Raw genomic sequence first — 96,445 nt, 5'->3', positions numbered from 1 at the left:
GGGGGGGGGGGGGGGGGGGGGGGGGGGTGGGGGGCCCGCCGCGGGCGCCGCCCCCCCCCCCGGCCCCCCGGCGCCAACCCCCTTAACACAGGGGGGGGGGGGGCCCCCCCCGGGCCCCCCCGCCCCTCTTTTCCGTTCTTCTCCGTCGGTCAGCGACGGGCCTGGAGGAGGTCCTCCAGCTGCTCCTCGCGGGCCTGGGCGGCCACGAACAGCAGCTCGTCGCCGGCCTCCAGGGTCTCCTCCGGGCTCGGCGTCAGCACCCGGTTGCCCCGGATGATCGTCACCAGCGAGGTGTCCTGCGGCCACTCGATATCGCTGATCTGGGTACCGGCCACGGAGGACTCCGGCGGCAGGGTCAGCTCGACCAGGTTCGCGTCGCCGTGGCTGAAGCGCAGCAGCCGGACCAGGTCGCCGACGCTCACCGCTTCCTCCACCAGCGCCGACATCAGGCGCGGCGTGGAAACGGCGACGTCCACGCCCCACGACTCGTTGAACAGCCACTCGTTCTTCGGGTTGTTCACCCGGGCGACCACGCGCGGGACGCCGTACTCGGTCTTCGCCAGCAGCGAGACCACCAGGTTCACCTTGTCGTCACCCGTGGCCGCGATGACCACGTTGCAGCGCTGCAGGGCCGCCTCGTCCAGCGAGGTGATCTCGCAGGCGTCGGCCAGCAGCCACTCGGCCTGCGGCACCCGCTCCACCGAGATGGCGGTCGGCGCCTTGTCGACGAGAAGCACCTCGTGCCCGTTCTCCAGCAGCTCGCCCGCGATGGACCGGCCCACCGCGCCGGCTCCGGCGATCGCGACCCTCATGCGTGTGCCTCCTCGGGACCCTCGGCGAAGGCCGCCTCGACCTTCTCGATCTCGTCGACCCGCATCATCACGTGCACGAGGTCGCCCTCCTGCAGCACGGTCTGCGACGTCGGCAGCATCGCCTCGCCCAGCCGGGTGAGGAAGGCCACCCGGACCCCGGTCTCGTCCTGCAGTTTGCTGACCTTGTGCCCGATCCACGCGGCGGAGGTGTGCACCTCGGCGAGCTGCACCCCGCCGCTCGGGTCGCGCCACAGCGGCTCGGCACCCGAGGGCAGCAGCCGGCGCAGCATCTGGTCGGCGGTCCACCGTACGGTCGCCACGGTCGGGATCCCCAGGCGCTGGTAGACCTCCGCGCGCTTGGGGTCGTAGATGCGGGCGGCGACGTTCTCCACACCGAACATCTCGCGCGCCACCCGGGCGGCGATGATGTTGGAATTGTCACCACTGGAGACCGCTGCGAAGGCGCCCGCCTCCTCGATTCCGGCCTCGCGCAGGGTGTCCTGGTCGAAGCCGACCCCGGTCACCCGCCGACCGCCGAAACCCGCTCCCAGCCGACGGAACGCGGTGGGGTCCTGGTCGATCACCGCGACCGTATGCCCCTGCTGCTCCAAGGTCTGCGCAAGGGCGGAGCCCACTCTTCCGCAGCCCATAATGACGATGTGCACGGCCGTCCTTCCGGCTGTCAGTGGCTGTTCTTCTCTTCAGCCTCATTCATGCTCAGGCTTCACAGGGTCTCAGACCATGGCCCAAGCTACACACGGGCGGTCACCTTTGTGGTCGACAAGCGCGCAGTGGTGCGTAATTGGTGAGGACCACGGCAGGGGGTTGGGCAGCGGTCTTTTCGAACGCTTAACATCCTCTCCGTGTCCAAACTGACCGACGTGCCCAAACGGATCCTGATCGGCCGGGCCCTGCGCAGCGACCGCCTGGGGGAAACGCTCCTCCCGAAGCGCATCGCACTTCCCGTCTTCGCCTCCGACCCGCTCTCCTCGGTCGCATACGCTCCCGGAGAGGTCCTGCTGGTCCTTTCGATCGCGGGCGTATCGGCCTACCAGTTCAGCCCGTGGATCGCGGCAGCGGTCGTCGTGCTCATGTTCACCGTGGTCGCCTCGTACCGGCAGAACGTCCACGCGTACCCGAGCGGCGGCGGCGACTACGAGGTCGCCAACACCAACCTCGGGCCCAAGGCCGGACTCACCGTCGCCAGCGCCCTGCTCGTGGACTACGTCCTGACCGTGGCCGTGTCGATCTCCTCCGGTGTCGAGAACCTCGGATCCGCCGTGGATTTCGTCATCGAACACAAGGTCCTCTCGGCGATCGTCATGATCCTTCTCCTCACGCTGATGAACCTTCGGGGCGTGAAGGAATCCGGGAAACTCTTCGCGATCCCGACGTACGTGTTCATCGCCGCCGTCTTCATCATGATCGCCTGGGGTATCTGGCAGGGCTCGGTCATGGGCGAGACGCTGAAGGCGCCCACCGCGGATCTGGAGATCAAGGCCGAGCACGAGGGAATCGCCGGATTCGCGCTGGTCTTCCTCCTGCTGCGGGCCTTCTCCTCCGGCTGTGCGGCCCTGACCGGCGTCGAGGCGATCAGCAACGGCGTACCGGCCTTCCGGAAGCCCAAGAGCAAGAACGCGGCCAGCACCCTGGCCCTGATGGGCATCTTCGCCGTCACCATGTTCTGCGGCATCATCGGCCTGGCCATGGCCACCGACGTGCGGATGGCCGAGAACCCGGCCCACGACCTGCTCCGCGACGGCGTCCCCGTCGGCGACGCCTACGTACAGAACCCGGTGATCACCCAGGTCGCCGAGGCCGTCTTCGGCGAGGGCAGCTTCTTCTTCATCCTGCTCGCCGCCGCTACCGCCCTGGTCCTGTTCCTCGCGGCCAACACGGCGTACAACGGCTTCCCGCTGCTCGGCTCGATCCTCGCCCAGGACCGCTACCTGCCGCGCCAGCTGCACACCCGCGGCGACCGCCTCGCCTTCTCCAACGGCATCGTGCTGCTGGCGGGCGCCGCCATGCTGCTGGTCTGGCTCTACGACGCCGACTCCACCAAGCTGATCCAGCTCTACATCGTCGGCGTGTTCGTCTCCTTCACGCTCAGCCAGATCGGCATGGTCCGGCACTGGAACCGGCACCTGGCGACCGAGCGCGACAAGGCCGCCCGCCGCCGGATGATCCGCTCCCGGGCCATCAACACCTTCGGTGCGATCTTCACCGGCCTGGTCCTGGTCGTCGTCCTGGCCACCAAGTTCACCCACGGTGCCTGGGTCGCCCTGCTCGGCATGGTGATCTTCTACGGGACCATGTCCGCGATCCGGAAGCACTACGACCGCGTCTCCGAGGAGATCGCCGCCGCCGAGGGTCCCTCGGACGACAGCGTCCGCCCCTCCCGGGTCCACTCCATCGTCCTGGTGTCCAAGGTCCACAAGCCGACCCTGCGCGCCCTGGCCTTCGCCAAGCTGACCCGCTCCGACACCCTCGAAGCGCTCAGCATCAGCGTCGACCCGGCCGAGACCAAGGCGCTGCGGGCCGAGTGGGAGCGGCGCGGCATCAACGTCCCGCTCAAGATCCTCGACTCGCCGTACCGGGAGATCACCCGCCCGGTCGTCGAGTACGTCAAGGGCCTGCGCAGCGAGAACCCGCGCGACGCGGTCAGCGTCTACATCCCCGAGTACGTGGTCGGCCGCTGGTACGAGCACGTCCTGCACAACCAGAGCGCGCTCCGCCTCAAGGGCCGCCTCCTCTTCACCCCGGGCGTGATGGTCACCTCCGTCCCGTACCAGCTGGAGTCCTCGGAGCTCGCCAAGAGGCGGGCGAAGAAGCGCCAGGACTGGAACGCCCCGGGCGCGGTCCGCCGCGGTCCGGTGGACACCCGCCCGAAGGAGAGCAGCAAGTCGTAGGAGCCCCTCCGGGCCACGTAGACTGATGGGTCGGCTGTCTCAGCGGAGAATTCCCGCGGGGACACCGACCCATCAGCCGTTCTTCCGCAGATCCTCTGGAGCCTCCCCACCATGACCACGCCGCAGCACGACAAGAAGCAGCAGTCGCTGGTCGGGGACGAGAAGCCGCAGCCGCTGTCGCTGGTGGGGGAGGAGTACGAGGTCGAGGTCGGCCCCGTCGCGCACGGCGGCCACTGCATCGCCCGCACCGACAGCGGCCGGGTCCTCTTCGTCCGCCACGCCCTGCCCGGCGAGAAGGTCGTCGCCAAGGTCACCGAGGGCGACTCCGACTCCCGCTTCCTGCGCGCGGACGCGGTACGGATCGTCGACGCCTCCAAGGACCGGGTCGAGGCCCCCTGCCCCTACGCCGGCCCCGGCAAGTGCGGCGGCTGCGACTGGCAGCACGCCAAGCCGGGCGCCCAGCGCCGCCTGAAGGGCGAGGTCGTCGCCGAGCAGCTGAGCCGGCTCGCCGGGCTGACCCCGGAGGAGGCCGGCTGGGACGGCACGGTCATGCCGGCCGAGGGCGACAAGCTGCCCGCCGGCCAGGTCCCGCAGTGGCGCACCCGTGTCCAGTACGCCATCGACGAGGACGGCCACGCGGGCCTCCGCAAGCACCGCTCCCACGACGTCCAGGTGATCGACCACTGCATGATCGCCGCCCCGGGCGTCTCGGAACTGGGCATCGAGAAGCGCGAATGGCCGGCGATGGCCTCCGTCGAGGCCATCGCGGCTTCGGGCTCCCAGGACCGCCAGGTCGTCCTCACCCCCCGCCCCGGCGGCCGCCTCCCGCTCGTCGAGCTCGACAAGCCGGTCTCGGTCCTCCGCGTGGAGGAGAAGGACGGCGGCGTCCACCGCGTCCACGGCCGCCCCTTCGTCCGCGAACGCTCCGACGGCCGCACCTACCGCGTCGGCATGGGCGGCTTCTGGCAGGTCCACCCCCAGGCCGCCGACACCCTGGTCCGCGCCGTCATGCAGGGCCTGATGCCCCGCAAGGGCGAGATGGCCCTCGACCTCTACTGCGGCGTGGGCATCTTCGCCGGCGCCCTCGCCGAGCGCCTGGGCGAGACCGGCGCCGTCCTCGGCATCGAGTCGACGAAGCGCGCGGTGGAGGACGCCCGGCACAACCTGGCCGACTTCCCCCGGGTCCGCATCGAACAGGGCAAGGTCGAGTCGGTCCTCCCCCGCACCGGCATCACGGAGTGCGACCTGGTCGTCCTCGACCCGCCCCGCGCCGGCGCCGGCAAGCAGACCGTCCGCCACGTGGCGTCCCTCTCGGCCCGCCGCATCGCCTACGTCGCCTGCGACCCGGCCGCCCTGGCCCGCGACCTCGCCTACTTCGCCGAAGCCGGCTACAAGCCCCGCACCCTCCGCGTCTTCGACCTCTTCCCGATGACGCACCACGTGGAGTGCGTGGCGATCCTGGAGCCGATCCGCGACGACGCCTGACCCGCGGGTTCAGGCGATAACGGTGACGGTGGCGCAGGTCGTGTCCGCATGCCCCGGCTTGCTGACGCACCCGGCGTCAGGTCGTCCGGGCGACCGGCCGGCACACCGCCGGGGAGCATGACCGCCGGTCGGGCGGACCTGCCGCGTAGGGTGCCGCCGGGCGCCGGGTCGGAGCGGTGGCGAGGACTACGCGGGCTCCCTCGCATGCGTCGTCGCGAGGTTTGCGCCGGGGGTTGCGCAGGCTGCTGCTGCCATGCGGGAGGCGAGGGTCAGGAGGTCCAGGGCCTGGGTGGGGGAGAGTTCGGACGGGGCACGGGGGCGCAGTGCGTTCGACGCGTCCAGGCCGGCCAGGGCTCCGGCCGTGAACGCGTCGCCCGCGCCGATGGTGTCCACCACGGTCACCGGGGTCGGGGGGACACTCACCGAGGTGCCGTCCGCGAGGAAGGCGGTGGCGCCCCCGGCGCCCTGGGTGAGCAGGACCAGGCGGCCGCCCGCGGCCAGAGCGCGGCAGGTCGCCGCGGGTTCCTCGTCCGGCCACAGCTGTCGTACGTCCTCGTCGCTGGCCTTGACCACGTGGGCGAGGTCGCAGAGTGCGCGCAGCCGGCGCAGGGCTGCCCCGGGGTCGATGGTGCGGTCCGCGCGCACATTGGGGTCCACGACGAGCAGCAGCCGGCCGGCGGCGGCCTGCGCGGTGGCGTGGACCGCCTCGGCGGCGGGGTCGACGACCGCCGCGAGCCCGCCGGTGTAGAGGGCCGCGAAGTCGGTCAGCCGGTCGGTGAGCGGGGTGAGGTGGAACGTGGCGGTGGCGCCCAGGTGGAAGTCGTAGCGGTTGCCGTGCGGGGCGGGGCTCGCGACGGCGAGCGCTGTGGGCAGCGGGGAATCGGCGCACAGGCCGAGGTCCACACCGGCGGCGGTGAGGCGTTTCCGGTGGGCTTGCCCGAACACGTCGTCGCCCAGGGCGCCGCCGAACGACGTGGGCACACCGAGTACGGCCAGGGCCGCCGCGACGTTCGCCGGCGCGCCGCCGGGCGTGGGCAACAGGGAGCCGTCCCGCGTCGGCACCAGATCGGTCAGTGCCTCGCCCATGACCAGGACACGATCGCGCATCACGGCTCCACCACGATCTTGCGCCCCCTGCCCGCCGCGAAACGGTCGAGGGCGCGCGGGTACTCCTCCAGCGGTATGCGGTCGCTGATGAACACGCTCGGGTCGAGGACGCCGGAGGCGAACAGGGCGGTGGCACGTTCGAAGCTGTGCAGCACGGCCATCGACCCGGTGATGGTGATCTCCTGGTTGTAGATGCGGTACGGCTCGATGGTCGCCGTCGTCGCGTAGTCGGCCACGCCGAACTGGAGGAAGGTGCCGCCCTTGGCGACGCGTCCGAGCCCGTCCTGGATGGCGGCTGCGTTCCCGGTCGCGTCGACGACGAACTCCCAGCCTTCGGGGCGGTCGAACTCGTCGGCGCGGGCGGCGGCGCGGGAGACGCCCAACGTGCGTGCGGTGGCGAGGCGTTCGGGGTTGATGTCCAGGATGTCCACGGAGGCGGCACCGGTGCGTTTGGCCAGCTCCAGCATCATCAGGCCCATCGTGCCGGAGCCGTAGATCAGCACGTTCGCGCCGAGCGGGCTCCTGCTGAGCACGTCGTAGCCGCGCACCGCGCACGCCAGGGGCTCGATCAGCGCCGCGTCGCGTACGTCGACGTGGTCGGGGAGGCGTACGCAGTTGGCCACGGGGGCGACCGCGAACTCCGCCGCCCCGCCCGGCACGCTCACGCCGATCGCGTTCCACCGGTCGCACAGGTTGCCGCGCCCCGCCCGGCAGGAGCGGCACTCGTGGCAGTAGAGCGACGGGTCGACCGCGACCGCGTCGCCGGCGGACACCTCGGTGACGTCCCTGCCCACCTCGACGACGACACCGGCGAACTCGTGTCCGGGCACCACGGGCAGCGTGGGCGCGAACTCCCCGCGCAGGATGTGCAGATCCGTGCCGCACAGGCCGCACGCGGCCACGTCGACGACCACCTCACGGGGCCCCGGGGCGGGGTCGGGAACGGTGGTGACGGTCACCTTGCCGGGCGCCTCGATGAGCGCAGCCCTCATTTCACGGCTCCAAGCGAGAGGCCCTGGACGAGTTTGTCCTGGGCGGCGAAACCTGCGGCGAGCACCGGCAGGGACACGGCGACGGATGCGGCGCACAGCTGGGCGAGGAACAGGCCCTGGCTGGTGACGAATCCGGTGAGGAAGACCGGGGCGGTCTGGGCGGCGACCCCGGTCAGGACCCGGGCGAACAGCAGCTCGTTCCAGCTGAAGATGAAGCAGATCAGCGCGGTGGCGGCGATGCCCGGGCCGGCGATCGGGGCCACGATCCGGGTCAGGATCGCGGGCAGTCGCGCCCCGTCAACCTGGGCGGCCTCGATGATCGAGACGGGGACGTCGGCGAGGAAGGACTGCAGCATCCACACCGCGATCGGCAGGTTCATCGAGGTGTAGAGGAGGACCAGCAGCCAGATGTTGTCGAGCAGTCCGGCGTTGTCGGCGAAGAGGTAGACCGGCAGCAGCCCCGCCACGACCGGCAGCATCTTCGTGGACAGGAAGAAGAACATCACGTCGGTCCACTTGCGCACCGGCCGGATCGACAGGGCGTACGCGGCGGGGAGCGCCAGCGCGAGCACGAACAGGGTCGACATCACGCTCGCCGTGGCCGAGTTGACCATGGACGGCCAGGGGCTCGGGCCGCCGTCCGCGCCGAAGAACGCGCGATAGCCGTCCAGGGTCAGCGAGGCCGCGAGCGAGGGCGGGTTGGTGGCGGCGTCCGGCTCGGAGTGCAGCGAGGTCAGTACCATCCACAGCACCGGCAGGCAGAACGCGAAACCGACCGCCCAGGCGAGCAGGCCGAGCACGGTGGAGCGGCGGCCGGCCCGGCGGGCCGTCGGCGGCAGGGACGCCCGCGGGGCGCCGGACACCCGGCGCGGACGCCGTTCGATCACGGTGGGGGTCATGCGCGGCCCGCCTCCTCCTGGAACAGGGACGAGACCACCCGCAGGGCGAAGGTCGCGATCACGATGGTGCCGATGACGACGAGTACGCCGGCCGCCGAGGCGAGGCCGTACTCGTGGGCCTGGTAGAAGGTCTGGTAGACGGTGTACGGCAGGTTGGCGGTGCCCAGGCCGCCGGAGGTGATGGTGAAGACGGCGTCGAAGTGCTGCACGATGTAGATCGAGCCGAGCAGGATGCCGAGCTCCAGATAGCGGCGCAGGTGCGGCAGCGTCAGATGACGGAAGGTCTGCCAGGCGTTCGCGCCGTCCAGCCGGGCCGCCTCCATCATCTCCGGCGGGCGGCTCTGCAGTCCGGCCAGCAGGATCAGCATCATGAACGGTGTCCACTGCCAGATCAGCGCCGCTTCGACGGCGATCAGGGGACTGTCGGAGATCCAGTCGGGCTGAGCGGGGGTGTCGTCCCCGAACACGCCGGCGATCCATGTCCACGCCCCGTTGAGGAGTCCGTACTCCGGGTTGTAGAGCGCATGCTTCCACAGCAGCGCGGCGGAGACGGGGACCAGGAGGAACGGGGTGATCAGCATGGTGCGTACGAGACCGCGGCCGCGGAACGTGCGGTTGAGCAGCAGCGCGAGGAGCAGACCCAGCAGGACCGACGTCACCACCACGGTGGCCGTCAGCAGGATCGTGGTCAGTACCGAGTCGCGCAGGTCGGCGTCGGTGGCCACGGTCCGGTAGTTCGCGAACCAGGCGAACGCCCGGTCGTCGGGCGCCAGGGAGTTCCAGTCGAACAGGGAGATCACCAGCGTGGCCACGAACGGCAGCTGGGTGACCGCGATCAGGAAGACGAGCGCCGGCAGGAGCGGGGCGCGGGTGGCCCAGGCGCGGGCACCGCGCGGTCCGGCGGGCGTGGTCGTGGGCCCGTCGGCCGACGGCGGTGCGGCGGCGCGGCGTGTGGGTGTGGTCGTGGACACGGTCACCGGTACCCCTGGGCGACCTTGTCGGCCAGCTTCTGGGACTTCTCCAGCGCCTCGTCGACGGACTGGCGGCCGGCGATGGCCGCGCTGATCTCCTGCGACACCTTGGTGCCCAGGTCGGTGAACTCGGGGATGCCGACGAACTGGATGCCGGGCGCCGGGCGCGGCTGGACGCCGGGGTTGTCGGGCCGGGCCGAGCCGATGGCGGCGAGGGTCACCTCGGAGAACGCCGCGGACGCGGCCACGTACTTGGGGTTCCGGTAGGTGGAAGTGCGCTTCCCGGCGGGCACGTTGGCCCAGCCCAGTTGCTCGCCGACCAGTTGCTCGTACTCCTTGCCCGACGCCCAGGAGATGAATTTCCAGGCGTTCTCGCTGTTCTTGGAGGCTTTCTGGATGCCCCATGCCCAGGTGTAGAGCCAGCCGGAGCTCTCGGTCCGCTCGACGGGCGCCTGTACGTAGCCGATCTTGCCCTTGACCGGGGAGCCGGCCGCTTCCAGGGAGCCGGCGGCGGCCGTGGCGTCGTACCACATGGCGGTCTTGGACTGGGTGAGGTTGTTGAGGCACTCGGCGTAGCCGGACTGGGCGGCGCCCGCCTGGCCGTGCTCGCGCACCAGGTCGACGTAGAACGACGTGGCCTGTTTGAAGGCGGGCGAGTTGAGCTGGGGCTGCCAGTCCTGGGTGAACCAGGTGCCGCCCATGGTGTTCACCACGGTGGTCAGCGGGGCCATCACCTCTCCCCAGCCCGGCAGGCCGCGCAGACAGATGCCCTTCATGCCCTTCTCGGCGCCGTCGGCCTTCGCGGCGAGGTCGGCGACCTGCTGCCACGTCGGCCTGTCGGGCATCGTCAGGCCCTTCGCGGCGAACACGTCCTTGCGGTACATGAGGAAGGACGACTCGCCGTAGAACGGCTGGGCGTAGAGCCTTCCGTCCGCCGCGGTGAGCGAGTCGCGCAGCGGTTCGAGGATGTCCTGCTGGTCGAAGGCGGTGTCGGCGGCGACCTGCTCGTCCAGTGGGTGCAGCCACTTGTTCTTGGCGTAGATCGGCACCTCGTAGTTGCTGATGGTGGCGATGTCGTACTGGCCGGCCTGGTTGGAGAAGTCCTGGCTGATCTTGTCGCGCACGTCGTTCTCCGGCAGGACCGTGAAGTTGACCTTGATGCCGGTCTTCTCGGTGAAGTGCTTCGCCGTGAGCTTCTGCAGTTCGATCATGGGCGGGTTGTTCACCATGAGGACGTTGATGCTCTTGCCGTCGCCCGACGCGCCGCCGCCCGCGCCGCTGCAGGCGACGCCGGTGGCGAGCAGGGAAAAGGTGGCGGCGGTGGCCATGGCGCGGGTCCGGAGGACCGGTCCTCTGGCTGAATTGGGCATGACTCCTCCAGGCGTTCGGGTACCTGTGCGGGTGCGTGGTGAAAAGGGGGGAGGCGCGAACGGCCGTACGGGTGCTCAGACGCGGAGCACCTGCGGGCCGAGCAGGTGGTAGCGGTGAGCCTCGGAGGGCGACAGCCCCGAGTCCGTCACTATCGCTTCCAGATCGCGTACGTCGGCGAAGCGGCAGAAGCTCGACGCGCCGAACTTGGTGTGCACCCCGGCGAAGATCCGGCGCCGGGCGGCAGCGACGGCGAGTGCCTTGACCTCGTTGACCGCCGGATCGGGCGTCGTCAGGCCGTGTGCGCGGGAGATGCCGTTGGCCCCGATGAAGGCCAGGTCCAGCACGAAGCCCGCCAGCATACGAGCGGCCCAGTGGTCCACCGTGGCCATCGTGCCGGGGCGCAGCCGTCCGCCGAGCAGCAGTACCGTGGTCTTCTCCGCGCCGGCGAGCACGTGCGCCACCGCCAGGGAGGCCGTCACCACGGTCAGCGGGCGGTCGCGGGGCAGCGCGGAAGCGATGAGCTGGGGGGTGAAGCCCTCGTCGACGAACAGGGTCTCCGCGTCTCCGAGCAGCCGGGCCGCGGCGTTCGCGATCCGGGTCTTCTCCGGCAGGTGCCGGGTGGTGCGCACGGCGAGGGTCGTCTCGAAGCCGGCGCTCTCCACAGGGTAGCCCCCGCCATGCGTACGCCGGACCGTTCCGTGCTCTTCGAGGACGCGGAGGTCCCGACGGACCGTCTCCTTCGCCACGCCGAAGACGGCGGCCAGTTCCGTGACGTCCACGGAACCCTCCTGCCGGGCGATGCGGAGGATCTCACGTCGGCGTTCCTCTGAGTCCACGGTCACACATCCCTGTCCTGAACGCTGCGGTGCGCTGCCCGTTCGGGCTGTTGGCTCGTTTGTACAAGCCGTGACACGGCTGTGAACAGGGGGTTCGTGCCGCGGATGACGCCCGTTTGGGCCCGGGTGCGGAGAGGGATCGCCGCTGGCCACAGGGCACTCGGCCAGGACGCGCGGGCGGTTCGCTGCCCGCCGGCCAGGGTGCCCGCGCCCGCTCGGCGCCCGTTCGGCGCCCGTTCGGCCCGCAGCCGGTGAACCACTTCATTCCGCGGTCCGTCCACCGCCGTGCGCGGCTCCCACGCGGGACGCGCGGACCGTACGTACGGACTCGGGAGGATGTCATGAACCTCAATCTGTCGCCCACGACCCGCAGGTGGTCGCTGATCGGCTTGATCGCCGTGCTCGCGGTCGCACTCGGCCTGGTGGCCGCCGGCACGCTCATACAGCCGGGCCGGGGCGGGGACGAGGCGGGCGTCCGGCAGCAGAAGCAGGCGCAGGGCAAGGGCGGCACGGGTACCAAGGCCACCGCGGGCGGTTCCGTCGCGTTGCGCGAGGTGGGGCGCTGGCCTGCCGACGAGCGTGAGGGGGCCGTGCTGAAGGACACCGCGGGCAAGCGCGACGCCACCGCGAAGGGCACGTTCGGCCGGACCCAGAGCCCGGTGGGCGGCGCCCTCCAGCTGGACGGTGCCACCGGGTTCGCCGACACGGGCGCCCCGATCCTCGACACCGTGAACAAGGACTACTCGGTCGCCGCCTGGGTGCGCTTGGACGGCAAAGGGTTCCGCACCGCCGTGTCCCTCGACGGCGCGCAGGGCAGCGTCTTCTACCTGCAGTACTCCGATGCCCAGAAGCGCTTCATGTTCAGCTTCACCAACGCCCGTGCCGTGGCCCGGAAGGTCGGCGACCCCGAGATCGGCCGCTGGTACCACCTGGTCGGCACCTACAGCCACATGTCCGGCACCCTGAAGATCCACGTCGACGGGAAGCTCGCGGGCAAGGCGCAGGCGCAGAATCCGGAACGGCCGGTGGGCAACCTGGTCATCGGGCGCGCCAAGTTCCAGAACAAGGAGGTCGACTTCTGGAGCGGTGGCATCGCGGATGTCCGGGCCTTCGACCGGGCTCTGAATCCCCAGGAAGTCGCCCAGCTCGCCGCACAGCGCCCGGGCAAGGCATGAGGGTACGGGGCGACCGGAGCGAATCCTGACACGGCCGGCCGGGGTGCGCCACGCCACCCCGGCCGGCCGCCTCTTCTCCGATGCGCGTCCGATCCGTACGCGGGGGTCTGATCGGAGCGCCGTGCGTCCGGCTTTCGCGGATGCGGTCGTCAAACGGGCGGGCAGGAAGGGCCGTTCGGTCAGACCGCGGTCGAACCGCCGCCGCGACAACGGACACAACGAGGATTTCCGGGGCAATAGCGCAGTTTGAATCGGGCGCCGCAGTAACGGCGGCGGAACCGACATGACGCCCGAATGCCGGTAGAACAAAGGGCAGGCGGCTGGAAGTGACGCCTCCACGCATTCATCGAGAAACCGGGCAGGCGAGCCGATTTCAGTACGGACGAGATCGGAATGCGGCCGTCTGCCCGATCGGAATGCGTTCGAGGAAGCCATCCGAGCCATTTCTCGTGCCGTCTCCACGAGAACCGCCATGCCCGTGCACCCGCCCCTGACCAAGGAGGGGACTTCCCTTGCTGCGCTCACCCGAGGCGACCCGCGACGACGCGGCGCCGACCAGCACCCCGCACAGCGCGAACCAGTCGTACCGGGCCGACGGGCCCGGGCGTACGTCCCGGCGCACGGCCCCCCGACCGGCCCCCCGACCGGCCCCGCGATCGGCCGACGCGGACGCCTTCCTGGCCGCGCTCTACGCGCGGCACGGAGCGGTGATACGCCGCTTCGCGGCCCGATTGCTCGGCGGCGACTGGCACCGGGCCGAGGACATCCTCCAGGAAGTGGCGATACGGGCCTGGTACCACGCGTCCGAACTCGACCCGAGTGCCGAAACCGTGCGTCCCTGGCTGTTCGCCGTCGTCCGCAACCTCGTCATCGACGGGTTCCGGGCCCGCCAGGCCCGGCCTGTGGAAGCGGAGGTGACCGATCTGGCGGCCGTGCTGCCCGTGACGGACGACGTCGACCGGACACTGACCACCCAGGTGGTCGTGGACGCGCTGAGGGCGCTGCCGTACTTCCAGCGCGAAGTGCTCCTCCACGTGCACTACATGGGCCGTAGCGTGCGCCAGACCGCCCAGGTGCTCGGGGTGCCGCAGGGAACGGTGAAGTCGCGCACGTACTACGCGACGAGGGCGCTGCGGGACGCCCTGGAGAGCCGCGGAATCCCGGCGGCGTGACGCGTGCCGGCCGGTCGGGGGCGTGGCTCATGCCCCCGGCGGCCGTCCCGCCCGACGCCTCGTCAGCCGCCGAACCGCAGCGTGGCGCCGATCGCGTCGCACAGCTCGAAGAACTCCCGAGACCGTGCCGCGTCGCTGGTGAAGCTCGAAAGCACCAGGAAGTCGGGGCTGTCCGGGATCGGCGCGATGATGTGCAGCGAGGCGGCGGGCTCGCCCTCACCCCCGGCGCGGGCCCCGTCCCGGACGATGGCGAGTCGGCCGACCACCCCGATGCCCGGTCGCTCGGAAAGGGTGAACCCGGACGCCCCGTGGCCGGCCACGTCCGGCGGGTCCGGGGCTCCCTCAGGCCCGAGGGCCGCCACGCCGCCGGGCATGCCCTCTGGCACGGCGACTCGGTGCACGACGGTCGCGGCGAGCTCGTACGTCCCGTCGGGCCGCCACCGAAACGTTCCGGCCGCCTGGAGCGCGCCCTGGTCGTGCGCGGCGCGAGCCACGGCCGTGAGGGTGCGGACGATGCGGTCGGCCTCCTCATGGGATACGCCCGCCGGCCGGATCTGAGTTTCGACGCGATTCCGTATCGACACGTCGCGTGTGCCGGGGCCGAGGTCGAAAAGCCACCAATCGGCAGGGAATTCCAGCACAAAGCGCGGCGGACTCGTCATTTCGCGGCTCCCCGTGTGCACTCTGTGGACATCCGGGTCTACGGGGGGCGCGGCGTTGCGGTTCACGGAGCCCGCCGGAAGCCGGTCCCGGCGTCCTTTATGCGGACTCGGTGGGGCGAAAGTCGGCCGGTCCGCCTCCTCTTGGTATCCCGGTGCTGTCCGGTGGAATCAATGCAATGCACAATCCCCGCAGGAGGTCGCTGGCGCGGCACTTCACACCGAGACAAGGAGGCTGCGACGTGGACGCCGACGAACGTCGCCGCGCAATACTTACCGTCGTCCGCCGCGACGGATCCGCCGAAGTCACCCCGCTTTCCGCTGATTTGACAGTGTCCCCCGAGACGGTGCGACGCGACCTGAGGCTGCTCGAGGAACAGGGCCTGATCCGGCGCACCCACGGCTGCGCGTATCCGGTCGAGGGCGCCGGCTTTGAAACCAGCCTCGCCCAGCGCACCACCAATTTCCTTCCGCAGAAGACCCGGATCGCCGGGGCCGCCGTGAGCCTGCTCGGCAACGCCGCGACCGTCTTCGTCGATGAGGGGTTCACCCCGCAGCTGATCGCCGAAGCCCTTCCGCAGGACCGGGCGCTGACCGTCGTGACCGCCTCCCTCACCACGGCGCGCGCCCTCGCCGAACGGCGGGGCTTCCAGGTCCTCATGCTCGGCGGACGGGTACGAGGCAACACCCTGGCGACCGTCGACGTGTGGGCCGTCCGGATGCTGTCGGAGATGGTGATCGATGTGGCGTACGTGGGCGCCAACGGCATCTCCCGCGAGCACGGTCTCACCACCCCCGACACCGCGGTGGGCCATGTCAAGGCGCAGGCCGTACGTTCGGCCAGGCGCCGGATCTTCTTCGGCATCCACACGAAGTTCGGCGCGGTGAGCTTTCACCGCTTCGCCGAGCCGAAGGACTTTGAGGTCATCGTCACGGACACCGGCCTGTCCACGACCGAGGCACAACGCTACGCGTGTCTCGGCCCGCAGGTGATACGGGTGTGAGGCCGTCATGAACCGTTTCGCCGACCCCTCCGTAGAACCGGCACAGCGGCGTGAATCCCGCCGCGAACCGGACCTACGGAAGGAGCCGGCGTGTCCATCAAGATCGAGCCGGAGGAGATCACCGCGGCGGCCCAGTGGCTGTCGAACCAGAAGGAGATGATGCGCACCGCCCTCGACGAGGCCAACACCAAGATGGACGAGGTCGTCCAGGCGGCCTACAACACCCCTGGATCGCAGGAGAAGTTCGCGCCTTACTGGCAGGACTTCAAAACCGGGCTCGACAAGGGCATCAACGACCTCGAACAGGTCAGCCAGTTCCTCACGAAGGTCGCGGAGGCGTTCGTCCAGACCGACGAGCAGACCACCGCAGGCATCGGCTAGTCCCCTTGACGGCCGGGTTCCGGATCGCGCACGCGCTTCGGAACCCGGCCGGTTCCGTACGCGGGCACCGCTGCACGCGGAAGGAGAGACATGAGCGGCGGCATCAACATCCCGGTCGAAGATCTCAAGGACACCATCGCGCGACTCACGGAGATCCGGTCGCGCATCGAGGAGAAGACCGGCCTGGAGCGGGCCGGCACCGAGAACGACATCGGCGACAGCGGTCTCATCGAAGCGGTCACCAGCTTCGACTCCGCCTGGAAGGCGGGCCACGAACGGGTCCAGGAGAACGTGGACGCGTTCGGCCAGGCCGCTCAGGGCATCGTCGACAACTTCGAGCAGGCCGACACCGAGATACACGCCAGCCTCGACGAGGGCACGTAGGCCCGCGGACCGAGGGGAGGGAAACACCCCACATGACACAGACAGCAGCCCCGGCGCCCCAGTCCGCGGCGCCGCGGCGCTTCACGCTCCGCTACCCCGACTCCTGGTGGAAGCTCGACCTGGACCCGCGTACCCGCGACGCCGCCATCCGGCGGGCCGTCGATGACCAGATCAAGGGCCTGCAGGCGGACCGGGCCCGCGTCGAGGCCGCGGTGCGCGACGCGCGCAAGGTCGCGCGGGACGCGCACGCGCGCGGCGCGCTCCAGACCGCGGGCATGATCGTGTTCACCGACAGCGGGGAGTCACTCGTCGCGAACGCCTTGGTGATGCGGGTCTCCCCGCCTCCCGGCCACTCGTCGGACCTCCAGGAGCTGATGCTCCCGGTGGCCCTGGAGAACGCCAAGAACCCGCTGGGCAAAGGCACGTCGGCGCACCGGGCCGAGATCATCGAGGTGCCGGAGCTCGGCGCCGTGGGTCGCGTCACCCAGATCCAGGACATCGACTACCACGACCGGGGCACGGTGCGCACCGCGCTGATGCACACCATGGTCCCCGTACCGCACAGCAGGGACCTGCTGTGCGTCTCGTGCTCCACCCCCAACCTCAGCCTGGTGGACGCCTTCTTCGACGTCTTCGACGCCATCAGCTCAACCCTGCGGTTCCAACCTTGAACTTGAACGAGAGAGTGAGGGCGGTGATGAGATGCCTCGGCCGGCGGTGAGCGAGTGGGAGGTCCTGGATCTCGACGACGATCCGACTCCCGGTGAACCGGAAGTCCTGCGCGAACTGGCGCGCCAGTACCAACGAGTGTCCGACGACGCGGAGTCTGCCTTCTCCGTCATCTCCCGGATCGAGAGCCAGGACCTCGGCCAGGGGCAGTCGATGGAGAAGCTCAAGGAGGTGCTCAGCGACCTGCCCACGCAGGTGGGCGCCCTGCGCGAGTCCTACGACGCCGCGGCGGCGGCCATCAACGCGTACGCCCCCCTGCTCGAAGGCCACCAGGACAAGGCCGGCCTCGCCCTGCGGAACGGGACGGCGGCACGGGAAGCGCTGGAGACCGCGAGGGCCGGCGTCGACGGCGCCGAACGGGCGCTGAAGGCCGCGGAGGACGCCGAGAAACCCGATGACAGGGCCATCAGTTCCGCCGGTGACGACGTCAGCTCGGCCAAGGCGGAGCTGGCGGCAGCCGAGGCGGACCTCGAAGCGGCCAAGCGCCTCGCGCTGGACGCGCGCGAGCTGCGGGAGACCGACGCGAAGGTGGCTGCCACCGCGCTCGGAGCGGCCGAGGACCAGGCCGTGAAGGGCAAGAACTTCTGGGACAAGCTCTGGGACACCATCGGTTCCGCCTTCGGCATCATCAGCGCCTTCCTCGGAGTCATCTCCTTCATCATCGGCTTCATCCCGGGGCTGCAACCGATCGCGCTGCTCCTGGGCGCGGCCAGTCTGGTCTTCGGACTCGTGCCCCTGGGCATCAACATCGCCAGAGGCGTCGTCACGGGTGACTGGGACGTCGCGGGCATCGTCCTGGGCGTCATAGGCACCGCGTTCGGCGGCTTCTCGGTCATCAAGGGAATCGGGGCGGCGCTGAGGGGCCCCAAGCCCACCGGCGGCAGCATCGGCGGCGGGTCCGGCTCGCGGCCGGGCTCCGGGTCGAGCGGCGACGACATCTCGCTGCATTCCATGCCGCCCCGGCCGGCGAACCCGTCGCCGGGGTCGAGCGCGTCGGACGACCTGGACATCGTGCCCAGTGGTCCGCCCTCGACGGGGCGGCCGCTGAGTCCGATCCCGGAGGAGGGAGCGGGGGCGGTGCCGCCCTCGACGGGCCGTCCGCTCAGCCCGATCCCGGAAGAGGGCACCCCGCCACCGACCCCGATGCCTTCCCCTTCCCCTTCCCCTTCCCCGTCTCCGTCCCCGACGCCGTTGCCCACCCCGCCGAACTCCCTCGGCACCACGGGCGGCAGCAACAATCCGTTCACCTTCGAGCAGTACCTGAACAACATGGGCAACGGCATCCGCGGCAACATCCCGGGTTCCATCGGCGCCGGCATGGCCTTCGGCGGCTCCATCTACGCCCCCGGCGCCACCGCCGGCACGTGGAGCGGCACGGTGCACGGCGATCCGCTGGTCGACACCACCTCCTGAGCCCGCCGAGGACGCGGCACGAACGAGAGGGCTCCCTCACCGAATCGGTGAGGGAGCCCTCTCGTTCGTGCGCTCACACCTGTTCGGGCGTCCCCTCCCCGAGCGGTTGCGCCTCGGCCGGAGTCACGGGAGCCGCCGGCGGCACCGCGTACGGCACCTGGACCGTACGCAGCACACCGTCACCCAGGTGCAGCATGCCGCGCCCCGCCTTGCCGGCGCCGAGCCGGCTGCGCGGCACCTTGAAGCCGATCAGGTCGCCGTCGGCGATGCCCTGCGGGCTGAGCAGCATGCCCTGCCGGTTGCGGCGCGCGTCGGTGTTCCAGCCGGAGAACCCGGAGGAAAGCCGCTCCACCTGGCCCGCCAGGATCAGCCCGTGCCCGGTCTGGGCGCCGGAACGTGCGATGCGGTTGAGCACGGCCTCGGCGTTGACCTTGAGGATCATGTCGGCGTCGTCGAGGACGATGACCGCGCCCGCCGGTGCCTGTGCGAGCGCCGCCTCCAGCTCGTCGTGCGCGATGTCGGACGCGGTGAACATCGCGAGGACCCCCGGCCGGCCGGCGAGCTCCCGCAGCGGCGAGCGCAGCGGTGCGCCCACCACGATCGGCGTGCCGGAGTCGAGCAGCGACAGGGACATGGTGAGCAGCAGCGTGCTGCGGCCCGAGCGCGGCGGTCCCCCGACGACGAAGGTGGGCGTCAGGGCCAAGTCGGCCCCGTACGCGGACAGTTCGTCGCCGCCGATGCCCGCGAGCGCCCACAGCGGGCCCGGCCGGCCGGCGGTCGTGAAGGTCCCGGCCTCGGCGTACTCGACCCGGTCGGGCAGCACATCGACCCGGAACGGCCGCGCGGCCGCCGGGAGGCCGGTGTCCCGCTCGGTGCACCGCGCCCCGATCGCCAGCAGTGCGCCGGCCTGTCCCTGCCCGCTCTCGTCCGGCCCGAGCAGCGCGATCTGCACCTCGGCCCGGTCGCCCGCCCGTATGGCCCGGCCCGCGGGGATGTCGTCGGGCACGTTGCGGGACTGGATGCCGATCATGGCGTACTCGGTCTTCTCGTTGAGCCGCAGCACCAGCTTGTCCTCGGTGGTCGACGCGAGCCGAGTCGAGAACAGCGACCGGTCGCCGGCGAGGACCACGTGGACGCCGACGCCCGCCCCGTCCCGCAGCAGCGCCAGGACCTGCGTGAGCAGGCTCCCGCCGTCGTACTCGCCGAGCGTCTTCTCGAACACCTCCCAGCGGTCCAGCATCACGAGGACGTGCGCGGGCCGCTCGGCCTCCGGCAGGGACCTGCGCAGCTCCGGCAGGTCGGCCGCGCCGTGCCCCGCCATGAGCTCCTGGCGGCGCGCCACCTCGCGGGTGAGGCGGGAGATCAGCCGCGCGACCCGCTCCGGCTGCGTGCGCTGCACGACCGCGCCGCAGTGCGGCAGCGACTCCATCGGCAGCAGCGCGCCGTTGCCGCAGTCGATTCCGTACATGTGGACGTCGGCCGACGAGTGCGCGCGCGCCACCGCCCCCGCGATCGTCCGCAGGGCCGTCGACCGCCCCGACCGGGGCGATCCGACGATGTGCAGATGCCCGAGCGCTGCGAAGTCCAGGGCAAGGGGCCGCTGCGCCTGGTCGCCCGGCAGGTCGGCCAGCGCGTAGGGGACCGGAGCCAGATAGCCGCCCGGGAGGGCCTGGGGCAGGGCGTCCGCCTGCAGACGCGTGGGGAGCGGCTGCAGCCAGGGGCTGTGCTGGGGTGCGATGCCGAGGTCGTCATTGGCGGCGCGGATCGCCTGCACCAGGTCGTGCAGATCGGTGACCGCGTCGTCGGAGGCGCCGGCCGCGGGCCGCGGCGCCTCGGGCAGCGGGCTGCCCATCTGCTCCCAGGTCAGCGGCACCACCCAGGGAGCGGGCAGCGACACGGCGGCGACGCCGGGGCGCCGCCCGCCGACACGCCCGGCCTGGAAGGGCACCAGCGAGGTCTGTCCGAGGCGTACGTAGGCCCGGCCGGGGTGGTTCTTCGAGATGGACGAGGCCTCGGGCGAGGTCAGCACGTCCTGGCTCTCGCTCGCGTCGGTGACCCGCAGCGCGATGCGCAGGTTGGTGTTGGCGCGGATCTCGGGGGAGACCACGCCGCCGGGGCGCTGGGTGGCGAGGATCAGGTGGATGCCCAGCGAACGGCCCCGCTGGGCGATGTTGACCAGGCCCTTCACGAAGTCGGGCAGGTCGCGCACCATCGAGGCGAACTCGTCGATGACGATGAGGAGCCTGGGCATCGGCTCGTGCCCGAAGCCCGGCTCGCGGCGCAGCAGATCGATGTAGTCGTCGATGTCCTTGGCTCCGGCCGCGGCGAGAATGTGCTCGCGCCGCTTCAGCTCGGCCGACAGCGAGGTCAGCGCGCGCTCGACGAGATGCGCGTCCAGGTCGGTGACCATGCCGACGGTGTGCGGCAGGTCGACGCACTCCTTGAAGGCCGAGCCCCCCTTGTAGTCGACCAGTACGAAGGTCATCGCGTCGGGCCGGTTGGCGACCGCCAGCGAGGCCACGATGGTCTGCAGCAGCTCCGACTTGCCGGAACCGGTGGTGCCGGCCACCAGCCCGTGCGGCCCGTCGCGGCGCAGGTCCAGGGAGAGCGGGCCGTCGAGCGAAACGCCGACGACCGCCGAGGTGGTGCGGCCGCCCGCCTTCCAGCGGGCCGTGATCGCGTCGGCCGTGGGCCGGTCGAGAGCCAGCACGTCGAGCAGCCGGGCCGCCGACGGCAGGACGGCGCCCTCGTCCTCTGCTCCGCCGGTGTCGCGCAGCGGGCCGAGCGCGCGGGCCACCGAACGGCACCAGTCGACCGCCACGTTGTCGGCGCGCACCCCGTGCAGGGTGGCCGAGCGCGAAAGCCCCACGCGCAGGGTGCCGTTCTGCTCCTCGACGACGACGGCCTGGCACTCCTCGGGCAGCAGCCGCTCCTCGGTGTCGATGCAGATGGAGTGCACCCCGACAGCGGGGCCGTCCCGCAGGATCTGGACGACCCCGGGCAGCGAGCGGAGTCGGCGCGCCCCGTCGAGCACGACGAGGACGTCGGGCTCCTTGACGGACTTGCGGTCCCGGGCGGCCGCCGCGCGAGCCGTGATGAGCGCGGTCAGTTCGGCGACCCGGCGTGCCGAACTCTCCGTGTCCGAGCCGATGTTGGCGAAGGTGTCGCCGGTGGCCCGGCGCACGTGGGGCATCCAGCGCACCCAGGTCCAGGCGTCCTCCCCCGCCTGGCCGACCGTCAGCACGTAGACGAGCAGGTCGTTGGGGCTGTGCAGAACGGCGGCCTGCGCGACGGCCCAGCGCGCCACGGACCGGGTGACCGAGCCTTCGCCGGCGATGCCGAGCACCTTGTGGGTGCGCAGCGCGACCGTCACGGGCACGTCGTACGCGGCCCGTACCACCTGGCGCCGGTGCTCGTCCTGTTCGGGGTCCTCGACGACCACCTCGGAGGGCATGTCGGTGGTCCCCACGCGCAGTTCGAGGAAGTCGGCGTCCGAGGTGCGTCGCTCCCACAGGCGGCGGCGCGGCCCCACGGCGGTCAGCAGTACGGCCGCGGGGTCGGGGAAGCTCCGCCGGCGGGCGGTGCGTTCGAGCAGTACGGCGCTCTGGGCGTCCTGCTCGATGCGCGCCTTCTTCTCCTCGTACTTGGCGACGGCCTCGGCGTACGTCTCCTTCCCGGACTTGCGGGTCACGAGATAGTTGCCGATCACGGCGACGGGGGAGAGCAGTCCGAACAGCAGGAAGGTGAGCCTGTTGAAGATGAGGACGCCGCCGATCGCCATCACCAGGGGCATGAGCGCCGCGAAGTACGGCAGGGGCCGGCGGCCCGGCTTGACCGGCGGCGCGGGCAGCTTGAACCGGGTCTCGGCCTCCGGTGCCAGCAGCCGGGGCGGCCGGTTGTAGTCCAGGCCGGTCCCGTCCTCCGAGCGCTGCACGGCCGCGTCCGGCGGCTCGGGACGGACGAGCTCCAGCAGGCAGTCCGCGATGCTCAGCTGGCCGCCGAGCCCCCAGGCCGACTCGTCGGCGACGTCCTCGCGGTCCAGCTGCATGCCGTGCGCCTCGATCAGCGGCTGCAACACGCAGCGGCCGCCCGGACCGACCCGCAGCGAGGCGTACGCGCCCTCCACACTGCCGCGGGCGACCTGGGGGACGCCGTACGCCGTGAGGCCGATGCGGTAGTCGCCGATGTCCAGACGGTGCACGGCTCCCGATCCGGGACCGCCGACCACGCGGATCTCCACCAGGCCCATCGGTTCGCCCGCCGGAGCGGGGGTCGGCCGTCCGAGGCCGACGACGACGGCGTCGCGCAGCGGGGCGTCCCGCAGCGCCATGTCGAGGGGCAGGAGTTCGCCGTCGACGTAGAGACCGGAGGCGTCCAGGGGCAGCGGGCTGCCCGTCTTCTCGGCGAGTGCCTCCGCGACAGCACCGATCGTCGTGTCGGGATCGGCGTCGAGATGGACGTCGAAGGGATCTCCGACTTCGTCCATCACGGTGAAAATCAACGGCACGGTGTCCTCCTGGCTCGGCAGGGCGATGGGCAGCGCGAGGGCCCGCCGTCGGCACGATCGCGCTGGACGGCCTTACGCGGCCCGTGCGCATCCGGTTCACGGCGCCACCCGATCGCGGGGAGCGCGCGGCGCGGGCACGTCGGCGCGGTAGAGGTGACCGGGGTGACTGAGGTGACTGAGGTGAGCGAGATGAGCGAGCGGTGAACCATCCGGGCGGCGACCGCGTAGTAGGCCGATGTCTCTGTCCCGGCACCGCTCTGTGACCTGTTGAAGGTGGCCGCATGTCCGTATCCGCAATCCTGGCCGTCGTGCTCGGCGTGGCTCTGATCGCCGCCATCGCCGTGCTCGTCGCCACCGAGATCCGATCCAAGGCGGCGCCCCGGCCCGCTCTCACCCCGGCGGTCACCGGCCGCGAGGCACTCGACGCCATCGATCTGGGCCTGCGGCGGCTGGCTGCCGACTGCGAGCGCACCCAACGCTCGATGCCCGACCTGTACGCGCTCGGCTACTCGGCTGAACGGCTGACGCTGAGGCTGTCGGGTGCCGATGCCAAACCGCCCGCCGCGTGGACGGCCGGACAGGACGGCGAGGAGTGGTACATGGCGGCCGACGAACTCGGCACGTACGCGCCGCACGAGGCACCGGGGCCCTCACAGCCGTACGCGCTTGCCGTCACGCTGGGGCTGACCGGAGGGGAGCGCGTCCTGGTGGACCTGTCGCGCTCGCAGGCAGCGATCGTGGTGACGGGGGAGTCGGACGGGGTCAAGCAGTTGGTCCGGGCCATGCTGTCCGAGCTGATCACCGGTCCGGTGGGGCGGCAGGCCACGGTGACCCTGGTGGGCTCGGTGGCCACCACCGACGTCACGGCGGGGCTCGGCCTGCAATCGGCCCGCCTGCACACCGTCGCGACCCTGGAAGAGGCGCTCGCGGACGCGGCGTACAGCGGGACGGCGCCTCGCGTGGCCACGGCCGACGGTGACGACAGCGCGCGGTTGACCCAGATGTTCCGGCTGATCGAGGGCCACCGGCCCCTCGGCGTGCAGGGGACGATCCCCCATCTCTTCGTCATGGACGCGGCCCAGTACCGTGACGAGCAGGCGGGTACGCGGAGTGTCCGCCCGGGCGACGCCCTCCTGGTGGTCGGCGACGCTCCCGATTTCGGCTGGCGGCTCACCGTCCTGCCCGACGGCAGGGTCGACACCGGCCCGCTGGGGATCGGTCTGGACGTGCACGCGGGCCGGACGGCCTGAGCCGCGCGCCGGGACTGCCCTCCCGCGATCCGGCGGTGCACGCCACGTACGCTGCCGGATCGTCTCTCCCGTCGGCCGGGCCGAAGGCCCGGGTCAAAGGCCCGGATCAAAGGCACCGGACTCGGGCTTCACGCCGCAGCCGGCGGCCCGGAGTGCCGCCCGGGGCTCAGCCGCACAGGTCCTTGGCCTGGCGGGCGGTGCGGTGGACGGACCAGGCCAGTACGGCGGCGGAGCGGAGGGCCAGCCAGAGGGTGTCCGCGTCCGGGCCGGCGGCCGGGTGGCAGGCCATGTGCCACAGGTAGGGGGCCGTCACGAAGCCCGCGGCCAGTGCGGGAGCCAGGCGCCACAGGACGAACGGCGCGGCCGCGTACCAGTCGAGGGACAGGGCCAGCAGGTCGTAGCGGGGTGCCCCCCGGTAGGCGCCCACCAAGGTGGTGCCGACCAGCGCGGGACCCGCGAGCAGCAGCGCCGTGGCGTACGCGCCGAGCGGTCCCGCGGGCGGTCCGGACAACAGGGCCGCGGCCCAGCCGACACCGCCGGCGGCCCACAGGAACGCGACTGGTACCGCCAGGTGGGAGAGGGCCAGGGTGCCGGGGGACAGCGGCAGGAGCAGGGAGCGGCGCGGGCGGTCCGTGTCCTGGTAGGCGGGTTCGGCCAGCGCGACCGCGGCGAGGTAGGGCGGTACGACGAGGAGGAGGCCCACGAACGCCGCCTTCAGGGGGCCGGCTGCGGCGTGGTCCGGGTCCGCCAACCAGTCGGCCACCAGGCGGAACTGGGCGAAGCCGGCGATCAGGGCGGTGCAGGCCAGGACCGGGCGCCAGGGGTGGCGCAGCAGGACGACGGCGTCCCGCCACAGGGGTACCGCCCACCGGGAGCCCGGCATCGGGATCCGGGCCGTCCGCCGGCGCCGTCCGCCGGTCGACTGCAGGACGAGGGTCAGCGCGCGCAGGTCCAGTAGCGTCGCGCCCCGGGTGACCTCCCGGCCGGTGCGGGCCCGGGCGAGGAGCGCGTCCGTCGGGATGTCGGCTGCGGTCCGGAACGCCGCCCGCAGGGTGACCGCCGCGCATGTGGTGAGGCAGGCCAGAGCCGCCGCCCAGGTGAGGGGTGAGTTGCGTTCGGCTGCTGTGGCGACGGCCGCGCCGGCCCAGCCCCAGGGGCCGGACCAGGCCGCTGTCTCGGTCAGCGCGGGTACCGAGGTTCCGAAGGTGAGCACGGTCGCTCCGGCCAGTGTCAGACCGCCGCCGAGCAGCCGGACCCGGCTCGCCAGGGCGGGGCGGGCCTCGGCCACCGCGCCCAGTCCGACCGCGAGGCAGGCCAGCGCCAGGTGGGCGAGGAGTGCCACGGGGAGGGCCTCGTACCGCCGTTCGCCCTGAAGGGCGAGGGCCAGTGCGGCGGCCAGTGCGCCGGTGGGCAGGGCCGCCGCGCAGGCGACCGCCACGGCCCGCAGCAGCCGGGGGCGCAGCAGTCGGCCCCGGTCGCCGGGCAGCGGCAGGAGCCAGGTGATCTCGGCGGGGCTGAGCAGGACCGGCCCCAGCCGTACGCACAGGGCGAGCTGGCCGGCGAACAGCAGCAGTGTGGTGCCGACCACGCCGGCGCGGGCGGCCGGCCCGCCGGACCATCCCAGTCCCTGGCCGATGCCCGGTGCAGCCTGGACCAGGCCCGCGAGCACCACCAGTGCGGAGACGGCCGCGCACACCCAGGTCCACACGTCGTCGAACCGGGGCCGGCCGGCCCCGCGTTGCCGCCGGGCCCGCGCCGCGGTGGCCACGGCCTCGGCCGTGGCGTTCCCCGCGGATTCGGCGGCACGTTCGGTGGTCACCGCCACGGTGAGACCTCCGCTACGCCGGTCACCTCGGCGGGGGTGCCCAGGGCGGCCGTCCGGCCCCGGTCCAGGAGCAGTACCCGGTCGGCGGCCTCCTCGACGGTGGCCCGGTCGTGCGAGGCCAGCAGTACGGCCGTGCCGGCGTCCTTCGCCGCCCGCAGTGCGGCGGCCAGCCTGCGCCGGGCGGCGGTGTCCAGGCGCTGCTCGGGCTCGTCCACGACGATCAGGTGGGCCGGACGAACCAACACCGAGGCGAGCAGCAGCATCTGGCGCTGTCCCGCCGACAGGGCGTCGGGGAAGGCGTCGCCGCGGTGGTCCAGGCCGAGTTCGGCCAGTACCTCGTCGGCGGCGGCGCCGGCCCGGGGGCCCAGGCCGTGGGCGGTGGCGACCATCCGTATGTGCTCCGCGACGGTGAGGTCGGGAAAGCATTCGGCGCCGTCGAGGAGCAGCCCGACGTCCCGCCGGAAGGCGGGGTCCGCCTCGCGCGGTGCGGCCCCCGCGAAGCGGACCTCGCCCCGGTCCGGCTGTTGGCGGCCCACGCAGACGCGCAACAGGGTCGACTTGCCGGAGCCGTTGGCGCCTGCGAGGGCCAGGCAACTCCCGGGCTCCAGGTCCAGGGAGACGTCGGCCAGGACGGTCTCTTCCGCGTAGGCGACGTGGATGTCCTGCGCGTAGAGCAGGGCAGCCTTCCGGGAGGTGTCCTCGGCGCTGTCCTCGGCGGCGTCAGTCACGCCCGTCCCCCTTCGGGGCCGGCGCCGGCCGTGATCCGCAGCAGCCGGGCAGCGGCCTCCGCCAAAATGTATTCATCATGCACGAATATACCCATGCGATTGAGGGTCATATGGGTGTGGGAGATCAAAAGGCCCGACCGGGACGGTGCTTCGGCCGGGTCCCCGGCCCCGGCCGGTCCGGTGGAGCCGGGGGAGAGGAGGGCGGCCAGCGCCCCCGCCCACGGCGACACCGCCGAGGCCCGTGCGGTGAGCGCCGGGGCGCTCACCCGCCCGCGCGACACCAGGAGTTCGGCCCAGTCGGCGGCGTGCCGCGCCAGCAACGCCGTGGGGAACACCTCCTGCGGGGCGGACCGGGACCAGCCGCTCCAGTAGCCGGCGTGGGCCCGCAGCTGAACCAGTACGGGATCGGCTTCGCCGCCGGTGCCGGGCAGCCCGCCCCCCTGCGGCATGCCGGCAGCGGCCAACGCGGCGGCCTTGAGCAGGACTTCGATGCCCAGCAGCCGCAGCCTCAGCTCGTCCAGCCCGGACCCGGCCGCGCGCAGGGCCAGTTCGCTGGAGAGCATGAACACCTCTTCGGTCGCCTCCAGCGCCGCCCCGGTGCCGTAGCGGTCGGTCTCCGGTACGTAGCCGGCCGCGTGTACACCGGGCGGCAGCACCGTCGCGGCGAGCCGCCGGTCCACGGTCGGGTCGGAGGCGACCGAGGCCGCCGCCAGGTCGCCGATGGAGGCCAGGTAGCCCTCGGGGTTGTGACCGTCGCGGGGCACGTCGGCGAAGGCCCGCCGCACCGCCGCGTCCAGCGCGTCGGGCGTGGCGGCGCGGCCGGCACCGGGCCGCGGCAGCAGCCGGATCCGCAGGTGCGGCCCGCCCTCCCAGTAGCGGATGAAGAACCACCGGTGCAGCAGTCCGGCCGCGCGCAGCGGGGCGAGCAGCGCCGGGAGCCGCTCCCGTACCAGCGGCGTGAGCCGGTCCGTACCCTCGGCGTCGGCGGGTACGTGTACGTGCCAGGAGAGCCAGCCGTCGGGGTTGGGGGCGGGGGTGCTCATGCGGGGCCTCCGGGGAAGCGGCGGACGTCCAGGGCGGGCTCGGTGAACCGGTTCGGCCCGCATGCCAGTTGGTAGACCGGCACCCGGTCCGGTCCCAGGCCCAGCGCGGTGGCGGCGCCCTCGGCGTCATAGCTGCGCAGCGGCCGTGCGAACAGCCCGTGCGCGGCCATCGCGTACGACAGGTGCTGGGCCGTCCAGCCCGCGGCGGCCAGCAGGTCGGCCGCCATGCGGGGCGCGGGCGCGTCCGACGTACGGCAGGCGGCCGTCAGGTCCGCGGTGACCAGCCACACCAGGTTGCAGGCGTCGAGTTCGAAGGCGAGGCCGGGTGCGGCGGCGGAGTCCACGAGGAGCGCGCCGCGCGCGGCCCCGAGCTCTCCGACGCGGCGGGCCGTGCCGTCGAAGCCGATCGCGTAGCAGCCGTCCGCCACGTTCTCCACCTCGCGCACCCAGCAGAACAGGCCGAGGCCGGAGCGGGCGGGCAGCAGGGTGCCGAGGCCGCGGTCGCTGCCCGCGAGGGTGTTCAGCGCTGTGTGCCACAGCTCGGCGGGCGCCGGGCGGTGGGCGCCGGTGAAGCCGGAGACACCGCGCGGGGCCCGGCCGCTGTTGCGCTCCCAGACCACCTCGTTCCACGTCGTGCCACCGGATCCGGCGGACGGCGCGGCGGCCGGCGACAGGGTTCCCCCGGGGTCCGGCGGCACCGGCGGGACAGGCGGGACAGGCGGGATCGGCGGGCTCTCCGGCTCCGGCTCAGGGGTCATGACGTAGCCGGGCACGGCCGCGCCCGGCAGCGCTCCCGCCCACGCCTCGGTGGCTCCGGACGGCCCCGCGACGCTCAGCGGGCGGCCCATAGCCCTGCCCAACAGGGCGAGCGAGGCCAGGACATGACCGGTCTCCAGGCCGGTCAGCACGGTGCGCAGCGGTCCGTAGAACGACGGCAGGGCATCGGGGAGCGCGAACGTCCGGATGTGGTCGCCGCCTCCGCCCCCGGGCCCGGCGGACCCCGGCGGGACCGCGGGAGCGGCGGGGACCGCGGGCACGCCGAGGGCGTCGCCCGCCTCGGGCCGCGGGAAGCGGCCGCCGCCGCCCTCCTGGGCGACCAGCCGCACCGGGAACTTGGCCCGTGGCGACGGGTAAGCCCGGTGTTCGGGATACGGGTTGTCGACCTCGAAGCGCACCGGGGCACTGACGGTGGCGGCCACCTCGTACAGGGACACCTCCGAGGCGGGCGCCGCGGCGGGCCAGCGGGTCCGCGCCAGCAGGTCCCAGCGCGCGGGCAGGTCGCCACCGGTCGCTTCGGCTGCCAGGGCGGCGACCGCCGAGCGCACCCGCTGGCGCTCGGGGCGTGCTTCGGGGTCCACCCGGGTGTCACCGGACGGCACGGCCATGAGGATCGCCTTCAGCGAGGCCGTGCGGGCCGGGTCGGAGCCGGGCTCGGGGGCGGGAGGGGGAGGGGGCGCAACGACCACGGAGGGCAGCCACTTCCTTCGTGCGGAACAGGGACGGGCAGAGGGACTACGGACAGCGGGGGACGATCGATGCCGGGTGGGGTACGCAGAGCAGACCCCGCCCGGCACGCAGGTCAGGGGAACGGGTGCACCGTGAGCCGTTCCAGGGACAGCTCCCCTTCCCCCGCCGCCGCGAGCAGCCGGGGCAGGCCCAGCACCCGCTGGTGCGCGAAACCGAAGGCCAGGGGGACGCTTCCGGGCACCAGGACCCGTACCGCGCGCAGTCCGGCGGCCCGGTGCTCACGCCCGGTCTGGTCCACGACCAGTACCTCGTCCATGCCCGCGTCGGCGAGCAGCCCCAGCAACCGCCGCCGGGCCTGCCCGAGCGTGGCGGCCCCGAGCAGCGGGGAACGCGGGAACGCCTCGGCCAACGGCACAGACGGGCCCGTCAGATACGGCTCGAAGGCACCGGCGGCCTCGGGCACGGAGTACCACTCGATGTGGTGGTCGAGGTCGGTGACGTTCCAGCGGTCCGTACGCAGCAGGCGGGCCCGCTCCGGTGAGGGGGCGACGACGTCCCCGAGGACCAGCGGGGCCAGTTCCGCGACCGCCGCGCGCACCGCCTCGGCCGGATCGGGGTGGGCGGCGGCCGTCGTCAGGCTGTACTTGTCCGGCGAGCGGGGGTTGCGGGCCAGCGCCCACACCGCCGGCACCGGTACGTCCCGGGTCAGGACCAGCAGGTCCACCTCGTAGCCGGCGCGGCGCATCGCGGCGCGCAGTTCGACGGTGGTGGGGTCCGTGACCGAACTCCAGTCGATGCGGGGGACGGGCCGCCCCGCCCACCAGGTCAGCAGGAACGCGTCGCGCTCCAGGAGTTCGAGCAGGGCGTGCAGTGCCGCCTCGTCGAGGGTGGCGCCGAGCGCACAGCCGTTGGAGGACTCGTACAGCACCCGTCCCCACTTCTGTCCGGGCCGGGGCTCGGGATGGACGTGGTAGGAGCCGGCCTCCAGCGGCACCCAGCACTCCTCGTCGGTGCCCCATACGCGGGCGGGGATCCAGCGCAGGACGTCGTCCGGGGAGAACGGATCGACCCGGCAGGAGGGGTGGGCGTACTGCTCCGGTGCGAGGTCGCCGAGCCGGCGCGGGTCCAGGGCGCGCCCGGGCAGCTCCCGGTGCGTGGCGCGGAGCGGCCGGGCCGCGCTGACGACGGCCTCCGAGCCGGAACGCTCCAGGCGCTCCAGCAGCGCCAGGCGGGAGGCAGCGGCGATGGTGCGGCCACGGCCGTAGCCGGCGGCTTCGGAGGCCTTGCCGTGCCGGGCGTGGACGGCCGCGACCAGGGAGGCCGGACTGTCGGGAACCGGCTGGAGGCCGATCACCGGGCCGTAGCGGCTGTCGACGAGCAGTGTGGTGAGCGTCGACACCGACAGGTCCGGCCCCGGTACCTGCCGCAGTGCCCGGTCGAGCGCCGGGTCCGCGCCGCGGCCGGTGTCTTCGTCCGCGCCACGGCGGGAGTCCGCGTCCGCGCCATGGCCGGCGCCATCGTTGATGCCGCGGCCGGCGCCGTCGTACACGCCACGGCCGGTGTCGGTGTCGGTGTCGGCGTCGGTGTCCGCGTCGGCATCCGGCCCTGGGAGCCCGTCCGCTTCCCGCCCGAGGACGGCGCCCGCGTCAGCCCCCGGCACGGAGCCCCCGCAGCCCGGGCAGCCGGTCTGCGGCAGCACCCGGTGCCGGGAGGTACCGGCCGGCCCCACCACGACCGTTTCCCCCGGTCCCGGCGGCTGTCGGCGGACCAGCCCGCAGGCGGCGGCCAGCGCGGCGGCCGAGGCCCGGGCCAGGCCGGGCCCGGCCGCGAGCCGGCGCGGCGGGTCCGTGATGCCGCGCGTCCGCAGGTGGGCGGAGACCTGGCAGAGCGGGCAGCCGACGGCCGCGTCCCGCTGCCACAGCGGTCCGATCTCCACCTCGGCGCCCCACAGGCGCACGGGCAGCAGGGGCAGGCCCAGGCCTTGGGCCTCGGCCATCCGCTGCTGCTCCCAGTCCGCGTCGTGGCCGGCCACCAGCGCCACCAGCGCGGACTGTTCTCCGGCCAGTTCCGTCAGCAGGGCGGCGGCCTGCGGCCACTCGGTCCCGGTCGCGGCGTGCACCGCGATCCGCCCGGTCACCGGTCGCCCCGCGCGCCACGGACCAGCGTGCCGTGCACCAACGGGTGCGCGCCGAGCAAGGGGTCACGGTCGGCGGGCCGGAACCCGACGCCGTGACCGAGCAGTTCGGCGGCCAGGTCGTGCGGCCGCGCCGAGGTGGCCAGCTCCTCCGCGATACGGCAGTCCGGGCCGAGCGCCCCGGCCAGCTCGGGGTCGTGCCCGGCGAGCTGCGCGCGGGCCCGGGCGGCGGCCCGTGCCGCCTCCGACGCGGACGTGCGGTCCCGGCCCCAGGCGGTGCCGTGCCACACCGCGGGCCGTCCCGCCGCGCCGCCGTCCCGGTCGCCCTCCGCCCCGACGGGCGGGGTGAGCGCGGCCTCGGCGCACACCAGGCCGCCGGGGGCCTCGTGCAGGCGGTACCGCCAGGAGGCGCCTGACGGCGCCGTCCGCCCCGCATCCTCCTCCTGCCACGGAACACGCCCGTCCGCCTGCCGGTCGAGGGCGGCGAGCCGCAGCGCCGCGTCCAGCAGGGCCGCGCCTTCGGTGGTACCGGCCCCGCCCTCCGGGTCGGAGCCGCGCAGGAAGGCCCGTAGTGCCTCGTCGTCCGCCTCACCGCCGGTGGCTCCCCAGCCCGCGGCGGCCCGACCGTCCGGCGTGCCGGGCCCGGGGACCACGCGCGCCAGGCAGGCTGGCAGCTGGGTCCAGTCGGCCGGGGTGTCCGTCCGGTACCGGCCGATCAGTGCCGCCGCATCGGGGCCTTCGGCGCCGCCGTCGCCGGTGAGGACGAGCGAACGCCAGCCCAGCGGACGGGAGTCCACCACGTGCACGGTGCGCGACCCGCGGCCGGCCAGTCCGGTGATCTCCTTGAAGGCCTGCTCGGCGGCGAGCTGGGCGGCGAGCTCGGCGGCCGCCGCGTCCGGCACCGGAGGCGCGCCGGCGGCCGACGTCCCGGTCGTCAGCCGGGCGCGCAGGGCGGCAAGGGCTGCCGGGTCCGCCGCCAGAGCGGACGAGACGACCCACAGGCGGCTGCCGGCCGCTTCCACCCGTATGCCCAGCCCCGGGCCGGTGACGGCGGCCGCCCCGGAGGGACCCCGGCCGCCCTCCTCCGTCCCGCTGACCACCCGTACGCGCACGCCCCGTGCGACGAGGGCGGCTTCGGCGGCCGCCGCCTGCGGCCACGCGGCCTCCACCGACACCTCGGCCGCCGCCAGTGCGCGCAGTGCGGCGGCGGGGTCGTCGCTGTAGCTCTCCACGTACGCCACCGCGGCCTCGGGGAGGCCCGGCGGTGCCTCGTACGCGTCCACCAGCGCTCCCTGGGCCCGCATCCGGTCGATGACCCGCTCGACGAACGGCGCCGCCTTCGGGTTTCCGGCCGCGGCCACCAGGTCGGCCGCCGTACGCGGCTGCTCCAGGGCACGGATCCAGGCACAGGCGGGTTCGGCCAGGGGTGCGGGCAGGCGCAGGGTGAAGGCCCCGCGCGGGGTCTGCACGAACACCCCTTCCGGGTAGGCCCCGTACACGGTGCTGGGGCGGAGTTTCACGCGCATGTCAGGAGGGCCTCGCTGTGAGTCGGTCCTGCCAGGGCTCGCCGAGCCGCTCGTCGACGGCGTGGGCCAGGCAGTGGCAGTACAGGTATCGGTTGATCGGTGTGACGCCGAGCCATTGCAGGGCCTCGTAGAGCCAGTTCACGAGCACCCGGTACGCCTGGAAGGCGGGGGGTGTGCGCTCGCCGAAGCCGAGTTCGGCGAGCCGCCGGTGGAAGGCGCTCGGCACTCCGTGGGTGTCCGGGCCGGCCGCGTCCGGGCCACCTGCGTCCGGGCCGGCCGGGCCTGCGAGCGCTTCCTCCAGGTCCCCGTGCAGCCGCGGGTCGCGCAGCTCGGCGAGCGCGGTGGCGCAGGCGGCGTACCCGGGCAGCTCCTCGGGCCGGTGCAGGGCGCTGTCGACCAGCTGCCCGGTCTGCGGCGCGTACCGCTCGGCCGCGGAGGCGAAACGGGCCCGCAGCTCTTCGCCCCCGGGCCGGGAGGCGAGGAACGCCTCGGCGTGGGAGCGGAACGACAGGGATCCGAACCGCGCGCCCCCGGGGTACGCGGCTGCCAGCGCCGCCATCCAGCGCAGCGCGGTGCCGGGGGCCCTGGACCGTGCGGCCGCCGGGTCCGCGGGCAGCAGGCCGGCCAGCTCACGGGCGAGCGCGGTCAGGAACCGGTGCCGCACGGCCTGCACCGGCCCCGGTACCACGGTGTCGGCGGACACGAGCACCGACCCGTGCGGGTGGGGCAGCTCGTGGCGGACCGCCACGCCCTCGGCCCGGGCCAGTGCGCCCGCCCGGCGCGCGTACTCCTCGGGCGTCCAGGCACAGCCGTGCCCGGCAGCCGCGGCGAGCCGTCGGCGGGCCTGTGCCAGGACGTCGGCGGCGGGGGCCGCGTAGCCCAGGTGCAGGGCCAGGTGGGGGCCGCCGTCCCAGTGCCGGGTCGGGAAGCACACGTCCAGGGCCGGGTCGGCGGCGAGACCGGCGACCAGGGGCAGCGCCCCCTCGGTGAGCAGCGGCAGCGTGTCGGAACGGTAGTCGTGGACGCGCAGGGTCGTCAGCACGCGGAGCCCTCCTCGTGGCCGGCAGGGGTACCGGGACCGGCGCTTCGCCCGGCCCCGGCCCTGGCCTCGGACCCGGACCCGGACCCGGAGGCGGCGTCGGCGCCGGTCCTGTCGTCCGCCCCGGCCAGGTCGAACTCGTAGACCGCCTCGCGCACGTGGTGGCCGGCCACCGGTCCGGGCAGGCATTCCTCCAGGTACGGATGGGTGAAGTCGGCGGCGTCCTTGGCGAAGGAGGCCAGGCCCAGCACACCGGCCGTGTCCACGTAGCGGGGCTTGGGCTGGGACACGGGGCGCGAGGTGACGTCGGGCACGAGCGCCTCGCCGCGTTCCCACTCCGGCAGCTGTTTGACGAAGAACCGTGCGGGTACGCCGTGTTCGGCCCGCAGCCGCACCAGCCGGTGCAGGTCGTCGGACGATCCCCGGTGGGTCCCGGTCAGGACGCCGGCGTCCGGCAGGTACCAGCGGCGGCGCTGGAGCACCAGGTTGCCGTGGCGGAGCCGGGGCACGGCGATCACGCCGTCGGCGCCGGGGCGGGCGCGCTCGCGGAAGGCGTGGTCGTAGGCGCACGCGATCACGCCCCCTCCCTGGAGCCACAGGGCGATCCGGCCGGGCGCGGGCATCAGGTCCCAGCGGGTGGAGCCGATGGTGACCGGGCGCAGGCCGCGCGGGGTCCGCCAGCGCAGCCGGCCGGCCGGACCCTCGTCGACGAGGACGGCGCCCGCCCAGTCGCGCGCGGTCATCTCCCGGTCGAGGAGCGGGGGGTGGCAGCCAGTGTTGAACCCGTGCGCGGCCCGGTCCTCGGCGACCGCGGGGCCCAGGACGCGGCGCAGCCGGGCGCGCAGGCCGGCGGTGGCGGCACCGCCGGAGGCGGCATCGGCCTCCAGGAACCGGGCCGCCGTGGCGCCGTAGCCCCCGAACCAGCCGTTGGCGGCCCACTGGCCGTCCGCGTACTGGGCCATCAGGGCGTACGAGGCGCCGTCCGGGTGGAGCTGTTCGGGCAGGGCGGCGGCCCAGGTCCTCAGGTGCTCGTCCTCGATGACGGCATCGACGCCGTCCCCCGCCGCTACGGCGGCCTCGAACAGGTCGGCCAGGTCTGCCAGCACGCGCCGCCGGAAGGTCCACAGGCCCACCATCGCCGCCCGGCTGTCCGGGTCGAGCGGTGCGCCGGCGGGCGGTGCCCCGGTGTCACCGGCAGCGGCCGAGGTGGCGAGCCGGGCGGCGTCGGCGGCGAGGTTCTCGGCCTCGGCCACCAGCCGGACCGCCCCGCCGCGGGCACGGACCGCGGCCTGGAGGCCGATGCGCAGGTCGGCCTTGAGGTCGAAGGCCCCGAGCACCGGCAGCAGGGCCGCCGCGGCGGCGGCCGGGGACGCCTCGGGCCCGGGGAGGGGCGGCAGGACGGCAACGGCGTCCTCGTACAGCTGCGGCGCCAGCGCGTCGGCGTGCGGCAGCCGGGCCGCCGCCGCGCGGAACCGGGCATGCAGGGCGGGCCGGGCGGCCGCGGTGTCGCCGGCCAGGAGCGCGGTCGTCTCGGCCAGTTCGGCGACGACGGCGCGCAGACCGCCGTGACCGGCGCCGTCCTGGACCTCGCGGCCGTCCTCGGCCTCGCCGCCGGTCTCTCCTGCCGCGGCCTCGGGCAGGGCGTCGTGACATGCCGTCAGAAAATTGGGGTCCTGGTCGTCCACGGGCAGCGCGGGACCGAGCAGCCCGGCCCGGAGCGCCGCGCGCATGACCTGTTCGGCCCGGGCGGCCGGGCAGTCGAGAGCCTCGGCGAGCCGCCCGGCCACCTCCTCCCACGCGTGGACGCCGAACCGGGCGACGGCGGTGAGCTCGGTCAGTTCCCGGGCCCGGCGCAGTGTCACCTTGCGCGGGCGGGGATGCGCCGGGGTGATGGCCATGAACGCCAGCTCGCCGGGCGCGGCCGGCAGCAGCGGAGCCAGACGCACGGGGCACCCGGGCCGCGGCGCGGGTTCCAGGGCGGACAGCAGAGCGCCGCGCTGGACCTCCACCGTGCGCAGCGCGACGCTGGGCGGCGCGTCCGCCCAGCGGGCGGCGGCCGACCCGGGACCGGGCGCCGGCCCGTCGTCCTCCGCTGCCGAGAGGGCGACCGCGGTGAACCGGGAGCGCGGGCTGGTCCGGGTCATGGCCCGCAGCGCGTACGCGGTGATGCGCGGTTCGGACTTGCGGTCCGCCCGCGCGGCGTCGTCGCCGCCGGAGGCGGCGTACCGCCGGACGGCGGCGCCCAGGTAGGGGCTGATCAGCTCGACGGAGGAGGCGAGCTCCTCCTCGGCACAGAGCAGGCTCAGCGCACGGCGCTCGTGGGCCGCGGCGGCCGCCCGCTCGTGCGCGACCTGCTCCAGCAGCGTGCGGTACCGCTCGGCGGCTGCCTGCCAGTCCGCGACGGCCGGGACGGCCGCGGCGTCACCACCGGCTGCCGCCGCGGGGAGCGGGGTGAGGGGCTTTTCGCGGATCCTGCGGCGCATGCGCAGGTGCGCGGCGGGCGCGCGGACGGCTCCGGCTGCTCCGGCCGACTCGGCGAGCGCACCGTCGGCGAGGCGTGCCGCCACCAGAGCGCGGTCCGCGGCCGCGGCGAGGCGGTCCCACGCGGCGGCGGTCCGTGGCCGGACGAGCGGGGTGTACGGCAGGAGGTTGACCCGTGTGGCGGCCGTGTCGGCCACGACGAATCGCCGCATGGCAGGCGGTGCCCTTCTGGCTTGCCCGGCCTGCCGGTTGTGGGGCCCGGCCGGGAGTGGTTCCGGTACGGCTGGCACGCCGGGGGCCGCGACCGGCCCCCGGCGGCGAATCAGCTGCTGCTGCTGCAGCAGGAACAGCTGGCCCGGCAGCACGAGGCCCCGCTGGAGGCCCCCATCACCGGCAGGCCGGTGGTGTCGGGCACGTCCTCGACGGCGATCTCGTCGAGGGAGAACTCCTCGAAGTCGATGTCCAGAGCGTTCATGACGCCTCCTTGGATTCGTAGGCCACGACCGGGTGCGTCAAGGGTTCTCGACGACCGGCCGGTGACCGGTTCTTGTGGATGGATCACCGACGCTACGATCTGACGATCTTGAGGACCAAGAGGCGTATCAGACATTCCGCTTCTGTCCGTCAAAGTCCGAGATCCCGGGGTTTTCCGGGCTGTTGCGGCCTCGGCCCGGCCGATGCAAGGCGCCCGCGAATGGCTGAACTTCACCGGCAATTTCTGGAATGATGCATGCCATTTCGGTCACCCGCGGGACGCACGGAGGCCTTCCCGGGCTCGCGGGACACCTGCGGCTGCGCCTGGAGGTCACCGCCGAGCGCCCGACCCCCGGCCTGACCTCCCCGCTACTGCCCTGTGGCCTCGGTCGACCATCTGGGCGGCAATCGTGAGCGGCAGCAACGGGGCGGCGATGATGGTCAGCGGCCACATCCCCACGACGATGGAGGCCATGAGGAGAAGGGCCTGGAGAACGCCCGCCGCCTGGGCGTGGCGACCCGGCGGAACGTCCTTATGCCGCCCCAGATCCGGCTGGTTCCACGCCGTCGGCGGAGCCGGGTCAGCGCCGGCGGGTGAGGGCGTCCACCTCGCGGACCAGGAAGGTCTCCCGGCACAGCTCGAAGTGGTCCACCCGGCGCAGGTCGAAGACCCGGCGCACGCCACGCTGGCGGGCCATGCCCACGACCTCGTTGAAGTGACGTTCGAAGTGGGTGGAGAAGAAGATCTTCACGGTGCCGGACATGGCCTGGAGCTGGTCGAAGCGGCGGAAGAACAGGTCGTAGCGGCCCTCCGGCTCCCAGTCCGCCCACAGCTCGGAGGCGTAACGCTGCACCTGGTGCAAATCCTTCTCGGTGATCTTGTGGAGGTACTCGCAGACGTTCTGGAACTCCACCGGGGAGCGCGGAATGTTGGCGATCCGCTTGAGCTCGGTCAGTGGATCGTCCGGGTTCATCTGCGCCGCGCTGCCCGTGATGATCATCGTGGAGTGGTTGATGTTGGGGTCCAGCAGCAGGGCGGCGGCCACCTTCGGCTTGCGGTCCGGGTGCGCGGTCCACAGTGCGGCGAGCCGGAACAGCATGTCCGCCCCGACCGAGAAGCCCACCAGGGTCAGCTTCTTGTGCGGGTACTGCCGGCACAGGTTGTTGACGGCGCCGCTGATCAGGTCCGTGTGGGTGGCCAGTCCGATGGGCCCGTACCGGCTGTCCCGGGCGTCCTCGACGTTGTGGCCGAACGCGGTGATGGCGATGGTGTGCTGCCGCGCCCTGTTCATGTACGGCCGGAAGTCCTCGGCGTCCAGGCCGAGTCCGTGCAGCAGGACCACCAGATGCGAGGAGGACGTACGCCGTTCGAGGTATCGCAGTTCACGGCCGATGACTGCCTGGTCCGACGGGAGGTCGCCGTCGAAGTCGTCGGCGCGGATCTCGAACGACTGCGGGGTGACCTCCCGTTGGAGCTCGCGGCGGCGCTCCACCCGGCCGCGGGCCCACCATGCCGTGGAGAACACGGCCGCGACCCCGGCGGCCACCAGGGTTCCGCCGGCGGCCACGTGTGTCCAGGTCCACGCGAGCATGGCGCGGGCCTCGTCGCTGTAGATCCCGACGAACAGGCTGACCGCCCCACCGGCCACGGCGATGGGCCCGCGATGCCGGGTCACGAACGCAGTCAGCCTGGCGGTGTCGAGCGCCCTCACCGGACCGGCCCGCCCGGCCTGTCGGACATGGCGGGTTCGGCTGTTCCGGCTGTTCCGGCCAGTCCTGTGAGCTCGGTGAACCCGGGGCCGGCCGTCGCCCGCCCGAGGACATGGGCATCGGAGACGTCGGCGACATGGAGTGGACCGGTGCTGCCGGTGCCGCCGGTCAGGTGGGCCTCCACTCGGGCCCCCATCCGCCGCAGCCCGTCGCGTGGCTCCATGCCGAGCAGCAGCCCGGGCGGAGAGAGCGCCTCCTTGATCGTCGCTATGACCTCGGCACGGGTGGCCTCGTCGTACTGGTATAGGACGAAGTTGCAGGTCACGACGTTGATTCGGTGGGTGCGGAGATATCCGGCCAGAGCCCGCAGATCGAGGATGTCGAGGGCGGAGATGGTGGGGGAGACCTCGGCGGAGGTGCCGGCGGAGGCGCTGGCGGAGGTGCCGGCGGAGGTCGTCTGCTCCAGCGACCAGAGAACCTCGGAAAAGCGCTCGTCGTAGTAGGCCGAGGGCCCGTGGCAGGCCCGGACCCACTCCAGGGTGGGCAGGGGCGGGGCGTCGACCCCGTGCCGTTCGACCAGCGGGATCGTCCGGTACGGCGGCGGTTGGGGGCTCCACTCCAGGTCGCGGGCGAACCGGTCAAAGACCGCCCGGTTGTTCAGCTGGCGCAGCAGCAGTCCGATTCCGGTACCCACGTCGAGCAGACGTATCGCGTGGATCGAGTGGTGCGCGGCGTAGGACCCGAGGAGCAGCTGGGGTATGAGGAAGCGGCGGGCCCCGGTGAAGGAGTTGGAGCGGCTGGTGAGCACGGTCGTGATCCGGTCGTGGTGCTCTTCCAGCGTCCTGGAGAGCAACTCGGCCCGGTCGGAGGCGGACAGTTCGGGTGAGAAGAGTGCCTTGGCCCGGGAGTCCTGCGCGGCCACGGTACGCAGGGCGATGCCGATGAGGGTGACGAGGTGTGAGGTGCTCATCCGGGACCGGGCGCGGTTCACGGATTCCAGCAGCCGGTCCATGGCCGGGGCGGAGCCGGACCCTGCCAGCAGGGCCATCGACTCGTGGACCACCGACCAGCCGTGATTGCCCTGCTCGTGCTGCTGCATATCGCTCAACATGCGTATCAGAAGGTCCTTGCCGTCGGACATCACCGAAGCGCCCCCTCTTGTTCGGCTGACTGGACCACGTGCCGGAATCCACGGTTCGCGTTCTGCGGGTTCGGTAGCCGTGCGAGTGCCAGACAATTAAGCTGGACAGTCCCGGATGGTGTCCAGAACGCCGACGGGCTCCCCACTTCCGCCGACACCGGATCGTGGTCCCGTTACCCAATTCGGCACATCTCATGCGGCGTTGGTCTAGAGTCGCTCACGCACTTGCCGCACACATCTGCCAGAGGGTGGTCCGTATGACCTCTGCGTTGGCTTTCGGTCAGGTGACCGAAGGACGAACGTCGACCGGATTGAGGTACCTGGAACGAAAGTCGGACTCCGACACGCTCACATTCTTCTTCCACGGTCTGGGCCTCGACGCAACGGATTACCTCGGCTATCTCAGCCACACGGACACCCACGGCATCGCGCTGAACCTCCGTGGCTACGAACCGGACCGGTCCGCCGGGATCCCGCCCGTCCCGCTGGCCTCTCACATCCGGCTGGCAGCTGCCTTCGTCGAGCAGGTCAGCCGTGAGAACGCGGGCAAGAAGATCGTCCTGCTGGGGTTCTCGCTCGGCGCCGACCTGATCCTGCAGCTCGCGGAACACTGGCAGGGCGGGCGCGGGATCACAGCGGTCCACGCCGCCGTTCTTCTCGATCCCAATGTCAATCAATCGACCATGACCATTTCCCGCCTGTTCGCGGAGGCGGACCCGACAGATCCGGTTCCGGCTTTCAAGAGACTGGTCAATCTCGCTCCGGACAAGGACGGGTTCCGGTCACTCTGCCACTACCTGGCAAAGGTGGCTCCGAAGGATTTTGAACACGTGGCGCAACTGTCCCGGGACATGATCACGTACTGGCGCCCGGACGGTTACGACCAATTTGGGGCCCGGCTGCATAATGTGACCCGTGTGGCGGACCACGTACGGCTCGTTCTCTCCGCTGCGTACGGAGAACACCTCTCGGCCATGCGTACGGCAATGGGGCGACACGGGGACCGCGACAGCGTTTCCGTCGAACTGACCGAGTTCGACCATTTCGATCTGATCGACGAGGAGCGCCTCACCTCCGTCCTGGCCCCGTTCACGGGGTGAGGGTGCGCGGGGCCCGCCCCGCACCGGCGCGGACCGACTTCGACGGCACCTGACCTCGCCCGGGTTCGAGGAGGGGCCTCGATGCGGAACGGCTCGTTCGGTGGGTGGCAGACTGGCCGACGGTCTGCCCGAAGGAGTCGCAGTGTCCGTGTTCAGCAGCATCCGCCAGGCGGTTCGCCGCAGCTATCGGCGTGCCGTGGATCTGAGCCATCCGGCGCGGTCGCCGCTGGGCAGTGCGGTGGTGAACTGCGTCGTCTACCTGGCGGGTGTGCGGCAGGACGGGTGCGAGGAGGTCGAGGAGGCGCTGCGGCGGGTCCGCAAGGCCGGGGACGGGTTCGTCTGGATCGGGTTGCACGAGCCGGACCAGGAGGAGTTCGCCGGCCTGGCGGAGCTGTTCGGGCTGCATCCGCTCGCGATCGAGGACGCGGTGCACGCGCATCAGCGGCCGAAGGTGGAGCGGTACGACGGCACGCTGTTCGCGGTGTTCAAGACGGTGCGCTACGTCGAGCACGCCGAGCTGACCGCGACCAGCGAGGTGGTGGACACCGGCGAGCTCATGGCCTTCGTCGGGACTGATTTCGTCATCACCATCCGGCACGGCGGTCACGGCTCGCTGGGGCCGTTGCGGGAGGTGCTCGAGACCGCTCCGGAGCAGCTGGCCAAGGGGCCGGCCGCGGTCCTGCACGCCATAGCGGACCATGTGGTCGACGACTACCTGGCCGTCACGGACGCCGTGCAGCACGACCTCGACGCCGTGGAGAGCGCGGTCTTCAGCGAGAGCGGCGGCCGTGGCGACGCGGGCCGGATCTACCAGCTCAAGCGGGAACTGCTGGAGCTCAAGCGGGCCGTGGCGCCACTGGAGCGTCCGCTGCAGCAGCTCGCCACCCAGCCGATGCCCGTCATCGAGCCGGACTTCCGCGCGTACTTCCGCGACGTGGCCGATCATCTGAGCCGGGTCATCGAGCAGATCGCCTCGTATGACGCCTTGCTCGACTCCGTCCTCCAGGCGCATCTCGCCCAGGTGACCGTCGCCCAGAACGAGGACATGCGGAAGATCACCGCCTGGGCCGCGATCGTCGCCGTGCCGACCATGCTGTGCGGCGTCTACGGCATGAACTTCGAGCACATGCCGGAACTGCGCTGGACGTACGGATATCCCGCCGTGCTCGGCGTCATCGCCGTCGCCTGTTTCGTCATCCACCGGAGCTTCCGCCGCAACGGCTGGCTCTGATCCCGCGAGGCACGCCGGCGGTCAGCATGCCCGGCGCAGCCCTGTGATGAGGAGTGCGACGAGTCGGCGTGCGTCGTAGCGGGGGTCGGTGTCGGTGCCGATGCAGAGGTTTCCGATGCCGCGCATGAGGTGATAGGCGTCGAGCTCGGGCCGGATCTCGCCGGCGGCCGCCGCGGCGTCGAGGAGCTGGGTGCACACCGGCAGGAGGCGGTCGAGGAAGTAGGCGTGCAGGCTCTCGAAGCCGCTGCTGTCGGCCTGCATCGCGGCGGCCAGGCCGTGTTTGGTGACCAGGAAGTCGACGAAGAGGCCGACCCAGTTCTCGAGGGCGGCGAAGGGTGTCGGGCCCTCTGCCAGCAGGGCAGGGCCGGCTTCGGCGCAGGTGTCGACCTGGTGGCGGTAGACGGCGATGACGAGGTCGGCCCGGTTGGGGAAGTGGCGGTAGAAGGTGCCGAGCCCGACTCCTGCCTCGGCGGCGATCTCGCGTACCGGTGCGTCCACGCCGGAGGTGACGAAGACCGCGGCGGCCGCGTCCAGCAGGGTCTGCCGATTGCGCTGGGCGTCCTTGCGTTTGGAGGCGGCCGGACTTCCCTGGCGCGGGCTGCTCTCGTTCACCGCGGAGCTCCTTCCATGACGGGCCTTGCGAAGCGGAACTGTGTTCCGTATCGTATGTGGAACAAGGTTCCGTTTCCTTCATGATGTCAGACGCGAGGGCCGGCTGCCAGGCCGCCCGTGTCCGTCCTCACGCTTCTCGCCCTGTCCCGTGGCGCCGTCGCCCGGACCAAAGCGAAGCCGAAGTCGCTGATCGGAAGGCTTTCCCATGCCCATCTCCACCTTGACCACCCTGACCACCCTGACCACCCTGACCGCCGCGACCGCCACGACCGCCATGGACATGCTCCCGGACGTGCCCGCCGCGGTGGTGTCCGTGAAGCCGGTCGTCCTGCCCTCCCCGGGCGGCAGGGGCGAAGACCTCCAGGTCCGGGTGTCCGCGCCCGTGACCGGTGGCGGTCTGCCCGTCATCGTGTTCTCGCACGGCTTCGGCTGGTCGATGGACGGCTACGCCCCGCTGGCCGACCACTGGGCCGCACACGGCTTCGTCGTCGTCCAGCCCACCCACCTGGACTCCCGGACGCTCGGAATTCCGGCTGAGGACCCCCGTACCCCGCGGATCTGGCGTCACCGGATCGAGGACATCACGTGCGTGCTGGACGGGCTCGGCGCCCTGGAGGCGGCCGTGCCGGGTCTCGCCGGGCGAGTCGACCACGACAGCGTCGCCGTGGCCGGCCACTCCTGGGGCGCCCAGACCGTCAGCGCGCTGCTGGGTGCCCGTGTCCTGGGCGCCGACGGGCTGCCCGGTGAGGACATGTCCGACGCCCGCGTGAAGGCGGGCGTACTGCTGGCCCTGACCGGCCTGGGCGACGACCTGACGCCGTTCGCCGCCGAGCACTTCCCCTTCATGAAGCCGTCGTTCGATGCCATGACCACTCCGGCCCTCGTCGTCGCCGGCGACCACGACCAGTCCCACCTGTCCACCCGCGGACCGGACTGGTTCACCGACCCCTACACCCACAGCCCCGGCGACAAGACCCTGCTCACCCTGTTCGGGGCCGAGCACTCGCTCGGCGGCATCCCCGGCCACCAGGCCGCCGAGACCACCGACGAGAACCCGGCCCGCGTCGCCCTGATCCAGCAGCTCACCACGGCCTTCCTCCGCAGCGTTCTCCGGGGCGACGGCTCCGGCTGGAAGGCGGCGGCTGCCGCTCTGGAGAGCGCCTCCGAGCCGCTGGGGGAGCTGCGCGACAAGTGACCGTCCCCCGGACTGTGAACGAGCGAGACCACGAGAGAGAGGGAGGGCCGTGATCCTCGTCACCGGAGGCCTCGGCTTCATCGGCTCGCACACCGTGCGTGCCCTGCTGGACCTGGGCGAAGACTGCGTCGTCGTCCAGCGCCGCCTTCGCGGACTCCCGCCCGTACTCGCCGGAACGCGGGTGAAGGCCGAGCAGGCGGACATCACCGACCGGGCCGCCCTGCTCGCGGTCGGCCGACGCCACGACATCACCGGCATCGTCCACCTGGCCGGCTCCTATCCCTGGCCGCCCGTCCCCGACGCGCCCGTCGAGGCGACCCGGCAGGCACTCGGCGGACTGCTCAACATCGCCGAGGCCGCCCAGGAGTGGGGGGTGCGGCGCCTCGGCATCGCCAGCACGATCGGCGTCTACTTCGGTGCCGCGAACGACGGACCGCTGCGCGAGGACGCCCCGCTGTCGATGACCGCGGCCGTCTCCATCCCGACCTTCAAGAAGGTCGGCGAAATGCTCGGCGGCTTCCTCGCCGACACCACCGGCCTCGACATCGTCAACTACCGCATCTCCGGCACCTGGGGCCCGCTCGGTCACCCCGACCCCTTCTTCGCCGCTCCCGCCCTCGTCCACGCAGCCGCCCGCGGCACCGCCCCCGACCTCACCCACCTCGTCCACCCGCCCCGCGCCGAGGACGGGCTCGACCTCACCTACGTCAAGGACACCGGACGGGCGATCGCCCTTCTCCAGCTCGCCGACCGGCTGAACCACCGCACCTACAACGTCGGATCCGGCCGCGCCACCACCAACGCCGAGGTCGGCCGGGCCATCAGGAAGGTGGTGCCGGGCGCCCGGGTCGGTCTCCCCGCCGGAGGCGGCGCACCGCACCTGGTCCTCGACATCGGCCGGCTGGAGGAAGACACGGGCTACCGGCCCGAGTACGACACCGAACGGGCCGCCGCCGACTACATCGCCTGGCTGCGCGCGGGCAACGACAACTGAACCTGGCCTCACCTCACCTCACCGCACCTCACCTCACCTCACCGAACCGCACCGAATCCGCCCTGGGATGGCTCCGGCCATCCCGGGGCGGTCCTATGCGGAAGGGGCGGTGGGGACGGTGAAGGCGGCGGTGCGGACCGTGCCCTGGTGCTTGAAGTCCAGGAAGAGGCGGTAGGTGCCGGCGGTGGGGGCGGTGGCGGAGAAGGAGACGGCCGGGCCGGGGGTGGTGCCGGGGGCGCCGGGGGTGTTCTCGGGGTGGACGTGGAGGTAGGCGAGGTCCCCGGCGCGGAGCGCGACGAGGTGGCCGTAGGAGCCGAGGTAGGGCTCCAGATCGGTGACCGGGCGGCCGTCCTTGGCGACGGTGAGGGTCAGCGTGCCGGTACGGCCCGGGGTGAGGCCGCCGCCGAGGGTGACGGTGTAGCCGCCGTCGACCTCGGCCGTGGTGCGGGGCTCGGGAAGGTCGCGGGGCTGGTAGGGGCCGGCGACAGCCAGGTCGGCGCCGAGCGCGAGGGCGCCGGCGCCCGCCCCGGCGGGGGTGAAGTCGGCGAAGACGCGGTGGTCGCCTGCCGCGGGCAGGTCGACCGGGGTGCTCCAGGTGCCGTCGGCGGCCCGGGTGGGGTGCAGGTGCCGGAAAGTGCCCAGGTCGCGTGAGGCCACGATGAGGTGCAGTTCCTTGTCGTGGGTCGCCCGGTAGCCGGTGACCGGCCTGCCCGCCCCGTCCTTGATCGTGAAGCGCAGGGATTCCTCCCGCCCGGCGGTCAGGCGCGGGGTCTGGAGGGCGAGGGTGTAGCCGTCCTGCGAGACCTGGAGCCCGCCGGGAGGCGGCGGGGTGCCGGGGCGGGCGGCGGTGCCTTCCGTGTGGCCTGCGGCGGCTTCCCCGTGATCGGCGGTGCTTTCCGTGTGGGCTGCGGTTCCTCCTGCGTGGGCTGCGTGGGGCGCGGCGGGCGCGGGGCCGTCCGTGAGGGGATCGGCCACCGAGCCGAGGGCGAAGGCGCCGGTGAAGGCCGCCGCGAGGGCCGCGCCGTAGAGGCTGATCCTGGCTGCCGTGTTCATGGTCGTCTCCCTGTCGCTGTCGCCTTGTCTCTGGCGTCGTTTCCGGCGTTGTCTCTTCGTTCGCGCTGCTCACAATACCCCTAGGGGGTATCGAGTCAAGCAGTTCGAGGGGTTGCCATCAATACCGGGTGGGGGTATACATGGAGTCCTCGCACCGAGATACCCCCCAGGGGTACCGGACGCGAAGCTGGTCCTGATGCCGAGATCACTGGAGAACGCCATGTCCTCGTCCTGCTGCTCCCCGAACCACAGCTGCTCCACCGCCACGGCCACCGCGTCCCAGACCGCGGTGGCCCCGGAGGGCTTCCGCACCGTCTACGCGGTCGCCGGCATGACCTGCGGACACTGCAAGGACACGCTCACCCGGGCGATCGGCGCGGTCGACGGCGTCACCCGGGTCGAGGTGGACCTGGCCGCCGGGCAGGTCGCCGTGATCAGTGCCCGCGCACTCGACGACGCGGTGATCGCCGGAGTCGTCGACGACGCCGGCTACGAGGTCACCCGCTCCGAGGTCACCGGCCGCGTCGCGGTCTGACCCGGCCGGCCGCTCACCCACCCCCTGACCCGTACGACCCGCATGAGGAGTTGCACATGACCGTCGCCACCACCGGCGCCGCCCAGGTCGAGCTCGCCATCGGCGGTATGACCTGCGCCTCGTGCGCGGCCCGGATCGAGAAGAAGCTCAACCGCATGGAGGGCGTGACCGCCACGGTCAACTACGCCACCGAGAAGGCCAAGGTCAGCTACGGCGACGGGGTGAGCATCGCCGACCTGATCGGCACCGTCGAGGCGACCGGGTACACCGCCCGCGAACCCGAACCGCCCCGCGCGCCGAGCGCTCCGGCCGAGGCCGGCAGCGCGACCGGCAGCGCGGCCGGAGACCCGGCCGGGGACCCGGCGGACGAACTGCGGCCGCTGCGGCAGCGGCTGGTCACCGCCGTACTGCTGGCCGTGCCGGTGATCGCCATGGCGATGGTCCCGGCCCTGCAGATCGAGTACTGGCAGTGGCTGTCGCTGACGCTGGCCGCGCCCGTGGTCACCTACGCGGCCTGGCCCTTCCACAAGGCCGCCTTCACCAACGCCCGGCACGGCGCGGCCACCATGGACACCCTCATCTCGGTGGGTACCTCGGCCGCCTTCCTGTGGTCGCTGTGGGCGCTGTTCTTCGGCACCGCCGGTACGCCCGGCATGACCCACCCCTTCGAATTCACCATCGCCCGCAGCGACGGCGCGGGGAACATCTACCTGGAGGCGGCCGCCGGAGTCACCGCCTTCATCCTGGCCGGCCGCTACTTCGAGGCCCGTTCCAAGCGGAAGGCCGGAGCCGCGCTCAAGGCGCTGCTGGAGCTCGGCGCGAAGGACGTCGCGGTCCTGCGCGACAGCCGGGAGGAGCGGATACCCGTCGCCGAACTGCGGGTGGGGGACCGCTTCGTGGTCCGGCCGGGCGAGAAGATCGCCACCGACGGTGTCGTGGCCGAAGGGGCCTCGGCCGTGGACGCCTCCATGCTGACCGGTGAGTCCGTGCCGGTGGAGGTCGGGCCCGGCGACGGCGTCACCGGAGCCACCCTGAACGCCGGCGGCCGACTCGTCGTCGAGGCCACCCGGGTCGGCGCGGACACCCAGCTGGCCCGGATGGCCAGGCTCGTCGAGGACGCGCAGAACGGCAAGGCCGCCGCCCAGCGGCTCGCCGACCGGATCTCCGCCGTGTTCGTCCCCGTCGTCATCGCGCTGGCGCTGGGCACCCTCGGGTTCTGGCTCGGCAACGGCGCGGGCTGGACCGCCGCGTTCACCGCCGCCGTCGCCGTACTGATCATCGCCTGCCCCTGCGCCCTCGGACTGGCCACCCCGACCGCGCTGATGGTCGGCACCGGCCGCGGCGCCCAGCTCGGCATCCTGATCAAGGGCCCCGAGGTGCTGGAGACCACCCGCCGCGTCGACACCATCGTCCTGGACAAGACCGGCACCGTGACGACCGGGCGGATGACCCTCCTCGCCGTCCACACCGCCGACGGCACGGACAGGCAAGAGGTGCTGCGCCTGGCGGGCGCCCTGGAGCACGCCTCCGAGCACCCCATCGCCCAGGCCGTCGCCGCCGGCGCCACCGCCGAGCTGGGCGGACTGCCCGCCCCGGAGGACTTCGCCAATGTCGCCGGGCTCGGTGTCCAGGGAATCGTCGAGGGGCACGCGGTCCTGGCCGGCCGGGAGAAGCTGCTCGCAGCGTGGGCGATCGAACTGCCCGCTGAGCTGAAGGAGGTCAAGGACCGGGCCGAGGCGGCCGGACGGACCGTCATCGCCGTGGCCTGGGACGGCGAAGCCCGCGCGGTCCTGGAGGTCGCGGACGCGGTCAAGGACACCAGTGCCGAGGCGATCGCCCGCCTCAGGGAGCTGGGCCTCACCCCGATCCTGCTGACCGGCGACAACAAGGCCGTGGCCGGGGCGGTCGCCGCCGAGGTCGGCATCGAGCAGGTCATCGCCGAGGTCATGCCCGAGGACAAGGTCGACGTCGTCAAGCGCCTCCAGGCCGAAGGCCGGTCGGTCGCCATGGTCGGGGACGGGGTCAACGACGCCGCCGCGCTCGCCCAGGCCGACCTCGGGCTGGCCATGGGCACCGGAACCGACGCCGCCATCGAGGCCGGAGACCTGACCCTGGTCCGCGGTGACCTGAGGGCCGCCGCCGACGCCATCCGGCTGTCCCGGAAGACCCTGGGCACCATCAAGTCCAACCTCTTCTGGGCCTTCGGCTACAACGTCGCCGCCCTCCCGCTGGCCGCCGCCGGACTCCTGAACCCGATGATCGCCGGAGCCGCCATGGCCTTCTCCTCGGTCTTCGTGGTCGGCAACTCCCTGCGGCTGCGCTCCTTCCGGCCGGCCGGCTCCTGACTCCCCGTCCGTCCCTGCCCTCCCTCCAGGCACCCCCGCACCGGTCATCGGGCGGGGGTGCCCCGCCGTACGCACCCGCCTGCGTGACAACCGGGCCGGACCGGTGGGGACATCGTGGAGACTGTCGCCCCGGCTTTGGCGCGCGGTACGCCGTCCCGTAGTTTGGACGGTCGAACCGAACGGGGGCGTCACATGGGACTGGTCGAGGAAATCGCCCGGGTGCGTGCCGGGCAAGGCGATCCGGGCCGTCTGGTGGGTGAGTTCCGGCGGACCGCTCTGCTGGTACCGCTGGCCCGGGGCGGGCTGATGTCGGGGCATCAGGGCGGGGTCCGGTGGATCTACGCCTTCACGGACGAGGAGGCGCTGGCCCGGTTCGCGGTGCGCCGCGGCCTGCCCGCGCACGAGGAGCTGGAGTTCCTGTCGGTGCTGGGTGCGCGGTTGGTGGACGGGATCGTGCCGGAGCTGGACGGGCCGACCGGGGTGGCCGTGGACGTGGCCGACGAGGACGGGTCGATGCTGTTCCCGCCGGTGGGCGGGATCGTGCCGGACGCGGTCGCCGTCGACGTACGGGCGGATGCCGAGGCGCAGGCGCAGGCGCAGGCGAATGCGCGGGCCGAGGGGGCGCGGGCATGAGCGGGAACGAGGACCTCGGGCTCGACCCGGCGGCGGTGAAGAACATCCAGGACGGTCTGCGCGGGTCGATAGCCGAGCTGCGCGAGGTCGGCACGGCCGGCGGTGCGTCGATGGGCGCGGGTTTCGAGTCGCTGTCGATGACCGGGATGGAAGCAGGACACCCCGGCGTGGCGGACCTGTTCGAGGATTTCTGCGAGCGCTGGGAGTGGGGCGTACGGGCCCTGGTCCAGGACGCGAGCACCCTGGCCGCCAGCCTCGGGATCGCCGCGGGCACGGTCTGGGAGGAGGACCAGTACATCCAGGGCGCGTTCAAGGTGGGTGTGAACTCCCTCTACGGCAACCCGCACGCCTCGGAGGACGACATCGAGAAGAAGTCCTGGGACGACATCACGCGTCCGCCGTGGGAGGTCTACAAGCCGGACTACAGCGGCGAGTCCTTCGAGAAGATGCGGCAGGACGTCTCGGACAACTGGTCCCAGACCGGCGAGACCTTGAAGAACAACGGGAAGATCGGTTCGCTGAACGACCTGCTCGAACAGGCCAAGGGCGACAGCGGTAACGGGGGCAAGGGCTGATGGGCTGGCGGGACTGGACCCCGGACTTCATAGAGGACGCGGGCGAGGACGCCGTCGAGGGCATCGGCGACGGTGTCGAGTGGCTCGGCGACAAGACGGCGGACCTGGCCGAGGACGTCGGCTGGGACGACGGCGCGGACTGGATCCGGGAGAAGAGCCGGTCGCTGGCGAACACCATGGGCGCCGAGGTCGCCGAGATGGAGCTCGACCAGACCGAGGACCCCAAGAAGATCATCTACGGCAGCGTGTCGAAGATCCGGGAGAACGCCAAGCACCTCACCGACTTCCGGACGAACTTCGACAAGGTCGGCAACGGCATCAAGGGCCTGCGCGCGGACGCCATCAAGGGCGTGACCGCCGACTCCTACGCGGAGCACACGGCCAAGCAGCCGCCGAAGTGGTTCAAGGCCGCCGACGCCTTCGAGAAGGCGGAAGGCGCGCTGACCCGGTTCGCCGAGACCGTCGAATGGGCACAGAACGAGGCCCGGGACGCGATCGAGGCGTACAAGAAGGCCAAGAAGGCCTCCGAGGACGCCCGTACCGCCTACAACGCGAAGGTCGACGAGTACAACGACGCGGTCAAGGCGAAGAAGGACGACCTGCCGCCCCGCCCCTCGGGTTTCAAGGACCCGGGCGAGGCGGGCATCACCGCCGCCTACGACAAGGTCATCAACGCCCGCAAGCAGCGCAACGAGGCGGCCGAGACCGCCAAGACCGCGCTGACGGCGGCCCGTGACGCGGCCCCGCCCAAGCCCTCGTACGCCGAGCAGGTCAAGGACGGCCTGCAGGGCCTGGAGATCGACGCCCGCCACCTCGGCGGCGGCCTGATCAAGGGCACGGCGGGCCTGCTCAACTTCGTGCGCGCGGTCAACCCCACCGACCCGTACAACATCACCCACCCCGCCGAGTACCTCACCAACCTCAACAACACGGTCACCGGCCTGGCGGTCGCGGCCAACGACCCCGTCGGCACGGCCAAGAACATGCTCGACGAGTTCATGAAGGACCCCTCCGAGGGCATCGGAAAACTCATCCCCGAGCTCGTCGGCACCAAGGGCCTGGGCGCGGCCAAGAAGGCCGCCACGATCGCCAAGCACGCCGACGACCTGAAGGGGCCCGGGCGCAAGCAGACCGATGGTGACGGCCCGGACGGGCCCGCGCGCTGCGGCACCGACAAGGTCTGCGACGGAGACCCCGTGGACGTGGCCACCGGCCGGATGCTGCTCCCGCAGACCGACCTGGCCCTGCCCGGCTCGCTGCCGCTGGTTTTCGAGAGGACCTTCGAGTCCTCGTACCGGGCGGGCCGCTGGTTCGGTCCCAACTGGGCGAGCACCATCGACCAGCGGCTGGAGATCGACCCCGAAGGCATCGTCCTCGTCCGTGAGGACGGCGGCATCCAGCTGTATCCGCACCCGGCCCCCGGTGTTCCGGTGCTGCCCACGCACGGGCGACGCTGGCCGCTGGACCGGAGCCCGGACGGCGGATACACCGTCACGGACCCGGATCACGGCACGGTCCGGCGTTTCGGGGCCACGGCGAGCGCCGGGACGGGAACCGCCGGCGCGGGCGGCGAGGCCGACGGCGATGGCGTCGCTCTGCTCGAGGAAATCACCGACCGCAACGGGGTCGCCCTGACCTTCGAACACGATGAGGACGGCGTCCCGCTGGGCATCACCCACAGCGGCGGCTACCGGGTCCGGTTCGAGACCGCCGACGGCCGGGTCACCGGGCTCACCCTGGCCGACGGCCCGCGCGTGCTCACGTACTCCTACACCGGCGGCAACCTCACCGAGGTCGTGAACTCCTCCGGGAAGCCGCTCCGCTTCGGCTACGACGACCAGGGCCGCGTCACCTCGTGGACCGACACCAACGGCCACCGGTTCGACTACGTCTACGACGACGCCGACCGCTGCGTCTCCCAGGCCGGCACCAACGGCCACATGACCACCGCCTTTGTCTACGAGGACGGTGTCACCACCGTCACCGACGCCTGCGGACGCCGCCGCCGGTACGAGGTCAACACGCGATCCCAGGTCGTGGCGGACATCGACTCCCGGGGCGCCGCCACCCGCTACACCTACGACCGGTACAACCAGCTGCTCGCCCTCACCGATCCGCTCGGCCACGTCACCACCTGCCGGTACGACGAGAACGGCCGGCTCCTCGGCATCACCCGCCCCGACGGACGTACCACCACGGCCGAGTACGACCTGCTGGGCCTGCCGACCCGGGTGGTCCGGCCGGACGGCACCGTGGTCCGGCAGACCTTCGACGAGCGGGGGAACCGGCTCTCCGAGACGGCGCCCTCCGGGGCACGCACGCTCTTCGGCTACGACGATCGCGGCCACCTCAGCTCGGTCACGGACGCGCTCGGACACACGACCACGTACCGCTGCGACGCCGCGGGCCGGCCGGTGGAGATCAGCGATCCGCTGGGGGCCGTCACCCGCTACGCCTACGACGCCTTCGGGCGGCCCGTCACGGTGACCGGTCCGCTCGGCGAGACCACCCGCCTGGAATGGACCCCCGAAGGCCGCCTGACCCGGCGGACCGACCCCGACGGTGCCGAATCCGTGTGGACCTACGACGGTGAGGGCAACCTGCTGGTCCACCGCGACCCGGCCGGCGGGGCCACCACCTACGAGTACGGCGACTTCGACCTGCTGCTCGCCCGTACGGATCCCGACGGCGCGCGCCACCGGTTCGCCCACTACCCGGACCTCAGGCTCAAGGAGGTCACCAACCCGCAGGGCCTCACCTGGTCCTACACCTACGACCACGCCGGCCGGATGGTCTCCGAGACGGACTTCGACGGCCGTACCCTGACGCGTACCTACGACGCGGCGGGCCGCCTGGAGAGCCGTACCAATGCCCTGGGGCAAACCGTCCGGTTCGAGCGGAACGCCCTGGGGCAGGTCGTCCGCAAGGACGCCGCGGGGCGGGCGACCACCTACGAATACGACGTCAGCGACGAGCTCGCCCGGGCGGTCGGGCCGGACGCGACGCTGACCTGGCTCCGGGACCGCAACGGGCTCCTCCGGTCGGAGACGGTGAACGGGCGCGAGCTGCGCTTCGAACACGACGCGCTGGGCCGCCGGACCCGCCGCACGACTCCGGGGCGGGCCGTCAGCGCGTGGGAGTACGACGCGGCCGGGAACCGTACCCGGCTGACCGCGTCCGGCCGCGAGCTGCGTTTTGAACACGATGCCGCGGGACGCGAGACCGTCCGCAGCTTCGGCGGCACAGCTGCGTTCGGCAGCACCTGGGATCCCGTGGGCAGGCTGACCGGCCAGTCGGTCACCGCCGACGGGCGGACCGTCAGGCGGCGCGACTACCGCTACGACGCCGCCGGGAGCCTCACCGGTATCGAAGGGACGGGCGGGGCGCCTTCCCGCAGCTTCCGGCTGGACCCGGTCGGCCGCGTCACGGACGTCGACGGAAAGGGGTGGACCGAGCGCTACGTGTACGACACCGCCGGCAACCTGGCCTCCGTACGCCGCCCGGCCCTCCACGGGGACATGGCGGCCACCGACGCGGACCACACGTACGAAGGCAACCGCGTCGTCGGCGCGGGCGCCTTCCGCTACGCACACGACGTACAGGGCCGGGTCGTACAGCGGACCCGCAAGCGGCTGTCCCGCAAGGCGGACAGCTGGCACTACACCTGGGACGCGGAGGACCGGCTGACCCAGGTGGTCACCCCCGACGGAACGACCTGGCGGTACACGTACGACCCGCTGGGCCGCAGACTGTCCAAGCAGCGGCTGGCCGCCGACGGGGCGGTGGCCGAGGAGACGCTGTTCACATGGGACGGCCACACCCTGTGCGAGCAGTCCACCCGTACCCCGGACCGGCCGCACGAGGTGGTCCTGACCTGGGACCACCGGGGACTGCATCCGCTGGCCCAGACCGAGCGGGTCCTCGACGCCTCCCGCGAGGAGGTGGACAGCCGCTTCTTCGGCATCGTCACCGACCTCGTCGGCACCCCGACGGAACTGGTCGACGAGGCCGGCACGGTCGCCTGGCAGACCCGTTCCTCACTGTGGGGCACCACCGGCTGGAACAGCGACGCGACCGCCTACACCCCCTTGCGCTTCCCGGGTCAGTACTTCGACCCCGAGACCGGCCTCCACTACAACGTGCACCGGCATTACGACCCGGAGACCGCCCGTTACCTGAGCGTGGATCCGCTCGGTCTCGATCCCGCGCCCAACCCGAGGGCCTACGTGGACAACCCGCACCTGTGGGCCGACCCGCTCGGCCTCAAGCCGTGCAAGGTCAAGGTGTCGCCGGTGGCGTCCGACTGGGCGACCAAGGGCGCGCACATCCACGTCGGTGCCGACGAGGTGAGGATCAGCGTCAACAAGGACGGCGAGCTCGTGGGCGAGCCCATCCGGCTCAAGGCGACGGGCTGGGCGTCCGACAAGAGCGTCAAGACGGCGGTCGAGGCAGTGGAGAACGACCCCAAGCTGCGGGCCGACCTGCTGGCCAAGGCGAAGTCGGCCAAGGAGCACATGGAAGACCACAACTGGGGCAACACGCAGAACCGCAAGGACGAGATGCAGGCCCTCATCGACAAACTGGAGAACTGGCCGTGACCGGAGCCGAATTCATCGCATCGCTGCTGGCCGACGGCAGTCTGCTGGGCCTGCGCGCCGGCGATGGCCCGGACGCCGCCGAGCGGGCGGTGCCGGTCGGCTTCCTCGACGTCGAGGAAGCCCCGGGAGTATCGCTGCGCCGGGACCACGGGCTGCTGGAGCTGTCCTTCTCGGGCGGCGGAGACGGCACCGCCGGCTGGACGCTGAGCAGCGGCATGCTCCAGCTGCACCGGCTGCCCGAGGACCCGGAGCTCGCCGCCGAGTGGCGGGAGGCGACTGGTGTCGACTTCGCTCCGTACACGGCCTGGTCCGACGTGCTGGCGGCGCTCGCCGCCGGCCCCGGGCTCCAGGAGTCCGCGTTCGAACGCATCGATCAGGGCGGCTATCTGGAGTACCGCAATCCGGCGACCCGGGTGTCGGTGCTGGTCGTCGACGACCCGGACGAGGAACGCGACGACTGGCCGGGGAACGGCGACGTGTGGAGCGTCAGCCTCGGATGAACATCGCGGACCGGTGGGAGGGGGAGCCGGGGGACAGCGTGCAGTGCCACCTGCAGTTCGGCCGGGGAGAGTGGTGAAGGCAAACCGGCTGATGGCGGAGATCCTGAGGCGGGTGGACGTCGGGAATGTCACGGACGACGACGTGCCCGCCGGCTTCAGAAGCATCGCCGAGAGGGGTTGGACCGTCCGGCCCAGCGGGGCCCGCGTGCTGAGGGCCTTCGACGCGCCGTCGGCCGGCCCGTTCGGAGACGTCGTCCAGGAGGAATACAGTCTCAACGGCCGTGGCATGACGGACTACGACATCCCGGAATCGGGCCCGGAGCGGGAGGCGATCCTCCTGCGGCGGTGCGTGGCTTACGCCCGGGCCTGCCTGCGCGCACGGGAGGACGCCGACCTCGGGCTGCCGGTGTCGGCGTACATCTCCGTGTCCTTCGGCGGCCTGGAGGAGGACACCCTCACGGCCAACGTGACCTTCTGCGGGGTGCATCCAGGTGTCCGGCCCTACCTGGTGGACATCGAGGACTTCACACAGGAAGCGATCCTGGTCCTTCCGCCGTCCGAACGGCCGGCCGGCTGAGTGCTGCACGAAATCGAGGGTGTCGAAGCGGAAGCCGCCCGGGTCGCCGGGCGGCCGGAGGCGGCCGCCGGTACACCGGTCCTCGCCCGTTTCGAGGTGGAGCCGGACGGGCCGGCCGGGGAATTCGCCGCGCGGGTGCGCGAAGTGCTCGGCGCGGTGTACGGCATCGCCGCCGAGGCGGACTTCGACAGTGACGACGAGCTGCCCGTCGACACCCTCCCCGCATGGTTCACCGGAGTGTGCCGGGGCGGGGCCGGGACCGAGGACTTCGCCGCCGCCGGACGGGACCGGTTCACCGCCGCCTACGACGGGTGCGTGCCGTGGGAGGTGCAGGGCTGGCTTGCCCGGTTCGACCCCGAAGAGGAGGCCCGCGGCTGGGCGTTCTGGGACCTGACCCACTCCCCGGAGGTACCGGGCCGGCTGCGGCTGTGGGTGGACTCCCGGGGCGAGCCGATGTTCTCCTGGGAGGAGCTCCGCTTCCTGCTGTACACGGCCGGGGCGCGCTCGGTGCAGCACCCTTCGGTGCTGGACACCGGCGCGTGGGAGGCGGAGGAGTCCGTATGACGGTGAGGACCGCGGGAAGGCACGCATGCCCTTGAACGGCCGGATCGCGAACGGGCGGCAGGTGCTCGGTGCGCTGTACGACGAGCTGCCCCCGCTCGGTGGGGTGCGGCTGCGGTCGGTGCGGATCGACGGCTGGGCGCCCACGGTCACCCTGCGCATCGACCTGCCGCGGTTCGCGGACCGGTGGGAGGGGGAGCCGGGGGACACCGTGCAGTGCCACCTGCAGTTCGGCCACGTCGAGGACTTCGAGATGGACGGCTGGGAGCCGCCCGCCGAGGTGGACATCACCTGGGAGGAGCTGCCCGGCCACCGGCTCGCCGTCCGCGTCGAGGGCTCTGGCGTGCGGGTGTCGTTCACCTCGGACGCCTCTCCGCTGGCCGGGCACGTCAGCGTGTTCACGGCAGACGCGGACGGCGGGGACGGCGGCCCGCACCAGTTCGTGCGCAAGCTGGACTCCCGCCTGTACCGGACCGTTCCGCCCCCTACCGTGAAGACGTTCCATGAGCATCTCTGAGCAACGTTCATGGCCGGGGGAACTGGCGGAGCTGTACGATGCGCCGCCGGACCCGGGTGCCTGCCGGATGTTCTCCGTGCACGTCGACGAGCGCGACGCGTCGGTGACGCTCGGCTTCGAGACCGGGCTGCTGCCCGCCCGCCCCCGGCCGGAGTGGGCTGGCACGGCCTACAACACGTTCGTGTTCTCGATGGTGTTCCGGGCCGTGGCGGACCTCCGCGTCCGGGGGATCCTGGCCGACGCGGAACGCGAGATGTCCCTGGAGCCAGGCCCCGAAGGCCGGCTCGAGGTATCGGTGACGGGCTCGAGCAGGTCGGTCACGTTCACCGCCGGGGACTGCGGCGTCGCCGGTGTGGGCGTCCGGCTGCAGGGTGCGGTCTGACGGAACCGAAACGGAAGAGGAGTTGGCACGGCAGTGGACAGAGCGGACGGGAACACGCACGAGGTGCGCGGGGCCTACACGGACGGAAAGATCACCGTCTACCAGGCGTACTCGGCGCGGATCGCAGAGCCGGCCCTGGCGGCGGGCACGTTCGTGCCGCCCTTCAAGCGCGAGCGCATGACCTGGATCAAGCCCTCCTTCCTGTGGATGATGTACCGCTGCGGCTGGGGCACCAAGCCCGACCAGGAGCGGGTGCTGGCCGTCGACATCAGCCGGGAGGGCTTCGAGTGGGCCCTCGCCCACGCCTCCCTCAGCCACTACGACCGGGACCGCTTCGCCAGTGAGGCCGAGTGGCGCGATCAGCTCAAGGCGAGCCCGGTCCGCGTGCAGTGGGATCCGGAACGCGACCTCCACCTCAACGCGCTGCCCCACCGGGCGATCCAGATCGGCCTCTCCGGCACCGCGGTGGACCGTTACACCGACGAGTGGATCACCGGCATCCGGGACGTGACCGGCCTCGCCCGCGAGGTCCACGCCGCCGTGCGGGCCGGCGACCTCGACACGGCTACAGGGCTGCTCCCCGCCGAGCGGCCTTACCCGCTGCCGGCGGATCTCGTCGCACGGATCGGACGCCGCTGACCGGCGACCGGCCCCTCCTGCCCGGCACGCGCGGAACTCGGTACTTCGCATCGGTGCTCGCCGACGGCGGGGTGCGCGGGCTGCGGAGCGTCAGCTTCGGCCGACCGGGAGGCCCGTCGGTTCCTTGATGCGCTTCATGATGATCTGCGAGTTGACCTCGGTCACCCCCGACAGGGCGGTGAGCTGCTCGATCCAGAGGCGTTCGTACGCCCGGAGGTCGGCGACCGCGATCCGGAGCAGGCAGCCGGGGCTGCCGAAGAGGCGGTACGCCTCGATCACGTCCGGGATGTCCTGGAGCGCGGCCTCGAACGCCTCGACCGCCTCGCGGTCCCGGCGGACCTCCACCGAGACCAGCACCTCGAAGCCGCGGTCGACCGCCTCGGGGTTGATCACCGCGCGGTAGCCCTGGATCACCCCGTCCTGCTCCAGCTGGCGGACCCGGCGCATGCAGGGGGAGGGGGTGAGGCCCACGCGCTGGGCGAGTTCCTGATTGCTGAGCCGGCCGTCGCGCTGGAGCTCGCGCAAGATTTCTCGGTCGATCGCATCCATGGCGCAATTATCCACCACCGAATGTAAACGGTAGTCATGAATCCGCAATCACATTGCGTGACGAACTCCGTACTATTGCTTGCTGCGCACGTGTGTGCGAAACCCGTGTGGGTGAAGGCCGGCGTCAGGCGAAAGGTGGGCATTCCGTGGGACGGATCGTCGTCATCAGCACCGGCGGGACCATAGCGAGCCGCTGGCAGGGTTCCGGTTTCGCCGCAGACGCGGACGGCAACGAGGTCATGGCCACGGCACCGCTGCCGGAGGACGTGACCGTCGAGGTCGTCGACCTGTTCAGCGTGAACAGCCCCCGCCTCACCACCGCCCACCAGCTGACCCTGCTGCGCACCGTGCACGAGGTGCTCGCCGACCCCGGCGTCGACGGGATCGTCGTCACCCACGGCACGGACACCCTGGAGGAGTCCGCCTTCCTGGTCGACCTCCACCACCACGACGAGCGCAGCGTGGTCTTCACCGGGGCGCAGCTGCCGATGGGCGCGGAGGACGGGGACGGCCCCGCCAACCTCTACGACGCCCTGCTGGTCGCCCTCCGGACCCGGGGCCTGGGCGTCCTGGTGTCCTTCGCCGGGCAGGTGCACGCGGCGCGCGGCACCATCAAGACCCAGACCCTGGCCGCGGACGCGTTCGCCGACCCGTCGGGCGAATGGCTCGGCAAGATCGGCTTCGGCAAGGTCACCGTGCTGCGGCAGCCGCGGCGGCCGCAGCCGCTGGCCGTGCCCGCGATGCCGGAGGCGCTGCCGCGCGTGGACATGGTCATGCACCACGCCGACGCCGACGCGCTGCTGTTCCGCGCCGCGGTCGACGCCGGGGCGCGGGGCGTGGTGCTGGTCGCCACCGGCGCAGGCAACGCCACCCCGGAGTTCGTCGAGGCGGTCGCCGAGGCCACCGCGCGCGGGGTGCTCGTCGCCCTCACCACACGGGTGCCCGCCGGGCCGGTCACCGAGATCTACACCCACGGCGGAGCCGTCGACCTGGTCGCCGCGGGCGCCGTCCCGACCGGCACCCTGCGCGCCGGACAGGCCCGGATCGCCGTCCTCGCCGCGCTGCTGGCCTCCGGCGAGCGCGCCGAGCAGGAGCGGGTGCTGCGGCTGGCGCTGAGCGCGGGCGCGGCCGCGACGAAGCCACTGGTCGACGCGTAAGTCCCGCCGACCGGGCCGCTGTTGGGCCTCCGCCTCCGCCGCATAGGATCGTCCCCCGGGAGATCGACCACGGCTCGGCGGGGGCGCGTACATGGAACCGGGAACCATCGGTATTCGACTGGCGACGGCGGTCGTCGCCCCGCTGGTGCGGAAGCTCTTCGCCGCCGAGGGGCCGGGCGCCGGGGTCGTCGACAAGCCGGTCAGGATCTCCGGGTACGTCTCCTTCCGCGGCGAGAAGCGATCGCTCACGCAGGCGGACGTACGCGCCCTCGCGGCGAAGATCGTCAAGCACGCCCTGCGGACCGGCGGCGAGCGCCCGGTCCCGGCGGACGAGGAACAGGCGGTCGCCGACGCCCTGGCCGCCACCCTCTCCGCACTGGGCGAGCTGAGGATCACCGACCTGGACGCGGTCCGGCTGGGCGCACCGGAGTTCGCCCGCGCACTGCGCACCGCCGCCGTCGCGGCGAACGGCGACCCCACCCGCGAACTCACCGCCGACGCCACGTACTTCTACGAGCGGCTGCTCGACTCCGCCTGCCTGCACATCCTCCACTTCTTCACCCAGCGGTCCACGTTCGTCGCCCACACCCTGGTCGAGCAGACCCGCGCGGTGGCCGACCTGACGTCCAAGGTCGACGAACTGATCCGCCGCCACCCGCTCCCGGGGGCGGAGGACGCCGCCTTCGAGCAGGAGTACCTCCGGTACATCGCCAAGAAGCACGGCAAGCTGACGATCTACGGCATCGACCTCAACCGCTCCCCGGCCCGCTGGCCGCTGGACGTGGCGTACCTGAGCCTGGAGGTGACCTCCACGGTGCGGCGACTCGACGACGCGGTGACCGCGGCCCTCAGGCTGGCCCGTGCAGAGGGCGAGGAGTGGGCGCGCCACCACCTTGACGGAAGGGAACTCCCGCCGCCGGCTTCCCAGCCGGCGGACCGGGTTCTCGCCGGCAGCCGCCGCGTCCTGCTCCGCGGTGAGGCCGGCTCGGGCAAGACCACCCTGGTGCAGTGGCTGGCGGTCGGCACCACGGGCCGGGGCCCGGTACCGGAAACGGGGTACCTCCACGACAGGATGCCGTTCGTACTGCCCCTCCGTACGATCACCCGCAACGGCGGACGGCTGCCCGCCCCCAAGGATTTCCTGTCTGCGGTGGACTGCCCGCTGGCGGGGTCCCAGGCTGCCGGGTGGGAGCACCGAGTCCTCACCTCCGGCCGTGCCCTGGTACTCGTCGACGGCATCGACGAGGTGCCCGAGCGGGAACGTGAGCGGACCCGAAGCTGGCTACGGGACCTGATGGACATGTACGACGGCGACAACCGGTGGCTGGTGACTTCGCGGCCTTCCGCCGTGGGGGAGCAGTGGCTGGCCGAAGACGGCTTCGACGAGCTTGCCCTCTCCGCCATGGGCCGGGCGGAAGTCGCCACCTTCATTCGGCGCTGGCACAACGCCGCCCGCCCCGACGCCGAGGACCCGGCCGAGCTGGAAGCGTACGAGGAGCAGCTGCTCACGGCCGTCCGCACCAAGCCCGACCTCGGGCGGCTGGCCACCAACCCGCTGATGTGCGGACTGATCTGTGCCCTGCACCGGGACCGGCGGGGCTATCTCCCGCACGGCCGCAAGGACCTCTACGAAGCCGCGCTGTCCATGCTGCTGAGCCGCCGGGACCGCGAGCGCGACATCGACGTGTCCGAAGTGGGCGAGGACGCACAGCTGGACCTCCTCCAGCGTCTCGCGTACTGGCTGATCAAGAACGGCCGTACGGAGATGGACCGTGCGCGCGCGGAGGACATCATCGGGCGGGCGTTGCCCGCCGTCCCCGAGCTGGCGGCCCTCGGCGACGCTTCGGCTGTCTTCGACCACTTCCTGCTGCGCAGCGGTCTGCTCCGGGAACCTGCGCCGGACGTGGCCGAGTTCGTCCACAAGACCTTCCAGGACTTCCTGGGCGCCAGGGCGGCCGTGGAGGAGGGCGACTTCGGCCTGCTCGTCGACCGTGCCGGGAACGACCAGTGGGAGGACGTCATCCGGATGGCGGTGGCCCTCGCCAACAAGCGGGAACGGGCCGAGATCTTCCGGGGGCTGATGGAGGTCAGGACCCAACGTGCCGACCTGCTGGCCGCGGTCTGTCTCGAACAGGCCACCGTGCTGGACCCGTCCATCCGGGAGGCCGTGCGCGAGCGCGCCTCCGCGCTCTTTCCGCCCGGAAACGGGGACGAGGCGATCGCGCTGGCGGAAGCCGGCCCCGTGATCCTGGAGCTGCTGCCGGAGCCGGAACAGGTCGACGTCCGCAACGCGCACGCGGTGGTGATCGCAGCCACCCACGTGGCGTCGGACGCAGCCATCCCCTTCCTCCGCCGGTACGCGCGGTACCCCTACCTGCGGGTGCGTTCCCAGCTCATCTGGGCGTGGTCGCGGTTCGATGCCGTCACCTACCTGGAGGAGGTCATCGCGGAGCTGGACCCGACCGACCTCGACTACACCGTGCGCACCTCCGAACAGCTGGCCCTGCTCGGCCGTCTCGCGGAGCGGCCGACGGCCCTGGACGTCCGCCCCGGCGTTCCGTTCGACGACGTCATCGCCTACGACGCCGACGCCGGGGTCGCCTCCCTGGTCCTGCAGGACCCCGAGCCCTTCGCCATGGCAGGGCTGTCCCTGCTGCCGGGGCTGGTGCGGGTGGACCTGCGAGGGTGCTCGGCCCGTACCGACCTCTCACCGCTCGGCGCCCTGTCCTTGGAATTCCTGAAGATCGACGAGGTCCCGGATCTCCGCACCCGCCCGATCGGACCCGTGCCCACGCTGCGGACCCTGTCGATCTCCTTCAGCGATTACGCGGACTGGGACGTGGGGTCATTGCCCGCCACGTCTTCCCTGCGCGCCCTCGTGCTGGAAGGCGAGGCCGTGCCCAAGGGCGGGCTCACGGGCCTGAGCGCCCTCGCCGCACTGGAGAGCCTGGACCTCTCCCTCCGGTGCGGGCCCGGCTCCGCCTCGGACTGGCGGGAGATCGCAGCCCTTCCGCTGCTCGGAGAGCTGCACCTGGAACTGCCGTCCTTCGGGACGATGCCCGCGGGCATCGTCCTCGGCCATCTCACCACGCTCCGGGTCTTCCCCGGCCCGGACTACCAGGCGCAGGAGCTCGTGGACCGTCTGCCGGAGCTCTGCCCGCGCCTGCGGCACCTGCGGGTCGAAGCGGGCATCGACCTCGACCTGGCACCGCTGGCCGGGCTCCCGGACCTCGAATCCGTCACCCTACTCGTGCCGGCAAACCTGGTCGTGAACGCCGACGTCCTGCCCGAACGGGTGCGCCTGCGCACGTTCTGAGTTTTTCAGCCCCCCGCCGGCTCCCCGAACGCCGCCAGGATGCGGTCCGCCGCGGAGGTGGCGGTCACCTCGCCCGCACGGACGGCCGCCTCCAGGTCCGGGGCCACGCCCCGGACGCCCGGGTGGGCGTGCAGTCGCTCCAGCAGGGCCTCGCGGACCATCGACCAGGTCCACTCCACCTGCTGGGCCGCCCGCTTCGCGGCCAGCCGGCCGGTGCCGGACAGCAGCTCGCGGTGGGCCTCCAGGCGCGCCCAGAGCTCGTCCAGCCCGGTCGACTCCCGTGCGCTGCACGTCAGGACCGGCGGGGTCCAGGCCGCGTCGGCGGGGTGCATCAGGCGGAGGGCTCCGGACAGTTCGCGGGCTGCCGCCTTCGCGTCGCGCTCGTGCGGGCCGTCCGCCTTGTTGACGGCCAGGACGTCCGCCAGCTCCAGGACGCCCTTCTTGATGCCCTGCAGCTGGTCGCCCGTACGGGCCAGGGAGAGCAGCAGGAAGGAGTCCACCATCCCGGCGACCGTGGTCTCCGACTGGCCGACGCCGACCGTCTCCACCAGGACCACGTCGTAGCCCGCCGCCTCCATCACGATCATGGATTCACGGGTGGCCTTCGCGACCCCGCCCAGGGTGCCGGCGGACGGCGAAGGGCGGACGAAGGCCGACGGGTCCACCGCGAGCCGCTCCATCCTGGTCTTGTCGCCCAGGATGGAGCCGCCCGTACGGGTCGAGGAGGGGTCCACCGCCAGCACCGCCACCCGGTGGCCCAGACCCGTCAGCATCGTGCCGAACGCGTCGATGAAGGTGGACTTGCCCACCCCCGGGACACCGCTGATGCCGATCCGGCGGGCTCCCCCCGCATGCGGCAGGAGCTCCGTCAGCAGCCGCTGGGCCAGCACCCGGTGGTCGGCGCGGGTGGACTCGACGAGGGTGATCGCGCGCGCGATCTGCGCGCGCTTCCCGTCGAGCACGCCCTTCGCGTACGCCTCGATGTCGATACGAGGGGGCATCTCCGCGGTGCCTCCGCCTACAGCTCGTGGCCGAGGTCCGCGGCGAGCCGCGTCACCAGGTCGTGCGCCGCGTCCGGGATGACCGTGCCGGGCGGGAAGACCGCCGTCGCGCCCATCTCCAGGAGGGTCGGGACGTCCGCGGGCGGGATGACCCCGCCGACCACGATCATGATGTCCTCGCGGCCCTCCTCCGCCAGCTGCTCGCGCAGCGCCGGGACGAGGGTCAGGTGGCCGGCCGCCAGCGACGACACGCCCACCACGTGGACGTCCGCCTCGACGGCCTGACGCGCCACCTCCGCCGGGGTCTGGAACAGCGGGCCGACATCCACGTCGAAGCCCAGGTCGGCGAAGGCGGTGGCGATCACCTTCTGGCCGCGGTCGTGGCCGTCCTGGCCCATCTTGGCGACCAGGATGCGCGGACGGCGGCCCTCCGCCTCCTCGAACCGGTCCACCAGGGCGCGGGTGCGCTCCACGTTCGGGGACTCCCCTGCTTCGTTCCGGTACACACCGGAGATCGTACGGATCTGGCTCGCGTGCCGGCCGTACACCTTCTCCAGGGCGTCGGAGATCTCGCCCACGGTGGCCTTGGCCCGGGCCGCGTCCACCGCCAGGGCGAGGAGGTTGCCGTCGCCGCGGTCGGCCGCGTTCGTCAGGGCGCGCAGCGTGTCCTGGGTGACCGCCTCGTCGCGCTCCTCGCGCAGCCGCCGCAGCTTGGCGATCTGCTGGGCCCGCACCGAGGAGTTGTCGACCTTCAGGACCTCGATCTGCTCGTCGTTCTCGACGCGGTACTTGTTGACGCCGATCACGGGCTGCCGGCCCGAGTCGATCCGCGCCTGGGTGCGGGCCGCGGCCTCCTCCACCCGGAGCTTGGGGATGCCCGCGTCGATGGCCTGTGCCATGCCGCCGGCCGCCTCGACCTCCTCGATGTGCTGCCAGGCCCGGCGCGCCAGGTCGTACGTCAGCTTCTCGACGTACGCGCTGCCGCCCCACGGGTCGATCACCCGGCAGGTGCCCGACTCCTGCTGGAGCAGCAGCTGGGTGTTGCGGGCGATGCGGGCCGAGAAGTCGGTCGGCAGGGCCAGGGCCTCGTCGAGCGCGTTGGTGTGCAGCGACTGGGTGTGGCCCTGGGTCGCGGCCATCGCCTCGATGCACGTACGGGTCACGTTGTTGAAGACGTCCTGGGCGGTCAGCGACCAGCCGGAGGTCTGCGAATGGGTGCGCAGGGACAGCGACTTGGCGTTCTTGGGGTCGAACTGCTTCACCAACTTCGCCCACAGCAGGCGGGCCGCGCGCAGCTTGGCGACCTCCATGAAGAAGTTCATGCCGATGGCCCAGAAGAACGACAGGCGGGGCGCGAACGCGTCCACGTCCAGCCCGGCGCCCTGCCCGGCCCGCAGGTACTCCACACCGTCCGCCAGGGTGTACGCCAGCTCCAGGTCGGCCGTCGCCCCCGCCTCCTGGATGTGGTACCCGGAGATGGAGATCGAGTTGTAGCGCGGCATGTGCTGCGAGGTGAAGGCGAAGATGTCGGAGATGATCCGCATCGACGGCTTCGGCGGGTAGATGTAGGTGTTGCGGACCATGAACTCCTTGAGGATGTCGTTCTGGATGGTCCCGGCGAGCTTGTCGGGGGAGACGCCCTGCTCCTCCGCCGCCACGATGTAGAGGGCGAGGACCGGCAGCACCGCGCCGTTCATCGTCATCGACACCGACATCTTGTCCAGCGGGATGCCGTCGAACAGCTGCCGCATGTCGTAGATGGAGTCGATGGCCACGCCCGCCATGCCGACATCACCGGTGACCCGCGGGTGGTCGCTGTCGTAGCCGCGGTGCGTGGGCAGGTCGAAGGCGACCGAGAGGCCCTTCTGGCCGGCCGCGAGGTTGCGCCGGTAGAAGGCGTTGGACTCCTCGGCGGTGGAGAAGCCCGCGTACTGCCGGATCGTCCACGGCTGGTTGACGTACATCGTCGGGTACGGGCCGCGCAGGTACGGGGCCACGCCCGGGTAGGTCTGGAGGAAGTCCAGGCCCTCCAGGTCCCGCCCGGTGTACAGCGGCTTCACCCCGATGCCCTCGGGGGTCTCCCACAGCAGGTCGGAGGCGGCGGTGCCGGTGGACTCCTTGACGGCTGCCCGCCACTGGTCCTCGGTCGCCCCGGCGGGGGCGCCCGGCCCGAGCGGCAGCTCGGAGAAATCAGGGATCCCCATCAGGACACTCCCATCCGGTCGAGTACGGAGGACAGCACGGCGACGGCGTCGCAGCCCGCGAAGACGTACTCGTCCACGGAGTCCGCGGCGGTGCCGGGCCGGCCGGCCAGGAACACGGTCGTGGCGCCGGCGGCGCGCAGCGCCTCCGCGACCCCCGCGGCCTGCTCCTCGTACAGCGCGTCGCTGGAGCACAGCACCGCCATGGGCGCCCCGGAGGCGGCGAAGGCGGCGCCGGCCGTGGCCGGGTCCACCGACACCGGGTCGTGGACCGGCTCGATGCCGCCCGCCTGGAACAGGTTGGCGGCGAAGCCGGCCCGGGCAGTGTGCGCGGCGGCGGAGCCGAGCGCGGCCAGGAAGATCCGCGGCCGGGTGCCGGTGGCCGCAAGGTGCGCGTCGGACCGGGCCCGCAGGGCTTCGAACGCCTCGTCGCGGCGGACCCGCGGCAGACCGCCGGAGAGCGGTTCCGGGGCGGGCTCGCGCACCGGAAGCTTCTCGCCGAGGTTCGGGAACTCGCTGACCCCGGTGACCGGTTCGCGGCGCTTGGCGAGCTTCTTCGAACGCTCGGCCCAGGTGGCGGCGAGCCGCTCGGCGACCAGACCGGAGCGCAGCGCGGCCGGCAGGCCGCCCGCCCTCTCGATCTCGCGGAAGAACTCCCAGGCGGCGTGGGCCAGTTCGGAGGTGAGCTGCTCCACGTACCAGGAGCCGCCGGCCGGGTCGATGACCCGGGCCAGGTGCGACTCCTCCAGCAGCACGGTGGAGGTGTTGCGGGCGATGCGGCGCGCGAACGCGTCCGGCAGGCCCAGCTCGTGGTCGAAGGGGAGCACGGTCACCGCGTCCGCGCCGCCGACCCCGGCGGCCATGCAGGCCACCGTGGTGCGCAGCATGTTCACCCACGGGTCGCGCCGGGTCATCATCACCGGCGAGGTCACCGCGTGCTGCCGCTGCGCGCCCGCATCGGGGGCTCCCGAGGCCTCGGCGATCCGGGCCCACAGGCGGCGCCCGGCGCGCAGCTTGGCGATGGTCAGGAACTGGTCGGCGGTGGCCGCGTAGCGGAACTCCAGCTGCCCGAGGGCGGCCGGGACGGACAGGCCCGCCCCGGTCAGGCTCCGCAGGTAGGCGACCCCCGTGGCCAGCGAAAGGCCGAGCTCCTCGGCCGCCGAGCCGCCCGCCTCGTGGTAGGGCAGCGCGTCCACGGTCAGGGCCCGCAGGCCGGGCCGGTTCTCCGCGGCCTCCCGGGCCAGCCCGACGGCCGGGCCGAGGTCCAGGACCTCGCCGGTACGGGCTTCGTGGCCGAGCGGGTCCGCGCCCAGGTTTCCGCGGGCGGCCTCGGGGGACACTCCGCGCTCGGCGTACAGGCGCAGCAACTCGCTCGCGGCCTCGGCGTACTCGGCGCCGGCATCCAGGGTCACCGGGGCCAGGTCGAGGTAGACCCCGTCCAGCGCGCGGGCCAGTCCGGAGACCGGGACGCCGCCCCGGCCGACGGTGAGCCACAGCGAGGTGACCCCGTTCTCCAGGTCGGTGAGGACGGCCTCGTTCAGCAGGACCGGGTCGGTGTGCAGCTGCCGCTGGCGTACGTCCCAGCCGGTCGCGGCGTTGCCGGCCGCGCGGCCGCCGCGCACGAAGGGCGCGAACCCCGGAAGGCCGGCGTCACCGGCGTCGGGCGCGCCGGAGGCGGCCGCGGCGGAGGTGGCCGCGGTGTACAGCGGGCGGGTGCTGAGCCCGTCCTGGAGCTGGGTGGACAACGCGTCTTCCGCGGCCGTGCCGACAGCTTCCTTGCCCGACTTGCGCAGTACGCCTTCAACCAGGCGCTGCCACTGCTCATGCGTCGCGTCAGGGAACTCGGCGGCCAGGGAGAGCCCGTCGTCAGGCTGGACCGTCATGGCTCGAATGCTAGGGGGGTCGCTCATGCGAGACCATAACCACTGGATGTGATCTCGCACCCACGAGTAGCTAGGGCATACCGGGGGAACCGGACGGGTCGGTGAAGAGGGGACCGAGCAGGACGGACGCGGCGGCTTCGGGCAGTACGGCGGGGCCGGCGTGCGGGACGACGATCCGTCCGGGGTCGGTGCACACGTGCGAGAACGCCACCGCCGCCGCTCGCACCTCCTCCAGGTACTCCTCGTGCAGCACGCTCGACAGTTCCGTGACGACCATCACGGCGGGGTTGAACACGTCGAGGAGCAGAGCGGTGGCCCGCCCCACGTCCCGGGCGCGGTCCCGCAGCAGCCGGTCGGCCCGCGGATCACCGGCGGCGGCCGCGTCCACCAGCAGCCCGATCGCGGGCGCGGGCACGATGCCCCGGCGGACCGCCTCCGCGGTGAGCGCGGTGTCGGAGGCGGTCGCCTGGAGGCAGCCGGTCCGTCCGCAGGCCGCGCACCGCACCGCCGACCCGGGCACCGGCAGGTGCGCGACGTCGCCGGCCGCCGCGTCCGGTCCCCGGTGCAGGGTGCCCTCGATGCCGAAAGCCGCGTCGACCACGTTGCCGATGAACAGATGGACCAGGCTCCGGCGGGCCTCCGGGCGGCCGAAGAGGATCTCCGCGCCGGCCACGGCACGCGCGTGGTTGTCGATCCGGACCGGCAGGCCGAGGGTGCCGGACAGTTCCCCGGCCAGCGGCCGGTTCCGCCAGCCCAGGCGCTCGTGCCGGACGACCAGGCCGTCGTCCGGACGGATCCATCCGCCCAGCGCCGCGCCCACCCCGAGCAGCGGCCGGTCCGCGGCGGACTCCGCCAGGAAGGAGGCCAGTTCGGTGGCGATCCGGGCAGGGGAGTGGTCCCCGTGGTGCGGCAGGGTCCGGACGGCGAGGACCTGCCCGCGCAGGTCCACCAGTCCGAACGTGGACGAGGGCACCCCGATGTGCAGCCCGGCCGCGACCGCCCCGCCGACCGGCCCGGTGTGCAGGTCGAGCGGGACGCGGGGGCGGCCCACCCCGCCGGGCGGGGGCGGTTCCGGCAGCTCCCGCAGCAGGCCGCGCCGGAGCAGGCCGGTGGTCTGCCGGGACACCGCGGCCGGACTCAGGCCGCACAGGCGCGAGATGGCGCTGCGGGCGACCGGGCCGTGGTCGAGCACCGTGCGGAGCACGGTGGCGGCGTTGGCCGCGGCCCGGTCGTCGCCGGCCATGGCGGGCGCCCGCGCGCCGGGCCGCTGCACGGCGGGCGGGGTGGTCGCGGTGGGTTCGGTCATGGCCGACGACAGTAACCGCGACCGGGCGCGGCGTACCCGAGGTGGCCGATTGGTGCTGTCCCGGTGGCCGGTTCCCGTGTGTACGGGGCGTGGCGGGGCGTGCGCCGGCGTGGCGGGAGCGTTGCGGCGCCGTGAAATCGGGCTGCTCCCCGGCGGGACCGGGCGGGGGCTCGCCGGTCCCGCCCGGTTCGAAGGAAGCCCAGGTCAGCGCCGGTGTGCCGGGAGTTTCGGGGGTACGCGCGGAGCCCGGCCCGGGGCCCGGGAGGCCGGGGTGCGGCCCCTTGACCGGGGGCGGGCCCGCTGACACGCTCCTGCCCATGTCCGCAACCGAGCGATTCGCCGAGCGGCTCCACACCTCCGGCGGCACCCCCACCGTGCCGACCGCGTGTCCGGGCCGCTGTACGGCCTGTTCCTTCTCCGCCTGAGCGCGTCCGGCACGGCCGGTCCGCCGACCGGCACGCACCGCGCGCCGCGACGGGGCCCGCGTCGCACCGCATTTCTTCCGCTGAGGAAGTAAGCCGCCGGCGCCCTGCCCCGCCGGGCGGCCGTCCGTAGCGGCGCCCTCAGGTCCGTTCCGTCCTGTTCCGTCCCGTCCTGTTCGGTTCCATCCTGTCCCGTGCAGGGCATCCGTCGCCGTCGGCTGTTCGTCCCGTCGCCCGTCCGTCCCGCCGCGGCTTCGTCGCAGGACTGCCCGTCCCGCCGGCCGCCGTCCGGTACGACCGCCCTTCCGGCACCGCTGCCCGCCGCGTACGTCCGTCGCCGCGCGACCACGCCACCAGCACCCCGTCGCGTCCCGTCGCGTCCTGTGCCGCGCCGTACGTCCGGCACGTCCCCACCCGGGCCACCGGCCCGCCCGTCCCGAGGAGCCACCATGGCCACCGCCATCCATCACTCCGCCACCACCGAGCCCGTGTCCGCCCCGTCCCCGGACGGCTCCGAGATCAGCGCCACGCCCATCGGCGGCCGCATCGGCGCCGTCATCGACGGCGTCCGGCTCGGCGGCGACCTCGACCCCGAGACCGTCACCGCCGTCCGGGACGCCGTCCTCGCCCACAAGGTCGTCTTCTTCCGCGGCCAGCACCACCTGGACGAGGAGGGTCACGAGGCCTTCGCCCGGCTCCTGGGCACGCCCGTCGCACACCCCACCGTCCCCTCCGCCGACGGCCGCTACGCCCTGGGGATCGACTCCCACCACGGCGCCCGCGCCAACCAGTGGCACACCGACGTCACCTTCGTCCCCGCCTACCCCGCCTTCTCCATCCTGCGCGCCGTCACCATCCCGCCGTACGGCGGAGACACCCTCTGGGCGAACACCGCCACCGCCTACGCCCACCTGCCCGAGCCCCTCCGGGCCCTCGCCGACGGCCTGCGCGCCGTCCACTCCAACGACTACGACTACGCGGCCCTCAAGTCCGACGCGCTCCCCGAGGCCCTCGCCCAGTACCGCGAGGTCTTCACCTCCACCGCGTTCCTGACCGAGCACCCGGTCGTCCGTGTCCACCCCGAGACCGGCGAACGCACCCTGCTTCTGGGCAACTTCGTGCAGCGCCTCCAGGGCCTCACCGGCCGCGACTCCCGCGCACTGCTCGACCTCTTCCAGGCGCACATCGAGCTGCCCGAGAACACCGTCCGCTGGCAGTGGCAGCCCGGCGACGTCGCCATCTGGGACAACCGCGCGACCCAGCACTACGGCGTGGACGACTCGGACGACCACGAGCGCACCCTGCGCCGGGTCACCGTCGACGGCGACGTCCCGGTCGGCGTGGACGGCCGCTCCTCCGTCCTGCTCAGCCCCGAGTCGGTCCCCGCGCCCTCGTTCGGCATCGCCTCCGGTGCCTCCGCCGAGCCCGAGCCCGAGCCCGAGACGGCCTGACGGCCGGCCGTACGCCCCCGATCCGCCCGCACCGCCGAGTACCGGAAAGAGAAACCGTGCCCCGCATCCTCGCTCTCACCGGCAGTCCCTCCCTCCACTCCCGCACCGCCGTCGTCGCCGAGCACGCTCTGAGCCGCCTCGCCCACGCCGGATTCGACACCGCCCACCTCGCCGTCCGGGACCTGCCCGCGGCCGACCTGCTGGCCGCCCGGACCGGGCAGCCGGAGCTGCGCCGCGCACTGGAGGCCGTCGCCGAGGCCGATGGCGTGGTCATCGCCACCCCGGTCTACAAGGCCTCGTACACCGGTCTGCTGAAGGCCTTCCTCGACCTGCTCCCGCAGGACGGCCTGGACGGCAAGACGGTGCTGCCGCTGGCCACCGGCGGCAGCCTCGCCCACGTCCTCACCCTCGACTACGCCCTCCGTCCGGTGCTCTCGGCACTCGGTGCCCGGCACGTCACCGCCGGCCGGTTCGTCCTGGACTCCTCCGTGGAACGCGGCGCCGGGCCCGACCGGCTCCGCCCCGAGGCGGAACTCGACCTCTACCAGGCCGTCGACGAGTTCGCCGATGCCGTGCGCGCCGGTGCCACCGCGGTCACCACCGCCGGCTGAGCCGTCCCGTACGCGTACTCCGCACTCCCTACCCCGCACTCCATACCCCGTACTCCGTAGCGAACTAGGAACAGCCATGCCCGCAGCACTCACCCCGTCCTCCACTTCCCGGCGCCAGTTCCTCACCCTGCTCGGCATCTCGGCGGCCGCGGTGAGCTGCGGTACGGCCACGGCCGGCGGCGGCAGCGGTTCCGGCAGCCAGGTGAAGACCCTCAAGTACCAGGGCGCCGTCGGAGCCGTCACCCTGCCCGAACTCGCCGCGGACCTGGGCTACTTCGGAGACGTCAAGCTGGAGTGGGTCGGCAACACCATCAGCGGACCGCAGGACATCCAGTCCGCCGCCACCGGCCAGACCCACTTCGGCAGCGCCTTCAACGGCGCCGTCATCAAGCTGGCGTCCGGCGGGGCGCCGATCAAGGCCGTCATCTCCTCCTACGGCTCCGACCAGCACTCCTACGGCGGCTACTTCGTCCTGGAGGACAGCCCGATCCGCTCCGCCCGGGACCTGACCGGCAAGAAGGTGGGGATGAACACCCTGGGTGCCCACTACCAGGCCCTGCTGGACATCTACCTGAGCCGCAACGGGCTCTCCAAGGCCGAGGCGGGCAAGGTCGAGCCGATCGTGGTGCCGCCCGTCAACACCGAGCAGGCGCTGCGCGCCAAGCAGATCGAGGTCGGGGTGCTCACCGGCGTCCTCCGCGACAAGGCCCTGGCCAACGGCGGCATCCGCCCCCTGTTCACCGACACCCAGCTGCTCGGCCCGTTCAGCGCCGGCACCTACATCATGACCCAGCGCTTCATCAAGGAGAACCCGGACACCGTCCGCACCTTCGTGACCGGCGTCGCCAAGGCGATCGAGTACTCCCGCACCACCCCGCGCGACGAGGTCATCGCCCGCATGACGGAGATCGTCCGGAAGCGCGGGCGCAACGAGGACACCGCGACCCTCGGGTTCTGGCACTCCTACGGCGTCGCCGAGACGGGTGGCCGGGTCGAGGACAAGCACTTCCAGCTGTGGCTGGACTGGCTCGGCGAGCGCGGCGAGATCAAGCAGGGCCGCCTCAAGGCGTCCGAGCTCTACACCAACGAGTTCAACGGCTACGGGAAGGGGTGACGGCCGCCATGGCGGAGATCGTGATCGAAGGGGTGCGCAAGTCGTTCGGCGGGTTCACCGCCCTCGACGGCATCGACCTGGAGATCCGCAGCGGTGAGTTCCTGGTGGTCGTCGGCCCCAGCGGATGCGGCAAGTCCACGCTGCTGGACCTGCTGGGCGGGCTGTCCCGTCCCACCGGCGGACGGATCCTGCTCGACGGGAAGCCGGTCACCGGGCCAGGGCTGGACCGGGGCATCGTCTTCCAGCAGTACGCGCTGCTGCCCTGGCGCACCGCGCAGGGCAACGTCGAGTTCGGCCTGGAGGCCACCGGCGTGCCGCGCCGCCGGCGTGCGGCCCGGGCACGGGAGTTCCTGGACCTGGTGGGACTGAACGGATTCGAGGACCGGCACCCGCACGAACTGTCCGGCGGCATGCGCCAGCGCGTGGCCATCGCCCGCGCCCTCGCGTACGACCCGGAGGTGCTGCTGATGGACGAGCCGTTCGCGGCGCTGGACGCGCAGACCCGCGAATCGCTCCAGGACGAGCTCCGCCGCATCTGGCAGAGCACGGGTAAGACCGTCGTGTTCATCACGCACGGCATCGAGGAGGCGGTCTACCTCGGGCAGCGGGTCGCCGTCATGACCTCCCGGCCCGGCCGCATCAAGGAGGTCGTCCCGGTCTCCTTCGGCGAGCGCGACGCGCTGCTGGGCGAGGCCCTGCGGTCCAGCCCGGAGTTCGCCCGCTACCGGCACGAGATCTGGACTCTGCTCCACGACGAAGTGGCCCGTGCCCAGCAACTGGAGAAGGAGGCGGCCGCAGCATGACCACCGGAACCGACATCACCGCCCTGGCCGCGGCGGGCGTCCGGGCCCCGGGCACCCCTGCGACCCCGGCCGGGACCGGCACGGATCCCGGCCCGGATCCGGTCACGGGCCCGGCCACGGCCGAGGGCTTGACGAAGACCAAGGCCACGCCCACGGCAGCGGCCGCGTCCCCGGCCGCTGCCACCCGCCCGCCCGACCGGAAGGCCGGCGCGCCCGGCCGCGGTGCCGCCGCGGCCCTGGCCGTCGTACGGGCCGCCAAGACCGCCCTCGTCCGGACCGTCGCGATCCTGGCCCTGATCGCGCTGTGGGAGGCCGCCCCCCGCGCGGGTCTGGTCGACGCCACCTTCCTGCCGCCCATCAGTGAGGTCGCCGTCGCCTGGTGGGAGCTCGCCGGTGACGGACAGCTCGCCGAGCACACCCGGGCCAGCCTGACCCGTTCCTTCGGGGGCTTCGGCATCGCCGTTGCCGTCGCCGTCCCGCTCGGACTGCTGATCGGCTGGTACCGGCCCGTCGCCGACGTGCTCGGACCGCTGCTGGAGGTCTTCCGCAACACCGCCGCCCTCGCGCTGCTGCCCGTCTTCGTCCTGCTGCTCGGCATCGGCGAGACCTCGAAGGTGTCGATCGTCGTCTACGCCTGTGTCTGGCCGATCCTCCTCAACACCATCAGCGCCGTACGCAACGCCGACCCCACCCTCGTCCGGCTCGCCCGGTCGATGGACCTGTCCACGCCCCGGCTGTTCCAGAAGGTCATCCTTCCGGCGTCCGTACCGGCCGTCTTCACCGGCATCCGGCTGGCCGGCGCAGTGTCGATCCTGGTCCTCGTGGCCGCCGAGATGATCGGCGCCAAGGCCGGTCTCGGCTATCTCATCAACGCCTCGCAGTTCAACTTCGCGATCCCGCAGATGTACGCGGGCATCATCACGATCTCCGCCATCGGCGTGGCCTTCAACCAGCTCCTCGTCACCGTCGAACGCCGCCTCAGCCTGTGGCGCGTCCCCGCCTCCGCCTAGGGAAACCCAGATGACCACCGAGACGCCCCGCACCCTCCACCTCAACGCGTTCCTGATGAACGCCGGCCACCACGACGCCGCCTGGCGGCACCCGGACAGCTCCCCCGAGCGGATCACCGACCTGTCCTACTTCCAGGAGCTGGCCCGGATCGCCGAACGCGGCAAGCTCGACTCGATCTTCTTCGCCGACGGCGTCGCACTGTGGGGCAAGGCCCGTCACAACGCCCTCGGCGGCTTCGAGCCGCTCACCCTGCTGTCCGCGATCGCGGCCGTGACCGAGCACATCGGACTGATCGCCACCGTCTCCACCACCTTCAACGAGCCCTACAACCTGGCCCGGAAGTTCGCCTCCCTCGACCACATCAGCGGCGGCCGGGCCGGCTGGAACATCGTCACCTCGGGCACCGTCGACGAGGCCCGCAACTTCAGCCGGGAGGAGCACCTGGAACACGCCGTCCGCTACGAGCGGGCCCGCGAGTTCCTGGAGGTGGCCGGCAAGCTGTGGGACAGCTGGGAGGACGACGCGATCGTCCTGGACCGGGAGGCAGGCGTCTACGCCGACACCGACCGGCTCCACCCGGCCGCCCACCGGGGCAAGCACTTCCAGGTGGCCGGCCCGCTCAACGTGCCCCGTTCCCCGCAGGGGTACCCGCTGCTGGTGCAGGCCGGATCCTCCGAGGACGGCAAGGAGTTCGCCGCGCAGTACGCCGAGGCGGTGTTCACCGCACAGCAGACCCTCGCCGACGGCCAGACCTTCTACAAGGACCTCAAGTCCCGGCTCGCCCGCCACGGCCGCGCCGAGGACGACCTGCTCGTCCTCCCCGGCATCGCCCCGCTCATCGGCTCCACCGAGGCTGAGGCCAGGCGGTTGGAGCAGGAGCTCACCGAACTCCAGGTGCCCGAGTACGGACTGGCCCAGCTCTCCGGCATGCTCGGCGTCGACCTGACCGGGCTGCCGCTGGACGGCCGGCTGCCCGACCTGCCCGAGGAACGCGACATCAACGGCAACAAGAGCCGCTTCACCCTGGTCGCCGAGCTCGCCCGGCGGGAGGACCTCACCCTGCGGGAGCTGATCGCCCGGCTCGGTGCGGGCCGCGGCCACCGGGTGTTCGCCGGCACCCCGGAGCAGATCGCCGACCAGCTCCAGGAGTGGTTCGTCAGCGGCGCGGCCGACGGCTTCAACATCATGGCGCCGGTGCTGCCCACCGGCCTGGCCGACTTCGTCGACCACGTCGTCCCCGTCCTCCAGCGGCGCGGCCTGTTCCGCACCGAGTACACCGGCCGCACCCTGCGCGAGAACTACGGCCTGCCCCGCCCGGCCAACCGTCACGTGCGGGCCGGACGGTGACCACGGGCCCCACCGCCGGCCCCGCCGCGGAGCTCGCCGCCGACGTGCTGGTCGTCGGCGGCGGCTTCCGCCGGTCCGGGTGAGGGGCCTCAGACGGTCAGGACGATCTTGCCGCGGGTCCGGCCGGAGGTGCTGAGTTCCCAGGCCCGCGCGGCCTCCGCGAGCGGCAGCGCGTGCTCCACGCTGATCGACAGCTTGCCGGCGTCGGCGAGTTCCGTGAGGAAGGTCAGGTCGGCGGTGTCCGGCCGGGCCCACATCTTCTTGGCGCCCTTGGCCTCGGCGTCCTGATCGGCGATCGAGAGCACCCGCCCCTGCCCCGGGACCAGGGACAGCAGCAGCTCCACCCCGTCGCCGTAGAAGTCCAGTCCGGCGTCGACCCCTTCGGGTGCCAGCTCGCGGATGCGGTCCCCGAGGCCCTCGCCGTAGAGGACCGGCTCGGCGCCGAGCGACCGCAGGTAGTCGTGGTTGTGCGCGCCGGCGGAGCCGATCACCCGCAGGCCGAGGGCGACGGCGATCTGGACGCCGAGCGAGCCGGTTCCGCCGGCCGCAGAGTGGATCACCACGGTCTCGCCGGACTTCACGCCCACGCGCCTCAGCGCCTGGTACGCCGTCAGGCCCGCCAGCGGTATGCCCGCCGCCTGCTCGAAGGTCAGCCCCCGGGGCTTGCGGGCCAGGGTCCGCACCGGGGCGGAGACCAGCTCGGCGTAAGTGCCCAGCTCCACCCACTCCTTGCGGACGTACCCGTACACCTCGTCGCCCACGGCGTAGTCGGTGGTGTCCTCGCCGACCTCCTCGACGATCCCGGCCACGTCCCAGCCGGGGACGACGGGGTAGCGGACCTCCAGGGTCGAGTCGAGGTATCCGGAGGCCACCTTCCAGTCGACCGGGTTGACCCCGGCGGCCTTCACCCGGATCAGGACCTCTTCGGGGCCGACCTTCGGTAACGGAGCCTCGACCAGCTCCAGAGCGGGGGGTGTTCCGTATGCGCTGTACGTTATCGCCTTCATGATCAAGGCCAACCGGTCGCCGCGTGGGAGTATTCCGGGCGCGGGATTCCGGTTCGGGGGCGGGGGGCCGGGTTTGGCGGGGCGGGCGGGCCGGGCTCAGGCCGGAAGGGTGTTGCGGTGCGACAGGCGGCGGGCCTTGCTGACGAGGGCCTGGATCTGCGCGCCGGACTGTTCGACGTCGTCGAGCCGGGACGGGAAGGGCAGCCGGACGTCGTGGTGACCGTGCCGGTACTCCACCCGCAGGGTGAGCCCGTAGCGGTCCATCGCGAGCGGCAGTGCGCGCAGCACCGTGGTGCCCGGGGCGGGCGGCGGGGCCAGCCGGAGCAGCAGCGGGACCAGTTCGGCGTGCCCGTCGAGCAGGTGGGTGAGCATCGCGGCCTCGTGGCCGGCGAGCGGGTCGGGGTACGCCTCGTCGAGCTCGTCGAGGCCGACGTACGCGATCCCCTCCGCGGTCTCCAGGACGGCCTGGGCGTATTCCATGCAGGTGCTCGCGGACGGGTCCGGGGACTCCGCGGGGTACGGGGTGAGCAGCCGGCCGAGGACGGTGACCCGGGCGCGGACCCGGTCGCGGACCGGGGTGGGTGCGATGTCGGTGAACTCCAGCCGGACGGCCGGGCGGTCTTCCGCGCGTGCGAGCTGCTCGGGGCCGGAGAGCTCGGGTACGGGGTGGAGGTGGAAGCGGCCGAGCACGTCCGCGCCGTCCAGCCGGTGGACCTCCGTGCGGAGGCCGTCGGTGACCACGCTCATGGAGTGGGCCGCGGCGAGTACGGTCCGGACCCGCTCGGCATCGGTGGGCCGCGCTGGCGCGGGGTTGGAGGCGGGGAAGCCGGGCAGGCACATGCGGATCTCTCCATCCCGAGGAATGAGCGACGGACTGACTTAGGTTTGCCTAACCTAACCCATGCCGGGGTGGGGTCCGCAACCACGTCTCGTGCGCCACGCCCGGCCGTGTCGTTGTTGGGCTGAACGGGTGAAAGGGGGGAGGATGGGGGGATGCACAAGAAGCGTGGGGCCGAGGTGGGCCGGTGAGCAGGTACGACGTCACCGACGAACAGTGGGAGGGGCTCGCGCAGGTCGTGCCCCTGCGCAGTCGCAACGAGTGGCCGTCGCGGGTGGACCACCGCACCATCCCCACGGCTCCCGAGGCGGCCGCCGCCGAACAGCGCCGCTTCGTGGTCATCCGGGTCCAGATCTTCGCGGACGCGCGGGAGGTCGCCGAGTACCTGATCGCCCAGGTGCCGGTGCTGCTCGACCTGACCGGGGCGGACTCCGAAGTGGCCAAGCGCATCCTGGACTTCAGCAGCGGTGTGGTGTTCGGGCTCGGCAGCGGCATGCACCGGGTCGACCGGAACGTCTTCCTGCTGGCCCCGGTCGGCACCGAGGTCGAGGGGATCGCGGCCGCGGCCGTCCCCCGATCGTAGGAAGAGCGTCGCGGTGGAACGGTTCGGCGGCCGCCCGGCCCGCCGGGACGGCCGTACCGTCCGCCCATGGACGCCACCACGGACACCGCGGCGGAGGCCGCGACCGGCTCTGCGACGAACTCCTTGCCCGAGCCCCGCACGCCGGAGCCCCGCACGCCAGAGCCCCGCACGCCAGAGCCCCGCATGCCGGAGCCCCGTACGCCGGGGTTTCGCCCGCCGGACCCGAGGACGTACGGCTGGCGGGCCGGCCAGGACGCGGCCGGGGGCGCCGGGTGGGCGTCCCGGCGGCCGCAGCCGCGGCCCGTGCTGGCCGAGCTGAGGCTCTCCGCCTTCGGCCCGCACCGAGGGGCCGCGTTCGGGTTCGGGCCCGTCACGCTGATCGCCGGGCCCAGCGGCAGCGGCAAGTCCCGGCTGCTGGAGGCCTGTACGGCGCTGGCCGGGCTGGGCGCGGGAGGCACGCTGGCCGAGGTGTTCCCCGAGCCGGGAGCCTGCGTGCCCGACGGGTCGGTCCCCGACGCGGAGCGCCGGCGCGGATTCCGGATCGGCTGCACGGTCGACGGTCCGGCCGGGCCGGTCCGGCTCGACCTGGCGGTGCAGGCCGAGCCCGCCCTGCGGATCGTCGGCGAGCGGCTCAGCGCGGGCGGACGGCCGCTGCTCACCACCGCGCTGAGGGACCCCCGACTGTCCACGGTCGAGGCGGCCTGGCTGACCGACGGCACCAACGGGGTCACCCGCGCGCCGCTGCCCGACGACCGGCTCGGCACCGCGCTGCTGCCGTTGCGGGTGGCAGGCCGTACGGAGGGGCAGCGACGGGTGCTCGCGGCCGCCGAGCAGGTGGTGGTCGCCCTGCGGTCGATGTACGGGTGCGACCCGCGGCCGGAGGCCATGAGGGCTCCGGTGCCGCTCGGTGAGGGCCGGCTGGCGGGGGACTGCGCCAACCTGGCCGACGTACTGCGCCGGACCCGGCGGGAGTGCGGCACCCGGTACGCGCTGCTGGTGAACGCGGTCCGTGCCGGGTGCGCGGGCGGCGGGCCGGTCCGCGAGGTGGCCGCCCGGGCGGTGGCGGGCGGACGGGTCGCGGCCGAGCTGGTGCGGGCGTCCGGACCGGCGACCCCGCTGGCCCGGCTGGGCGAAGGGGAGCTGCGCTTCCTCGCGTTCGTCCTGGTCCTGCTCACCGGGCCGGGGGTGCTGGCGATGGACCCGGCCGCCGAACTGCCGTCCGCCCGGCAGGCGCTGACCGTGCTCGCCGACGGCCTCGACCGCTGCCTGGACCGGCGGCAGCGGGCGGAGCTGATCCGGCTGGCCCTGCGGGCGGCGGAGCGCGGTCACCTGCGGCTGGTGGCGGCGGTGGGGGAGGACGCGATGGGGGCCCGGGGGCTGCCGGGGGTGGCAGTGGTAGACCTGGTGCGGTGAGCGATGAACACGGTGCGGATGGCGGGGCGGTCGGTGGCGACGGCGTGGATGGCAGCGGGGGTGGCAGCGGGGGTGAAGGCGTGGATGACGGCGGGGAGCGGCTGGCCCGGTTGCAGCGCCGGCTGGCCGAGTTCGCGGAGGCGCGCGGCTGGGGGCCGTACCACACCCCCAAGAACCTGGCGGTGGCGCTGAGCGTGGAGGCGGCCGAACTGGTCGAGATCTTCCAGTGGCTGACGCCGGAGCAGTCGGAGCGGGTGATGGAGAAGCCGGACACCGCGCACCGGGTGGCCGACGAGGTGGCCGATGTGCTCGCGTATCTGCTGCAGTTCTGTGAGGTTCTGGGGGTGGATGTGCTGGATGCGCTCGCCGCGAAGATCGAAAGGAACGAGCTCCGTTTCCCGGTACCGGGCGGTCCGGGATCTGATCGTCACTCTTCGGAGTGATGGCGTTGTCCACAACCTTGTTTCTGTCCACATTTTCCGAATACCCCTGGCTTTACTGACTCGTTGCCCTCACTCTGGGTAGTGGTGAGTACGGGATGTCGTGCGGACGGGGGACGGCATATGGATGCGGTACGGCTGATCGCGGCCGGCCGGCATGCGCTGGCACGGAGCGGGGCGGCGATGGACATCATCGGCGAGTCCTGGCAGGCACAGGCACTGGCCCAGGGGATCGGGAGCTGGCTGGCGGTCACCGGGCCGCAGGAGCTCAGAGCGGAGGCACGGGGACTGAGGGAATCGGGGGGAAGAGGCTGCGGGGCGCTCGACCGCGCGCAGCCGCGCGGCGAGGACAGGGGCCCCGACCGCACACCACGGGCCGCCCAGTTGACGGAGGTTTCGGATGTGCGGCAGGCACTGCTGGGGTTGCAGGCGCTGCTGGGCGAGGTCGGCATAGCGCTGGTCGGGGTGGCCTGCGCCACGGATGACGACGCGCTGTACTGGCCCTGCATAGAGGCGATCGACGCGGCCGACGAGTCCAGCGACCGGGTCCGGGCGATCCTGCGCCGCCTCGCGGTCCGCGAGCGGGGTTCGGCCTCGGGCGTGGCCTGAGCCGTGCCGGCGGCGACTGAGACCGTGTGGCGGAGGGCCCTCCGGGACCGGTCGGACGTCGTCGTCCGCGCCGGGCCGGAAGGCCCTGGGGCAGCCCCGGAAGTCAGTGGGTGCCGAAGGGGGCGGGGTGCTCGGTCGTGGGGTTGTGCTTCCCGGAGGACTGCAGATCGGCGTCGAGTTCGGAGAGGTCGGCGTTGAGCGCGGCCATCAGCTCCTCCATCTGCTGGAGGAGGCCCTTCGGTGCGCCGCTCTGCGCGGGTACCGCGGGCTCCCCTGCGACGGGCTCGGGCACGGAATCCTGGGACATGGCGGCGGCCTCCTCGGCCCTGCCCTTCCGGGACGGAAGGGGGTGGCGGACGCACCGGGGATCGGTGGCCGCCGGCGCGCGGGCCGGGCGGTCCGGCTCCGGTCGGGCCAACGATCACCGTCGGCGGCGGTCACTGGCGGGAACGGGCCGGAGGCTCGACGTTGACGGAGATTCACCCTGCAGGGGCGCTCGGGGCAGGATGGGAGGCATGGATCTTCGCATTTTCACCGAGCCCCAGCAGGGCGCCTCCTACGACACCCTGCTCACCGTGGCGAAGGCAACCGAGGACCTCGGCTTTGATGCCTTCTTCCGCTCCGACCATTACCTGAAGATGGGCTCGGCCGACGGGCTGCCCGGACCGACCGACGCCTGGATCACCCTCGCCGGGCTGGCCCGCGAGACCAGCCGGATCCGGCTCGGCACGCTGATGACCGCCGGTACGTTCCGGCTGCCCGGCGTGCTGGCCATCCAGGTGGCGCAGGTGGACCAGATGTCCGGCGGCCGGATCGAGCTGGGTCTGGGCGCCGGCTGGTTCGAGGAGGAGCACAAGGCGTACGGGATCCCCTTCCCTGCGGAGCGGATCGCCCGGCTGGAGGAGCAGCTGGCGATCGTCACCGGACTGTGGGGCACCGAGGTCGGGCAGACCTTCGACTTCGAGGGCACCTACTACCGGATCGAGGGCTCGCCGGCCCTGCCCAAGCCCGCCCAGGGCAGGGTGCCGGTGCTGATCGGCGGGCACGGCGCCAAGCGGACGCCGGCACTGGCGGCGCGGTACGCGGACGAGTTCAACATGCCGTTCGCCTCCGTGGCGGACAGCCGGCGGCAGTTCGGCCGGGTCCGGGAGGCGGCCGAGCAGGCCGGCCGGAAGCCCGGGGAGCTCGTCTACTCGAACGCGCTGGTGGTGTGCGTGGGCCAGGACGACGCCGAGGTGGCCCGCCGGGCCGCCGCCATCGGCCGGGAGGTCGACGAGCTGAAGGCCAACGGGCTGGCCGGTTCCCCGGCCGAGGTCGTGGAGAAGATCGGCACCTACGCGGAGGCCGGCTCCTCCCGCATCTACCTGCAGGTCCTCGACCTGGACGATCTGGACCACCTGGAGCTGATCTCCGCCGGGGTCCTCTCCCAGCTCGGCTGACGTTCCGATGACGCGCGCATCCGGCCCGCTCGCCGCCGCCCTGGACCGCCGGACCGTCCTGCTGGACGGCGGTCTGAGCAACCAGCTCGCCGACCAGGGCTGCGACCTGTCCGGCGGCCGGTGGACGGGCCGGGTGCTCGACGAGGCACCCGACCAGGTCGCCGCCGCCCACACCGCGTACGTCCGGGCCGGCGCCGAGGTGCTGATCACCGCGAGCTACCAGGTGGGGGACGAGCCCGCACTGCTGCGGCGCAGCGTCGTCCTGGCCGCGCGGGCCGCCGAGGCGGCGGAGCACGAGGTGTGGGTGGCCGCCTCGGTCGGCCCGTACGGGGCACTGCTGGCGGACGGCTCCGAGTACCGGGGCCGCTACGGGCTGACGGTCCGGCAGCTCGCGGACTTCCACCGGCCGCGGATCGAGGCCCTGCTGGCCGCGGGCCCGGACGTGCTCGCCCTGGAGACCGTCCCGGACACCGACGAGGCCGAAGCCCTGCTGTCGGTGCTCGCCGGCACGGGCGTCCCGGTCTGGCTCTCGTACACGGTCGAGGGCGGCCGTACCCGGGCCGGGCAGCCCCTGACCGAGGCGTTCGAACTCGCCGCCGGGGTCCCGGAGGTGATCGCCGCCGGGGTCAACTGCTGCGACCCCGGGGAGGTCCTGCCGGCCATCGCGCTCGCCGTCGGCATCACCGGCCGGCCGGCGGTGGTGTACCCCAACGACGGTTCGGTCTGGGACCCCGCCACCGCCACCTGGCACTCCCCGCCGGACCCCCGCCCCTGGCCGGTCGCCGCCTGGCAGCGGGCCGGCGCCCGCCTGATCGGCGGCTGCTGCCGCGTCGGCCCCTCCGGCATCGGGGACCTGGCGCGCACGCTGCCGGGCGGCCCGCCGGGCAGCGCCGGTGAGGACGCCCTCTGAGGACCGTCCGCGGGCGACAGGCCGCGCCCGCCGGTCACGGAGCGGTGCACATCACCGTGGCGAAGAGATTGCGCTCGGCGTCGAAGTCCGTGTTCGTGGCCCGGACCTCCCAGCCCGTGTCCGTCGGGCCCGACTCGTTGAAGAGGACCACGGGGCTGCCGGATGCGCCACCGCCGGTCGGCACCCGGCCGGCGGGGCATTCCGCCCGCACCGTGCCCACCGCTCCGGGCGCCAGCTTCAAGACGCGGCTGAATCCGTAGGCGGGCTGTGAGTCGGAGCAGCTGACGTGTGCCCTCACGTAGGACAGGGGAGCGTCCGGGTCGTACACGGTGTATTTCGCCCGTGCGTTCCACCGTCTGGCCATCGGTGTTCCGGGGACGTCCAGCATGCTGAGGAACGTCATGCTGCCGGCCTGGCCACCGCCGCCCACCGTGTACTGGGAACCGCAGTCCGCCGTGCTGTACTCGGCCGACTCGCCGGGCTGGATGGGCTGGTCCGGCCCTGCCTGGTAGGTGATGGTCGGGTCCGTGGTGCAGACCACCCGGGGATGGACGGTGTGCACCTCGTCGCTGCTGTTGTAGACCCGTACCCGCCACCTGTTGCCGTCCACCGGCATCGATTCGGTGAGGTAGACGGCGCTGACCGGGTCGGTCTCGACCGTCGCGCCTCCGCCCGTGGGCTTCGTGCCCTGCGGGCAGTACGCCACCACCGTTCCCTGTCGGCGGGGGAACAGGACGAGCGGGTGGCCCGGCTGCTGGGTGACGGTGCGCGGCGCGTTGAACGTCGCCCGGTCTTCCGCCCATGCGGACGGGGCGGCGACGGGAAGAACAGTGGCGAGCATCGCCGTGGTCGTCAGTGCGGCGGTGCGCAGGTATTTCATTCCGGCCTCCTCGTGGTGCTGCCATCGGAAGGCATCGGAGTCGGAACTGCCCGGCCCCCACAGCCGGGGCGAGCCGTGAGCGCCCGTACGCACCCGGCAATTCACCCGTTCGCCCGCAGGCGCGGCGGTGCCGCGCCGGCTGTCCGCCGGCCGTGGACCGCCGCGCCCGCGAGAGCGTCAGTGGCAGGTGGTGTAGCCGCGGCCGTTGGCCTTCCAGGAGCAGGAGTCCTTCTTGGCCCCGTTCGCGGCGTACAGGGTGACGCCGCCCTTGCTGTTGTTGAACCAGAAGTTGTTCGCCTTCCGGTACACCGTGGAGGCGGTGTTGGTGCCCTGGCCGTTGCGCACCCGCACGGTCTTGCCCGCGCCCAGGACGAACGAGCCGCTGAAGGTGGCCTTGAAGCCCGAGTCGGTGCGGACCGTGTAGCCCTTCAGCTGCATCGCCGAGCGGGTGTTGTTGTGGATGTCGACGTACTCGGCGTTCAGCTTCGCGTTCGTCTGCGGACGGTCCGCGCCCGGGCCGTCGAACTGGAGCGCGCCGAAGTGCAGGCCGCCCTGGTGCGCGGCGGCCGAGGCCGGCGGCGCGGCCAGGATGCCGAGGGCGAGCGCGGCGGACGCGGCGGAAGCGCCGAGTATGTGGGTCTTCTTCATGGGATCCCCCCTGCTGATGGCATGACGAAGGCCCCGCTCCGCACTGCGGCATGATGGAGCCGGGGCCGGCGTCATCATCGCATAGCCCCGATCAAGTTGAGTGCATGCGTTACATGCAGGCGATCAACTTTGGGTGCAGAAGGGGCAGCATGTGAAGGTCACCACCGGCGTGAACAGCGTCACCGTGGAGGAACTGGCCGGGTACGAGCAGTACGCGTTCGTGGTCTCGTTCCCGGCGGACGGCGCCAAACCCCACGGGTTCTACGTCTCCGGGCCCGACGACCGTCCCCTCACCCCGACCTTCCTGAGGAGGCTGCCGCTCGACACCGTCCTCAAGGCCGCGGCCGAGGCGCGCGTCGTCCAACTCGGCGGGGCACCGGCACCCGCGGACCGGTCCCGCCCGTACGGCGGCGGTGAGGAGCACACCGCCAGGGTCGCCGAGCTCTACCTCTGGGCGATCGACCACGGCATCCCGCCCCGCCGCGCCATCGCCGCCCGCTGGGGCCGCTCGGAGGCCACCGCGGGCCGGTGGATCGCGGAGGCCCGCCGCGCGGGCCACCTTCCCCCGCACGACGCCTGACCTGCGCCGCACGCGCACCGCACGGAGCCCGGCGCCCGCCGCCCGGCGCTGGAAAACCGCTGGCCGGAGCCCTGAGGCCCGCCCATACTCACACGCATGTTCCTGACCGTCGGTACGACCGGCACTCCCGAGAAACCCGCCACCGACCTCGGCTTCCTCCTCCACAAGCATCCCGGCAGGAGCCAGGCCTTCAGCACCTCCCACGGCACCGCGCACGTCCTGTACCCCGAGGCCACGGCCGAACGGTGCACGGCTGCGCTGCTGCTCGAGGTCGACCCGGTGGCGCTGGTCCGGCGAGGTCAGGGCAAGGGCCGCGGCGGAGCTCCCGACGCCGCCCTCGCGCAGTACGTCAACGACCGCCCGTACGCCGCCTCCTCGCTGCTCGCCGTGGCCCTCGGCAGTGTCTTCCGCTCCGCCCTCCAGGGCCGGTGCACGGCCCGGCCCGAGCTGCCGGAGCAGCCGCTGCCGCTGCGCGTCGAGATCCCCGCACTGCCCGCGCGCGGCGGGGCGGAGCTGGTGCACCGGCTGTTCGGGCCGCTCGGCTGGGCCTCCGTGACGGCCGAGCCGGTCCCGCTCGACGAGCACTTCCCGGAGTGGGGCGACTCCCGCTACGTCCGGCTGGTGCTGGAGGGCGAGCTGCGGCTGGCCGACGCCCTGCGGCAGCTCTACGTCCTGCTGCCCGTCCTGGACGACGCCAAGCACTACTGGGTGGCCCCCGACGAGGTCGACAAGCTGCTCCGGGCCGGCGACGGCTGGCTGGCCGGACACCCCGAGCACCGGCTGATCACCGCCCGCTACCTGTCCCGCCGCTGGGGCCTGACCCGCGACGCCATGGAGCGGCTGGAGCTGGTCCGGCTCGCCGAGGCCGACGGCAGCGAGGTCGAGGACATCGACAACGCGGTCGACGAAGGCCAGGACACGGAGGAGCGACCGGTGCCGCTCGCCGAGCGGCGGCGCGAGGCGATCCTCGCCGCCCTGCGCGAGGCCGGCGCCCGGCGGGTGCTCGACCTGGGCTGCGGCCAGGGGCAGCTGGTGCAGGCCCTGCTCAAGGACCTCGCGTTCACCGAGATCGTGGGCGTGGACGTGTCCATGAAGGCCCTGTCCGTCGCCGCGAAGCGGCTGCGCCTGGACCGCATGGGCGAGCGGCAGAGCTCCCGCGTACGGCTGCTGCAGGGCTCGCTCGCCTACACCGACAAGCGGCTCGCCGGCTACGACGCGGCCGTGCTCAGCGAGGTGATCGAGCACCTGGACCTGCCCCGGCTCCCCGCCCTGGAGTACGCCGTGTTCGGTTCGGCCCGGCCCCGTACCGTGGTGGTGACCACGCCGAACGTCGAGTGCAACGTGCGCTGGGAGTCCCTGCCCGCCGGACACGTCCGGCACCGCGACCACCGCTTCGAATGGACCCGCGAGGAGTTCCGGACCTGGTCGGCGGGGATCGCCGAGCGGTACGGCTACGCCGTCGCGTACGTGCCCGTCGGCGAGGACGACCCCGAGGTCGGCCCGCCCACCCAGATGGCCGTCTTCACCACCCTGACCGCAGACACCACAGCCGCCACCGACACGACCCCGAAGGAGGGAGAGGCCGCATGAGCACGCCCACCGCGCCGACCGCGCCGACCGCACCCGCCGCACCGCAGAAGAAGCGGGTGCTGCCCGTCACCGACCTGTCCCTCGTCGTGCTGATCGGGGCCACCGGATCGGGCAAGTCCACCTTCGCCCGGAAGCACTTCAAGCCCACCGAGGTGCTGTCCTCCGACTACTGCCGCGGCCTGGTCGCCGACGACGAGAACGACCAGAGCGCCAGCAAGGACGCCTTCGACGTCCTCCACTACATCGCGGGCAAGCGGCTGGCCGCCGGCCGGCTCACCGTCGTCGACGCCACCAGCGTCCAGCAGGACGCCCGCCGCCAGCTGGTCCAGCTCGCCCGCGCGCACGACGTGCTGCCCATCGCGATCGTCCTCGACCTGCCCGAGGAGGTCTGCGCCGTGCGCAACGCCACCCGCCCCGACCGCGCCGGGCTGCCCCGCGCCGTCATCCAGCGGCACCGCCGCGAACTGCGCCGCTCGCTGCGCGGCCTGGAGCGCGAGGGCTTCCGCAAGGTGCACGTGCTGCGCAGCGCCGAGGAGGTGGACGCCGCCGAGGTGGTGCTGGAGAAGCGCTTCAACGACCTCAGGCACCTCACCGGCCCCTTCGACATCGTCGGTGACATCCACGGCTGCTCCTCGGAGCTGGAGACCCTGCTCGGCAGGCTCGGGTACGAGGACGGCGTGCACCCCGAGGGACGGACCGCCGTGTTCGTCGGCGACCTCGTCGACCGAGGGCCGGACAGCCCGGGCGTGCTCCGACGGGTCATGGGCATGGTCAAATCGGGCAACGCCCTGTGCGTGCCCGGAAACCACGAGAACAAGCTCGGCCGCCACCTGAAGGGCCGCAAGGTCCAGCTCACCCACGGCCTCGCCGAGACCGTCGAGCAGCTGGCCCGGGAGGACGAGGAGTTCGTCGCCGAGGTCCGCACCTTCATCGACGGCCTGGTCAGCCACTACCTGCTGGACGGCGGGAAGCTGGTCGTCTGCCACGCCGGACTCCCGGAGAAGTACCACGGCCGCACCTCGGGCCGGGTCCGCTCGCACGCCCTGTACGGCGACACCACCGGCGAGACCGACGAGTTCGGGCTGCCCGTGCGCTACCCGTGGGCCGAGGAGTACCGGGGCAAGGCCACCGTCGTCTACGGCCACACCCCGGTCCCCGACACCTCCTGGATCAACAACACCATCTGCCTGGACACCGGCGCCGTGTTCGGCGGGCGGATGACCGCGCTGCGCTGGCCGGAGCGCGAGCTGGTCGACGTACCGGCGGAGAAGGTCTGGTACGAGCCGGTCAAGCCGCTGGCCGCCGCGGCCCCCGGGGGACACGAGGGCCGGCCGCTGGACCTGGCCGACGTGCACGGGCGGCGGACCGTGGAGACCCGGCACCTGGGGAACGTCGCCGTGCGCGAGGAGAACGCGGCCGCGGCCCTGGAGGTCATGAGCCGCTTCGCCGCCGATCCGCGCCTGGTGCCGTACCTGCCGCCGACCATGGCCCCGACCGCCACGTCCAAGGAGGATGGCTACCTGGAGCACCCGGCCGAGGCGTTCGCGCAGTACCGCAAGGACGGCATCGAGCGGGTGGTGTGCGAGGAGAAGCACATGGGCTCCCGGGCCGTGGTGCTGCTCTGCAAGGACGCCGCCGCAGCCACGGAACGGTTCGGGGTGCAGGGGCCGTCCGGCTCCGTGTACACCCGCACCGGACGCCCCTTCTTCGATGACCCGGCCACCACCGAGGAGGTCCTCGCCCGGCTCCGGGACGCGGTCTCCGCGGCCGGGCTGTGGGAGGAACTCGCCACCGACTGGCTGCTGCTGGACGGCGAGCTGCTGCCCTGGTCGCTGAAGTCGGCCGGTCTGCTCCGCAGCCAGTACGCGGCGGTGGGCGCGGCCGCCGGCGCGGCCTTCCCGGCGGCGCTCGCCGCGCTGGAGGCGGCCGCGGCACGCGGCGTCGACACCGCGGAGCTCACGGCCCGGCAGCGGGACCGGGCGGCCGACGCGGCTGCCTTCACCGACGCCTACCGCCGCTACTGCTGGACCACCGACGGGCTGGACGGGGTGCGGTTCGCGCCCTTCCAGCTGCTCGCGGCCCAGGGGCGCAGCCTCGCGGCGGTGCCGCACGACCGGCAGCTGGCCTGGCTGGACCGGCTGGTCGAGGCCGACGAGAAGGCGGGCACCGGGCTGCTGCGCCGTACGGGGCGGATCGTCGTCGACACCGGCGACGAGGATTCCGTACGGGCGGGCACCGACTGGTGGCTGGAGCTGACGGAGGCGGGCGGCGAGGGCATGGTCGTCAAGCCGCTCCAGGCGTACGCGCACGATACGGGCGGGCGGCTGGTGCAGCCCGGCGTCAAGGTGCGCGGCCGGGAGTACCTGCGGATCATCTACGGTCCGGAGTACACCCGTCCGGAGAACCTGGAGCGACTGCGGCAGCGCTTCCTCGGCCACAAGCGGTCGCTGGCACTGCGGGAGTACGCGCTGGGACTGGAAGGGCTGGACCGGCTGGCCGCCGGCGAGCCGCTGTGGCGGGTGCACGAGACGGTGTTCGCCGTGCTGGCGCTGGAGTCGGAGCCGGTGGACCCCCGCCTCTAGGGGGTGTCCGCGCGGCGCCCGCACCGCGCCCGCGCCATTCCGGCGACCACGGGAACGGCGCGGGCACGGCGCGGGAGCGGCCCGGGAGCGGCGTCAAGGGCCGCACGGCGCGGTTGTGACCAGGTGCGCACGGGCTCGTTCTTCCATGAAGCGGATGTACGTGATCCATGTGGAAGGACGGAACGTCAGATATGAAGATGACCGCGCGCGGAAGCATTGCGGCGCTCATGACCTGTATGGCCGCGGCGGGGGCGGCCTCCCCGGCCGTGGCCGATGTCCCGGTCGGGGTCCCGCTGGAGGGCGTCGAGTCCGCGCTGGGCATGGACGCCCCGCGCGTGGCCACCGGTGTACCGGTGCCCGTGGTCGGCGCGATCGACGCTCCCCGGTTCCACACCGGGGAGCTCATGCCCGAGCGGACCCTGCCGGCGGTTCCCCTGGACCTCGGCCTCGGCCGCACCCTGGTCGCCTCCAAGGTGCCGAACGCCCTCGGCCCGGAGAAGAAGGAGGCCGAGGGCTCCCTGGAGGCCCCGGCCACCACCATGGCGGCGCGCGGCCCCGGCGCGGTGGTCGGTCTGCCGCTGACCGCGCCGGACGCCTCCAACTACGGCCTGCCCAACCTGACCCTCCCCAGGCTGGGGGTGGTCTCCCCGGAGCTGATCGGCGAGCCCTCGGCGCTTCTCGGCCTGCGCTGAGCGACGGCCTGCGCTGAGCGACGGTCCGCGCTGAGGGGCGGCCTGCGCCGAGACGGCGCTGCGGCAACTCCACGTCAAAACGCCGCCCGGTCTGCGAACGTGTACCGCATGGGATTCCATGTCGATTCCGAGACCGGGCGGCTCCGCCGCGTCATACTGCACCGGCCCGACCTGGAGCTGAAGCGGCTCACACCGAGCAACAAGGACGCGCTGCTCTTCGACGACGTCCTGTGGGTGCGCCGGGCCCGCCAGGAGCACGACGGCTTCGCGGACGTGCTGCGCGACCGCGGGGTCGAGGTACACCTCTTCGGGGACCTGCTGCGCGAGGCGCTGGACCTGCCCGAGGCGAGACGTCTGGTCCTTGACCGGGTGTTCGACGAGAAGGAGTACGGCCCGCTCGCCACCGACCACCTCCGGTCGGTCTTCGACGAGCTGCCCTCCGCCGATCTGACCGAGGCGCTGGTGGGCGGGATGACCAAGCGGGAGTTCCTGGAGCGGCACGCCGAACCGGTGTCCGTCCGCTTCCACGCCCTGGAGCTGGACGGCTTCCTGCTCGGCCCGCTGCCCAACCACCTGTTCACCCGGGACACCTCGGCCTGGATCTACGACGGGGTGTCGATCAACGCCATGCGCTGGCCGGCCCGGCAGCGGGAGACCGTGCACTTCGAGGCGATCTACAAGCACCACCCCCTGTTCACCGGCTCGGGTCCCTTCCACTACTGGTCGCAGGGCCAGGCCGACTACCCCTCCACCATCGAGGGCGGGGACGTCCTGGTCATCGGGAACGGGGCGGTGCTGATCGGGATGAGCGAGCGCACCACCCCGCAGGCGGTGGAGATGCTGGCGCGCGGGCTGTTCGCGGCCGGTTCGGCGCGCACCATCGTGGCGCTGGACATGCCCAAGCGCCGGGCCTTCATGCACCTCGACACGGTGATGACCATGGTCGACGGGGACACCTTCACCCAGTACGCGGGCCTGGGCATGCTCCGCTCCTACACCATCGAGCCGGGCGGCGACGGGCAGGAGCTGAAGGTCACCGACCATCCGCCGGAGCACATGCACCGGGCGATCGCCGCCGCCCTCGGGCTGGACTCCATCCGGGTGCTGACCGCCACCCAGGACGTGCACTCGGCGGAGCGGGAACAGTGGGACGACGGCTGCAACGTGCTGGCCGTGGAGCCGGGCGTGGTGATCGCGTACGAGCGGAACGTCACCACCAACACCCACCTGCGCAAGGAGGGCATCGAGGTGATCGAGATCCCGGGCAGTGAGCTGGGGCGCGGCCGGGGCGGTCCCCGGTGCATGAGCTGCCCGGTCGAGCGCGACCCGGTGTGACGGGGCGCGGCGGCCCGGTGTGACGAGCCCCTCGGAGACTTTCCGTATAGCAATGCAGAGGATCGTATAGACTTCCATAGCCCCCTTGTCCCGCGCCACCCTGGAGCACCTCATGGCCATCGACCTCGCCGGCCGCAGTTTCCTCAAGGAACTCGACTTCACCGCCGCCGAGTTCCGCGGCCTGGTCGAGCTGGCCGCCGAACTGAAGGCGGCCAGGAAGGCGGGCACCGAGGTGCGCCGGCTCCAGGGCCGCAGCATCGCGCTGATCTTCGAGAAGACCTCCACCCGCACCCGCTGCGCCTTCGAGGTCGCCGCCGCCGACCAGGGTGCGCACACCGTCTACCTGGACCCTTCCGGCTCGCAGCTGGGCCACAAGGAGTCGGTCAGGGACTCGGCGCGGGTGCTCGGCCGGATGTTCGACGCCATCGAGTACCGGGGCGACAGCCAGGACTCCGTCGAGGAGCTCGCCGCGTACGCGGGCGTCCCCGTCTACAACGGGCTGACCGACGACTGGCACCCCACCCAGATGCTGGCCGACGTGCTCACCATGACCGAGCACACGGACAAGCCCCTCGAAGCCGTCTCCTTCGCCTACCTCGGCGACGCCCGGTTCAACATGGGCAACTCCTACCTGGTCACCGGCGCCCTGCTCGGCATGGACGTACGGATCGTCGCTCCCGAGGCGTACTGGCCGGCCGAGCCGGTCGTGGCCCGGGCCCGGGAGCTCGCGCAGGCCAGCGGCGCCCGGATCACCCTGACCGAGGACGTGGCCGAGGGGGTCGCGCAGGCCGACTTCGTCGCCACCGACGTCTGGGTGTCCATGGGTGAGCCCAAGGAGGTGTGGGACGAGCGGATCGAGGCGCTGCGCGACTACGCGGTCACCATGGACGTGCTGCGCGCCACCGGCAACCCGGACGTGAAGTTCCTGCACTGCCTGCCGGCCTTCCACGACCTCGGCACCAAGGTCGGGCGGGAGATCCACGAGCGGCACGGCCTCACCGCCCTGGAGGTCACCGACGAGGTCTTCGAGTCGGCGCACTCGGTGGTCTTCGACGAGGCGGAGAACCGGCTGCACACCATCAAGGCCGTCATGGTGGCCACCCTCGCGGGACCCGCCGCATAGTCATACGGCGCGGTTTATCGCGAGTTCATGACGACAGTCACGGATCGGTGCTACCGTCGGGACCGTGAGCCCCTTCACCGGTTCCGCAGCAGGCACGCAACGGTGGCGCCACCTCCGCGTCACCCGGCAGGACGGCGTCGCCACCGTCACCCTCGACCGCCCCCAGAAGCTGAACGCGCTCACCTTCGGCGCCTACGCCGACCTGCGCGATCTGCTCGCCGAGCTCTCCCGTGAACGCTCCGTCCGGGCCCTGGTGCTCGGCGGCGAAGGCCGCGGCTTCTGCTCCGGCGGCGACGTGGACGAGATCATCGGCGCCACCCTCGCCATGGACACCGCCCAGCTCCTGGACTTCAACCGGATGACCGGCCAGGTGGTGCGCGCCATCAGGGAGTGCCCCTTCCCGGTGATCGCCGCCGTGCACGGCGTGGCCGCCGGCGCCGGCGCGGTCCTCGCGCTCGCCGCCGACTTCCGGATCGCCGACCCCACCGCCCGCTTCGCGTTCCTGTTCACCCGGGTGGGCCTGTCCGGCGGCGACATGGGCGCCGCCTACCTGCTGCCCCGCGTGGTCGGCCTCGGCCACGCCACCCGGCTGCTGATGCTGGGCGAGCCCGTCCACGCCGACGAGGCGATGCGCATCGGCCTGCTCGGCGAGCTCACCGAGGAGGGCAAGGCGGGCGTCCGGGCCGCCGAACTCGCCGACCGCCTCGCCGCCGGCCCCGCCCTCGCCTACGCCCAGACCAAGGCCCTGCTCACCGCCGAACTCGACATGCCGCTGGCCGCCTCGGTGGAACTGGACGCCGCCACCCAGGCCCTGCTGATGAACGGCGAGGACTACGCCGAGTTCCACGCGGCGTTCACCGGCCGGCGCCCGCCCGCCTGGCGGGGACGGTAGCCGTGCGGGCCGCCGTCACCGGCGGAGGACCGGGCGGGCTGTACGCGGCCGCGCTGCTCGCCCGCCGCGGCCACGAGGTCACCCTGTGGGAACGCAACGCACCCCACGACACCTTCGGCTTCGGCGTGGTGCTCTCCGACGAGACCCTCGGCGGCATCGAGAGCGCCGACCCGGAGGTGTACGCGGCACTGTCCGCCGAGTTCGTCCGCTGGGACGACATCGACATCGTCCACCGCGGCCGGCTGCTCACCTCCGGCGGCCACGGTTTCGCCGCCCTCGGCCGCCGCCGCCTCCTGGAGATCCTCCACGAGCGGTGCACCGGCCTCGGCGTGGACCTGCGGCTGCGCCGCGAGGCCCCGGACCCGGCCGCGCTGGCAGCCTCGTACGACCTGGTGGTCGCCGCAGACGGGGTGCACAGCGCCACCCGCGAGGCCCTCGCCGAGCACCTCCGGCCCACCGTCACCACCGGCCGCTGCCGCTACATCTGGCTGGCCGCCGACTTCGCCTTCGACGCCTTCCGCTTCGAGATCGCCGAGACCGAGCACGGCGTGATGCAGCTCCACGGCTACCCCTACGCCCGCCCGTCGCCCGACCGCCACCCCTCAACGAGGCCCTCCGGGCCACAGAATGATTCCGGCTCCTCCACGGTCATCGTGGAGATGCGCGAGGAGGTGTGGCACGCGGCCGGGTTCGACCTCTGCGACGAGACCGAGTCGGCCGCCCGCTGCGCCAAGATCTTCGGCGAGGCGCTGCGCGGGCGCGCCCTGCGCGGAAACCGCTCGGCGTGGACCGCCTTCCGGACCGTCGTCAACGAGCGCTGGTCGTACGGCAACACGGTGCTGCTCGGCGACGCCGCCCACACCGCGCACTTCTCCATCGGCTCGGGCACCAAACTGGCCGTCGAGGACGCCCTCGCCCTGGCCGACGCCGTCGGCGCGGCGCCCGGCGACGTGCCCGCCGCCCTCGCCGCGTACGAGGAGGCCCGCAGGCCCGCCGTCGCCTCCACCCAGCGCGCGGCCGCCGCCAGCATGCGCTGGTTCGAGGGCCTTGCCGGGTACACCGGGCAGCCCGCCCGGCAGTTCGCCTTCAACCTGCTCACCCGCAGCCGCCGGGTCACCCACGACAACCTGCGGCTGCGCGACGCCCGCTTCACCCGCAGCGTCGAGCGGGACTTCGGCTGCCCCGACGCCGCCACCCCGCCGATGTTCACCCCGTACCGGCTGCGCGGCCTGACCCTGCGCAACCGGGTGGTGGTCTCCCCGATGGACATGTACTCCGCCGTGGAGGGGGTGCCCGGCGACTTCCACCTGGTCCACCTCGGCTCCCGCGCCCTGGGCGGCGCCGGCCTGGTGATGACCGAGATGGTCTGCGTGTCGCCCGAAGGACGCATCACCCCCGGCTGCGCCGGCCTGTACACCGACGAGCAGGCCGAGGCGTGGCACCGGATCGCGGACTTCGTCCACACCTCCGCGGCGGGCACCGCGCTCGGCGTCCAGCTCGGCCACTCCGGCCGCAAGGGCTCCACCAGGGTCATGTGGGAGGGCATCGACGAACCGCTGCCGGAGGGCAACTGGCCGGTGGCGGCCGCGTCCCCGCTGCCCTACCGGCCGGGCCTGAACCAGACCCCGCACGCCCTGACCGAGCCCGAACTCGCCGGGATCCGCGATCAATTCACGGCCTCCGCGACCCGGGCCGCGGCCTGCGGCTTCGACCTGCTGGAACTGCACTGCGCGCACGGCTACCTGCTGTCCGGCTTCCTCTCCCCGCTCACGAACCGCCGTACGGACGCCTACGGCGGCACCCTGGAAGGCCGGCTCCGGTTCCCGCTGGAGGTCTTCGACGCGGTCCGCGCGGTCTGGCCGGAGGACCGCCCCGTGACGGTCCGCATCTCCGCCACGGACTGGGCGGAGGGCGGCACCACGGAGGAGGACGCGGTGGCGATCGCCGCCGCCTTCGCCGCGCATGGCGCCGACGCCATCGACGTCTCCACCGGCCAGGTGGTCGCCGACGAGCGCCCCGAATACGGCCGCTCCTACCAGACCCCCTACGCCGACCGGATCCGCAACGCCCTCGGCGTCCCGGTCATCGCCGTCGGCGCGATCTCCTCCTGGGACGACGTCAACTCCCTCCTGCTGGCCGGCCGCGCAGACCTGTGCGCCCTGGCCCGCCCGCACCTGTACGACCCGCACTGGACCCTGCACGCGGCCGCGGACCAGGGCTACGACGGCCCCGCCGCGCCCTGGCCGGCCCCCTACCGGGCGGGCAGCCGCAAACCGCCGACCGGCAAGGGCTGAGCCGGTAAGGGCTGAGCCGGCCCGGACTGACCCCGGCCCGGGCAGGCCCGTCAGGCCAGGTCCATCACCGCCCGGTCCTCCACGGGGCGGTAGCCCAGGCGCAGGTACACGCCGTTGCTGGTGGGGTTGGCCAGGTCGGTGAACAGCAGCACCTCCTCGGCCCCGGAGGCGTACGCCGCCGTGCTCGCGGCGGCCGTGACGCCGGCGGCGTAGCCGCGGCCGCGCAGTGGAGCCGGGGTGTAGACGGGGAAGAGGCGCGCGGTGCCGCCGATGGTGCGGGAGAAGCCCGCCATGGAGACGGGCGTCCCGTCCGGGTCCTCCCAGAGCAGCAGTCCGCCGTAGGAGAGCCGGTCCAGGAGCGCGGCCTCGGAGGGGACGAAGTCGTCGCCGACGTCGCGGGCGAAGGCCGCGAACCACTCCAGGAGCAGCGGAAGGTCGTCCGGGACGGCCGGACGGGAACCGCCCGCCGGAGCCGGATCCGGCGGGACCAGCCCCTCCCGCCCCGGCAGCCGGTACAGCCGCTGCTCCTCCTCCACCCGGGCCGGCCGGCCCCGGGCCGCGGCCAGCGCCTCGGCGTCGGCCCGCCGGGCGTTGACCCCGCCGGCCGCGGCGAACAACGGCTCCGCACCCAGCGCGGCCACCGCCTCCGCCGGCACGGCACCGAGCAGCAGCGGATGCGGCGGGGTCCACAGCAGCGCCCCGGCCACCCGCCCGTCGGGACCGGTCCACCAGCCGAAGACCGGGTCC

Annotated in this window: 81 protein-coding genes (1 of these 81 running past the window's edge); 47 read left to right on the top strand and 34 right to left on the bottom strand. The window is 72.7% G+C overall.

The window, feature by feature from the left end; genetic code table 11:
- Positions 1-149: 149 nt before the first annotated feature.
- Positions 150-812 carry a potassium channel family protein gene (locus ACGFQ9_RS31230; protein ID WP_393578448.1) on the bottom strand — a complete coding sequence of 221 codons (663 nt, stop codon included), beginning with the start codon at positions 810-812 and terminating at the stop codon, positions 150-152.
- Complete coding sequence (locus ACGFQ9_RS31225) at positions 809-1,477, bottom strand: potassium channel family protein (protein ID WP_393578446.1); 669 nt, start codon at positions 1,475-1,477, stop codon at positions 809-811. The genes ACGFQ9_RS31230 and ACGFQ9_RS31225 overlap by 4 nt, the downstream gene beginning before the upstream one ends.
- A 198-nt stretch (positions 1,478-1,675) precedes the next feature.
- Between ACGFQ9_RS31225 and ACGFQ9_RS31220 the strand changes: the two genes are divergently transcribed.
- Together ACGFQ9_RS31220 and ACGFQ9_RS31215 are read left to right on the top strand one after the other, a co-directional pair.
- The gene (locus ACGFQ9_RS31220; protein WP_393578445.1) at positions 1,676-3,721 is read left to right on the top strand and encodes an APC family permease; all 2,046 of its coding nucleotides are present in this window, start codon (positions 1,676-1,678) and stop codon (positions 3,719-3,721) included.
- 111 nt (positions 3,722-3,832) lie between these two features.
- On the top strand, positions 3,833-5,206 hold the full coding sequence (locus ACGFQ9_RS31215; protein ID WP_393578444.1) for a class I SAM-dependent RNA methyltransferase: 1,374 nt from the start codon (positions 3,833-3,835) through the stop codon (positions 5,204-5,206).
- Between the two features lie 186 nt (positions 5,207-5,392).
- Here the strand turns inward: ACGFQ9_RS31215 and ACGFQ9_RS31210 are convergent, their stop codons facing one another.
- From ACGFQ9_RS31210 to ACGFQ9_RS31185, 6 genes are all read right to left on the bottom strand, one after another.
- A complete protein-coding gene (locus ACGFQ9_RS31210) occupies positions 5,393-6,313 on the bottom strand; it encodes a PfkB family carbohydrate kinase (protein WP_393578443.1) in 921 nt (306 codons plus the stop codon).
- Positions 6,313-7,305, bottom strand: coding sequence for a zinc-dependent alcohol dehydrogenase family protein (locus tag ACGFQ9_RS31205; RefSeq protein ID WP_393578441.1), 993 nt, complete (start codon positions 7,303-7,305; stop codon positions 6,313-6,315). Before ACGFQ9_RS31205 ends, ACGFQ9_RS31210 begins: the two co-directional genes overlap by 1 nt.
- Positions 7,302-8,204, bottom strand: coding sequence for a carbohydrate ABC transporter permease (locus tag ACGFQ9_RS31200; RefSeq protein ID WP_393578439.1), 903 nt, complete (start codon positions 8,202-8,204; stop codon positions 7,302-7,304). The genes ACGFQ9_RS31205 and ACGFQ9_RS31200 overlap by 4 nt, the downstream gene beginning before the upstream one ends.
- On the bottom strand, positions 8,201-9,181 hold the full coding sequence (locus ACGFQ9_RS31195; protein WP_393578437.1) for a carbohydrate ABC transporter permease: 981 nt from the start codon (positions 9,179-9,181) through the stop codon (positions 8,201-8,203). Before ACGFQ9_RS31195 ends, ACGFQ9_RS31200 begins: the two co-directional genes overlap by 4 nt.
- Positions 9,178-10,545 carry an ABC transporter substrate-binding protein gene (locus ACGFQ9_RS31190; RefSeq protein WP_393578436.1) on the bottom strand — a complete coding sequence of 456 codons (1,368 nt, stop codon included), beginning with the start codon at positions 10,543-10,545 and terminating at the stop codon, positions 9,178-9,180. Before ACGFQ9_RS31190 ends, ACGFQ9_RS31195 begins: the two co-directional genes overlap by 4 nt.
- Before the next feature lie 75 nt (positions 10,546-10,620).
- Positions 10,621-11,388, bottom strand: coding sequence for a DeoR/GlpR family DNA-binding transcription regulator (locus ACGFQ9_RS31185; protein ID WP_393578434.1), 768 nt, complete (start codon positions 11,386-11,388; stop codon positions 10,621-10,623).
- Between the two features lie 335 nt (positions 11,389-11,723).
- Here ACGFQ9_RS31185 and ACGFQ9_RS31180 point away from each other — a divergent pair, with 335 nt between their 5' ends.
- Together ACGFQ9_RS31180 and ACGFQ9_RS31175 are read left to right on the top strand one after the other, a co-directional pair.
- Positions 11,724-12,557, top strand: coding sequence for a LamG domain-containing protein (locus tag ACGFQ9_RS31180; protein WP_393578433.1), 834 nt, complete (start codon positions 11,724-11,726; stop codon positions 12,555-12,557).
- A gap of 512 nt (positions 12,558-13,069) precedes the next feature.
- A complete protein-coding gene (locus ACGFQ9_RS31175) occupies positions 13,070-13,729 on the top strand; it encodes a sigma-70 family RNA polymerase sigma factor (protein WP_393578432.1) in 660 nt (219 codons plus the stop codon).
- A gap of 62 nt (positions 13,730-13,791) precedes the next feature.
- On the opposite strand, the gene ACGFQ9_RS31170 is transcribed toward ACGFQ9_RS31175, so the two are convergent.
- Positions 13,792-14,223: a hypothetical protein gene (locus ACGFQ9_RS31170; RefSeq protein ID WP_393578431.1), complete on the bottom strand. Its 432-nt coding sequence runs from the start codon at positions 14,221-14,223 to the stop codon at positions 13,792-13,794.
- Between the two features lie 407 nt (positions 14,224-14,630).
- Between ACGFQ9_RS31170 and ACGFQ9_RS31165 the strand changes: the two genes are divergently transcribed.
- The 5 genes from ACGFQ9_RS31165 to ACGFQ9_RS31145 all read left to right on the top strand — a co-directional run bounded on the left by ACGFQ9_RS31165 (position 14,631) and on the right by ACGFQ9_RS31145 (position 18,299).
- On the top strand, positions 14,631-15,392 hold the full coding sequence (locus ACGFQ9_RS31165; protein WP_393578429.1) for a DeoR/GlpR family DNA-binding transcription regulator: 762 nt from the start codon (positions 14,631-14,633) through the stop codon (positions 15,390-15,392).
- Between the two features lie 90 nt (positions 15,393-15,482).
- Entirely contained in the window at positions 15,483-15,773 is a 291-nt protein-coding gene (locus tag ACGFQ9_RS31160) for a WXG100 family type VII secretion target (RefSeq protein WP_393578427.1), read from the top strand.
- A 90-nt stretch (positions 15,774-15,863) separates the two neighbouring features.
- A complete protein-coding gene (locus tag ACGFQ9_RS31155) occupies positions 15,864-16,157 on the top strand; it encodes a hypothetical protein (RefSeq protein ID WP_393578425.1) in 294 nt (97 codons plus the stop codon).
- A 32-nt stretch (positions 16,158-16,189) separates the two neighbouring features.
- On the top strand, positions 16,190-16,828 hold the full coding sequence (locus tag ACGFQ9_RS31150; RefSeq protein WP_393578424.1) for a hypothetical protein: 639 nt from the start codon (positions 16,190-16,192) through the stop codon (positions 16,826-16,828).
- Positions 16,829-16,874: 46 nt separating this feature from the next.
- Positions 16,875-18,299, top strand: coding sequence for a hypothetical protein (locus tag ACGFQ9_RS31145; protein ID WP_393578423.1), 1,425 nt, complete (start codon positions 16,875-16,877; stop codon positions 18,297-18,299).
- 73 nt (positions 18,300-18,372) lie between these two features.
- Here the strand turns inward: ACGFQ9_RS31145 and ACGFQ9_RS31140 are convergent, their stop codons facing one another.
- On the bottom strand, positions 18,373-22,806 hold the full coding sequence (locus tag ACGFQ9_RS31140) for an FtsK/SpoIIIE domain-containing protein (RefSeq protein WP_393578421.1): 4,434 nt from the start codon (positions 22,804-22,806) through the stop codon (positions 18,373-18,375).
- 281 nt (positions 22,807-23,087) lie between these two features.
- On the opposite strand from ACGFQ9_RS31140, the gene ACGFQ9_RS31135 reads away from it, so the two are divergent.
- Complete coding sequence (locus tag ACGFQ9_RS31135) at positions 23,088-24,056, top strand: hypothetical protein (protein ID WP_393578419.1); 969 nt, start codon at positions 23,088-23,090, stop codon at positions 24,054-24,056.
- A gap of 166 nt (positions 24,057-24,222) precedes the next feature.
- On the opposite strand, the gene ACGFQ9_RS31130 is transcribed toward ACGFQ9_RS31135, so the two are convergent.
- The 11 genes from ACGFQ9_RS31130 to ACGFQ9_RS31080 all read right to left on the bottom strand — a co-directional run bounded on the left by ACGFQ9_RS31130 (position 24,223) and on the right by ACGFQ9_RS31080 (position 39,582).
- Positions 24,223-25,875, bottom strand: coding sequence for a DUF6297 family protein (locus ACGFQ9_RS31130; protein ID WP_393578418.1), 1,653 nt, complete (start codon positions 25,873-25,875; stop codon positions 24,223-24,225).
- Entirely contained in the window at positions 25,872-26,609 is a 738-nt protein-coding gene (locus ACGFQ9_RS31125) for an ATP-binding cassette domain-containing protein (protein WP_393578416.1), read from the bottom strand. The genes ACGFQ9_RS31130 and ACGFQ9_RS31125 overlap by 4 nt, the downstream gene beginning before the upstream one ends.
- Positions 26,606-27,652 carry a lantibiotic dehydratase C-terminal domain-containing protein gene (locus tag ACGFQ9_RS31120; RefSeq protein WP_393578414.1) on the bottom strand — a complete coding sequence of 349 codons (1,047 nt, stop codon included), beginning with the start codon at positions 27,650-27,652 and terminating at the stop codon, positions 26,606-26,608. The genes ACGFQ9_RS31125 and ACGFQ9_RS31120 overlap by 4 nt, the downstream gene beginning before the upstream one ends.
- Complete coding sequence (locus tag ACGFQ9_RS31115) at positions 27,649-29,118, bottom strand: hypothetical protein (protein WP_393578413.1); 1,470 nt, start codon at positions 29,116-29,118, stop codon at positions 27,649-27,651. Before ACGFQ9_RS31115 ends, ACGFQ9_RS31120 begins: the two co-directional genes overlap by 4 nt.
- 113 nt (positions 29,119-29,231) lie before the next feature.
- Positions 29,232-31,256: a YcaO-like family protein gene (locus ACGFQ9_RS31110; protein ID WP_393578411.1), complete on the bottom strand. Its 2,025-nt coding sequence runs from the start codon at positions 31,254-31,256 to the stop codon at positions 29,232-29,234.
- On the bottom strand, positions 31,253-32,779 hold the full coding sequence (locus ACGFQ9_RS31105) for a hypothetical protein (RefSeq protein ID WP_393578409.1): 1,527 nt from the start codon (positions 32,777-32,779) through the stop codon (positions 31,253-31,255). The genes ACGFQ9_RS31110 and ACGFQ9_RS31105 overlap by 4 nt, the downstream gene beginning before the upstream one ends.
- A 1-nt stretch (position 32,780) precedes the next feature.
- The gene (locus tag ACGFQ9_RS31100) at positions 32,781-33,821 is read right to left on the bottom strand and encodes a hypothetical protein (RefSeq protein ID WP_393578408.1); all 1,041 of its coding nucleotides are present in this window, start codon (positions 33,819-33,821) and stop codon (positions 32,781-32,783) included.
- Positions 33,815-36,511 carry a hypothetical protein gene (locus tag ACGFQ9_RS31095; protein ID WP_393578406.1) on the bottom strand — a complete coding sequence of 899 codons (2,697 nt, stop codon included), beginning with the start codon at positions 36,509-36,511 and terminating at the stop codon, positions 33,815-33,817. The genes ACGFQ9_RS31100 and ACGFQ9_RS31095 overlap by 7 nt, the downstream gene beginning before the upstream one ends.
- Before the next feature lie 110 nt (positions 36,512-36,621).
- The gene (locus tag ACGFQ9_RS31090) at positions 36,622-36,774 is read right to left on the bottom strand and encodes a thiazolylpeptide-type bacteriocin (RefSeq protein ID WP_393578405.1); all 153 of its coding nucleotides are present in this window, start codon (positions 36,772-36,774) and stop codon (positions 36,622-36,624) included.
- Positions 36,775-37,354: 580 nt separating this feature from the next.
- Positions 37,355-38,449: an alpha/beta fold hydrolase gene (locus tag ACGFQ9_RS31085; protein ID WP_393578404.1), complete on the bottom strand. Its 1,095-nt coding sequence runs from the start codon at positions 38,447-38,449 to the stop codon at positions 37,355-37,357.
- 32 nt (positions 38,450-38,481) lie between these two features.
- The gene (locus ACGFQ9_RS31080; protein WP_393578403.1) at positions 38,482-39,582 is read right to left on the bottom strand and encodes a hypothetical protein; all 1,101 of its coding nucleotides are present in this window, start codon (positions 39,580-39,582) and stop codon (positions 38,482-38,484) included.
- 299 nt (positions 39,583-39,881) lie between these two features.
- Here ACGFQ9_RS31080 and ACGFQ9_RS31075 point away from each other — a divergent pair, with 299 nt between their 5' ends.
- Together ACGFQ9_RS31075 and corA are read left to right on the top strand one after the other, a co-directional pair.
- Complete coding sequence (locus ACGFQ9_RS31075; RefSeq protein ID WP_393578401.1) at positions 39,882-40,724, top strand: alpha/beta hydrolase; 843 nt, start codon at positions 39,882-39,884, stop codon at positions 40,722-40,724.
- A gap of 142 nt (positions 40,725-40,866) precedes the next feature.
- Positions 40,867-41,955 carry a magnesium/cobalt transporter CorA gene (gene corA / locus ACGFQ9_RS31070; protein ID WP_393578399.1) on the top strand — a complete coding sequence of 363 codons (1,089 nt, stop codon included), beginning with the start codon at positions 40,867-40,869 and terminating at the stop codon, positions 41,953-41,955.
- Positions 41,956-41,976: 21 nt separating this feature from the next.
- On the opposite strand, the gene ACGFQ9_RS31065 is transcribed toward corA, so the two are convergent.
- Positions 41,977-42,567: a TetR/AcrR family transcriptional regulator gene (locus tag ACGFQ9_RS31065; RefSeq protein WP_393578398.1), complete on the bottom strand. Its 591-nt coding sequence runs from the start codon at positions 42,565-42,567 to the stop codon at positions 41,977-41,979.
- Between the two features lie 274 nt (positions 42,568-42,841).
- Here ACGFQ9_RS31065 and ACGFQ9_RS31060 point away from each other — a divergent pair, with 274 nt between their 5' ends.
- Positions 42,842-43,762 (top strand): alpha/beta hydrolase family protein, encoded by a 921-nt coding sequence (locus ACGFQ9_RS31060; RefSeq protein ID WP_393578470.1) that lies wholly within the window; start codon positions 42,842-42,844, stop codon positions 43,760-43,762.
- A gap of 49 nt (positions 43,763-43,811) precedes the next feature.
- Complete coding sequence (locus ACGFQ9_RS31055; RefSeq protein ID WP_393578396.1) at positions 43,812-44,756, top strand: NAD-dependent epimerase/dehydratase family protein; 945 nt, start codon at positions 43,812-43,814, stop codon at positions 44,754-44,756.
- Between the two features lie 93 nt (positions 44,757-44,849).
- Here the strand turns inward: ACGFQ9_RS31055 and ACGFQ9_RS31050 are convergent, their stop codons facing one another.
- Positions 44,850-45,809 carry a hypothetical protein gene (locus ACGFQ9_RS31050; protein ID WP_393578394.1) on the bottom strand — a complete coding sequence of 320 codons (960 nt, stop codon included), beginning with the start codon at positions 45,807-45,809 and terminating at the stop codon, positions 44,850-44,852.
- Between the two features lie 196 nt (positions 45,810-46,005).
- Between ACGFQ9_RS31050 and ACGFQ9_RS31045 the strand changes: the two genes are divergently transcribed.
- The 11 genes from ACGFQ9_RS31045 to ACGFQ9_RS30995 all read left to right on the top strand — a co-directional run bounded on the left by ACGFQ9_RS31045 (position 46,006) and on the right by ACGFQ9_RS30995 (position 57,671).
- Entirely contained in the window at positions 46,006-46,344 is a 339-nt protein-coding gene (locus ACGFQ9_RS31045; protein ID WP_393578393.1) for a heavy-metal-associated domain-containing protein, read from the top strand.
- A 56-nt stretch (positions 46,345-46,400) separates the two neighbouring features.
- Positions 46,401-48,689, top strand: coding sequence for a heavy metal translocating P-type ATPase (locus tag ACGFQ9_RS31040; RefSeq protein ID WP_393578392.1), 2,289 nt, complete (start codon positions 46,401-46,403; stop codon positions 48,687-48,689).
- Positions 48,690-48,881: 192 nt separating this feature from the next.
- Positions 48,882-49,322: a hypothetical protein gene (locus tag ACGFQ9_RS31035; protein ID WP_393578390.1), complete on the top strand. Its 441-nt coding sequence runs from the start codon at positions 48,882-48,884 to the stop codon at positions 49,320-49,322.
- Entirely contained in the window at positions 49,319-49,897 is a 579-nt protein-coding gene (locus ACGFQ9_RS31030; protein WP_393578388.1) for a hypothetical protein, read from the top strand. Before ACGFQ9_RS31035 ends, ACGFQ9_RS31030 begins: the two co-directional genes overlap by 4 nt.
- On the top strand, positions 49,897-54,495 hold the full coding sequence (locus tag ACGFQ9_RS31025) for a putative T7SS-secreted protein (RefSeq protein ID WP_393578387.1): 4,599 nt from the start codon (positions 49,897-49,899) through the stop codon (positions 54,493-54,495). The genes ACGFQ9_RS31030 and ACGFQ9_RS31025 overlap by 1 nt, the downstream gene beginning before the upstream one ends.
- Positions 54,492-54,995 (top strand): hypothetical protein, encoded by a 504-nt coding sequence (locus tag ACGFQ9_RS31020; protein ID WP_393578386.1) that lies wholly within the window; start codon positions 54,492-54,494, stop codon positions 54,993-54,995. The genes ACGFQ9_RS31025 and ACGFQ9_RS31020 overlap by 4 nt, the downstream gene beginning before the upstream one ends.
- Before the next feature lie 112 nt (positions 54,996-55,107).
- Positions 55,108-55,572 (top strand): hypothetical protein, encoded by a 465-nt coding sequence (locus tag ACGFQ9_RS31015; RefSeq protein WP_393578384.1) that lies wholly within the window; start codon positions 55,108-55,110, stop codon positions 55,570-55,572.
- Entirely contained in the window at positions 55,573-56,136 is a 564-nt protein-coding gene (locus tag ACGFQ9_RS31010) for a hypothetical protein (protein ID WP_393578382.1), read from the top strand.
- Positions 56,137-56,161: 25 nt separating this feature from the next.
- A complete protein-coding gene (locus ACGFQ9_RS31005; protein ID WP_393578380.1) occupies positions 56,162-56,650 on the top strand; it encodes an Imm50 family immunity protein in 489 nt (162 codons plus the stop codon).
- Positions 56,637-57,032, top strand: a complete 396-nt coding sequence (locus ACGFQ9_RS31000) for an Imm50 family immunity protein (RefSeq protein WP_393578378.1) — start codon at positions 56,637-56,639, stop codon at positions 57,030-57,032. Before ACGFQ9_RS31005 ends, ACGFQ9_RS31000 begins: the two co-directional genes overlap by 14 nt.
- A gap of 33 nt (positions 57,033-57,065) precedes the next feature.
- On the top strand, positions 57,066-57,671 hold the full coding sequence (locus ACGFQ9_RS30995; protein ID WP_393578377.1) for a DUF4291 domain-containing protein: 606 nt from the start codon (positions 57,066-57,068) through the stop codon (positions 57,669-57,671).
- A gap of 90 nt (positions 57,672-57,761) precedes the next feature.
- Here the strand turns inward: ACGFQ9_RS30995 and ACGFQ9_RS30990 are convergent, their stop codons facing one another.
- Positions 57,762-58,220 carry an Lrp/AsnC family transcriptional regulator gene (locus ACGFQ9_RS30990; RefSeq protein WP_393578376.1) on the bottom strand — a complete coding sequence of 153 codons (459 nt, stop codon included), beginning with the start codon at positions 58,218-58,220 and terminating at the stop codon, positions 57,762-57,764.
- A 146-nt stretch (positions 58,221-58,366) separates the two neighbouring features.
- Between ACGFQ9_RS30990 and ACGFQ9_RS30985 the strand changes: the two genes are divergently transcribed.
- A complete protein-coding gene (locus tag ACGFQ9_RS30985) occupies positions 58,367-59,377 on the top strand; it encodes an asparaginase (protein ID WP_393578375.1) in 1,011 nt (336 codons plus the stop codon).
- A gap of 91 nt (positions 59,378-59,468) precedes the next feature.
- A complete protein-coding gene (locus tag ACGFQ9_RS30980) occupies positions 59,469-62,693 on the top strand; it encodes an NACHT domain-containing protein (RefSeq protein ID WP_393578373.1) in 3,225 nt (1,074 codons plus the stop codon).
- A gap of 5 nt (positions 62,694-62,698) precedes the next feature.
- Here ACGFQ9_RS30980 and meaB read toward each other — a convergent pair whose 3' ends face one another.
- The 4 genes from meaB to ACGFQ9_RS30960 form a co-directional block, all read right to left on the bottom strand.
- Positions 62,699-63,694 (bottom strand): methylmalonyl Co-A mutase-associated GTPase MeaB, encoded by a 996-nt coding sequence (meaB, locus tag ACGFQ9_RS30975; RefSeq protein ID WP_393578372.1) that lies wholly within the window; start codon positions 63,692-63,694, stop codon positions 62,699-62,701.
- A gap of 17 nt (positions 63,695-63,711) precedes the next feature.
- Positions 63,712-65,898: a methylmalonyl-CoA mutase gene (gene scpA, locus ACGFQ9_RS30970; protein ID WP_393578370.1), complete on the bottom strand. Its 2,187-nt coding sequence runs from the start codon at positions 65,896-65,898 to the stop codon at positions 63,712-63,714.
- The gene (locus ACGFQ9_RS30965) at positions 65,898-67,778 is read right to left on the bottom strand and encodes a methylmalonyl-CoA mutase family protein (protein WP_393578369.1); all 1,881 of its coding nucleotides are present in this window, start codon (positions 67,776-67,778) and stop codon (positions 65,898-65,900) included. Before ACGFQ9_RS30965 ends, scpA begins: the two co-directional genes overlap by 1 nt.
- A 70-nt stretch (positions 67,779-67,848) precedes the next feature.
- Positions 67,849-69,021 carry an ROK family protein gene (locus ACGFQ9_RS30960; protein WP_393578469.1) on the bottom strand — a complete coding sequence of 391 codons (1,173 nt, stop codon included), beginning with the start codon at positions 69,019-69,021 and terminating at the stop codon, positions 67,849-67,851.
- 934 nt (positions 69,022-69,955) lie between these two features.
- Between ACGFQ9_RS30960 and ACGFQ9_RS30955 the strand changes: the two genes are divergently transcribed.
- The 6 genes from ACGFQ9_RS30955 (at position 69,956) to ACGFQ9_RS30930 (ending at position 75,843) form a co-directional block, all read left to right on the top strand.
- The gene (locus ACGFQ9_RS30955; protein ID WP_393578367.1) at positions 69,956-70,957 is read left to right on the top strand and encodes a TauD/TfdA dioxygenase family protein; all 1,002 of its coding nucleotides are present in this window, start codon (positions 69,956-69,958) and stop codon (positions 70,955-70,957) included.
- Between the two features lie 56 nt (positions 70,958-71,013).
- Positions 71,014-71,568 (top strand): NADPH-dependent FMN reductase, encoded by a 555-nt coding sequence (gene ssuE / locus ACGFQ9_RS30950; protein WP_393578366.1) that lies wholly within the window; start codon positions 71,014-71,016, stop codon positions 71,566-71,568.
- A gap of 76 nt (positions 71,569-71,644) precedes the next feature.
- A complete protein-coding gene (locus ACGFQ9_RS30945) occupies positions 71,645-72,682 on the top strand; it encodes an ABC transporter substrate-binding protein (protein WP_393578364.1) in 1,038 nt (345 codons plus the stop codon).
- Between the two features lie 8 nt (positions 72,683-72,690).
- The gene (locus ACGFQ9_RS30940) at positions 72,691-73,485 is read left to right on the top strand and encodes an ABC transporter ATP-binding protein (protein WP_393578362.1); all 795 of its coding nucleotides are present in this window, start codon (positions 72,691-72,693) and stop codon (positions 73,483-73,485) included.
- The gene (locus tag ACGFQ9_RS30935) at positions 73,482-74,495 is read left to right on the top strand and encodes an ABC transporter permease (protein WP_393578360.1); all 1,014 of its coding nucleotides are present in this window, start codon (positions 73,482-73,484) and stop codon (positions 74,493-74,495) included. Before ACGFQ9_RS30940 ends, ACGFQ9_RS30935 begins: the two co-directional genes overlap by 4 nt.
- Before the next feature lie 10 nt (positions 74,496-74,505).
- On the top strand, positions 74,506-75,843 hold the full coding sequence (locus tag ACGFQ9_RS30930; protein ID WP_393578358.1) for an LLM class flavin-dependent oxidoreductase: 1,338 nt from the start codon (positions 74,506-74,508) through the stop codon (positions 75,841-75,843).
- Positions 75,844-75,932: 89 nt separating this feature from the next.
- Here the strand turns inward: ACGFQ9_RS30930 and ACGFQ9_RS30925 are convergent, their stop codons facing one another.
- Together ACGFQ9_RS30925 and ACGFQ9_RS30920 are read right to left on the bottom strand one after the other, a co-directional pair.
- Positions 75,933-76,850, bottom strand: coding sequence for an NADP-dependent oxidoreductase (locus ACGFQ9_RS30925; protein ID WP_393578357.1), 918 nt, complete (start codon positions 76,848-76,850; stop codon positions 75,933-75,935).
- A 96-nt stretch (positions 76,851-76,946) separates the two neighbouring features.
- Positions 76,947-77,690: a DUF2470 domain-containing protein gene (locus ACGFQ9_RS30920; RefSeq protein ID WP_393578355.1), complete on the bottom strand. Its 744-nt coding sequence runs from the start codon at positions 77,688-77,690 to the stop codon at positions 76,947-76,949.
- A 185-nt stretch (positions 77,691-77,875) separates the two neighbouring features.
- On the opposite strand from ACGFQ9_RS30920, the gene ACGFQ9_RS30915 reads away from it, so the two are divergent.
- From ACGFQ9_RS30915 to ACGFQ9_RS30900, 4 genes are all read left to right on the top strand, one after another.
- Positions 77,876-78,271 (top strand): cell division protein SepF, encoded by a 396-nt coding sequence (locus tag ACGFQ9_RS30915; RefSeq protein WP_393578353.1) that lies wholly within the window; start codon positions 77,876-77,878, stop codon positions 78,269-78,271.
- 183 nt (positions 78,272-78,454) lie between these two features.
- Positions 78,455-79,684, top strand: a complete 1,230-nt coding sequence (locus tag ACGFQ9_RS30910; protein ID WP_393578467.1) for an ATP-binding protein — start codon at positions 78,455-78,457, stop codon at positions 79,682-79,684.
- Between the two features lie 101 nt (positions 79,685-79,785).
- A complete protein-coding gene (locus tag ACGFQ9_RS30905) occupies positions 79,786-80,127 on the top strand; it encodes a nucleotide pyrophosphohydrolase (RefSeq protein WP_393578465.1) in 342 nt (113 codons plus the stop codon).
- A gap of 120 nt (positions 80,128-80,247) precedes the next feature.
- Positions 80,248-80,733, top strand: coding sequence for a DUF6099 family protein (locus ACGFQ9_RS30900; RefSeq protein WP_393578352.1), 486 nt, complete (start codon positions 80,248-80,250; stop codon positions 80,731-80,733).
- Positions 80,734-80,836: 103 nt separating this feature from the next.
- Here ACGFQ9_RS30900 and ACGFQ9_RS30895 read toward each other — a convergent pair whose 3' ends face one another.
- Positions 80,837-81,040 (bottom strand): hypothetical protein, encoded by a 204-nt coding sequence (locus ACGFQ9_RS30895; RefSeq protein ID WP_393578350.1) that lies wholly within the window; start codon positions 81,038-81,040, stop codon positions 80,837-80,839.
- 208 nt (positions 81,041-81,248) lie between these two features.
- Between ACGFQ9_RS30895 and ACGFQ9_RS30890 the strand changes: the two genes are divergently transcribed.
- Positions 81,249-82,172: an LLM class F420-dependent oxidoreductase gene (locus ACGFQ9_RS30890; RefSeq protein ID WP_393578349.1), complete on the top strand. Its 924-nt coding sequence runs from the start codon at positions 81,249-81,251 to the stop codon at positions 82,170-82,172.
- Between the two features lie 7 nt (positions 82,173-82,179).
- Positions 82,180-83,082, top strand: a complete 903-nt coding sequence (mmuM, locus tag ACGFQ9_RS30885) for a homocysteine S-methyltransferase (RefSeq protein ID WP_393578348.1) — start codon at positions 82,180-82,182, stop codon at positions 83,080-83,082.
- Positions 83,083-83,116: 34 nt separating this feature from the next.
- Here mmuM and ACGFQ9_RS30880 read toward each other — a convergent pair whose 3' ends face one another.
- On the bottom strand, positions 83,117-83,962 hold the full coding sequence (locus tag ACGFQ9_RS30880) for a hypothetical protein (protein ID WP_393578346.1): 846 nt from the start codon (positions 83,960-83,962) through the stop codon (positions 83,117-83,119).
- Between the two features lie 177 nt (positions 83,963-84,139).
- On the bottom strand, positions 84,140-84,610 hold the full coding sequence (locus tag ACGFQ9_RS30875; protein ID WP_393578344.1) for a lamin tail domain-containing protein: 471 nt from the start codon (positions 84,608-84,610) through the stop codon (positions 84,140-84,142).
- Between the two features lie 151 nt (positions 84,611-84,761).
- Between ACGFQ9_RS30875 and ACGFQ9_RS30870 the strand changes: the two genes are divergently transcribed.
- From ACGFQ9_RS30870 to ACGFQ9_RS30835, 8 genes are all read left to right on the top strand, one after another.
- Positions 84,762-85,190, top strand: coding sequence for a hypothetical protein (locus ACGFQ9_RS30870; RefSeq protein ID WP_393578343.1), 429 nt, complete (start codon positions 84,762-84,764; stop codon positions 85,188-85,190).
- Between the two features lie 96 nt (positions 85,191-85,286).
- Positions 85,287-86,780: a 3' terminal RNA ribose 2'-O-methyltransferase Hen1 gene (locus tag ACGFQ9_RS30865; protein WP_393578342.1), complete on the top strand. Its 1,494-nt coding sequence runs from the start codon at positions 85,287-85,289 to the stop codon at positions 86,778-86,780.
- Positions 86,777-89,362, top strand: coding sequence for a polynucleotide kinase-phosphatase (locus tag ACGFQ9_RS30860; protein ID WP_393578341.1), 2,586 nt, complete (start codon positions 86,777-86,779; stop codon positions 89,360-89,362). The genes ACGFQ9_RS30865 and ACGFQ9_RS30860 overlap by 4 nt, the downstream gene beginning before the upstream one ends.
- A 191-nt stretch (positions 89,363-89,553) precedes the next feature.
- Complete coding sequence (locus ACGFQ9_RS30855) at positions 89,554-90,054, top strand: hypothetical protein (protein ID WP_393578339.1); 501 nt, start codon at positions 89,554-89,556, stop codon at positions 90,052-90,054.
- A gap of 108 nt (positions 90,055-90,162) precedes the next feature.
- The gene (locus ACGFQ9_RS30850) at positions 90,163-91,389 is read left to right on the top strand and encodes an arginine deiminase (RefSeq protein WP_393578338.1); all 1,227 of its coding nucleotides are present in this window, start codon (positions 90,163-90,165) and stop codon (positions 91,387-91,389) included.
- A 112-nt stretch (positions 91,390-91,501) separates the two neighbouring features.
- Positions 91,502-92,512 (top strand): ornithine carbamoyltransferase, encoded by a 1,011-nt coding sequence (gene argF / locus ACGFQ9_RS30845; protein ID WP_393578463.1) that lies wholly within the window; start codon positions 91,502-91,504, stop codon positions 92,510-92,512.
- A gap of 64 nt (positions 92,513-92,576) precedes the next feature.
- Positions 92,577-93,404 carry an enoyl-CoA hydratase family protein gene (locus ACGFQ9_RS30840; protein ID WP_393578336.1) on the top strand — a complete coding sequence of 276 codons (828 nt, stop codon included), beginning with the start codon at positions 92,577-92,579 and terminating at the stop codon, positions 93,402-93,404.
- 2 nt (positions 93,405-93,406) lie between these two features.
- The gene (locus ACGFQ9_RS30835) at positions 93,407-95,698 is read left to right on the top strand and encodes a bifunctional salicylyl-CoA 5-hydroxylase/oxidoreductase (protein ID WP_393578335.1); all 2,292 of its coding nucleotides are present in this window, start codon (positions 93,407-93,409) and stop codon (positions 95,696-95,698) included.
- A 50-nt stretch (positions 95,699-95,748) separates the two neighbouring features.
- Here the strand turns inward: ACGFQ9_RS30835 and ACGFQ9_RS30830 are convergent, their stop codons facing one another.
- A protein-coding gene (locus ACGFQ9_RS30830) for a GNAT family N-acetyltransferase (RefSeq protein ID WP_393578333.1) crosses the window boundary here: on the bottom strand, positions 95,749-96,445 show its 3' portion. The gene runs 143 nt beyond the window's last position; the window shows 697 of its 840 coding nt (coding positions 144-840); its start codon lies off the right edge, out of view; the stop codon is at positions 95,749-95,751.

This window comes from Streptomyces sp. NPDC048603 (assembly GCF_043199475.1).
Taxonomy (GTDB): domain Bacteria; phylum Actinomycetota; class Actinomycetes; order Streptomycetales; family Streptomycetaceae; genus Streptomyces.
The sequence above is the reverse complement of the archived record's forward strand: the minus strand, read 5'-3'. Positions and strand labels throughout refer to the sequence as shown.

Coding starts and splice junctions, on each gene's coding strand:
- ACGFQ9_RS31230 (WP_393578448.1), bottom strand. CDS start 812: ATGAGGGTCGCGATCGCCGGAGCCGGCGCGGTGGGCCGGTCCATCGCG.
- ACGFQ9_RS31215 (WP_393578444.1), top strand. CDS start 3,833: ATGACCACGCCGCAGCACGACAAGAAGCAGCAGTCGCTGGTCGGGGAC.
- ACGFQ9_RS31210 (WP_393578443.1), bottom strand. CDS start 6,313: ATGCGCGATCGTGTCCTGGTCATGGGCGAGGCACTGACCGATCTGGTG.
- ACGFQ9_RS31205 (WP_393578441.1), bottom strand. CDS start 7,305: ATGAGGGCTGCGCTCATCGAGGCGCCCGGCAAGGTGACCGTCACCACC.
- ACGFQ9_RS31200 (WP_393578439.1), bottom strand. CDS start 8,204: ATGACCCCCACCGTGATCGAACGGCGTCCGCGCCGGGTGTCCGGCGCC.
- ACGFQ9_RS31190 (WP_393578436.1), bottom strand. CDS start 10,545: ATGCCCAATTCAGCCAGAGGACCGGTCCTCCGGACCCGCGCCATGGCC.
- ACGFQ9_RS31180 (WP_393578433.1), top strand. CDS start 11,724: ATGAACCTCAATCTGTCGCCCACGACCCGCAGGTGGTCGCTGATCGGC.
- ACGFQ9_RS31155 (WP_393578425.1), top strand. CDS start 15,864: ATGAGCGGCGGCATCAACATCCCGGTCGAAGATCTCAAGGACACCATC.
- ACGFQ9_RS31150 (WP_393578424.1), top strand. CDS start 16,190: ATGACACAGACAGCAGCCCCGGCGCCCCAGTCCGCGGCGCCGCGGCGC.
- ACGFQ9_RS31135 (WP_393578419.1), top strand. CDS start 23,088: ATGTCCGTATCCGCAATCCTGGCCGTCGTGCTCGGCGTGGCTCTGATC.
- ACGFQ9_RS31120 (WP_393578414.1), bottom strand. CDS start 27,652: ATGAGCACCCCCGCCCCCAACCCCGACGGCTGGCTCTCCTGGCACGTA.
- ACGFQ9_RS31105 (WP_393578409.1), bottom strand. CDS start 32,779: ATGCGCGTGAAACTCCGCCCCAGCACCGTGTACGGGGCCTACCCGGAA.
- ACGFQ9_RS31095 (WP_393578406.1), bottom strand. CDS start 36,511: ATGCGGCGATTCGTCGTGGCCGACACGGCCGCCACACGGGTCAACCTC.
- ACGFQ9_RS31090 (WP_393578405.1), bottom strand. CDS start 36,774: ATGAACGCTCTGGACATCGACTTCGAGGAGTTCTCCCTCGACGAGATC.
- ACGFQ9_RS31080 (WP_393578403.1), bottom strand. CDS start 39,582: ATGCAGCAGCACGAGCAGGGCAATCACGGCTGGTCGGTGGTCCACGAG.
- ACGFQ9_RS31075 (WP_393578401.1), top strand. CDS start 39,882: ATGACCTCTGCGTTGGCTTTCGGTCAGGTGACCGAAGGACGAACGTCG.
- ACGFQ9_RS31060 (WP_393578470.1), top strand. CDS start 42,842: ATGGACATGCTCCCGGACGTGCCCGCCGCGGTGGTGTCCGTGAAGCCG.
- ACGFQ9_RS31050 (WP_393578394.1), bottom strand. CDS start 45,809: ATGAACACGGCAGCCAGGATCAGCCTCTACGGCGCGGCCCTCGCGGCG.
- ACGFQ9_RS31045 (WP_393578393.1), top strand. CDS start 46,006: ATGCCGAGATCACTGGAGAACGCCATGTCCTCGTCCTGCTGCTCCCCG.
- ACGFQ9_RS31040 (WP_393578392.1), top strand. CDS start 46,401: ATGACCGTCGCCACCACCGGCGCCGCCCAGGTCGAGCTCGCCATCGGC.
- ACGFQ9_RS31035 (WP_393578390.1), top strand. CDS start 48,882: ATGGGACTGGTCGAGGAAATCGCCCGGGTGCGTGCCGGGCAAGGCGAT.
- ACGFQ9_RS31030 (WP_393578388.1), top strand. CDS start 49,319: ATGAGCGGGAACGAGGACCTCGGGCTCGACCCGGCGGCGGTGAAGAAC.
- ACGFQ9_RS31025 (WP_393578387.1), top strand. CDS start 49,897: ATGGGCTGGCGGGACTGGACCCCGGACTTCATAGAGGACGCGGGCGAG.
- ACGFQ9_RS31005 (WP_393578380.1), top strand. CDS start 56,162: ATGCCCTTGAACGGCCGGATCGCGAACGGGCGGCAGGTGCTCGGTGCG.
- ACGFQ9_RS31000 (WP_393578378.1), top strand. CDS start 56,637: ATGAGCATCTCTGAGCAACGTTCATGGCCGGGGGAACTGGCGGAGCTG.
- ACGFQ9_RS30990 (WP_393578376.1), bottom strand. CDS start 58,220: ATGGATGCGATCGACCGAGAAATCTTGCGCGAGCTCCAGCGCGACGGC.
- ACGFQ9_RS30980 (WP_393578373.1), top strand. CDS start 59,469: ATGGAACCGGGAACCATCGGTATTCGACTGGCGACGGCGGTCGTCGCC.
- meaB (WP_393578372.1), bottom strand. CDS start 63,694: ATGCCCCCTCGTATCGACATCGAGGCGTACGCGAAGGGCGTGCTCGAC.
- scpA (WP_393578370.1), bottom strand. CDS start 65,898: ATGGGGATCCCTGATTTCTCCGAGCTGCCGCTCGGGCCGGGCGCCCCC.
- ACGFQ9_RS30965 (WP_393578369.1), bottom strand. CDS start 67,778: ATGACGGTCCAGCCTGACGACGGGCTCTCCCTGGCCGCCGAGTTCCCT.
- ACGFQ9_RS30960 (WP_393578469.1), bottom strand. CDS start 69,021: ATGGCCGGCGACGACCGGGCCGCGGCCAACGCCGCCACCGTGCTCCGC.
- ACGFQ9_RS30955 (WP_393578367.1), top strand. CDS start 69,956: ATGGCCACCGCCATCCATCACTCCGCCACCACCGAGCCCGTGTCCGCC.
- ACGFQ9_RS30945 (WP_393578364.1), top strand. CDS start 71,645: ATGCCCGCAGCACTCACCCCGTCCTCCACTTCCCGGCGCCAGTTCCTC.
- ACGFQ9_RS30940 (WP_393578362.1), top strand. CDS start 72,691: ATGGCGGAGATCGTGATCGAAGGGGTGCGCAAGTCGTTCGGCGGGTTC.
- ACGFQ9_RS30935 (WP_393578360.1), top strand. CDS start 73,482: ATGACCACCGGAACCGACATCACCGCCCTGGCCGCGGCGGGCGTCCGG.
- ACGFQ9_RS30930 (WP_393578358.1), top strand. CDS start 74,506: ATGACCACCGAGACGCCCCGCACCCTCCACCTCAACGCGTTCCTGATG.
- ACGFQ9_RS30925 (WP_393578357.1), bottom strand. CDS start 76,850: ATGAAGGCGATAACGTACAGCGCATACGGAACACCCCCCGCTCTGGAG.
- ACGFQ9_RS30920 (WP_393578355.1), bottom strand. CDS start 77,690: ATGTGCCTGCCCGGCTTCCCCGCCTCCAACCCCGCGCCAGCGCGGCCC.
- ACGFQ9_RS30910 (WP_393578467.1), top strand. CDS start 78,455: ATGCCGGAGCCCCGTACGCCGGGGTTTCGCCCGCCGGACCCGAGGACG.
- ACGFQ9_RS30900 (WP_393578352.1), top strand. CDS start 80,248: ATGGATGCGGTACGGCTGATCGCGGCCGGCCGGCATGCGCTGGCACGG.
- ACGFQ9_RS30895 (WP_393578350.1), bottom strand. CDS start 81,040: ATGTCCCAGGATTCCGTGCCCGAGCCCGTCGCAGGGGAGCCCGCGGTA.
- ACGFQ9_RS30890 (WP_393578349.1), top strand. CDS start 81,249: ATGGATCTTCGCATTTTCACCGAGCCCCAGCAGGGCGCCTCCTACGAC.
- mmuM (WP_393578348.1), top strand. CDS start 82,180: ATGACGCGCGCATCCGGCCCGCTCGCCGCCGCCCTGGACCGCCGGACC.
- ACGFQ9_RS30880 (WP_393578346.1), bottom strand. CDS start 83,962: ATGAAATACCTGCGCACCGCCGCACTGACGACCACGGCGATGCTCGCC.
- ACGFQ9_RS30875 (WP_393578344.1), bottom strand. CDS start 84,610: ATGAAGAAGACCCACATACTCGGCGCTTCCGCCGCGTCCGCCGCGCTC.
- ACGFQ9_RS30865 (WP_393578342.1), top strand. CDS start 85,287: ATGTTCCTGACCGTCGGTACGACCGGCACTCCCGAGAAACCCGCCACC.
- ACGFQ9_RS30860 (WP_393578341.1), top strand. CDS start 86,777: ATGAGCACGCCCACCGCGCCGACCGCGCCGACCGCACCCGCCGCACCG.
- ACGFQ9_RS30855 (WP_393578339.1), top strand. CDS start 89,554: ATGAAGATGACCGCGCGCGGAAGCATTGCGGCGCTCATGACCTGTATG.
- ACGFQ9_RS30850 (WP_393578338.1), top strand. CDS start 90,163: ATGGGATTCCATGTCGATTCCGAGACCGGGCGGCTCCGCCGCGTCATA.
- argF (WP_393578463.1), top strand. CDS start 91,502: ATGGCCATCGACCTCGCCGGCCGCAGTTTCCTCAAGGAACTCGACTTC.